The organism is Streptomyces sp. NPDC021356 (assembly GCF_040641015.1).
Taxonomy (GTDB): Bacteria; Actinomycetota; Actinomycetes; order Streptomycetales; family Streptomycetaceae; genus Streptomyces.
Genome location: NZ_JBFACU010000010.1, coordinates 1 through 115343, shown reverse-complemented (window position 1 = coordinate 115343; position 115343 = coordinate 1). Strand labels below are relative to the sequence as shown.

The 115343-nt window shown below is 71.7% G+C and carries 98 protein-coding genes, 2 tRNA genes and 2 pseudogenes (1 of these 102 running past the window's edge); 64 read left to right on the top strand and 38 right to left on the bottom strand.

From position 1 onward, the window contains the following. Positions 1-650: the 3' portion of a Ku protein gene (locus AB0G56_RS15680; RefSeq protein ID WP_360969367.1), read on the top strand. The gene continues 442 nt to the left of window position 1, outside the view; the window shows 650 of its 1092 coding nt (coding positions 443-1092); its start codon lies beyond the left edge, outside the window; the stop codon is at positions 648-650. A 26-nt stretch (positions 651-676) separates the two neighbouring features. On the opposite strand, the gene AB0G56_RS15675 is transcribed toward AB0G56_RS15680, so the two are convergent. After that, positions 677-2482 carry a beta-ketoacyl-[acyl-carrier-protein] synthase family protein gene (locus AB0G56_RS15675; protein ID WP_360969365.1) on the bottom strand — a complete coding sequence of 602 codons (1806 nt, stop codon included), beginning with the start codon at positions 2480-2482 and terminating at the stop codon, positions 677-679. Positions 2483-2827: 345 nt separating this feature from the next. Here AB0G56_RS15675 and AB0G56_RS15670 point away from each other — a divergent pair, with 345 nt between their 5' ends. Beyond that, complete coding sequence (locus tag AB0G56_RS15670; protein ID WP_360969364.1) at positions 2828-3559, top strand: hypothetical protein; 732 nt, start codon at positions 2828-2830, stop codon at positions 3557-3559. A gap of 433 nt (positions 3560-3992) precedes the next feature. Here the strand turns inward: AB0G56_RS15670 and AB0G56_RS15665 are convergent, their stop codons facing one another. Next, positions 3993-5165 (bottom strand): hypothetical protein, encoded by a 1173-nt coding sequence (locus AB0G56_RS15665; RefSeq protein ID WP_360969362.1) that lies wholly within the window; start codon positions 5163-5165, stop codon positions 3993-3995. Beyond that, positions 5162-6715, bottom strand: coding sequence for a phenylacetate--CoA ligase family protein (locus AB0G56_RS15660; RefSeq protein ID WP_360969360.1), 1554 nt, complete (start codon positions 6713-6715; stop codon positions 5162-5164). Before AB0G56_RS15660 ends, AB0G56_RS15665 begins: the two co-directional genes overlap by 4 nt. Positions 6716-7445: 730 nt before the next feature. Here AB0G56_RS15660 and AB0G56_RS15655 point away from each other — a divergent pair. The 4 genes from AB0G56_RS15655 (at position 7446) to AB0G56_RS15640 (ending at position 15303) form a co-directional block, all read left to right on the top strand. Further along, positions 7446-9665 carry a M4 family metallopeptidase gene (locus AB0G56_RS15655; RefSeq protein ID WP_360969358.1) on the top strand — a complete coding sequence of 740 codons (2220 nt, stop codon included), beginning with the start codon at positions 7446-7448 and terminating at the stop codon, positions 9663-9665. A 284-nt stretch (positions 9666-9949) separates the two neighbouring features. After that, complete coding sequence (locus AB0G56_RS15650) at positions 9950-12901, top strand: AAA family ATPase (RefSeq protein WP_360969357.1); 2952 nt, start codon at positions 9950-9952, stop codon at positions 12899-12901. Between the two features lie 49 nt (positions 12902-12950). Then, positions 12951-14633, top strand: a complete 1683-nt coding sequence (locus AB0G56_RS15645; RefSeq protein WP_360969355.1) for a hypothetical protein — start codon at positions 12951-12953, stop codon at positions 14631-14633. A gap of 163 nt (positions 14634-14796) precedes the next feature. After that, complete coding sequence (locus AB0G56_RS15640; protein WP_360969353.1) at positions 14797-15303, top strand: DUF3761 domain-containing protein; 507 nt, start codon at positions 14797-14799, stop codon at positions 15301-15303. 251 nt (positions 15304-15554) lie between these two features. Here the strand turns inward: AB0G56_RS15640 and AB0G56_RS15635 are convergent, their stop codons facing one another. Both AB0G56_RS15635 and AB0G56_RS15630 read right to left on the bottom strand, forming a co-directional pair. Then, a complete protein-coding gene (locus AB0G56_RS15635; protein WP_360969351.1) occupies positions 15555-16025 on the bottom strand; it encodes a GNAT family N-acetyltransferase in 471 nt (156 codons plus the stop codon). A gap of 299 nt (positions 16026-16324) precedes the next feature. Beyond that, a tRNA-OTHER gene (locus AB0G56_RS15630) sits at positions 16325-16404 on the bottom strand. A 463-nt stretch (positions 16405-16867) separates the two neighbouring features. On the opposite strand from AB0G56_RS15630, the gene AB0G56_RS15625 reads away from it, so the two are divergent. From AB0G56_RS15625 to AB0G56_RS15615, 3 genes are all read left to right on the top strand, one after another. Next, the gene (locus AB0G56_RS15625) at positions 16868-17500 is read left to right on the top strand and encodes a hypothetical protein (RefSeq protein ID WP_360969350.1); all 633 of its coding nucleotides are present in this window, start codon (positions 16868-16870) and stop codon (positions 17498-17500) included. A gap of 490 nt (positions 17501-17990) precedes the next feature. Continuing rightward, the gene (locus tag AB0G56_RS15620) at positions 17991-18587 is read left to right on the top strand and encodes a tyrosine-type recombinase/integrase (protein ID WP_360969614.1); all 597 of its coding nucleotides are present in this window, start codon (positions 17991-17993) and stop codon (positions 18585-18587) included. Between the two features lie 245 nt (positions 18588-18832). Continuing rightward, on the top strand, positions 18833-20065 hold the full coding sequence (locus AB0G56_RS15615; protein ID WP_193448636.1) for a DNA sulfur modification protein DndB: 1233 nt from the start codon (positions 18833-18835) through the stop codon (positions 20063-20065). Positions 20066-20367: 302 nt separating this feature from the next. Here the strand turns inward: AB0G56_RS15615 and AB0G56_RS15610 are convergent. Then, positions 20368-20439, bottom strand: a tRNA-Arg gene (locus AB0G56_RS15610). A gap of 62 nt (positions 20440-20501) precedes the next feature. Here AB0G56_RS15610 and AB0G56_RS15605 point away from each other — a divergent pair. From AB0G56_RS15605 to AB0G56_RS15485, 25 genes are all read left to right on the top strand, one after another. Further along, complete coding sequence (locus AB0G56_RS15605; RefSeq protein ID WP_360969349.1) at positions 20502-21092, top strand: response regulator; 591 nt, start codon at positions 20502-20504, stop codon at positions 21090-21092. A gap of 226 nt (positions 21093-21318) precedes the next feature. Then, on the top strand, positions 21319-22395 hold the full coding sequence (gene nrtL / locus AB0G56_RS15600; RefSeq protein ID WP_360969347.1) for an ArgS-related anticodon-binding protein NrtL: 1077 nt from the start codon (positions 21319-21321) through the stop codon (positions 22393-22395). A 22-nt stretch (positions 22396-22417) separates the two neighbouring features. Beyond that, positions 22418-23809 carry a diaminopimelate decarboxylase gene (gene lysA, locus AB0G56_RS15595; RefSeq protein WP_360969346.1) on the top strand — a complete coding sequence of 464 codons (1392 nt, stop codon included), beginning with the start codon at positions 22418-22420 and terminating at the stop codon, positions 23807-23809. Between the two features lie 158 nt (positions 23810-23967). After that, positions 23968-25296: a homoserine dehydrogenase gene (locus tag AB0G56_RS15590; RefSeq protein ID WP_360969344.1), complete on the top strand. Its 1329-nt coding sequence runs from the start codon at positions 23968-23970 to the stop codon at positions 25294-25296. A gap of 6 nt (positions 25297-25302) precedes the next feature. Next, complete coding sequence (gene thrC / locus AB0G56_RS15585) at positions 25303-26361, top strand: threonine synthase (protein ID WP_360969342.1); 1059 nt, start codon at positions 25303-25305, stop codon at positions 26359-26361. Positions 26362-27223: 862 nt separating this feature from the next. After that, complete coding sequence (gene thrB, locus AB0G56_RS15580; RefSeq protein WP_360969340.1) at positions 27224-28141, top strand: homoserine kinase; 918 nt, start codon at positions 27224-27226, stop codon at positions 28139-28141. Positions 28142-28547: 406 nt separating this feature from the next. Then, on the top strand, positions 28548-30566 hold the full coding sequence (gene rho, locus AB0G56_RS15575) for a transcription termination factor Rho (RefSeq protein WP_360969338.1): 2019 nt from the start codon (positions 28548-28550) through the stop codon (positions 30564-30566). Between the two features lie 302 nt (positions 30567-30868). Further along, positions 30869-32011, top strand: a complete 1143-nt coding sequence (locus AB0G56_RS15570; RefSeq protein ID WP_360969336.1) for an LCP family protein — start codon at positions 30869-30871, stop codon at positions 32009-32011. A gap of 158 nt (positions 32012-32169) precedes the next feature. Beyond that, the gene (rpmE, locus tag AB0G56_RS15565; RefSeq protein ID WP_019326867.1) at positions 32170-32394 is read left to right on the top strand and encodes a 50S ribosomal protein L31; all 225 of its coding nucleotides are present in this window, start codon (positions 32170-32172) and stop codon (positions 32392-32394) included. 109 nt (positions 32395-32503) lie between these two features. Continuing rightward, positions 32504-33571, top strand: a complete 1068-nt coding sequence (gene prfA, locus AB0G56_RS15560) for a peptide chain release factor 1 (protein ID WP_360969334.1) — start codon at positions 32504-32506, stop codon at positions 33569-33571. A 158-nt stretch (positions 33572-33729) separates the two neighbouring features. After that, the gene (prmC, locus tag AB0G56_RS15555; RefSeq protein WP_360969612.1) at positions 33730-34569 is read left to right on the top strand and encodes a peptide chain release factor N(5)-glutamine methyltransferase; all 840 of its coding nucleotides are present in this window, start codon (positions 33730-33732) and stop codon (positions 34567-34569) included. A 64-nt stretch (positions 34570-34633) separates the two neighbouring features. Continuing rightward, positions 34634-35281, top strand: coding sequence for an L-threonylcarbamoyladenylate synthase (locus AB0G56_RS15550; protein ID WP_360969333.1), 648 nt, complete (start codon positions 34634-34636; stop codon positions 35279-35281). A gap of 52 nt (positions 35282-35333) precedes the next feature. Then, positions 35334-36002 carry a protein-tyrosine-phosphatase gene (locus tag AB0G56_RS15545; protein WP_360969331.1) on the top strand — a complete coding sequence of 223 codons (669 nt, stop codon included), beginning with the start codon at positions 35334-35336 and terminating at the stop codon, positions 36000-36002. 287 nt (positions 36003-36289) lie between these two features. Beyond that, positions 36290-37528 carry a serine hydroxymethyltransferase gene (gene glyA / locus AB0G56_RS15540; RefSeq protein ID WP_360969329.1) on the top strand — a complete coding sequence of 413 codons (1239 nt, stop codon included), beginning with the start codon at positions 36290-36292 and terminating at the stop codon, positions 37526-37528. Between the two features lie 205 nt (positions 37529-37733). Next, entirely contained in the window at positions 37734-39137 is a 1404-nt protein-coding gene (locus AB0G56_RS15535) for an MraY family glycosyltransferase (RefSeq protein WP_360969327.1), read from the top strand. Between the two features lie 301 nt (positions 39138-39438). Continuing rightward, on the top strand, positions 39439-39876 hold the full coding sequence (locus tag AB0G56_RS15530) for a hypothetical protein (RefSeq protein WP_360969325.1): 438 nt from the start codon (positions 39439-39441) through the stop codon (positions 39874-39876). Positions 39877-40101: 225 nt separating this feature from the next. Further along, entirely contained in the window at positions 40102-40920 is an 819-nt protein-coding gene (gene atpB, locus AB0G56_RS15525) for a F0F1 ATP synthase subunit A (protein WP_360969323.1), read from the top strand. Positions 40921-40999: 79 nt separating this feature from the next. Then, positions 41000-41239, top strand: a complete 240-nt coding sequence (gene atpE / locus AB0G56_RS15520) for an ATP synthase F0 subunit C (RefSeq protein ID WP_018571456.1) — start codon at positions 41000-41002, stop codon at positions 41237-41239. A gap of 45 nt (positions 41240-41284) precedes the next feature. Continuing rightward, positions 41285-41851: a F0F1 ATP synthase subunit B gene (locus AB0G56_RS15515; RefSeq protein ID WP_360969321.1), complete on the top strand. Its 567-nt coding sequence runs from the start codon at positions 41285-41287 to the stop codon at positions 41849-41851. Further along, positions 41848-42669: a F0F1 ATP synthase subunit delta gene (locus tag AB0G56_RS15510; RefSeq protein ID WP_360969319.1), complete on the top strand. Its 822-nt coding sequence runs from the start codon at positions 41848-41850 to the stop codon at positions 42667-42669. Before AB0G56_RS15515 ends, AB0G56_RS15510 begins: the two co-directional genes overlap by 4 nt. Before the next feature lie 141 nt (positions 42670-42810). Next, positions 42811-44403 carry a F0F1 ATP synthase subunit alpha gene (atpA, locus tag AB0G56_RS15505; protein ID WP_360969317.1) on the top strand — a complete coding sequence of 531 codons (1593 nt, stop codon included), beginning with the start codon at positions 42811-42813 and terminating at the stop codon, positions 44401-44403. Positions 44404-44424: 21 nt separating this feature from the next. After that, entirely contained in the window at positions 44425-45342 is a 918-nt protein-coding gene (locus tag AB0G56_RS15500) for a F0F1 ATP synthase subunit gamma (RefSeq protein WP_360969315.1), read from the top strand. Further along, on the top strand, positions 45342-46790 hold the full coding sequence (atpD, locus tag AB0G56_RS15495; RefSeq protein ID WP_360969313.1) for a F0F1 ATP synthase subunit beta: 1449 nt from the start codon (positions 45342-45344) through the stop codon (positions 46788-46790). The genes AB0G56_RS15500 and atpD overlap by 1 nt, the downstream gene beginning before the upstream one ends. Before the next feature lie 131 nt (positions 46791-46921). Continuing rightward, positions 46922-47299 carry a F0F1 ATP synthase subunit epsilon gene (locus tag AB0G56_RS15490; RefSeq protein ID WP_360969311.1) on the top strand — a complete coding sequence of 126 codons (378 nt, stop codon included), beginning with the start codon at positions 46922-46924 and terminating at the stop codon, positions 47297-47299. Positions 47300-47429: 130 nt separating this feature from the next. Next, a complete protein-coding gene (locus AB0G56_RS15485; RefSeq protein WP_360969309.1) occupies positions 47430-47876 on the top strand; it encodes a DUF2550 domain-containing protein in 447 nt (148 codons plus the stop codon). Positions 47877-47968: 92 nt separating this feature from the next. Here AB0G56_RS15485 and AB0G56_RS15480 read toward each other — a convergent pair whose 3' ends face one another. Together AB0G56_RS15480 and AB0G56_RS15475 are read right to left on the bottom strand one after the other, a co-directional pair. Further along, complete coding sequence (locus AB0G56_RS15480; RefSeq protein WP_360969308.1) at positions 47969-49804, bottom strand: glycoside hydrolase family 18 chitinase; 1836 nt, start codon at positions 49802-49804, stop codon at positions 47969-47971. 125 nt (positions 49805-49929) lie between these two features. Then, a pseudogene (locus tag AB0G56_RS15475) lies at positions 49930-50028 on the bottom strand (LuxR C-terminal-related transcriptional regulator); the annotation flags it as partial. A gap of 148 nt (positions 50029-50176) precedes the next feature. Between AB0G56_RS15475 and AB0G56_RS15470 the strand changes: the two are divergent. The 5 genes and pseudogenes from AB0G56_RS15470 to AB0G56_RS15450 form a co-directional block, all read left to right on the top strand. Then, positions 50177-50520, top strand: a pseudogene (locus tag AB0G56_RS15470) (zinc ribbon domain-containing protein); the annotation flags it as partial. A 111-nt stretch (positions 50521-50631) separates the two neighbouring features. After that, positions 50632-51363: a response regulator transcription factor gene (locus tag AB0G56_RS15465; protein ID WP_360969306.1), complete on the top strand. Its 732-nt coding sequence runs from the start codon at positions 50632-50634 to the stop codon at positions 51361-51363. After that, entirely contained in the window at positions 51360-52841 is a 1482-nt protein-coding gene (locus AB0G56_RS15460) for a HAMP domain-containing sensor histidine kinase (protein ID WP_360969304.1), read from the top strand. The genes AB0G56_RS15465 and AB0G56_RS15460 overlap by 4 nt, the downstream gene beginning before the upstream one ends. Before the next feature lie 54 nt (positions 52842-52895). Beyond that, a complete protein-coding gene (locus AB0G56_RS15455; RefSeq protein WP_360969302.1) occupies positions 52896-53297 on the top strand; it encodes a hypothetical protein in 402 nt (133 codons plus the stop codon). Then, a complete protein-coding gene (locus AB0G56_RS15450) occupies positions 53297-53539 on the top strand; it encodes a hypothetical protein (RefSeq protein WP_360969300.1) in 243 nt (80 codons plus the stop codon). The genes AB0G56_RS15455 and AB0G56_RS15450 overlap by 1 nt, the downstream gene beginning before the upstream one ends. A 60-nt stretch (positions 53540-53599) precedes the next feature. Here AB0G56_RS15450 and AB0G56_RS15445 read toward each other — a convergent pair whose 3' ends face one another. From AB0G56_RS15445 to AB0G56_RS15435, 3 genes are read right to left on the bottom strand one after another with little or no spacing between them, the layout of a single operon-like run. Further along, positions 53600-54172 carry a cob(I)yrinic acid a,c-diamide adenosyltransferase gene (locus AB0G56_RS15445; RefSeq protein WP_360969298.1) on the bottom strand — a complete coding sequence of 191 codons (573 nt, stop codon included), beginning with the start codon at positions 54170-54172 and terminating at the stop codon, positions 53600-53602. Positions 54173-54185: 13 nt separating this feature from the next. After that, entirely contained in the window at positions 54186-54935 is a 750-nt protein-coding gene (locus AB0G56_RS15440) for an ABC transporter permease (RefSeq protein ID WP_360969295.1), read from the bottom strand. A 19-nt stretch (positions 54936-54954) separates the two neighbouring features. Then, complete coding sequence (locus AB0G56_RS15435) at positions 54955-55746, bottom strand: ATP-binding cassette domain-containing protein (RefSeq protein WP_360969292.1); 792 nt, start codon at positions 55744-55746, stop codon at positions 54955-54957. 92 nt (positions 55747-55838) lie between these two features. On the opposite strand from AB0G56_RS15435, the gene AB0G56_RS15430 reads away from it, so the two are divergent. The 4 genes from AB0G56_RS15430 to AB0G56_RS15415 all read left to right on the top strand — a co-directional run bounded on the left by AB0G56_RS15430 (position 55839) and on the right by AB0G56_RS15415 (position 60932). After that, on the top strand, positions 55839-56477 hold the full coding sequence (locus AB0G56_RS15430) for a TetR/AcrR family transcriptional regulator (RefSeq protein ID WP_360969290.1): 639 nt from the start codon (positions 55839-55841) through the stop codon (positions 56475-56477). A gap of 222 nt (positions 56478-56699) precedes the next feature. Continuing rightward, positions 56700-57548: a 3-hydroxyacyl-CoA dehydrogenase family protein gene (locus tag AB0G56_RS15425; protein WP_360969287.1), complete on the top strand. Its 849-nt coding sequence runs from the start codon at positions 56700-56702 to the stop codon at positions 57546-57548. 148 nt (positions 57549-57696) lie between these two features. Beyond that, positions 57697-58020 carry an STAS domain-containing protein gene (locus AB0G56_RS15420; RefSeq protein WP_360969284.1) on the top strand — a complete coding sequence of 108 codons (324 nt, stop codon included), beginning with the start codon at positions 57697-57699 and terminating at the stop codon, positions 58018-58020. A 275-nt stretch (positions 58021-58295) separates the two neighbouring features. After that, positions 58296-60932, top strand: a complete 2637-nt coding sequence (locus tag AB0G56_RS15415) for an ATP-binding protein (protein ID WP_360969281.1) — start codon at positions 58296-58298, stop codon at positions 60930-60932. A gap of 82 nt (positions 60933-61014) precedes the next feature. On the opposite strand, the gene nucS is transcribed toward AB0G56_RS15415, so the two are convergent. Continuing rightward, on the bottom strand, positions 61015-61686 hold the full coding sequence (nucS, locus tag AB0G56_RS15410) for an endonuclease NucS (RefSeq protein WP_360969278.1): 672 nt from the start codon (positions 61684-61686) through the stop codon (positions 61015-61017). A gap of 299 nt (positions 61687-61985) precedes the next feature. Here nucS and AB0G56_RS15405 point away from each other — a divergent pair, with 299 nt between their 5' ends. After that, positions 61986-62378 (top strand): SCO5389 family protein, encoded by a 393-nt coding sequence (locus AB0G56_RS15405; protein ID WP_360969275.1) that lies wholly within the window; start codon positions 61986-61988, stop codon positions 62376-62378. A 151-nt stretch (positions 62379-62529) separates the two neighbouring features. Here AB0G56_RS15405 and AB0G56_RS15400 read toward each other — a convergent pair whose 3' ends face one another. Beyond that, complete coding sequence (locus AB0G56_RS15400) at positions 62530-63558, bottom strand: LLM class flavin-dependent oxidoreductase (protein WP_360969272.1); 1029 nt, start codon at positions 63556-63558, stop codon at positions 62530-62532. A gap of 232 nt (positions 63559-63790) precedes the next feature. Here AB0G56_RS15400 and AB0G56_RS15395 point away from each other — a divergent pair, with 232 nt between their 5' ends. Next, a complete protein-coding gene (locus AB0G56_RS15395) occupies positions 63791-64123 on the top strand; it encodes an ATP/GTP-binding protein (protein ID WP_360969269.1) in 333 nt (110 codons plus the stop codon). A gap of 35 nt (positions 64124-64158) precedes the next feature. Here AB0G56_RS15395 and AB0G56_RS15390 read toward each other — a convergent pair whose 3' ends face one another. From AB0G56_RS15390 to mce, 7 genes are all read right to left on the bottom strand, one after another. Further along, positions 64159-65034 carry an ABC transporter permease gene (locus AB0G56_RS15390; protein WP_360969266.1) on the bottom strand — a complete coding sequence of 292 codons (876 nt, stop codon included), beginning with the start codon at positions 65032-65034 and terminating at the stop codon, positions 64159-64161. Beyond that, positions 65031-66146 carry an ABC transporter ATP-binding protein gene (locus AB0G56_RS15385; protein ID WP_360969264.1) on the bottom strand — a complete coding sequence of 372 codons (1116 nt, stop codon included), beginning with the start codon at positions 66144-66146 and terminating at the stop codon, positions 65031-65033. The genes AB0G56_RS15390 and AB0G56_RS15385 overlap by 4 nt, the downstream gene beginning before the upstream one ends. 156 nt (positions 66147-66302) lie before the next feature. After that, positions 66303-67073 carry an ABC transporter permease gene (locus AB0G56_RS15380; protein WP_360969261.1) on the bottom strand — a complete coding sequence of 257 codons (771 nt, stop codon included), beginning with the start codon at positions 67071-67073 and terminating at the stop codon, positions 66303-66305. A 3-nt stretch (positions 67074-67076) separates the two neighbouring features. Then, positions 67077-68081 carry an ABC transporter ATP-binding protein gene (locus AB0G56_RS15375; protein WP_360969259.1) on the bottom strand — a complete coding sequence of 335 codons (1005 nt, stop codon included), beginning with the start codon at positions 68079-68081 and terminating at the stop codon, positions 67077-67079. Positions 68082-68194: 113 nt separating this feature from the next. Further along, positions 68195-69130 (bottom strand): cellulose-binding protein, encoded by a 936-nt coding sequence (locus tag AB0G56_RS15370; RefSeq protein WP_360969256.1) that lies wholly within the window; start codon positions 69128-69130, stop codon positions 68195-68197. A gap of 206 nt (positions 69131-69336) precedes the next feature. Next, positions 69337-73317, bottom strand: coding sequence for a polarized growth protein Scy (scy, locus tag AB0G56_RS15365; RefSeq protein ID WP_360969253.1), 3981 nt, complete (start codon positions 73315-73317; stop codon positions 69337-69339). A gap of 235 nt (positions 73318-73552) precedes the next feature. Next, a complete protein-coding gene (gene mce / locus AB0G56_RS15360) occupies positions 73553-73993 on the bottom strand; it encodes a methylmalonyl-CoA epimerase (RefSeq protein WP_360969250.1) in 441 nt (146 codons plus the stop codon). Positions 73994-74143: 150 nt separating this feature from the next. Here mce and AB0G56_RS15355 point away from each other — a divergent pair, with 150 nt between their 5' ends. Both AB0G56_RS15355 and meaB read left to right on the top strand, forming a co-directional pair. After that, a complete protein-coding gene (locus tag AB0G56_RS15355; RefSeq protein WP_360969247.1) occupies positions 74144-75352 on the top strand; it encodes an acetyl-CoA C-acetyltransferase in 1209 nt (402 codons plus the stop codon). Between the two features lie 112 nt (positions 75353-75464). Continuing rightward, positions 75465-76421, top strand: coding sequence for a methylmalonyl Co-A mutase-associated GTPase MeaB (meaB, locus tag AB0G56_RS15350; protein WP_360969611.1), 957 nt, complete (start codon positions 75465-75467; stop codon positions 76419-76421). Between the two features lie 201 nt (positions 76422-76622). Here meaB and AB0G56_RS15345 read toward each other — a convergent pair whose 3' ends face one another. From AB0G56_RS15345 to AB0G56_RS15330, 4 genes are all read right to left on the bottom strand, one after another. Next, positions 76623-77099, bottom strand: a complete 477-nt coding sequence (locus AB0G56_RS15345; RefSeq protein ID WP_360969244.1) for a MarR family transcriptional regulator — start codon at positions 77097-77099, stop codon at positions 76623-76625. A gap of 95 nt (positions 77100-77194) precedes the next feature. Continuing rightward, positions 77195-77995: an AIM24 family protein gene (locus AB0G56_RS15340; RefSeq protein ID WP_360969241.1), complete on the bottom strand. Its 801-nt coding sequence runs from the start codon at positions 77993-77995 to the stop codon at positions 77195-77197. Next, positions 77992-78642: an AIM24 family protein gene (locus AB0G56_RS15335; RefSeq protein WP_360969238.1), complete on the bottom strand. Its 651-nt coding sequence runs from the start codon at positions 78640-78642 to the stop codon at positions 77992-77994. Before AB0G56_RS15335 ends, AB0G56_RS15340 begins: the two co-directional genes overlap by 4 nt. 1 nt (position 78643) lies before the next feature. Then, a complete protein-coding gene (locus AB0G56_RS15330; protein WP_360969609.1) occupies positions 78644-79276 on the bottom strand; it encodes an AIM24 family protein in 633 nt (210 codons plus the stop codon). Between the two features lie 181 nt (positions 79277-79457). On the opposite strand from AB0G56_RS15330, the gene AB0G56_RS15325 reads away from it, so the two are divergent. Together AB0G56_RS15325 and AB0G56_RS15320 are read left to right on the top strand one after the other, a co-directional pair. Further along, positions 79458-79802 (top strand): DUF3817 domain-containing protein, encoded by a 345-nt coding sequence (locus AB0G56_RS15325; RefSeq protein WP_360969235.1) that lies wholly within the window; start codon positions 79458-79460, stop codon positions 79800-79802. Continuing rightward, positions 79799-80095: an MTH1187 family thiamine-binding protein gene (locus AB0G56_RS15320; protein ID WP_360969232.1), complete on the top strand. Its 297-nt coding sequence runs from the start codon at positions 79799-79801 to the stop codon at positions 80093-80095. The genes AB0G56_RS15325 and AB0G56_RS15320 overlap by 4 nt, the downstream gene beginning before the upstream one ends. Before the next feature lie 586 nt (positions 80096-80681). On the opposite strand, the gene AB0G56_RS15315 is transcribed toward AB0G56_RS15320, so the two are convergent. After that, the gene (locus AB0G56_RS15315) at positions 80682-81665 is read right to left on the bottom strand and encodes a DUF5937 family protein (RefSeq protein ID WP_360969229.1); all 984 of its coding nucleotides are present in this window, start codon (positions 81663-81665) and stop codon (positions 80682-80684) included. Positions 81666-81744: 79 nt separating this feature from the next. Here AB0G56_RS15315 and AB0G56_RS15310 point away from each other — a divergent pair, with 79 nt between their 5' ends. The 4 genes from AB0G56_RS15310 (at position 81745) to AB0G56_RS15295 (ending at position 85698) form a co-directional block, all read left to right on the top strand. Beyond that, the gene (locus AB0G56_RS15310; protein WP_360969226.1) at positions 81745-82998 is read left to right on the top strand and encodes an MFS transporter; all 1254 of its coding nucleotides are present in this window, start codon (positions 81745-81747) and stop codon (positions 82996-82998) included. Between the two features lie 11 nt (positions 82999-83009). Then, complete coding sequence (locus AB0G56_RS15305; protein WP_360969223.1) at positions 83010-83519, top strand: MarR family transcriptional regulator; 510 nt, start codon at positions 83010-83012, stop codon at positions 83517-83519. Between the two features lie 66 nt (positions 83520-83585). Beyond that, the gene (locus AB0G56_RS15300; protein ID WP_360969221.1) at positions 83586-83924 is read left to right on the top strand and encodes a DUF3817 domain-containing protein; all 339 of its coding nucleotides are present in this window, start codon (positions 83586-83588) and stop codon (positions 83922-83924) included. A gap of 73 nt (positions 83925-83997) precedes the next feature. Next, positions 83998-85698 (top strand): methylmalonyl-CoA mutase family protein, encoded by a 1701-nt coding sequence (locus AB0G56_RS15295; protein ID WP_360969218.1) that lies wholly within the window; start codon positions 83998-84000, stop codon positions 85696-85698. A gap of 136 nt (positions 85699-85834) precedes the next feature. Here the strand turns inward: AB0G56_RS15295 and AB0G56_RS15290 are convergent, their stop codons facing one another. Then, positions 85835-86455 (bottom strand): TetR/AcrR family transcriptional regulator, encoded by a 621-nt coding sequence (locus tag AB0G56_RS15290; RefSeq protein ID WP_360969215.1) that lies wholly within the window; start codon positions 86453-86455, stop codon positions 85835-85837. Between the two features lie 326 nt (positions 86456-86781). On the opposite strand from AB0G56_RS15290, the gene AB0G56_RS15285 reads away from it, so the two are divergent. The 4 genes from AB0G56_RS15285 to AB0G56_RS15270 all read left to right on the top strand — a co-directional run bounded on the left by AB0G56_RS15285 (position 86782) and on the right by AB0G56_RS15270 (position 91148). After that, positions 86782-87756, top strand: coding sequence for a tetratricopeptide repeat protein (locus AB0G56_RS15285; protein ID WP_360969213.1), 975 nt, complete (start codon positions 86782-86784; stop codon positions 87754-87756). A 646-nt stretch (positions 87757-88402) separates the two neighbouring features. Continuing rightward, positions 88403-89080 (top strand): DUF6230 family protein, encoded by a 678-nt coding sequence (locus AB0G56_RS15280; protein ID WP_360969210.1) that lies wholly within the window; start codon positions 88403-88405, stop codon positions 89078-89080. A gap of 123 nt (positions 89081-89203) precedes the next feature. Next, on the top strand, positions 89204-89713 hold the full coding sequence (locus tag AB0G56_RS15275; protein ID WP_360969207.1) for a DUF6114 domain-containing protein: 510 nt from the start codon (positions 89204-89206) through the stop codon (positions 89711-89713). Continuing rightward, complete coding sequence (locus AB0G56_RS15270) at positions 89703-91148, top strand: hypothetical protein (RefSeq protein ID WP_360969204.1); 1446 nt, start codon at positions 89703-89705, stop codon at positions 91146-91148. The genes AB0G56_RS15275 and AB0G56_RS15270 overlap by 11 nt, the downstream gene beginning before the upstream one ends. Before the next feature lie 120 nt (positions 91149-91268). Here AB0G56_RS15270 and pyk read toward each other — a convergent pair whose 3' ends face one another. The 3 genes from pyk to pta form a co-directional block, all read right to left on the bottom strand. Beyond that, positions 91269-92699 carry a pyruvate kinase gene (gene pyk / locus AB0G56_RS15265; protein WP_360969201.1) on the bottom strand — a complete coding sequence of 477 codons (1431 nt, stop codon included), beginning with the start codon at positions 92697-92699 and terminating at the stop codon, positions 91269-91271. Positions 92700-92871: 172 nt separating this feature from the next. After that, complete coding sequence (locus AB0G56_RS15260) at positions 92872-94080, bottom strand: acetate kinase (protein ID WP_360969198.1); 1209 nt, start codon at positions 94078-94080, stop codon at positions 92872-92874. A 25-nt stretch (positions 94081-94105) separates the two neighbouring features. Beyond that, entirely contained in the window at positions 94106-96280 is a 2175-nt protein-coding gene (gene pta / locus AB0G56_RS15255; protein WP_360969195.1) for a phosphate acetyltransferase, read from the bottom strand. Between the two features lie 248 nt (positions 96281-96528). Here pta and AB0G56_RS15250 point away from each other — a divergent pair, with 248 nt between their 5' ends. Continuing rightward, positions 96529-97554 carry an ATP-dependent 6-phosphofructokinase gene (locus tag AB0G56_RS15250; RefSeq protein ID WP_360969192.1) on the top strand — a complete coding sequence of 342 codons (1026 nt, stop codon included), beginning with the start codon at positions 96529-96531 and terminating at the stop codon, positions 97552-97554. Positions 97555-97607: 53 nt separating this feature from the next. Here AB0G56_RS15250 and AB0G56_RS15245 read toward each other — a convergent pair whose 3' ends face one another. The 3 genes from AB0G56_RS15245 to AB0G56_RS15235 form a co-directional block, all read right to left on the bottom strand. Then, complete coding sequence (locus AB0G56_RS15245; protein WP_360969189.1) at positions 97608-98300, bottom strand: helix-turn-helix transcriptional regulator; 693 nt, start codon at positions 98298-98300, stop codon at positions 97608-97610. Positions 98301-98411: 111 nt separating this feature from the next. Then, positions 98412-99134: a response regulator gene (locus AB0G56_RS15240; protein ID WP_360969187.1), complete on the bottom strand. Its 723-nt coding sequence runs from the start codon at positions 99132-99134 to the stop codon at positions 98412-98414. Beyond that, the gene (locus AB0G56_RS15235; protein WP_360969184.1) at positions 99131-100990 is read right to left on the bottom strand and encodes an ATP-binding protein; all 1860 of its coding nucleotides are present in this window, start codon (positions 100988-100990) and stop codon (positions 99131-99133) included. The genes AB0G56_RS15240 and AB0G56_RS15235 overlap by 4 nt, the downstream gene beginning before the upstream one ends. Positions 100991-101141: 151 nt before the next feature. On the opposite strand from AB0G56_RS15235, the gene AB0G56_RS15230 reads away from it, so the two are divergent. Then, complete coding sequence (locus AB0G56_RS15230; RefSeq protein WP_360969181.1) at positions 101142-102554, top strand: cation:dicarboxylase symporter family transporter; 1413 nt, start codon at positions 101142-101144, stop codon at positions 102552-102554. A gap of 438 nt (positions 102555-102992) precedes the next feature. Here the strand turns inward: AB0G56_RS15230 and AB0G56_RS15225 are convergent, their stop codons facing one another. Next, on the bottom strand, positions 102993-103610 hold the full coding sequence (locus tag AB0G56_RS15225) for a TetR/AcrR family transcriptional regulator (protein ID WP_360969178.1): 618 nt from the start codon (positions 103608-103610) through the stop codon (positions 102993-102995). A gap of 161 nt (positions 103611-103771) precedes the next feature. Between AB0G56_RS15225 and AB0G56_RS15220 the strand changes: the two genes are divergently transcribed. After that, positions 103772-105457 (top strand): DHA2 family efflux MFS transporter permease subunit, encoded by a 1686-nt coding sequence (locus AB0G56_RS15220; RefSeq protein ID WP_360969176.1) that lies wholly within the window; start codon positions 103772-103774, stop codon positions 105455-105457. 108 nt (positions 105458-105565) lie between these two features. After that, on the top strand, positions 105566-106330 hold the full coding sequence (locus AB0G56_RS15215; protein WP_360969173.1) for a DUF2127 domain-containing protein: 765 nt from the start codon (positions 105566-105568) through the stop codon (positions 106328-106330). A gap of 66 nt (positions 106331-106396) precedes the next feature. Here AB0G56_RS15215 and AB0G56_RS15210 read toward each other — a convergent pair whose 3' ends face one another. Beyond that, positions 106397-106585, bottom strand: coding sequence for a DUF397 domain-containing protein (locus AB0G56_RS15210; protein ID WP_360969171.1), 189 nt, complete (start codon positions 106583-106585; stop codon positions 106397-106399). Then, entirely contained in the window at positions 106582-107421 is an 840-nt protein-coding gene (locus AB0G56_RS15205) for a helix-turn-helix transcriptional regulator (protein WP_360969169.1), read from the bottom strand. Before AB0G56_RS15205 ends, AB0G56_RS15210 begins: the two co-directional genes overlap by 4 nt. 165 nt (positions 107422-107586) lie before the next feature. Between AB0G56_RS15205 and AB0G56_RS15200 the strand changes: the two genes are divergently transcribed. The 3 genes from AB0G56_RS15200 (at position 107587) to AB0G56_RS15190 (ending at position 110741) form a co-directional block, all read left to right on the top strand. Continuing rightward, a complete protein-coding gene (locus tag AB0G56_RS15200) occupies positions 107587-108015 on the top strand; it encodes a MerR family transcriptional regulator (protein WP_360969167.1) in 429 nt (142 codons plus the stop codon). Then, positions 108012-108344, top strand: a complete 333-nt coding sequence (locus AB0G56_RS15195; protein ID WP_360969164.1) for a thioredoxin domain-containing protein — start codon at positions 108012-108014, stop codon at positions 108342-108344. The genes AB0G56_RS15200 and AB0G56_RS15195 overlap by 4 nt, the downstream gene beginning before the upstream one ends. Positions 108345-108467: 123 nt before the next feature. Further along, the gene (locus AB0G56_RS15190; RefSeq protein ID WP_360969161.1) at positions 108468-110741 is read left to right on the top strand and encodes an ATP-dependent DNA helicase; all 2274 of its coding nucleotides are present in this window, start codon (positions 108468-108470) and stop codon (positions 110739-110741) included. A 42-nt stretch (positions 110742-110783) separates the two neighbouring features. Here AB0G56_RS15190 and glgB read toward each other — a convergent pair whose 3' ends face one another. From glgB to AB0G56_RS15175, 3 genes are all read right to left on the bottom strand, one after another. Beyond that, positions 110784-113432 carry a 1,4-alpha-glucan branching enzyme gene (gene glgB / locus AB0G56_RS15185; protein ID WP_360969159.1) on the bottom strand — a complete coding sequence of 883 codons (2649 nt, stop codon included), beginning with the start codon at positions 113430-113432 and terminating at the stop codon, positions 110784-110786. Between the two features lie 63 nt (positions 113433-113495). Then, a complete protein-coding gene (locus AB0G56_RS15180; protein WP_360969607.1) occupies positions 113496-114905 on the bottom strand; it encodes a maltokinase in 1410 nt (469 codons plus the stop codon). A 93-nt stretch (positions 114906-114998) separates the two neighbouring features. Then, the coding region (locus AB0G56_RS15175; RefSeq protein WP_360969156.1) for an alpha-glucosidase C-terminal domain-containing protein at positions 114999-115343 on the bottom strand (345 nt) is incomplete at its 5' end.

Here is a 115343-nt window from a genome sequence, read left to right as displayed (position 1 = left end):
GCCTGGGCATGCTCCGCGTGGTGGACGACGTCATCGCCATGCACGGCCTGCTGTGGCCGGACGAGATCCGCGCCCCGCAGGGGGTGGCCCCGGAGACCGACGTCACCGTCCGCGACCAGGAGCTGGACCTCGCCGACGCCCTGATGGACACCCTCGGCGAGGTCGACCTGGCGGACCTGCACGACGAGTACCGCGAGGCGCTGGAGGAGGTCATCGCCGCGAAGGCCTCCGGCGAGGCACCCCCCGAGGCTCCCGGGCCGGCCCCCGGCGGCAAGGTCCTCGACCTGATGGCGGCCCTGGAGAACAGCGTGCGGGCGGCCCGGCGGTCCCGGGGCGAGGAGGAGGGGGAGGCGCAGGCCGCGGGCGGGGGCGCCCAGGAGGCCGGGACCTCGGCGGAGGCCGAGGTCAGACACCTCCCGCGCCGCAAGGCGGCCCGCTCCGCCCCAAAGAGGACGGCGTCCGGGAAGGGGGCCGCGAAGAAGACGGCCTCCTCCGCGAAGAAGACCGCCTCCGCGTCCGCCTCCGGTGCCGGGTCGGCCAGGAAATCGACGTCCAAGTCGGCGCAGTCGAAGAAGACCGCGTCGGCCGGCAAGGCGACCGCGAAGAAGACCCCGGCGAAGAAGGCGGCGGCCCGCAAGCGCACGGCTTAGCGCGGCAGGGCCGACGCCCGCAGGGCTCAGCGCACGGCCTCCTGGTGCGCCGCAGGAAGCCGCCGCAGAGCCAGTACGGCGTTGTGGCCGCCGAAGCCGAAGGAGTTGCTGAGGACCAGGTCACCGGCGCCCGGCAGCGCGCGCGGCCCGCCGGTGACGACGTCGAGCCCGATCTCCTCGTCGACCTCGGCGCAGCCGGCGGTCGGCGGTACGACACCGTGGTGCAGGGTGAGCACGGCGGCGACGGCCTCGACGCCGCCCGCCGCCCCCTGGAGGTGCCCGAGGTGCCCCTTGAGCGCGGTGACGGGCACCTCGCCGCCGCCCGCCCCGAGCACGGCCCGCAGCGCCCCGGCCTCGGCGAGGTCGCCCTCCGTGGTGGCGGTGGCGTGGGCGTTGACGTGGACGACGTCGACGATGTGCCCGCCCGCGTCCCGCACGGCCCGGCGCAGCGCGAGCGCCACACCGCCGCCCGACGGGTCGGGCGCCGCCATGTGGTGCGCGTCGGCGGACAGCCCCCACCCGGCGGCCTCGCAGTAGATCCGGGCGCCCCGGGCACGGGCGTGCTCCTCGGACTCCAGGACGAGGATGCCGGCGCCCTCCCCGTTGACGAACCCGGCGCGGTCCTTGGCGAAGGGCCGCGAGGGCGACGCGCCGTCCGCCGGGCTCAGGTCGGACAGGGCCCGCATGGCGGCGAACGACGCCATGATCGCCGGCGTGACGACGGCCTCGGCGCCCCCGGCCAGGGCGACGTCGACGCGGCCGTACCGCACGCGGTCGACGGCCTGTCCGATCGCCTCGGTGCCGGAGGCGCAGGCGCTGGTCACGGTCCGGGCCTCCCCGGTGATGTGCAGGTCGAGCGAGACCTGGGAGGCGGCCTGGGAGGGCACGGTCATGGGGGTGGTGAGCGGGGACACCCCGCGCGGCCCCTTCTCCCGCAGCTTCCGGTCCCCGCCGACGAGGACGGAGGCATCGCCGAGGATGGCCCCGAGGCTGACGCCGACCCGCTCCGGATCGAGCCCGCTCTCCCGGGTGCCGCCCTCGGCGAACCCGGCGTCGCCCCACGCCTCGCGGGCCGCGAGCACGGCGAACTGGGCGGCGCGGTTCATCCGCCGGGCGGCGGCCCGGGGCAGCAGGGCGGCGGGGTCCACGGGCACGACACCGGCGGTGCGTACCGGCAGGTCCGCGAACTCCTCGCCCTCCAGTTCCCGTATCCCGTGCCGCCCGTCGAGCAGCCCCTGCCACAGCTCGCCCGTCCCGCAACCGAGCGGCGTGATGGCTCCGAGCCCGGTCACGACGACCCGCCGCGGCCCGGCCGCCGAGGGCTCGCGTGCGGGGCGACCGTGGTGGCGTACGACGTATCCCGCGCGGTCGGCGTCGGCGGCCCAGCCGCGCACGACGTCGTCGGAGACGGTCTGCGCCGTCCTGGTGTCCAGATCGCGGTGCCAGCGGCCCCACCGCCGCCGGTACGTCACCTCGACGCCCTCCGGGTCGACGGCCCGCAGCCGGGTGACGACGTCCCCGTCCCGGAACTCGACGGCGTCCAGCCGCGGCGACGACACGGCGGGCACGGCCGCGACGTCCAGCCGGCGCCCGGCGACGACCACCTCCTGCCCGCGCGCCAGGACCACGTCACGGTCCGGGCCGCCGAGCGGGGGGCGCAGGGTGACGTGGATCGTCTCCGGCGACTCGGGCAGGGTGTGCATCACGACACACCACTCCTGCCGCTCGGCCTGCGCGAGTGAGAGGGCGGCCAGATCGCCGGGGACGACCTCGGCGGCGGTAACTGCGTGGGGGTGGAGGGGGACTTCTGGCGTATCGGATGAAGTGGACATATCCGTACTGCTTCCTGTGGCCCGAGATGTCGTGCGGCGGACTATCCAGAGTTAAGGGGGCAAATTGCCAGAAAGGCATGAAAATAGATACGGGTCCCAAACAGGACGTCTGTGCGAATATCAGCAAGTGCCGTGCATACTCCGCGGGTTGGCGCCGCGCCGTGGCGGGGGTGTGCGCCGGCTCACGCACGCGGAGCGGGTCCGGGGTGTTGGCGTGTGACCTACGGCACGTCAGACGCGGGGGCGGGGTGCGGGCGGGGGCCCAGTGGCGGTCGGGGCCGTGAAAAAAGAAGGTGAGGCCGGTGCCTCCGGCGGGCTAGGTTGGCGGTGCTCGAAGGGGGAACCGTGACCAAGCTCAACCAGATCATCGCTGTCGAGAAGGGCGTCAAGAGCAAAGCGCTCCAGGACGGCGCGGCGGCACACCAGAAGGTGCAGAAGCCCGCACTGCTCGCCGGCATCTCGCGGACGTACCAGCCCAAGGACGAGGAGGGCGAGCAGCTGCCGCCCGAGTCCACCCGGGTGCAGGTCAAGGCCGAGGAGATCCTGCGGGAGACGGCGGCCTCCCTGACCCGGCTGTTCGACGTGACCGCGACGAAGGACTGGGCGAACCGCACGGCCTGCGCGGACGTCACGGTGGACGGCCGGACCGTCATCGCCGAGGTCCCGGTCAGCTACCTGCTCTTCCTGGAGAAGCAGCTCACCGAGCTGCACGCCTTCGTCAGGAAGCTCCCGGTGCTGGACGCCGCCGAGTCGTGGACGCTCGACCCGTCGACGGACTGGTGGAAGACGGACCCGGTGCGCACGATCCGCACGAAGAAGGTGCCGCGCAACCACGTCAAGGCGGAGGCGACGGACAAGCACCCCGCCCAGGTCGAGGTCTACCACGAGGACGTCCCGATCGGTTACTGGACGACGGTGAAGTTCTCCGGAGCCCTCCCCGCGCGGCGGGTGAACGAGCTGCTGGACCGGGTGGAGAAGCTCCAGCAGGCGGTGAAGTTCGCGCGCGAGGAGGCCAACGGCACGGACGTCACCGACCAGCGGGTGGGGGACGCGGTGTTCGGCTACCTGTTCGCCTGATCCGCCCGGCGGACCACGGTGGCTCCATGATCGCCCCCGCGTGCGAGCGCGGGGGTGCGCAACGGACGCGGACCGGATTGAGCACCGGTACGCGTCGTGAGCGCAAGCTGAAACTGACGTTCAGCCTGAATCACGGGGCGGCGGGCCGAGACTCGTCGCCGCGCTCAGACTCAGACTCTCGCTCAAGCTTCAGCATTCGCCACCGATCGCCGGTGCGACCGGGTACGGACGACCGCCGCCGGATGCGAGTTCGACTCTCGCCTGCACCTCTTCGCGGTGCGGTAGTTCAAAGGAAGAACACGACGGCCTGAAAAGGATCCGTACTCTTAAACGCCATCGGCGTGCGCAATGGGGTGGCAGCCCCAGGAGCCCGGGAGCTGGATACGCCTCCCGGGCTCCGCCGCGTTCTGCCCCGCCGGGCCCGTGCGTTCATTCACAGGAGCCGGGCCACCAGCCCTCCGGCGCCCGTATCTCCCTCCTTCCCGTCCTCCCCGTTCCTCCCGTTCTTCCCGTCCTCCCCGCGCTCGCGGGCGTCGCGACGGGCCAGCCCGGGGGAGGCACCGGTCCCGACGACACGACCGTCGCGCAGGACGACCCAACTGCCCTCTGCCGGCGCTCCGGAGGCCACCGGACCGCCGGAAGCCCCCGGACCGCCGGAAGCCGCCGGAACGCCGGAAGCCGCCGGAACGCCGGAGGCAGCCTGCCGGCCGGACGCCGTCAGGCCGACGGCCGCGGTCAGTCGGGCATCCGGCCCGAGAGCGCCCGGCCGCGGCGCGGGCGCCACCGCACCCGCACGCCACTCGGCCGTGGTCCGCTCACCGCCCGCCCGCCGCGACCACACCAGGTGCTGTACGACGATCAGCGGCCCCAGCGCGGTCAGCAGCGGAAAGCCCTCCGTCAGCGTCCCCGCCGCGAACAGCACGCTGACCGCACTGGTGACGACGACCCCGACGGCCCCCGCCAGCAGCGCCGCGCCCCGGCCGTACGCCTTCGCCGCCACCAGCGGGAACAGCACGAGCAGCAGCAGGTCCCCGAGCCCGACGGCGACCGGATGCGCGCCGCCGGTGAGCGCGAGCAGCGGGGCGAAGGGCCGCCCGCGCACCTGCTCGAAGAAGTTCCCGGTGACGTCGGTCAGCGTGGTGGCGACCAGGTCGTAGCAGGTCAACGCGGCGGCCAGGGAGGCCACATGGGCCGAGCGCATCCCGCTCTGCGCCCAGAGGTTGGCCACGCCCACCACCGCGACGGCCAGCAGCACGTCGGTGCCCACGCGCACCCAGGCCGCCGTGGACCAGACGGCGGCCCCCGCGGTCGCGCCGGTCGCGGCGAGCGCCAGGCACCAGGCCCAGCGCCCTGAGCACAGCGGCGCCAGCGTGAACTGCACGGCCAGGCAGAACACCAGGCCGAACAGTGCCGACACCCAGGCGCCGGGCAACCCGGCGTAGAACAGCGGCGCCACGACCACCCCGACGCAGAGCACGGCGATGTCCGCCGGCGCGTAGACACCCACGGGGGGCCTGGGCATGACGACGCGGGCCAGGTAGGCACCGGCCACGGCCATGAGCGCGGCCACGCAGCAGCTCAGCGCCACCAGGGCGGCCCCGTTCACGCGGTGCCCCCTTCCTCGCAGGCCGCCGCGCCGCCGTGCGCGGCCACGGCGGGCGTACGCCCGGGCCCGGGCCGGTCGGGCAGGCCGGGCCGGGCCACCGCCTCGAAGCTGTGCTCGCGCAGATCGGCGCGGAGCGGGCTGGTGGGCGGCATCGCCGACCGGTCGTCGTACAGGACCAGCCCCGCCAGGGGCAGCCCCGCGGCCGCCGCCCGCTCCTCCAGGCGGGCGCGCAGCGCGGTGGCCGGCAGTGCCGGGACGAGCAGGTGCACCAGCGCGCCGCCACCGGGCTGTTCGGTCACCGCGTACCGGGCCGGCAGCGGCACCTCGGGCTCGGCCTCGATGAGGTCGAGCAGGTCGCGGGTGGTCAGGGCGGTGCTGAGCTGGCCGGTCCAGCGGCCGAGGACCTCGGAGGTGGCGGGCAGGTGGGCCAGTTCGCAGCCGGGCGCGGTGGCGGGCCTGCGGACCAGGTCACCGGTGGCGTAGCGCAGCAGCAGGGTGCACTCCCGGTAGGGGAAGTACGGCGTGTGCACGATCACCCCGGTGCCGCCGGGCGGCGTCGGCTCCCAGGTCCGCGGGTCCAGGACCTCGAGGTGGCCGAACTCGGTGGTGTGGTGCAGGTGTCCGGCGCCGCACGGCGTACCCCCGGAGGGCAGCGTCTCGGTCATCAGGTACGAGGACGTCACCCGCGCTCCGAACACCGCCTCGGCGCGTTCGCGCAGCGGGCCTGACAGCACCTCGCCGCCCACTCCGACGCTGCGCAGCCCGAAGTCCCCGGGCCGCCAGCCGTCCCGCTCGGCCCGGTGCACCAGCGCGGAGAGGTAGGAGGCCGAGGTGCTGAGGTGGGTGATCTGGGGCGCCTTGCCCGGCAGTCCGAGCGGCGCGGCGAGCCGGTCGAGCGCGAGGGCGGGTTCGAGCGTGCCGAACTGGAGGAAGGATGCGCCCACCCGGGTCGTCGACTCCTCGGCGTTGAGCAGCGGAAGGGTGGCCCGGGAGCAGCCGGCGTAGGCGAGGGTGTGGTGCGGGCGCAGGCCCATGCCGAGGACGGCCGAGATGGTGCTGAGCGCGATGGTGACGTCGAGTTCGGCGCGCGAGTACCAGACCGCGGTGGGGGTGCCGCTGGTCCCCGTGGTGAGGGCGGCCAGCGCGGGCCGCGCCGCGGCGGACACGAAGGCCCCGGGCATGCCGCGCAGCGCCTTCTTGGGCGTGACGGGCACACGCCCCCAGCTGTCGGGACCGGTGCCGTCGGCGTACGGGTCGAGGGCGTCGGCGTCCAGGCCGAGTTCGCCGAACAGGTGCCGGTAGTAGGCGGTGTGCCGGACCGCGGCGCGCGCCGTGGCCCGCAGACTCCGCCGGGTGACGGTCCGCCGCACCTCGGGATCGATCTGCCCGGCCTGCCCCGGCAGCAGCGCCGAGTCGGCCCCGGGCGCGCCGAACTCCTCCAGCGTGGCGACCAGGTCACGGGCGATCCGCTCCAGGTCCTGCGGCCGGATCCTGCTGTTGCGCAGCACGGCCATGCCGTAGCGGAGCTGACTCAGGGCGGTGCCGAACAAGGGGAGCCCTCCTGACGGGCCGACGTACCGATCGCGACGGGACTGAGGAACCGGGTGCCGGGGAAGCGGTGGGACGGACGGAGGAACCGGCTTGCGGTGAACGGCCCCGGTACGGACGGAGAACCAGGCACCGGCCGCGCACCGCGCGCCCGCAGCCCCTCGTCTCCGCCCGTACCGTGGCCCGGAAATCAGGCCATGTGCGCGAACATCGCGGCGGACAGGGTGCTCAGGGCGTACTTGAGGTAGTGCTTGACCATGGTCGGAACCTCCTCGCGAGGCGCCGCCGATCGGGCGGCGCGAGCCTGATGACGAACGACCGGCCGGATCCGGCCGGAGAAGCAGCGGCAGTCTAGGAACGGGCACGAGCAGCGCACCAGACATCTTGCGCGGATAAATCGCCTGAACCTTCGATTATTTACGGAATCCCTGAGTCCGCATGAGTCCGTACGGGTCCGCATGGGTCCGCATGCGTCCGTACGGGTCCGCATGGGTCCGCATGGGTCCGTGCGGGTCCGTACCGGGGGCAGGCCCTTCCCCGCGATAGGGAAACCCCTCACCCTCGCCCCACTGCCTGTCCGCCCCCGGCTCCGGTTCCCGACACTCGTGCGTCGGCTCCGCTCCGTTCGTGGGCGGGGCCGACGGCACCCGTGGGTGTGCGCTGCCTCCCTCACCGCTGTGCGACGCAGTGGCGGGCGTTCACCCGCACGAGGCGAAAGGAACTCCCCGTCCCATGGACATACCAAGAGCCGCACGTCTGCTGACGGTCACTCTGGCCTGCGTGTCCGCGTCCGCGATCGCCCTGCCCGCCGCCGTGGCGGCGCCGGCGTCGCAGCCGCGTCCCCACCCCTCCGCCCCCGCCGCCGGTCCGGCGGCCTTCGCGGCGGCACCGTACACCGCGAACCCGGCGCCCGCCGTGCGCGGCCGCGTCGTCGACGACGCGCGCAAGGCGCTGGCGGCCCACGCGGGCGCCGCCCACAAGGCCGCCGGGGACGCCTTCTTCGTCCGGAACCTGGTGGTCGACCGGGACGGCTCCGCCGCCGTCCGGTTCGACCGGAAGTACAAGGGGCTGCCGACCTACGGCGGCGACGTCATCGTGCACCTGAAGAAGGACGGCACGTACGCGTCGCTGGCCACCGGATCGCAGGCGTCCGGGGCGGTCTCCACCGAGCCCGCCCTGCCCGCCTCGCGCGCCGCGAAGGTGTCGAGGGCCAGGTTCGACGGCCGTGTCGAGTCCGTGTCCGCCTCGCACCTCGCCGTCCAGATGAGGGGGCCCCGCGCCGCCCTGGTCTGGGAGACCGTCGTCAGCGGTGTACGCCCGGACCGGACGCCGAGCCGCCTGCACGTCCTGGTGGACGCCCGTACCGGCAAGGTCGTACGCACCAGCGACGAGGTGGACACCTTCGCCGCCGAGGGCGCCGCGCGCACCGCACGCGCGGGAGGTGCCGCAGCCCGGGCCGCCGCCCCGAAGGCCGTCGCCGCGCAGGCCGCCGCCGCGCAGGCCGCTGCGGGCAGCGGCCAGTCGATCTACAGCGGCCGGGTCTCCCTCGACGTCACGCAGTCCGGCAGCGGCTACTCGATGCAGGACCCGGTGCACGGCAACGGCTACACGACCAACCTCAACCACGCCACCAGCGGCACCGGTTCGGTCTTCACCAGCTCCAGCGGCAACTTCGGCAACGGCTCCGACAGCGACCCCGCCTCCGCCGGCGTCGACGCGCACTACGGCGCGGCGAAGACGTTCGACTACTACAAGAACGTCCAGGGACGCAACGGCATCTTCGGCGACGGCCGGGGCGTACCGTCGCGCACGCACTACGGCAACGCGTACGTGAACGCCTTCTGGGACGGCTCCCAGATGACGTACGGCGACGGTCAGGGCAACGCCCGTCCGCTGGTCGAACTCGACGTCGCGGGACACGAGATGAGCCACGGCGTCAGCGGCGCCCTCACCGGCTGGGACGAGACCGGCGAGACCGGCGGCATGAACGAGGGCACCAGCGACATCTTCGGCACCATGGTCGAGTTCTACGCGAACAACCCGGTGGACACGCCCGACTACACCATGGGCGAGCTCATCGACATCAACGGCGACAACCGCCCCCTGCGTTACATGTACAACCCGTCCCTGGACGGCCAGTCGCCCAACTGCTGGAACAGCGGCAACGGCAGCCTCGACCCGCACTACTCGATGGGCCCGCTCAACCACTGGTTCTTCCTGCTGGCCGTCGGCAGCGGCGACCACGGCTACGGCAACAGCCCCACCTGCAACAGCTCCACGGTCAACGGCATCGGCAACGACAAGGCCGCCAAGATCTGGTACAAGGCGCTGGCCTCCTACGCCAACAGCAGCGAGGACTACCACCAGGCCCGCATCGACTCGCTGAAGGCGGCCGCCGACCTGTACGGCGCGCACTGCGCCGAGTACGACACCGTCGAGGCCGCCTGGGCGGCGGTCAGCGTCACCGGCGCCGACCCGGTACCCGGCCCGGGCAACTGCGGCGGGCAGCCGGGCGCGCCGTCGGTGACCAACCCGGGCAGCCAGAACGGCACGGTCGGCACCGCCGTCTCCTTGCAGATCCAGGCGAGCGACCCCGGCGGTGAGAAGCTCACCTACAGCGCGACCGGCCTTCCCGCCGGGCTGTCGATCGACTCCTCCACCGGCCGCATCACGGGCACGCCGACCACCGCCGGCACCTCCTCCGTGACCGTCACGGCGAAGAACACCGACAACGCCACCGGCTCGGCCTCCTTCACCTGGACCGTCACCGGCGGCGGCACCCCGCCCGGCGGCTGCGGCGACCTGCCGGCCTGGAGCGCGACCACCGGCTACACGCCGGGCGACCAGGTCTCGTACGACGGCCACAAGTGGTCCTCGCAGTGGTACTCGACCGGCGCCGAGCCGGGCGCGCCGGGTTCCTGGGCCGTCTGGAAGGACGAGGGCGCCTGCTGACCCAGCGCATGGCAGCTTACTGACAACTCCTTGACACGACCGGGCCGTCGGTCTCCCCGCCAGCGGCCCGGTCCGCACGTCCGCCCACCGTCCGCCCCCGGTGCCGGCGGCCTTCATTGGTCTTGACCTTTCACCGAGGGCGGTCCTACATTCGGCGCGGCGCGTGAATGGCAGGTTCATGATCGGTACCCGCGCAGGTGCTCGTACAGGTACTCGTACTCGTACCAGTACTCGTGTCCGGCGAACCCGAGGCATGAACGAGGCTGTGTCCGGAAGGGTCTCCGATGACCGAGCCGACCACCCCGCCGGCGGACCGCCCGGCAGCACGTCCCCGGCCGCCCGTCGTCGGACGCGATGCCCTCTGCGACACCGTACGGACCCACCTGGCCGGCGGCGGCGGAGTCCTGCTCACCGGCCCGGCCGGCATCGGCCGGACCACCGTCGTGTCCCAACTGGTCACGGACGCGACCGCCCGGGGCCGGCAGGTCCTGCGCTGCGCGCCCTCCCCGGCCGAACGCGACAGCCCCTTCCTCGGCCTCATCGACCTGCTGGCCCCGGTCGGCGACGACGCCCTCGCCGCCCTGGCCGCCCACGAACGCACCGTGCTCGAAGCGGCCCTGCTGCGCGGCGCACCGGCCGCCGGCACCGACCCGGCCACCGGACGCGACGCACTCGTCCTGCGGATCGCGGTGCACAGACTCCTCGCCCACCTGTCCGGCTCCCGCCCGCTCCTGCTCGTCGTCGACGACGCCCAGTGGCTCGACCGGCCCACCGCGGACGTCCTCGCCTTCCTCGCCCGCCGGACCCCCGCCCGCCGCGCGGGGCCCGGCCCGGACGGCGGCCCCTCGGTGCTCGTCGCCCTGCGCACGGAGCCCACCGCGGACGGCCCCGAGGCACAGGCGGCGCAGGAGCCGTGCCACGGACCCGAGGCACAGCTCCTGCGCCACGGACCCGAGGCACAGGAGCTGTGCCCGCCACCGGTCCGCCGGATCCAGGTCCCGCCCCTGACCGCCCACCAGACCGCCGAACTGCTCGACGCACACGACCACCCCGCCTGGCCCCGCCCGCTCGTCGCCCGGCTGCACCAGGCGAGCGCAGGCACCCCGCGCACCGCCCTCGAACTCAGCGCCGCCCTCGACGAACGCCTCCGCATCGAGGGCGCCGACCTGCCCGGCCCGACCGAACCGCTCCCCGTCCCCGACTCCCTGCGCCGCCCGATCCTCGACCGGATAGACGCCCTCCCCCCGAGCGCCCGGCACACCCTGATCACCGCGGGCACGGCCGTCCGTCCCACGGTGGAACTGCTGCGGCGCGCGGGCCGCCACCACGCCGCCGCCGACGTGGACACCTGCGTACGGCACGGCGTCCTGCACAGCCCACGGGCCTTCGACCACGGCATCATCAGGTTCCAGGACCCACTGACACCGATGGTCCTGCGGACCGTGACCCCGTACGAACGCCTGACGCGCGCCCACCGCGCCCTGGCCGAGGCCTCCGACGACCCGGTCGAGCGCGCCCACCACATCGCCCGGCTCGCCGCGGGCCCCGACCCGGCCGTCGCCGCCGGGCTCGCCGACGCCGCCCGCGCCGCCCGCCGCCGCGGCGCCCCCGGAACCGCGGCGAGACTGGGCCGCATGGCAGCCGAGTACACGCCCGCCGGTCAGACCCACGTCGACATCGACCGCCGCCTCACCGCCGCCGAGGACGGCATCGAGGCCGGAGACCTCGACTTCGCCAGGCAACTCGCCTACGAAGTCCTCGGCGAGGCCGACCGCCCCGCCGACCGGGTCCGCGCCTGGAACGTGGTCATCGACTCCTGTGGCCAGGCCATGGCCGAGATCACCGACGTCTTCCCCGAAGCGGTGCACGACGCCGGACGGGACCCCGGGCTCCTCGCCCAGCTCCACTACCGGATGAGCTGGCGCGCCTGGATGGTCGGCGGCTCGGCGGTGCGCGCCCACGACCACGCGGTACGAGCCGCACGCCTCGCGGCGCGCTCGGGCGACCGCCGCACCGAACTCATGGCACTGACCCAGCAGGCGGCCCTCGAACTCTTCCTGGGCCACCCGCGGGCCGAGACGACCCTGGCCGCCGCGCTCGCCGCCCCCCACGACGTGCACGCCATGACCCACCACAACGGCCCCACCTACCTCAAGCACCGCTTCCACCTGGTCCGCGACGAACTCGACGAGGCCCGCGCCGAACTGCGCACCCTCGTCTACACGCTGCGGCAGCGGGGCTCGGCTGACAGCCTCAGCCAGTGCCTCAACGGCCTCGCCCAGGTCGAGATCGCGCGCGGCCGCTGCCGCCCGGCCCTGACCATCGCCCGGCAGAGCCTGCGCATCACCGAACAGGCGGGGCTCAGCCAAGGCCCCGCCTGGTACACGGTCGCCCTCGCCGAGACGGCGGGCGGCAGCCTGAGCCAGGCGCTCACCGCGGCGGAGACCGCCCGCCGGCACAGCGAGGACGACGACGACCGCCTCTTCCTGCCCCGCGCGCTGCACGCCGAAGGACGGATCAGACTGTTCAGCGGGCAACCCGTACAGGCGGCCGAACTCCTGCGGCGAACAGCCGAGTTGGAGACCGGGCAGGGCCAGAAAGACCCCGCCACCCGCCGCTGGCACGCCGACCTGGCCGAGGCGCTGGCCCGCACCGGCGCGACCGACGAGGCGGAGGCCGTCATCGCCCGCGCCCGCCACCAGGCGGAGCGACTCGGCCGGCCCGGTGTCCTGGCCACCCTCGACCGCGCGGCGGCGGCCGTCGAAGCGGCCCGCGGCGAACTCCCCGCCGCGGCAACGGATTTCGCACGGGCCGCAGTACGCCTCCGGGCCACCGGTTACCCCTTGGAGGAGGCCCGCACCCGCGTGGCACTGGGCAGGGCGCACCGCCTCCTCGGCGACGAACCGGCCTCCCGCACCGCGTTCGCCGACGCCCTGCGGATCTTCACGAAGGCGGGGGCCCGCGCCTGGGTCTCCGTCACCCGCGCCGAACGCGACCGCGCCGACGACCTCCGCGCCCCCGTACCCGACGGCACCTCCTGGTCCGAACACCTCACATCGACCGAACGCAGCGTGGTCACCCGCGCCGCCCAGGGCGCCACCAACCGCGAGATAGCGGCAGGCCTCGTCCTCAGCGTCAAGACCGTCGAGGCGGCCCTCACCCGCGCCTACCGCAAACTCGGCGCCAGGTCCCGCGTCGAGATCACCCGCATCATCATGACGCGGCCCACGGCATAGGGGGAGACCAGAGGACGGAACCCCGGCCGACGGCCGTTAGGGTGACGTCGTGGTCGGTCTCACCGAGGCGAAACTGAGAGCGCTGGCCGGGACACGTTCCTTCGAACGCGGACTCGGATACGTGGACGCGGTGTCCGGAATCGAGGTCGGCACCGACTCGATCAGGGCATCGGTCCAGGGCACACACCGGTACGGGGCGGAGCTGACCCTAGGCGGTCCCCGGGGCCTGGCGGGAGAGTGCGACTGCCCGCACGGCCAAGAGGGCAACTTCTGCAAACACCTGGTCGCGCTCGGCCTGGTCGCGCTGGCCCAGAAGGCCGACCTCCCCCGCCAGAGGAAGACGGCCCGGAACCGGGCGCGGGGCCTGGACGCCTGGTTGTCGGCTCTCTCCCGCGAGGAACTGCTCGCCCTCGTACGGAACGAGATCACCGAGGACCGCAACGTACGCCGACGTCTGGAACTGCGAGCCGCGAGCGCCCGTGGAGACCTGGCCGCACTCCGCTCGCGGCTCCGCGAACTGCTGGACATCGGCCCGTTCGCGTCCTACGGCTACGTCGAGTACGCCGACGCCCGCGCCTACGCGGACCAGGCCGGGCAGGCGGTGTCCGCGATCAGGGCACTGACGGCCTCCGACCGCCCCGCGGACGCGGTGGTCCTGGCGCGGGAGGCGATCGCCCTGCTGGCAGCGGCGGCCGAGAACGTCGACGACTCCGACGGACGTCTCGGGCAGATCGGCGCCGACCTCGCGGACCTCCACCACACCGCCTGCCGCGCGGCCCGCCCCGACCCGGAGGAACTCGCGCACTGGCTGGTCGGCCACGCCGTCGACGAGGCGGCGGCCGACCTGACGTACCTCGACCCGCTGGACTACGAGGACGTACTGGGCGAGCGGGGCACGGCAGCCCTGCGCCGGCACGCCGTCCTCGCGTGGCAGGCCCACCGCACCGGCTGGGCGGAGAAGCACCTGATGCAACGGCTGGCCAAGGCGGGCCGGGACGTCGACACGGTGATCGCCGTACACGCGGCCGACCTGGCACCGAACGGCCACACCCACCTGCTCATCGCCCGCGAACTGGAAAGCGCGGGCCGCTTTGCCGAAGCGTTGGAGTGGGCTGAACGAGGCCTCCGTGACACCGGGAACCTCGCCACCGTCGACACCGCCCTGGTCGACCACCTCACCGACCGCTACACCCGAGCCGACCGCCTCACCGACGCCGTAACCTTGCGCAGCGACCACTTCAAGGCCCGCCGCACCCTCCTCACCTACCGGCAACTGCGCGTAGCGGCCCAGGCCGCCCGATGCTGGCCGACGGAGCGGAAGAAGGCCCTGGCCCTACTGAGCGCGGACGCCGGCGCCGGCGCCGACAGGAAGGGCGCACAAGGCACCTCCGTCCTGGTGGACGTCCTACTGGATGACCGGGACATCGACGCGGCCTGGCAGGCGGCGACGACGTCAGGCGCCCACGACACCCAGTGGCGCACGCTCGCCGACACCTCCCGAGCCACCCGCCCCGCCGAAGCCCTCGCCGCCTACCTCCGCCTGGCCAAGCCCCTCACCCACCAGACGGGCAGCCGCACCTACGAGGAACTGGTGGCCCTCCTCCTGAGCATGCGCGACTGCCACCGCGCCCTCGGCACGCAGGACGACTTCACCGCATACGTCACGACCCTGCGCACCACCCAGAAGCGCAAACGCAACCTGATGCGACTGATGGACGAACACGGACTGTGACCTGGTCCCGCAGCGGACGCCCGCTCATGGTGCGTGCGTCCTCCTCCTGGCGGTGGTTGAGAGTTGTAGTGTCACAACTAGGTCACTACCTTCACCGATCCCTCACATCGAACGTGTCGGCGCAGGTAGCTTCACCCCTCACGTACTGAAACAGGGGGGTCCTGTGAGCTACCACCAGCCTCAACCACCGTTCCAGCCGCCGCCCGGACCGCCGTCCACCCGTCCGGCACCGAAGTGGGCCCGCAAACGTTTCGTACTTCCCGCTCTGGGCCTCGCGTTCATCATCGGCGTGGGCAGCGCCGGCGCCGCCGGCCAGAACCCGGACGCGACGAAGCCGGTGGCCAACGACAAGGTGCAGCCGACGGTCACGGCCACCGCGACACCCACGGCGACGCAGACCGTGAAGCCGAAGCCGGCCCCGACGGTGACGGCGACGAAGACGGTCCAGGTGAAGGTGACTGTCACCGCACACGCCGCCGCGGACTCGGGAACGGAGGAGAGTTCGACGTCTGACGGATCGTCGTCCAGCGGCGGATCCAACTCGTCGGGCGGCTCCAGCTCCGACGGCGGCGGTGCGACGGCGCGGTGCAACGACGGCACGTACTCGTACGCCGTACACCACCAGGGCGCCTGCTCCCACCACGGCGGCGTGGCCGTCTTCTACCGGTAGCCGACGTGTCAGGGCGGCCCCTCCAACTGCCGCCCGATTACGGAACCTCCGCTCCACTGAACAGAGGAGGCCGGTCCCGCGTCTCCGGGTCCTCCGGTCCTGTGCGCTCATGGCACCCTGGTCCCTGTGCGGGCCGGGGGCGTCGTCGTGTGCCGGCCCTCCCAGGGCGCCGGCCGCTGGTCGACTTCCGGAGACCACCGAACTCTTGGTCAAGTGGCTACCGGAATCCGTCTGCGGCTTCCCGTGTGCGCTTACTGGGAGGGGAAGGCGATCCGGAGAACGATCTCGCCGTCGTCGATCTCCCCGGTGGGCTCGAACCCGAACTTTTGGTAGAAGGGCAACGGTTCGCCATCGCCGGGATCGTAGCTGGTCAGCAACTCTGTGGCGCCGTCCTCACGAACCAGGGCGGCGATCTGCGTGAGAATCTCTCGGCCGATCCCTCGCCCCTGATGGTGCTTGTCGACGAGGAGGCGCCAGATGAAGTGCCGCCCTGTGTAAGGACCAGCCGACGGCTTCCACGACAGCATCACGAAGCCGACCGGCTCGTCGCCGATGTACACCGCGCGGTACCAGGGATTGGCCTCCGGGTGCTGTGCCGCCTGCTTGAGCGACATGGACACGGAGGCGACGAACTGCTTCTGATCACGGCGGACGCGGAGGGCACGAACGGCATCCCGGTTGGCGTCAGTGATCTCGCGCAGGTGTACGTCTGGAGACCTCACGCCACACCCCTTCCTGCATGCGGCGGCTGTGCCGTCCGGAGCGACGTGACGAGCCGTTCTCGTGTGGCAGTCAGGCGCAGCGTATTCGGCGCCGCGGATCTGGTGCGGGACCGGCACGCCGGGCTGCGACCGCTCCAAAGCAGCTGCTGTGACCTGGGCAGACGCGCTCGGACCCTGTCCACGAATAGTCCACAGACCCCGTCGTACGGCCGCCTCGGGCCGCATACGGCTGCACATACGCGAAGACCCCGGCCTCAGCGTTTCCGCTGGTGACGGGGTCTTTGGGCACCTGATCCAAGGTGCCCCGGCAGGATTCGAACCTGCGCACACGGCTCCGGAGTGAATGTGTAGATCAGCACACGTGGCCTTCTGGCCTGCGGCGGAGTCCCTCAGAGGGGTTCAGCGGTTCCGAGTGTGTCGGAGGTGTGACGGACGCCCTCGCGATGCCCGCGCCGTGAAGCCAGTGAACTTGCGTCAGGTCCTATCGCCCCACCGCCCCTTCAAGGCAGCCTCGCCCTGTCTGCGCCCGCCTCACGCTCCTGTGCGCCGTTGTCACCGCGCCTGCGCATGGCTAGGCTGCACCTAGCCATGCGGACCCGGGCTGAAGTGCTGGGTCCGACAGCGACCCGCCGTTGACCATGCGAATGGGCAAGTAGCCCATATGACACGTCGATTGGCAGGCTTTCCCATTGCTTATGGTCGCATCGGCACGCGTTGGTGCTGGCGCGGCCTCTGAGACGTGATGTGAGACAAAAGTGATTTATTCGTTCATCGCGCACACGAGTCCGGGGCGGAGTAGAGTGTTCGCCCTTGTCAAAGCTCCTCGCGAAGAGTTGGAAGCAGTGACCACGCTCGGAGCTGGAGATCTCCATCTAACCGAGGAACTGGTCGACGCGCTCAACGGATTCCTGGCCGACCGGGACGACACGGCTCTCGAAGTAGTCCTGAACCGAGTCCCGATGCCTGTGCGCATGGCCACGCAGCAATACCTCAAAGAGAAGTGCCCGCCGATGCTCGGAGAGTTTACTGGGTTCGGTCCGATCGACGTGGTTCGCCCTGCTGTCTACTTCAGAGACATCGATGATGAGCTGGAGGAGTATCTTGAGGGTGCGTACATGATCGGGCTCGGTATTCGCATGTCGAACGAGCAGGACAGCGAAGGTGACGTCGAATGGGTCGTGCAGTTGCTCAGCGATGAAGTCTCCGTGCCAGCCAGCGCCGAGCCTCGCACATGGGAGCTTCCCGCAGAAGCGAAGCTCTTGCAGACCTGGACGAGTAAGCGACGCACTGGCCCTGTCGGCCCCGTTGGTGGCGCGCTCAATGTAGCGGAGGAAGCAAGCGCCCAAGGGCGTTGGGTAAGGATCCACACGTTGCTTCACAGCGACCGCGATGTCGACTTCGAGGGCAATGGAACTTCGGAATTCGTCGTCGATGTCTTCGATGCGCCTATCCCGCTGCAGCGCTTGGAGGGGTAGTGGGTGGTGCTGCCGCGTTCGGCAGCCGTGGCTGTTGAGCGCGGCAGCACGACTGCCGCAGTCGCTGGAAGCTTCGCGGCCCAGCGAACAGGTCTTGCGGGGCGCCATGCCAACCGCATTCGTTACCGCTCGGAGGCAGTTAGTTGTATTCACTGGGTGAGTCTTCGGCGAAGTTCGACCGACCGGCCGTTGGGTGATCTGGCTGACCCCGGGGTGTTCGAGGATGTGCTGTACCGCCTCAGCTACAAGCTGGACGGCACTCCGGCTGCGGGCGACACCTACAAGCGGCGGCGCCGCGCTCTGAACACCGCTCTCGAACATGCTGTGGTCGTAGGGGAGCTCCCAGAGAACCCCCTTCAGGGCGCTCGCCGGAAGCACGTCGGCTCCAATGAGGTGGTGGACCGCCGCGTCCTCGTGAACGCCGTACAGGCCCGGCAGTTGCTCAAGAGTCTCCTACGTCGGGTCCTGGGATCGCTGCCGCGGGCGGCGCCTGGCGGCTTTCTACGCGGTCCTGTACTACGCGGGCCTGCGGCCCGCTGAGGCAGTCGGACTGAGGCGGTCTGACTGTCACCTGCCGGAGACGGGTTGGGGCACGCTCACGCTGCGGGAGACGCGCCCCGTCTCCGGGAAGCAGTGGACCGACTCCGGAGAGCGGCACGACCGCCGCGGCCTGAAGGTACGGGAGGCGACCAGCGACCGTCCGGTGCCCATTCCGCCCGTCTTGGTCGCCATCCTCCGGGCTCACTTGGAGGAGTTCGGGACCGCCAAGGAGGGGCGCATGTTCGGCAACGAACGCGGGGGAGTGGTCGTCTCTTCCACCTACTGGCGGGTGTGGGAGGAGGCGCGGGAGTACGCGCTTTCGCCGGAACGTGTCGACTCGCCGTTGGCCGGGCGCCCGTACGACCTGCGACACGCGTGCATCACGCGGTGGCTGAACGCAGGGGTGCCCATCGCTGAGGTGGCCCGGCGGGTCGGCAACTCGCCAGAGGTGATCCATCGCCGATACCACGGTTGCATCGACGGTCACGAGGAAGCCGCCAACGCGAAGATCACCAAGGCGCTGGAGGACGAGGGGGACACCGCCTGACAGCGCCTGCAAACGGAACCTCTGGCTCAAGATGGTGAGTTCGGCCGGGGGAGGCGATGACGAGCACGTAGCCGACCCGTCACGAGGCCTCCTCGGGCCCCTCGATCTGTCACTTAGTCAGCTACATCGCCAACTTGTTCTAGGAAATAAGAATTTGATTGACGAGGTTAGGAGTAGAGCTGTATGGTCTGGGACTTGTATCGCCGATCTGACGGTACATCACCGCGATCAGGGAGTAAATCCTGGTGAGCATCAACATCGACACGAGCCGCCTCAAGGGCGTCGTCCCGTCGTCCACCTACCTCGCGCAGCGGTCCTTCCAGGGAGGCCGTGTCGTCTACACCGTCCGCGTTCCGCTCGCTGACCTGCCGACGATCCTCCCGGTGCCCAGTCCGGAACAGCCGGACGAGGACAACCGCAAGGTCGACGCCAAGCACGCCCGCGAGTTCGGCGAGTACCTCGACACCAAGCCGGACTGGGTCGCCCCCGCCCTCCTGGCTCGCGACAACGGCGGCTGCAAGTTCGAGCCGGCCAACAGCGAAGGAAATGTGGGATACCTCGAAGTCCCCTGGGCTGTCGGCACGATCACGCGCCTGTCCACGATCGACGGACAGCACCGCGTTCTCGGCGTCCACCTGGAGCAGAAGCGCATCACCGAGGCCATCGCTGACGTCGACCGCAGCCTTCTGCGCATGGTCAGCCCGGAGAAGATCGCCAAGGCGAATGAGGAGAAGCAGGCCCTCGTCGACCGTCTGGAGCGCCTGAAGAACGAGTACGTCGGGCTGGACATCTACGTCGAGCTGGACAACCTCAAGGCCCGGCAGATGTTCGTGGATGTCGCCGACAACGCCAAGGGCATCTCCGCGGCCGTCCGTGCCCGCTTCGACGCCTACAAGGTCGCCAACCGTACCCTCAGCGACGTGATGCGCCACCCGATGCTCAAGGGCCGCGTCGACCCCGAGCAGGATCGCATGACGCCGAAGAACACGAACTTCATCGGCGCCAAGCACGTCGCCGACATCACCCGCGCCGTCCTCGTCGGACCCGGCGGCCGGATCGGTAAGAAGGTCGAGACGGAAATCTCCGACAGCGAGGTCATCGAGGCCGTCAAGGACTACCTCGACATCATCTCCGTCGCCTTCACCGACCTCGCTGACATGACCGAGGACAGAACTCCCGCGGTCACCGTCCGCAACAAGTCGCTTCTCGGGTCTGTCGGTATGCTCCGTGTCCTCGCCGGCGTCTTCCGCGACCTGCGGGAGGCCAAGGTCTCCGACGATGAGATCACGATCTTCTTCAAGAAGCTCGACAAGCACATGACCGCGCCCGTCAGCGAGAGCAGCCTGTGGCGCAGCCTCCCCGAGACGAGCGAGCACTTCGAGATGGAGGCCAAGGCTCCGATCATGCGCCAGCAGAACTTGGTGGCCCTCAACAAGGTGATCACCAGTTGGTACAAGAAGGCCCCTGCCGTCCTGTAGGCGTCGCCCTCACCAGCAGCGAAGCCCCTCCTCATGCAGCGAGGAGGGGCTTCGCTATGCCCAGGATACGGACCGGACTGCCGACGGCAGTGACCGGCGTGACTAGGCGTCCCGCCCGTGTATTTCTTTGGAGCTCCAGCGACCTCTGTGGGTAGGTCGAGGCGCGCGGAGGGATGTGTCGGAGGTGTGTCGCGAATGCTGAGAGACAACGAGAGAGGGCGGGAGTCAGTGAGACTGACTCCCGCCCTCATCTGTCGGCATCCGCCCTGGTCAGCGCTTGATTGTTGCTGTTCCTAGGCGAGTGCCCCCGGCAGGATTCGAACCTGCGCACACGGCTCCGGAGGCCGTTGCTCTATCCCCTGAGCTACGGGGGCGGGGTTCGTCGCGCTCTGTGCGCGGCGACGGGTAGAACACTACCAGCTCCCGTGGGGTGGTCATGAACGTTTTCCGTGGGGGCGCAGCCCCTGCGCGTGCCCATGTGGAAGGGGTGCGTCCCCCGGACGGGGTGGAAGTGGGGAAAACCCGGACGCGATGGCCGGGGCCGACCTACTCTCGAGTTGTGCCAGGGGCTTCCGGCCGGGTGCTTGTTGTGGACGACAACAAGGTCATCCGGCAGCTGATCAGGGTCAATCTCGAGCTTGAGGGGCTCGAGGTCGTGACCGCGGTCGACGGTGCCGAGTGTCTGGATGTGGTGCATCAGGTGCGGCCCGATGTGATCACCCTCGACGTCGTCATGCCCCGGCTCGACGGGCTAGCCACCGCCGCGCAGCTGCGCGCCGACCCCCGTACCCGTGATCTTCCGCTCGCCATCGTCAGCGCCTGTTCGCAGGGGGACGTCGCGGCAGGGCTCGACGCCGGGGTCGACGCCTTCCTCGCCAAGCCCTTCGAGCCTTCCGAACTCGTGCGCGTCGTGCTGGAGTTGGTCGAGGGGCGGGGGAGAGGGCCGCAGCCCGATGCGGCCGGTGGGGAGGGTGCCGGTCCCGGTGAGGGCGGGGACGCCCAGCGGACCGGCCGTCGTACCAGATAGTCCACACCGCGTTCTTCAGCGCCCCCGCGGGTCGGCAGTCGTGCAGGGAAGCAGCCCGGTGGGTCGGCGGTCGCCGTACCGCCCCGTGGTCCAGGCGGCGGGTACCGCCCCGTGGTCCAGGCGGCGGCCGGGGCGCCAGGCCCCACCCCCGCCCCACCGTCCACATGCCGATACCCCGCCCAAACCCGTTCGCCTACCCACCCCCCTCCTCCCCTACGCTTGTCCCGTGACCCCCGTGGAGCTCTCCCGTACCGTGCTGTGCGCGGTGCGTCGTGCTGTCGACGCGGGGGAGCTGAGCGTGCCGGTTCCGGAGCGGGTCGTGGTCGCGCCGCCGGGGCCGGGCGGGTGCGGGGACTATGCCACCGGCATCGCGCTCCAGCTCGCCCGGCCCGCCGGGCAGAGCACGCTGCGGGTCGCCGACGTGCTGCGGGACCACCTCATGGCCATGGCAGCCGACGGCATCGGGAGTGTCGTCGTCACCGGGCCCGGGTTTCTCAACATCAGTCTTCGTGACGCCGATGCCGGCGCCGCCGCCCGTCGGCTCGCCGAGCAGATCCTGCGCGACGGCCCGCGGTACGGGTACGGGCAGGACGCCGCCGGGCAGGTACTCAGCCTGCACTGCGCCGCCGAACCCCGCGCCCTCGTCGTCGGTGACGTCCTCGCACGTCTGCTGCGCGCCCAGGGCGCCCTCGTGCGGACCAGCTGCGAGAGCCGGGGGCCGATCCCGCCGCGGTGGGAGGCGGTGCTCGGCGCCCGGGCCGATGCGGTCGGGGAGGGGATGCTGGACGTGAACGTGCGGCCGGTTCCTGTTCCCGCCGCCGACACCGCCGCCCTCCTCGCCCTCGGGCGGGACGCCGGACGCTGGGCGCTCCTCCATCCCGCCGGCCACGACCGGCCCCGGGTCGGCGGGGAACACCTCGTCCAGCGCGAGAGCAACCCCCTCTTCCGTATCCGTTACGCCCACGCCCGCACCCGGGCCCTGCACCGCAACGCCGCCGACCTCGGCTTCGCCGCCCTGCCGGGGGCCACCGGCACGGCCGCCACGCGACCCCTGCTCGCCGCCCTCGCCGACCACCCACGCCTCCTCGCCCGGGCGGCGCGCCACCGCGCGCCCGACCGGCTCGCCCGGCACCTCGTCACCGTCGCCGATGCCGTGCTGCCCCTGCTGCCGGACGTACTGCCGCGCGGCGAGGAGAAACCCTCGGCCGCCCACCGCGCCCGGCTGGCCCTCGCCGAAGCCGCCGGGACGGTGCTGGCCGGCGGCCTGTCCCTGCTCGGCATCGACGCACCCGACCACCTCTGAGAGCGCAGAGAGACACACCGACATGAGCCGTTCCGCACACCCCGCCGGGCCCCGTCACGCCGATGTCCTGCCCGAGGGCCACTACGCCGCCCCGCCGGCCGACCTCAACACCCTCGACCCCAAGGTCTGGGCGCAGACCGTCACGCGGGACGCCGACGGCGTGGTGAGCGTCGGCGGGGTCACCGTCACCCGGCTCGCCGAGGAGTTCGGCACGCCCGCATACGTCATGGACGAGGCCGACTTCCGGGCGCGCGCCCGCGCATGGCGCACAGCCTTCGGGCACGACGCCGACGTCTTCTACGCCGGCAAGGCCTTCCTGTCGCGCGCGGTCGTGCGATGGCTGAACGAGGAGGGGCTCAACCTCGACGTCTGCTCGGGGACCGAGCTGGCCACCGCCCTGTCCGCGGGGATGCCCGCGGACCGTATCGCCTTCCACGGCAACAACAAGTCCGCCGCGGAGATCGAGCGCGCGGTGGGCGCGGGGGTCGGGCGGATCGTGCTCGACTCGTTCCAGGAGATCGTCCGGGTCGCGCACATCGCCCAGTCCCTCGGCAAGCGGCAGCGCGTCCAGATCCGTATCACCGTGGGTGTCGAGGCGCACACGCACGAGTTCATCGCCACCGCCCACGAGGACCAGAAGTTCGGCATCCCGCTCGCCGGCGGGCAGGCCGCCGAGGCCGTGCGGCGGGCGCTCCAGCTGGACGGCCTGGAGCTGATCGGCATCCACAGCCACATCGGGTCGCAGATCTTCGACATGTCCGGGTTCGAGGTCGCCGCGCACCGGGTCGTGGGGCTGCTGAAGGACATCCGTGACGAGCACGGCGTCGAGCTGCCCGAGATCGATCTCGGCGGCGGCCTCGGCATCGCCTACACCAGCGCCGACGACCCGCGTGAGCCGCACGAGATCGCCAAGGCGCTCACCGAGATCGTGACGCGTGAGTGCGAGGCCGCCCGGTTGCGCACGCCGCGCATCTCGGTCGAGCCGGGGCGCGCCGTCGTCGGTCCCACCGCCTTCACCCTCTACGAGGTCGGCACCGTCAAGCCGCTCGAAGGGCTGCGGACGTACGTGTCCGTCGACGGCGGCATGTCCGACAACATCCGTACCGCGCTCTACGACGCCGAGTACAGCGTGGCTCTCGTCTCCCGCGCCTCCGACGCCGAGGCGATGCTCGTCCGCGTCGTCGGCAAGCACTGCGAGAGCGGCGACATCGTGGTCAAGGACGCGTTCCTGCCCGCCGACCTGGCGCCCGGCGATCTCATCGCCGTGCCCGCGACGGGCGCGTACTGCCGGTCCATGGCCAGCAACTACAACCACGCCCTGCGTCCGCCGGTCGTCGCCGTCGCCGACGGGGAGGCCCGGGTCATCGTCCGACGGGAGACGGAGGACGACCTCCTGCGTCTCGACGTCGGGTGAGGCAGGCATGACGCGGGGCACCGCCGCGCCGGAAGATCTCCTGTCTTCCGGCCCGGCGAAAATGAAATAAACGTCTCACGATCCGGACAAATGACAGAAACTCCGGTCCGGTGAGTGAGACTGGTCCAACCGTAGACGGTATGAGGAAACGAGGTCGGATGATGCGTACGCGTCCGCTGAAGGTGGCGCTGCTGGGCTGTGGGGTTGTCGGCTCAGAGGTGGCGCGCATCATGACGACGCACGCCGACGACCTCACGGCCAGGATCGGTGCCCCGGTGGAGCTGGCCGGGGTCGCCGTCCGGCGCCCCTCCAAGGTCCGCGAGGGCATCGACCCCGCGCTCATCACCACCGACGCCACCGCCCTCGTCAAACGCGGCGACATCGACGTCGTCATCGAGGTCATCGGTGGCATCGAACCCGCCCGGACCCTCATCACGACCGCGTTCGAGCACGGCGCCTCCGTGGTCTCCGCGAACAAGGCCCTCCTCGCCCAGGACGGGGCCGCCTTGCACGCCGCCGCCGAGGAGCACGGCCGCGACCTCTACTACGAGGCCGCCGTCGCCGGTGCCATCCCGCTGATCAGGCCGCTGCGCGAGTCCCTCGCCGGGGACAAGGTCGACCGAGTCCTCGGCATCGTGAACGGCACCACCAACTTCATCCTCGACAAGATGGACTCCACGGGCGCCGGGTACCAGGAGGCCCTCGACGAGGCCACCGCGCTCGGGTACGCCGAGGCCGACCCGACCGCCGACGTGGAGGGCTTCGACGCCGCCGCCAAGGCCGCCATCCTCGCCGGGATCGCCTTCCACACGCGCGTACGCCTCGACGACGTCCACCGCGAGGGCATGACCGAGGTCACCGCCGCCGACTTCGCCTCCGCGAAGGAGATGGGCTGCACCATCAAGCTGCTCGCCATCTGCGAGCGGGCGGCCGACGGCGGCTCCGTCACCGCGCGCGTGCACCCCGCGATGATCCCGCTCAGCCACCCCCTCGCCTCGGTGCGCGGCGCGTACAACGCCGTGTTCGTCGAGTCGGAGGCGGCGGGCCGGCTGATGTTCTACGGGCCCGGCGCCGGCGGTTCGCCCACCGCCTCCGCGGTCCTCGGCGACCTCGTCGCCGTCTGCCGCAACCGGCTGAACGGTGCCACCGGGCCCGGGGAGTCGGCGTACGCCGCGCTGACCGTCTCGCCCATGGGTGACGTCGTCACGCGCTACCACATCAGCCTGGACGTCGCCGACAAACCCGGCGTGCTCGCCCAGGTCGCCACCGTGTTCGCCGAGCACGGAGTGTCCATCGACACTGTTCGCCAGCAGGGCAAGGACGGGGGTGCCTCCCGCTCGAGCGAATTCGAGAGCGGGGGAGAGGCCTCCCTCGTCGTCGTCACCCACCGAGCGTCCGACGCCGCCCTCACCGGCACCGTCGAGGCGCTGCGCAGCCTCGACACCGTGCGGGGCGTCGCCAGCATCATGCGGGTTGAAGGAGAGTAACCAGCAATGACCCACCAGTGGCGCGGAATCATCGAGGAGTACCGGGACCGGCTGCCGGTGTCCGACAGTACGCCGGTCGTGACGCTCCGCGAGGGCGGTACGCCGCTCGTGCCCGCGCAGGTCCTCTCCGAGCGCACCGGCTGCGAGGTCCACCTCAAGGTCGAGGGCGCCAACCCGACCGGGTCCTTCAAGGACCGCGGTATGACCATGGCGATCAGCAAGGCCAAGGAGGAAGGCGCCAAGGCGGTCATCTGCGCCTCCACCGGCAACACCTCCGCCTCCGCCGCCGCGTACGCCGTACGGGCCGGCATGGTCTCCGCCGTGCTCGTGCCGCAGGGCAAGATCGCGCTCGGCAAGATGGGCCAGGCGCTCGTGCACGGCGCGCAGATCCTCCAGGTCGACGGCAACTTCGACGACTGCCTGACGCTGGCCCGCGCGCTGAGCGACAACTACCCCGTGGCGCTGGTCAATTCGGTCAACCCGGTACGTATCGAAGGGCAGAAGACCGCCGCCTTCGAGATCGTCGACATGCTCGGCGACGCCCCCGACCTCCACGTCCTCCCGGTCGGCAACGCGGGCAACATCACCGCCTACTGGAAGGGCTACAAGGAGTACGCCGCCGACAAGGTGTCCACGAAGACCCCGCGCATGTGGGGCTTCCAGGCCTCCGGCAGCGCGCCGATCGTGCGCGGCGAGGTCGTCAAGGACCCGTCGACGATCGCCACCGCCATCCGCATCGGCAACCCCGCCTCGTGGACGTACGCCCTGGCCGCGCGGGACGAGTCCGGCGGCGCCATCGACGAGGTGACGGACCGTGAGATCCTGCGCGCCTACCGGCTGTTGGCCGCGCAGGAGGGCGTCTTCGTCGAGCCGGCGTCGGCCGCCTCCGTCGCCGGTCTGCTGAAGGCCGCCGAGCAGGGCAAGGTGGATCCGGGCCAGCGGATCGTGTGCACGGTCACCGGGAACGGCCTCAAGGACCCCGACTGGGCCGTCGCCGGCGCCCCGCAGCCGGTCACCGTCCCGGTCGACGCGGCCACGGCGGCGGAACGGCTCGGACTGGCCTGACCGGCGGTGGGCTGGGAGCCCCGGTGGACCGGGTCAACCGGTGGGCTGGGGCCCTGGCGGGTCGGAACAGCGGGTGGGCTGGGGCCCCGGTGGGTCGGAACGGCCGGTGGGCAGGGAGCCACCGTGGGCCGGGAGTTCCGGTGGGCCGGCGAGTCCGGCGGCCGGGAGAGTCCAGTCCGGCGCGCAACGGTGCGGGGCAGGACGACCGCCGAGGTGGCCTGCCACTGCGTAGACCCGCCACTGCGTAGACCCGCCGCTGCGTAGACCTGCCACTGCGCGGGCCCGCCGTCGGGCGGACCCGCCGCGGGTGAGGCCGCCGGTGCGCGGTCGCCGTCGGCGGCGACGGCGGCGGCGGTGACGGTGGTGGCGACGGTATGGAGGCACTCCGTGCCACCCGGCCGCCGGAGCACCGCCCACCGGGCGCTCCCGACGGGCACCGCCTGCCGGTCCCGTCGACTGTCCGCCCAGGTGGGCGGGCACCCCGGGCGTGGCACCGCCCCGGCCACGGGACTCGACCGCGCACAACACGCATCCGCCCCCACCGCCGCACCTGCCGGCGCGCGCGGTGCCGATGTCCGCGCCCGCCGGTCCGCGCAACCACGCGACCTCCCGGGGCGTCCTCGTCCGGGGCCCCTGACATGGGGGCACGGACCGGCACGCGACACGCATCGTGCGCCTCCTGTGCGCCCTATGTCGCCACAGAACCTTCCTTCGATAGGCTGTAAGGAACCCGCCCACCGCATATGCCTTCGCATGTCGCGGTGCCGCGCCGTTCTCGCGGCCCCGAGGGTCCTCACGTATCCGTCGAATCCCGGTCGAGCGTCACTCGACCGTCACGCAGCTCAAGGAGAGTCAACGAGCGATGGCCGGTCCAGCGTTCCGCGCCGCCGCCGTCCGGGTGCGCGTCCCCGCCACCAGCGCCAACCTGGGCCCGGGCTTCGACGCCCTCGGCCTCGCGCTGGGGCTCTACGACGACGTCGTCGTCCGGGTGGCCGACTCCGGGCTGCACATCGACATCGCGGGCGAGGGCGGCGAGAGCCTGCCGCGGGACGAGAAGCACCTGCTCGTACGGTCGTTGCGCACCGCCTTCGACGTGCTCGGCGGGCAGCCGCGCGGCCTGGAGATCGTCTGCGCGAACCGCATCCCGCACGGCCGCGGACTCGGCTCGTCCTCCGCCGCCATCTGCGCCGGCATCGTCGCCGCCCGCGCCGTGACCATAGGCGGCGACACGAGACTCGACGACACGGCGCTCCTGGAGCTGGCCACCGAGATCGAGGGCCACCCGGACAACGTGGCGGCCTGTCTGCTCGGCGGGTTCACCCTGTCCTGGATGGAGGCCGGGGCCGCCCGGGCGATCAGGATGGAGCCCTCGGATTCCATCGTTCCGGTGGTTTTCGTGCCCGCGAAACCCGTCCTGACCGAGACCGCGCGCGGCCTGCTCCCGCGCACCGTGCCGCACGTCGACGCGGCCGTCAACGCGGGCCGAGCGGCCCTGCTCGTCGAGGCCCTCACCCGGCGCCCCGAGCTGCTGCTGCCCGCCACCGAGGACCGACTGCACCAGGAGTACCGCGCCCCGGCCATGCCGGAGAGCGCCGCGCTGGTGGAGCGGCTGCGCGGGGACGGCATCCCCGCGGTCATCTCCGGCGCCGGACCGACGGTGATGGCGCTGGCCGACGCGGGCACCGCCGACGAGGTGGAACGACTCGCGGGTACGGGCTGGGCCGCCAATCGGCTGAGTCTCGACGCGCAGGGCTCCTGCGTGCTGCCGCTGTCCGGCTGACACGCGATTGCCGGATGTGGAGAGGGGGAATGTTTGTTGGATCCGGTAGTGTTAATCTCAAGTCTGCACCCGACCCCACCATGGCGAGGTGCTTCGTGTCCCAGTCCGGGACCAACATTCTTCCGGGAGCTCCCCAAGCCGTTCTGTGTTCCGTACGCCGTATCCGGGCAGCACGTCGTACGCGGACGCTGAGCGGTCCACAGGGCACGCTCCGGAAACGGCGCTACCACGCCACGTGACACCGGGTGCCACGGCACGTCGCGGCAGCGCCACTCACCAGATATCTCTTCCGCCGCTTTGGCGGACCACCGCCCCGGCACGGTCCACACAGCAAGGACCGAAGCCGGACAGCACAACCGGTCGCCGAGCCAGACAGGCCGACGTCCGCTCCAGGGAAGGACCCTTCGTGAGCGACACCACCGATCTGATGGGCGCACGTGTCGAGGAGACCGCTGCCGCGCCCGCCACGGACGCCTCCGCGCCTGCTACCGGTGCCGGCTCCCGGCGGCGCCGCGGTACCGGCCTCGAGGGCATGGTGCTGGCCGAGCTGCAGCAGGTCGCCTCGGGCCTCGGCATCAGGGGCACCGCGCGGATGCGCAAGAGCCAGCTGATCGAGGTCATCAAGGAGGCGCAGGCCTCAGGGGGTGCCGCCCCCGCGAAGGCCGCGACCGCCGCGGGCGACGCCACCGAGACCAAGCCGAAGCGCCGCGCCACCTCCCGCACCCGCACGGGCGACGACAGCGCCGCGGGCAAGAAGGCGGCCGAGGCGCCGGCCGAGAAGGCCGCCGCCCAGCAGCAGATCGAGATCCCCGGCCAGCCGGCCAGCGACGCTCCCGTCGAGCGCCGCAGGCGCCGGGCCACCGCCGAGGCGGGCAGCCCCGAGACGGTCGCCGCCGAGGCGAAGAGCGAGCCGAAGGCCGAGGCCAAGGCCGAGTCCACCGCCCAGCAGCAGGTTCAGGGCCAGCAGCAGGGCGACGCCAAGGGTGACGCGGGCGACGGCGGCGAGGGCCGCCGGCGCGACCGCCGCGAGCGTGGCCGCGACCGCGACCGCGACCGGGACCGTGACCGGGATCGGGATCGTGACCGCCGTGGCGGCAAGGGCGACGACCAGCAGGGCCAGCGCCAGCAGAACCAGCAGCAGGGCGGCGGCCGTCAGGACCGCAACGCCGGTCCGCAGGACGACGACGACTTCGAGGGCGGCCGCCGCGGCCGTCGTGGCCGCTACCGCGACCGCCGTGGCCGTCGTGGCCGCGACGACGTGCAGGAGCCGCAGATCACCGAGGACGACGTCCTGATCCCGGTCGCGGGCATCCTGGACATCCTCGACAACTACGCCTTCATCCGGACCTCCGGCTACCTGCCCGGTCCGAACGACGTGTACGTCTCCCTCGCCCAGGTCCGCAAGAACGGCCTGCGCAAGGGCGACCACGTCACCGGCGCCGTGCGCCAGCCCAAGGAGGGCGAGCGCCGCGAGAAGTTCAACGCGCTCGTGCGCCTGGACTCCGTCAACGGCATGGCGCCCGAACACGGCCGCGGGCGGCCGGAGTTCAACAAGCTGACGCCGCTCTACCCGCAGGACCGGCTCCGCCTGGAGACCGAGGCGGGCGTGCTGACGACCCGGATCATCGACCTCGTGTCGCCGATCGGCAAGGGCCAGCGCGGTCTGATCGTGGCCCCGCCGAAGACCGGCAAGACCATGATCATGCAGGCGATCGCCAACGCCATCACGCACAACAACCCCGAGTGCCACCTGATGGTCGTCCTCGTCGACGAGCGTCCGGAAGAGGTCACCGACATGCAGCGGTCGGTCAAGGGCGAGGTCATCTCCTCGACCTTCGACCGCCCGGCCGAGGACCACACCACCGTCGCCGAGCTGGCCATCGAGCGCGCCAAGCGCCTGGTCGAGCTGGGTCACGACGTGGTCGTCCTGCTGGACTCGATCACCCGTCTGGGCCGCGCGTACAACCTCGCCGCCCCGGCCTCCGGCCGCATCCTGTCCGGTGGTGTCGACTCGACCGCCCTGTACCCGCCGAAGCGCTTCTTCGGTGCGGCCCGCAACATCGAGGACGGCGGTTCGCTGACCATCCTCGCCACCGCCCTGGTGGACACCGGGTCCCGCATGGACGAGGTGATCTTCGAGGAGTTCAAGGGCACCGGCAACATGGAGCTGAAGCTCGACCGGAAGCTCGCCGACAAGCGCATCTTCCCGGCGGTGGACGTGGACGCGTCCGGCACCCGCAAGGAGGAGATCCTGCTGAACTCCGAGGAGCTGGGCATCGTCTGGAAGCTGCGCCGGGTGCTGCACGCGCTCGACCAGCAGCAGGCGATCGAGCTGCTCCTCGACAAGATGAAGCAGACGAAGTCGAACGTCGAGTTCCTGATGCAGATCCAGAAGACGACGCCGGCCCCCGGCAACGGCGACTGATCCGCACCGACCGGCGTCGATCCGTACCGAAGGGCCGCCCCCACCCCGGGAGCGGCCCTTCGCCGTAGCCGCCCCTACCTCCACCGCCCCGCCCCCGCCCCTACCTCCACCGCGCCCGGGCGCCCGCCGTCGCCGCCGTGCGCCCCGCGAGAGCTTCGCCACAGCTTCCTGTGCAACCTTCGGCCCGGTTACCTCGTCTGACCCTGAAGAGCGACGATGGTGCGGTACGGGCTCGTTCGACCGGGCCGGGCCTGACCCTGGCAACAAGGGGTAACCGACCGGATACGAGAGCTGAGGAGCACATGTCCCCCCAGAGCACGCCGGACCCCGGCATACCGGGGAAGAACCCCGACCGCAGCACCCGCCGCAGAGGCGCCGGGGGCCGCCGCCGCAAGCCCGCCACGGGGCGGCGCAAGGCGCTGGTGGCCGCGGCCTGGACCGCGGCGGGCATCGTGGTGCTCGGCGGCACCGGCGCCGGCTTCCTGTACTTCAAGCTGAACGACAACCTGAAGACGGTCGACATCAACCAGGCCCTCGGCACCGACCGGCCCGGCAAGGCCGACAACGGTTCCGAGAACATCCTGGTCCTCGGCTCGGACACCCGCTCCGGCAGCAACAAGAAGCTGGGCGGCGGCACCGACGACGGCAGCGCCCGCTCCGACACGGCGATGATCGTGCACGTGTACGAGGGCCACAAGAAGGCCAGTGTCGTCTCCATACCCCGCGACACCCTCGTGGACCGCCCCGAGTGCACCGACGCCAAGGGCGGCACGCACCCGGCCGCGCAGAACGCGATGTTCAACGAGTCCTACGGCACGGGCGGCGCCGCCTGCGCCGTGAAGACCGTGGAGTCGCTCACCGGCCTGCGTATGGACCACTACCTGGAGGTCGACTTCAGCGGCTTCCAGAAGCTCATCGACGACCTCGGCGGCGTCCAGGTCACCACGACCAAGGCCATCCACGACCCGAACAGCCACCTGAACCTCGACGCGGGCACGCACACCCTGAACGGGCAGCAGTCCCTCGGCCTGGTCCGCACCCGGCACGGCGTCGGCGACGGCTCCGACCTGGGCCGCATCCAGCTCCAGCAGGCCTTCGTCAAGGCGCTGATCGACCAGGTCAAGCACGTGGGCCTCTTCACCGACCCCAAGAAGCTCTACGACCTCGCCGACACCGCGACCAAGGCCGTCACCACCGACTCCGACCTCGGCTCGGTGAACTCCCTGATCTCCTTCGCCGACGGCCTCAAGGGCATCAGCTCCTCCCACATGAGCATGGTCACCATGCCGGTCCGGTACGACCCGGCCGACCCCAACCGCGTGATCATCGAACAGACCAAGGCGCACCAGGTCTGGACGGCCCTGAGGAACGACCGGTCCATCCCGAGGACGGCCACGCAGGGCACGGCGACCGGTGAGGCCAAGGGCGTCGTGAGCGCCTCGTAGCCGATGTGCGGCTCCGCCGCGTCCCGCGGGGAATACCGGAGCCCGACCCCCGGTTTTGGGAGATGGCGCCAGTCCTGGCAGACTGGTCCGTCGGCCCCGGTTCACGCCCCCGCATCCCGCGGCGGCGACCCGGCGCCCTCCCGGACATAGGAGACACCTTGAAGCGCGACATCCACCCCGAGTACGTCGAGACGCAGGTCAGCTGCACCTGCGGCGCGTCGTTCACCACTCGCAGCACCATCGAGTCCGGCACCATCCGGGCCGAGGTCTGCTCCGAGTGCCACCCGTTCTACACGGGCAAGCAGAAGATCCTCGACACCGGTGGCCGTGTGGCCCGCTTCGAGGCCCGCTTCGGCAAGGCTGCCGCCGGCTCCAAGAAGTAGCGAGCCCCATTTCGCCGGTCCACGGCCGCGCCCTCCACCGGGGCGCGCCCGGGACCGGCGTTTTTGGTCGTCCGCCCTTCCCCTCCCCCAGCAGTAGCAGGAGCCCAAGATGTTCGAGGCCGTCGAGGAGCTCGTCGTCGAGCACGCCGACCTGGAGAAGAAGCTCGCCGACCCGTCGGTCCACGCCGACCAGGCGAACGCGCGCAAGCTCAACAAGCGGTACGCCGAGCTGACCCCGATCGTCGCCACGTACCGCTCCTGGAAGCAGACCGGCGACGACATCGACACCGCGCGCGAACTTGCCGCCGACGACCCCGACTTCGCCGCCGAGGTCAAGGAGCTGGACAAACAGCGCGAGGAGCTGACCGAGAAGCTGCGCCTGCTGCTCGTGCCGCGCGACCCCAGCGACGACAAGGACGTCATCCTGGAGATCAAGGCCGGCGCGGGCGGTGACGAGTCGGCGCTCTTCGCCGGTGACCTGCTGCGCATGTACCTGCGCTACGCCGAGCGCGTCGGCTGGAAGACCGAGATCATCGACGCCACCGAGTCCGAGCTGGGCGGCTACAAGGACGTCCAGGTCGCGGTGAAGGCCCGCGGGCAGATCGAGCCCGGCCAGGGCGTGTGGGCCCGGCTGAAGTACGAGGGCGGTGTGCACCGCGTGCAGCGCGTGCCGGCCACCGAGTCCCAGGGCCGTATCCACACCTCGGCGGCGGGTGTCCTCGTGACCCCGGAGGCCGAGGAGGTCGACGTCGAGATCAACCCGAACGACCTGCGCATCGACGTCTACCGGTCCTCCGGGCCGGGCGGCCAGTCCGTCAACACCACCGACTCCGCGGTGCGCATCACGCACCTGCCCACCGGAGTCGTCGCCTCCTGCCAGAACGAGAAGAGCCAGCTGCAGAACAAGGAGCAGGCGATGCGTATCCTGCGCTCCAGGCTGCTCGCCGCGGCGCAGGAGGAAGCGGAGAGGGAGGCCGCGGACGCCCGCCGCAGCCAGGTCCGCACCGTCGACCGCTCCGAGAAGATCCGCACCTACAACTTCCCGGAGAACCGCATCTCCGACCACCGGGTCGGCTTCAAGGCGTACAACCTGGACCAGGTCCTGGACGGCGAACTGGCCGCGGTGATCCAGGCCTGCGTCGACGCGGACTCGGCCGCCAAGCTCGCGGCCGCGTGAGGCCGCGGACCGCGTGAGGCACGTGGAGCAGACCGCGTAAGGCACGTAGACAGGACCCACGTCCGGCGCCGGCAGGCACGGCACCTACGCACCAGTACCGAGCACGGAGGACCAGCGTGCAGCAAGAATTCGGGGGGCGACCCCCAGGCCCCCGCAGCGTGCTGCTCGCCGAGGTGGCGCAGGCCACCCAGCGGCTGGCCGACGCCGGTGTCCCCTCGCCGCGCAACGACGCCGAGGAGCTGGCCGCTTTCGTGCACGGGGTCAAGCGCGGCCAGCTGCACTCCGTCAAGGACGCCGACTTCGACGCCCGCTACTGGGAGGTCGTCGCCCGGCGCGAGCAGCGCGAGCCGTTGCAGCACATCACCGGACGGGCCTACTTCCGCTACCTGGAGCTCCAGGTCGGCCCGGGCGTCTTCGTGCCGCGGCCCGAGACCGAGTCCGTGGTCGGCTGGGCCATAGACGCCGTGCGCGCCATGGACGTGGTCGAGCCCTGCATCGTGGACCTGTGCACCGGCTCGGGCGCCATCGCGCTCGCCCTCGCCCAGGAGGTGCCGCGCTCCCGCGTGCACGCCGTGGAGCTGAGCGAGGACGCGCTGACGTGGACCCGCAAGAACGTGGAGGGGTCCAGGGTCGACCTGCGCCAGGGCGACGCCCTGACCGCCTTCCCGGACCTCGACGGCCAGGTCGACCTCGTGATCTCCAACCCGCCGTACATCCCGCTGACCGAATGGGAGTACGTCGCCCCGGAGGCCCGCGACTACGACCCCGGGCTGGCGCTGTTCTCCGGCGAGGACGGTCTCGACCTGATCCGCGGCATCGAGCGCACCGCGCACCGGCTGCTGCGCCCGGGCGGCGTCGTCGTCATCGAGCACGCCGACACCCAGGGCGGCCAGGTGCCGTGGATCTTCACCGAGGAGCGGGGCTGGGCGGACGCGGCCGACCACCCCGACCTCAACAACCGGCCGCGGTTCGCCACCGCCCGCAAGGCGCTGCCATGAGCCCGGCACAGCCCACCACCAGGACTTCAGACCAGCAGTACGTGTACGAGGAGGCCCGCTGACAATGGCACGGCGATACGACACCAACGACGCGACCGACCGCGCGACGGGTCTGCGCGAGGCCGCGTCCGCCGTCCGCCGGGGCGAACTCGTGGTGCTGCCGACGGACACCGTGTACGGCATCGGGGCCGACGCGTTCTCCTCGGAGGCCGTGGGCGATCTGCTTCAGGCCAAGGGCCGCGGGCGTGCCATGCCCTCCCCGGTGCTGATCGGTTCGCCGAACACGCTGCACGGGCTGGTCACGGACTTCTCGGAGATGGCCTGGGAACTGGTCGACGCCTTCTGGCCCGGCGCCCTCACCCTCGTCGCCCGCCACCAGCCGTCCCTCCAGTGGGACCTGGGCGAGACCCGGGGCACGGTCGCCGTGCGCATGCCGCTGCACCCGGTCGCCATCGAGCTGCTCACCGAGTTCGGCCCGATGGCCGTGTCCTCGGCGAACCTCTCCGGCCACCCCGCGCCGGAGACCTGCGACGCCGCCCAGGAGATGCTCGGCGACTCCGTCTCCGTCTACCTGGACGGCGGCCCGACCCCCGGCATCGTGCCGTCCTCCATCGTCGACGTCACCCGTGAGGTGCCCGTGCTGCTGCGTGCGGGTGCGCTGTCGGCGGAGGAACTGCGCAAGGTCGTACCCGACCTCGAGGTGGCGAATTGACGGCGCCCGACACCCCCGGGTCCACGCACCGGCTCCCGCAGGGGGGACCCCCATGCGTGGCATAGGCGGGAAGGACGAGCCGGTGATCCCGACGATCCCGGCGCAGCCGGGGCTGCCCGGTGGGGCCTTCCGCATCCTCCACGTCAGCACCGGCAACGTATGCCGCTCGCCCATCACCGAACGGCTGACCCGGCACTTCCTGGCGGACCGGCTCGGCGACCCGGCCGGCGGCGGTCTGATCGTGGAGAGCGCGGGCACCTGGGGCCACGAGGGCGCACCCATGGAGACCAACGCCGAGACGGTCCTCGCCGACTTCGGCGCGGACGCCTCCGGCTTCACCGGCCGGGAACTGCTGGACGAGCACGTGATCCGCGCCGACCTGGTCCTCACCGCGACCCGCGACCACCGTGCCCAGGTCATCTCCATGGGGCACTCGGCGGGCCTGCGGACCTTCACGCTCAAGGAGTTCACCCGGCTGGTGAAGGCCATCGACCCGGCCACGCTGCCGCCCCTGGAGGAAGGCGTGGTCGAGCGCGCGCGGGCGCTGGTGCGCGCCGCCGCGGCCCTGCGCGGCTGGCTGCTGGCGCCGAACGCGGAGGCGGACGAGGTCTACGACCCCTACGGCGCCCCGCTGCCGTTCTTCCGCTCGATCGGCGACGAGATACACGAGGCGCTGGACCCGGTGGTGACGGCACTCACGGGGGTCGCGGCACGGGCCTGACGGAGCGCGGACGCGGCGGAGGGAGCGCGCCGCGGCGCCACGCCTGTGAGGGCCGCCAGGGCGGAGCGGTGCGAGGGGCGCGGCGGGGACCGGACCCCGGTGGTGACCGCGCTGACGGGCGTCGAGGCGTGCACCTGAGGGCGCGTGGGGGAGCGGCCGCCCGGTCCCCGGGGGCCACGGGCGCCCCGGGAATCCCGGACGTCCCCGTGAAGGCGTAACGACCGCGCGCCCCACCCGGCGCAGGCCTACATTGGACGTACGTCACCGTCGACCGCCCGGAGCCCGTCATGTCGGTCATCCCCGCCCTAGAGGCCGATCTGCTGCGGCGGCAGGACCCGGAAGTGGCCGACATCGTGCTGGGGGAGCTGGCGCGGCAGTCGACGACGCTGCAACTGACCGCCGCGGAGAACTTCACCTCGCCCGCGGTGCTGGCCGCGCTCGGCTCGCCGCTGGCCAACAAGTACGCCGAGGGCTACCCGGGCGCCCGCCACCACGGCGGCTGCGAACTCGTCGACGCCGCCGAACGGCTCGCCGTCGAGCGGGCCAGGACGCTCTTCGGCGCCGAGCACGCCAACGTCCAGTCGCACTCGGGTTCGTCCGCGGTGCTGGCCGCCTACGCGGCGCTGCTGCGCCCCGGGGACACCGTGCTCGCGCTCGGCCTGCCCTACGGCGGGCACCTCACGCACGGCTCGCCCGCGAACTTCTCCGGGCGCTGGTTCGACTTCGTCGGCTACGGCGTCGACGCCGAGAGCGGACTCATCGACCACCAGCAGGTGCGCGCGCTGGCCCGTACGCACCGGCCCAAGGCGATCGTGTGCGGCTCGATCGCCTACCCGCGCCACATCGACCACGCCTTCTTCCGCGCGGTCGCCGACGAGGTGGGCGCCTATCTGATCGCCGACGCCGCGCACCCGATGGGCCTGGTCGCCGGGGGAGCGGCGCCCAGCCCGGTGCCGTACGCCGACGTGGTGTGCGCCACCACCCACAAGGTGCTGCGCGGGCCGCGCGGCGGGATGATCCTGTGCGGGAGCGAGCTGGCCGAGCGCGTGGACCGGGCGGTGTTCCCGTTCACCCAGGGCGGCGCCCAGATGCACACCATCGCCGCGAAGGCGGTGGCGTTCGGCGAGGCGGCCACCCCGGCGTTCGGCGCCTACGCCCACCAGGTGGTCGCCAACGCGCGCGTCCTGGCGGCGTACCTGGCCGCCGAGGGGCTGGCGGTGACCACGGGGGGCACCGACACTCATCTGATCACCGCGGACCCGGCGCCGCTCGGCGTGGACGGGCGCACCGCGCGCGGGCGCCTGGCCGCCGCGGGGATCGTCCTGGACTGCTGCGCGCTGCCGCACTCCGGCGCCCGCGGGCTGCGCCTGGGTACGGCCGCGGTGACCACGCAGGGCATGGGACAGGAGGAGATGGCGCGGATCGCGGTGCTGCTGGGCAAGGTGCTGCGCGGTGAGCTGGACGGTGCGCGGGCGCGCGAGGACGTGCGCGAACTCACCGCCGCCTTCCCGCCGTATCCCGGCTGAGAGGGGCCGAAGGCCGGGCGGCGCAGGGCTTGCACGGGAGGTTCGTACGGGGGTGAGAAAGCCCCGTGGGGGTAGGCGCAGGACCGTGCGGAGCCCGCTCACAGCCGTATGTGCAACCATCGTCGCTACCCGGAAGTCCCCATACATATGCTCGCGTCGCTAGGGTGTGAGGCTGAGATGGCCAGCGAGACCTGTGGGGAAGCCTGTGCGTGAATACCTGCTGACGCTCTGCATCACGGCCGCGGTGACGTACCTGCTGACCGGGCCGGTGCGCAAGTTCGCGATCGTGGCGGGGGCGATGCCGGAGATCCGGGCGCGTGACGTGCACCGGGAACCCACTCCGCGGCTCGGCGGGATCGCGATGTTCTTCGGCATGTGCGCGGGTCTCCTGGTCGCCGACCACCTCACCAACCTCAACGAGGTCTTCGAGAAGTCCAACGAGCCGCGCGCGCTGCTCTCCGGGGCGGCGCTGATCTGGCTGATCGGTGTCCTGGACGACAAGTTCGAGATCGACGCCCTGATCAAGCTGGGCGGCCAGATGATCGCCGCCGGTGTGATGGTCATGCAGGGCCTGACGATCCTGTGGCTGCCGGTGCCGGGCGTGGGCACGGTCGCGCTGACCCAGTGGCAGGGCACCCTGCTGACGGTTGCGCTCGTCGTGATCACGATCAACGCGGTCAACTTCGTAGACGGCCTGGACGGCCTGGCCGCCGGCATGGTGTGCATCGCCGCCGCCGCGTTCTTCATGTACGCCTACCGGATCTGGTACTCGTACGGCATCGAGGCCGCCGCCCCGGCCACCCTGTTCGCGGCCGTCCTGATGGGCATGTGCCTGGGTTTCCTGCCGCACAACATGCACCCGGCGCGGATCTTCATGGGCGACTCGGGCTCCATGCTGATCGGTCTGGTCCTCGCGGCCGGCGCGATCTCGGTGACCGGACAGGTCGACCCGGACGTGATGAAGCTGTTCTCCGGCTCCGAGCGCAACGCCGTGCACCAGATGGTGCCCGTCTACATCCCGCTGCTGATGCCGCTGACGATCATCGCGATCCCGGCCTCCGACTTCGTCTTCGCGGTGGTGCGCCGCACCTGGCGCGGCCAGTCGCCGTTCGCCGCCGACCGCGGCCACCTGCACCACCGGCTGCTCCAGATCGGCCACTCGCACAGCCGGGCCGTGCTGATCATGTATTTCTGGGCGGCGCTGATCGGTTTCGGCGCGCTCGGCTACTCGGTCAACTCGGCCTCGATGTGGATCGTGCTCGGCATCGTGCTGCTCAGCTTCTTCGGTCTGGTCCTCCTGCTGCTGCCGCGGTTCACGCCGCGCGCCCCGCGCTGGGCGGAGCATTTCGTGCCCCCGCGCTACCGGCGCCGGCGTCGCCGGGCGGCCGTGGCACCGGCGGCCGGGGCGCGGACGGGGACGCCCGCACCGGCCGGCGCAGGGACCGCCGAGGCGTCGGAGGCCGATGGGACGCACGGGGCCGACGGTCCGCGGGAGGCTCCGGAGCGCGCCGCGACGGTGGCGGCCGGAGTGGCCGGAGTCAACGGCGCGACCGCCGTGGGACCCCGATCGCGTGTCCTCGACGGGCGCAAAGCCGGAACGTCACGCTGACGCCCAAGGTAAGAATCTGACTAAAGCGTTGCCTGTTCATGGGGGACGAAAGCGGGCTAATACCAGACAAGTTGCCCCCGTTTTTGCACAGACGGGCACTGTCACTCTCATGTGTGACAGCCAGCACACCCACTTGGTAAAGACCGCATCAAATAGTTTGTGATACCGTTCACGAGAACCCCGGACAGAGCCGAAGGACCCCGATGCAGGGGCCCCTTGGTGATGAGGTTCCTCTCTCGAACCGGGGACTACGCTCGTCCATGACGACACCCTGCCCCCCTGTGAAAGCGGAGTTGCCGCCATGCCCTCCAATGACGTCCGGAACCTACTGCACACCGCCGTGCCCACCGCCGCCGTCGGTGTGGTCGCCGTGGCGGTCAGCGGTGCGGTTGCCGGAGGCAAGGGCGCGACCGGGGCCGTCGTCGGGGTGGTGCTCGCCATCCTCTACATGGGGATCGGTCTCTACGTACTGCAGTGGACCGCGAAAACGCTTCCGCAGCTCTTCCAGGCCATGGGCCTCATGCTCTACGTCGCCCAACTGCTGCTGCTCTTGATCTTCTTGGCCCTCTTCAAGGGCACCACGCTGTTCAATGCGAAGGCGTTCGCGTTCTCGCTCGTCGTCGCGACCGTCGCATGGATGGCCGCACAGGCGCGCGCGCACATGAAGTCCAAGATCTTCTACGTGGAACCGGACTCCGAGAAGAGTGAGAAGTCCGAGAAGACAGGGTCTTCGTCGTGAGGGGTAGGCCCGGGATAAAGGCGTGTGAGATCTCCTGCTATCGTCCGGTGCCAACTGCGGCATCGCGGGCGCGGGCATCTGAGCTGACGCCTGCTCGATCGCGAGGCTCGATGCCTGCCGGCCGCCCCCACATCCGTCACACCAGTCCGGTGCCGACCCGCGGCTGCTCGCCGCGCCGACACAACGAGGTTGCCGTACCCATGCGCCACGCTGAAGGAGCCCGCGGTGAGTGCTGAACAGACCACGCTCGCCTTCGACTGGAGTTGCCGCGTCTTCGCCGACAACGGCTGCGGCTTTCCGTCGCCGGGCCTCCACTCCTTCCTCTTCAAGCCGATGTTCTCGGTCGGCGGCTACGACTTCGACAAGCCGATGCTGCTCGCCATCATCACCTCGCTCGTGGTGGTCGGCTTCTTCTGGGCCGCTTTCGGCAAGGCCAAGGTGGTCCCCGGCAAGCTGCAGATGGTCGGTGAGGCGGGCTACGACTTCGTGCGCCGCGGCATCGTCTACGAGACGCTCGGCAAGCGCGAGGGCGAGAAGTACGTCCCGCTCATGGTCTCGATCTTCTTCTTCGTCTGGATCATGAACCTCTGGTCGATCATCCCGGTCGCCCAGTTCCCGGTGACGTCGATCATCGCCTACCCGGCCGCCATGGCCGCGATCGTCTACGTGACCTGGATGGTCCTGACGTTCAAGAAGCACGGCTTCGCCGGCGGCTTCAAGAACCTCACCGGCTACGACAAGTCGCTCGGCGCGGTCCTGCCGCTCGTCGTGGTCATCGAGTTCTTCTCGAACGTCCTGGTCCGCCCGTTCACCCACGCGGTGCGACTGTTCGCCAACATGTTCGCCGGTCACCTGCTGCTCGTGATGTTCACCGTCGCCAGCTGGTACCTGATGAACAGCTGGCTGGTCGCGGCCGGCGCCGTCTCGTTCGTCATGGCGATGGTCATGATCCTGTTCGAGCTCTTCGTCCAGGCCGTCCAGGCGTACGTGTTCGTCCTCCTGGCCTGCTCCTACGTTCAGGGCGCTCTCGCCGAGCACCACTGAGCCACCGTCCCGCACCGCCCCGTCACAGACGTCCGGTGGCCAACCCCCACCGGTCCTTGAAAGAGAAGGAAGAATCAGCATGGCTGCCACTGAGACCCTTGCCGCCGTCACCGGCTCCATCGCCTCCGTCGGCTACGGCCTCGCCGCCATCGGTCCCGGCATCGGCATCGGCATCATCTTCGGCAACGGCACCCAGGCGCTCGCCCGCCAGCCCGAGGCCGCCGGTCTGATCCGCGCCAACCAGATCCTGGGCTTCGCCTTCTGTGAGGCGCTCGCCCTCATCGGCATCGTCATGCCGTTCGTTTACACCTACAAGTAAACCGCGGCGGACGATCCACCCCATTAAGGGAAAGGCACTGATGACATGCAGCTGACTCAGCAGCTGGTGCAGCTGGCGGCGGAGGAGGGTCCGCAGAACCCCCTCATCCCGCCGGGCCCCGAGCTGGTCATCGGCCTCGTCACCTTCGCCATCGTCTTCTTCTTCCTCGGGAAGAAGCTCCTGCCGAACATCAACAAGGTTCTGGAGGAGCGCCGCGGGGCGATCGAAGGCGGTATCGAAGAGGCCGAGGCCATGAAGGTCGAGGCCCAGAGCGTCCTCGAGCAGTACAAGGCCCAGCTCGCCGAGGCCCGGCACGAGGCCGCGCGCCTGCGCCAGGAGGCGCAGGAGCAGGGTGCCGCGCTCATCGCCGAGATGCGGGCCGAGGGCCAGCGCCAGCGCGAGGAGATCGTCGCCGCCGGCCACGCCCAGCTCGACGCCGACCGCAAGGCCGCCGCCTCCGTGCTCCGCCAGGACGTCGGCAAGCTCGCGACCGAGCTGGCCGGCAAGCTCGTCGGCGAGTCCCTGGAGGACCACGCCCGGCAGAGCCGCGTGATCGACCGCTTCCTCGACGGACTCGACGAGGCCGCTTCGACGGCTGAGGCGGCTCGATGACAGCGCACGGAGCGAGCCGCGAGGCTCTGAGCGCCGCGCGTGAGCGTCTCGACGCGCTGACGGACTCCACGTCGGCCGACTCCGCGCGGCTCGCCGACGAGCTGGCGGCCGTCACCGCGCTGCTCCACCGCGAGGTCGGCCTGCGCCGGGTCCTCACCGACCCGGCGCAGTCCGGCGACGCCAAGGCCACCCTGGTCCAGCGCCTGCTCGGCAGCCAGGTCGGCGGCGCCACCGCGGACCTGGTGTCCGGCACGGTGCGCTCGCGCTGGTCGCAGTCGCGGGACCTGGTCGACGCGCTGGAGGAGCTGGCGAACATCGCCGACCTCACCACCGCGGAGCGGGGCGGCACGCTGGACGACGTCGAGGACGAGCTGTTCCGCTTCGGCCGGATCGTCTCCTCCAGCACCGAGCTGCGCGCCGCGCTCACCGACCGGGCCGCGAGCACCGAGGCCAAGGTCGAGCTGCTGCACCGGCTGCTCGGCGGCCGGGCCAAGCCGGCCACGGAGCGTCTGGTGACGCGCCTGGTGAGTGCGCCGCGGGGACGTAGCCTGGAAGCGGGACTGGAGTCCCTCTCCAAACTCGCAGCCGACCGCCGCAACCGGATGGTCGCCGTCGTCACCTCGGCGGTGCCGCTGAGCGACGGCCAGAAGCAACGCCTCGGCGCCGCCCTCGGCCGGCTCTACGGCCGCCAGATGCACCTCAACCTCGACGTGGACCCCGAGCTGGTCGGCGGAATCCGGGTGCAGGTCGGCGACGAGATCATCAACGGCTCGCTCGCGGACCGGCTCGACGACGCCGCCCGCCGCATGGCGAGCTAGCAGCAACTCAACACGCAAGACGTACACGACGGCCCTGGTTGGGCCGTGCAGAGGATTCACCTCTTATTGGGGGGAGTCCCGAACTCGTGGAACACCCCCCAAGTGAAACTTCGGGCCCAACAAGGAGAGCAGGGAACCCAGATGGCGGAGCTCACGATCCGGCCGGAGGAGATCCGGGACGCGCTGGAGAACTTCGTCCAGTCGTACAAGCCGGACGCGGCCTCGCGCGAGGAGGTCGGTACGGTCACCCTTGCCGGCGACGGCATCGCGAAGGTCGAGGGCCTGCCCTCGGCCATGGCCAACGAGCTGCTGAAGTTCGAGGACGGCACCCTCGGCCTCGCCCTCAACCTCGAGGAGCGCGAGATCGGTGCCATCGTCCTCGGTGAGTTCAGCGGCATCGAGGAGGGCCAGCCGGTCACCCGCACCGGCGAGGTCCTGTCGGTCGCCGTGGGCGAGGGCTACCTCGGCCGCGTCGTCGACCCCCTCGGCAACCCGATCGACGGCCTCGGCGAGATCGAGACCGACGGCCGCCGCGCCCTCGAACTGCAGGCCCCCACGGTCATGCAGCGCAAGTCGGTGCACGAGCCGATGGAGACCGGCTACAAGGCCGTCGACGCCATGACCCCGATCGGCCGCGGCCAGCGCCAGCTGATCATCGGTGACCGCCAGACCGGCAAGACCGCCCTGGCCGTCGACACGATCATCAACCAGCGCGACAACTGGCGCACCGGCGACCCGAACAAGCAGGTCCGCTGCATCTACGTCGCCATCGGGCAGAAGGGGTCGACCATCGCGTCGGTCCGTCGCGCCCTTGAGGAGAACGGCGCGCTGGAGTACACGACCATCGTCGCCGCCCCGGCGTCCGACCCGGCCGGCTTCAAGTACCTGGCGCCCTACACCGGGTCCGCCATCGGCCAGCACTGGATGTACCAGGGCAAGCACGTCCTGATCATCTTCGACGACCTGTCGAAGCAGGCCGACGCCTACCGTGCCGTCTCCCTGCTGCTGCGCCGCCCGCCGGGCCGCGAGGCGTACCCGGGCGACGTCTTCTACCTGCACTCGCGTCTGCTGGAGCGCTGCGCCAAGCTCTCCGACGACATGGGCGCCGGTTCGATGACCGGTCTGCCGATCGTCGAGACCAAGGCCAACGACGTCTCGGCGTTCATCCCGACCAACGTCATCTCCATCACCGACGGCCAGTGCTTCCTGGAGTCGGACCTGTTCAACGCCGGTCAGCGCCCCGCGCTGAACGTCGGTATCTCCGTCTCCCGCGTCGGTGGCTCCGCCCAGCACAAGGCGATGCGCCAGGTCTCCGGCCGGCTGCGCGTGGACCTCGCCCAGTTCCGTGAGCTGGAGGCGTTCGCCGCCTTCGGTTCCGACCTGGACGCGGCCTCCAAGTCCCAGCTGGAGCGCGGTCAGCGCATGGTCGAGCTGCTGAAGCAGAACCAGTACCAGCCGATGGCCACCGAGGACCAGGTCGTCTCCGTCTGGGCCGGCACCAACGGCAAGATGGACGAGGTGCCCGTCGCCGACATCCGCCGCTTCGAGAAGGAGCTGCTGGAGTACCTGCACCGCAAGGAGCAGGGCCTCATGACCTCCATCAAGGAGGGCGCCAAGATGTCGAACGACACGATCCAGGCGATCGACGACGCCGTCGCCGAGTTCAAGAAGCAGTTCGAGACCTCGGACGGCAAGCTGCTCGGCGAGGACACTCCGGCCGCTGCCGCCAAGTGACGTAAGGAAGGGACCTGACTCATGGGAGCCCAGCTCCGGGTCTACAAGCGTCGCATCCGATCCGTCACCGCGACCAAGAAGATCACCAAGGCGATGGAGATGATCGCCGCCTCGCGCGTCGTCAAGGCGCAGCGCAAGGTGGCGGCCTCCACGCCGTACGCGCAGGAACTGACCCGCGCGGTCACGGCGGTCGGCACCGGTTCGAACACCAAGCACCCGCTGACCACGGAGGCGGACAACCCGACCCGTGCCGCGGTCCTGCTCCTGACGAGCGACCGCGGTCTGGCCGGCGCCTTCAACTCCAACGCCATCAAGGCGGCGGAGCAGCTGACCGAGCGCCTGGAGCGCGAGGGCAAGCAGGTCGACACGTACATCGTCGGCCGGCGCGGTGTGGCCCACTACAACTTCCGCGAGCGCACGATCGCCGAGTCGTTCACGGGCTTCACGGACGAGCCGACGTACGCGGACGCCAAGACGGTGGCAGCGCCCCTGATCGAGGCGATCGAGAAGGACACGGCCGAGGGTGGTGTGGACGAACTCCACATCGTCTACACCGAGTTCGTCTCGATGATGACGCAGACGGCGGTCGACCCCCGGCTGCTTCCGCTGCGCCTCGAAGAGGTCGCGGAACAGGCGGCGCCCAAGGGCGAGATCCTGCCGCTGTACGACTTCGAGCCCTCGGCGGAGGACGTCCTCGACGCCCTGCTGCCGCGGTACGTGGAGAGCCGGATCTACAACGCGCTGCTCCAGTCGGCCGCTTCGAAGCACGCCGCCACGCGGCGCGCGATGAAGTCGGCCACCGACAACGCGGGTGAGCTGATCAACACGCTCTCCCGTCTTGCCAACGCGGCCCGCCAGGCCGAAATCACCCAGGAAATCAGCGAGATCGTCGGTGGCGCGAGTGCCCTGGCCGACGCGACCGCGGGGAGTGACAACTAATGACCACCACTGTTGAGCCGACCGCTCCTGCTGGCGTGGCCACCGGCCGCGTCGCGCGGGTCATCGGCCCGGTCGTCGACGTGGAGTTCCCCGTCGACGCGATGCCGGACATCTACAACGCCCTGCACGTCGAGGTCTCCGACCCGGCGAACGAGGGTGCGAAGAAGACGCTGACCCTGGAGGTCGCCCAGCACCTGGGTGACGGCCTGGTCCGCACCATCTCCATGCAGCCCACCGACGGTCTGGTCCGCCAGGCCACGGTGACCGACACCGGCGACGGCATCACCGTCCCGGTCGGCGACTTCACCAAGGGCAAGGTGTTCAACACCCTCGGTGAGGTGCTGAACGTCGACGAGCAGTACTCGGGCGAGCGCTGGTCCATCCACCGCAAGGCCCCGCGCTTCGACGAGCTCGAGTCGAAGACCGAGATGTTCGAGACCGGCGTCAAGGTCATCGACCTGCTGACCCCGTACGTCAAGGGCGGCAAGATCGGTCTGTTCGGCGGTGCCGGCGTCGGCAAGACGGTGCTCATCCAGGAGATGATCTACCGCGTCGCCAACAACCACGACGGTGTGTCGGTGTTCGCCGGTGTCGGTGAGCGCACCCGTGAGGGCAACGACCTCATCGAGGAGATGTCCGACTCGGGCGTCATCGACAAGACCGCGCTCGTCTTCGGCCAGATGGACGAGCCCCCGGGCACCCGTCTGCGCGTCGCGCTCGCCGGCCTGACCATGGCCGAGTACTTCCGCGACGTCCAGAAGCAGGACGTGCTGTTCTTCATCGACAACATCTTCCGCTTCACGCAGGCCGGTTCCGAGGTCTCCACGCTGCTCGGCCGCATGCCGTCCGCGGTGGGTTACCAGCCGAACCTGGCCGACGAGATGGGTCTCCTCCAGGAGCGCATCACCTCGACCCGCGGTCACTCGATCACCTCGATGCAGGCGATCTACGTCCCCGCCGACGACCTGACCGACCCGGCCCCGGCGACCACCTTCGCCCACCTCGACGCGACGACGGTTCTCTCCCGTCCGATCTCGGAGAAGGGCATCTACCCGGCCGTGGACCCGCTGGACTCCACGTCCCGGATCCTGGACCCGCGCTACATCGCCGAGGACCACTACAACGCGGCCATGCGCGTGAAGAACATCCTGCAGAAGTACAAGGACCTGCAGGACATCATCGCGATCCTCGGTATCGACGAACTGGGCGAGGAGGACAAGCTCGTCGTCCACCGCGCCCGTCGCGTGGAGCGCTTCCTGTCCCAGAACACCCACGTCGCCAAGCAGTTCACCGGCGTCGACGGGTCGGACGTCCCGCTGGAGGAGTCGATCACGGCGTTCAACGCGATCTGCGACGGCGAGTACGACCACTTCCCGGAGCAGGCCTTCTTCATGTGCGGTGGTCTCGAGGACCTGAAGAAGAACGCCAAGGAGCTGGGCGTCTCCTGACCCCCGAGCTCGACGTGAGCCGCACGGCTCACACCTGAGGGGGCGGGCGCGTCCCGCCCCCTCAGTCACGCCTACTAGAATTGACCCCAACACCCGGCGTTCCTGCCGGGTGGTGACCCGAGGAGCCACTCTTGGCTGCTGAGCTGCACGTCGAGCTGGTCGCCGCCGACCGCCAGGTCTGGTCCGGCGAGGCCACCCTGGTCGTCGCGCGCACCACGTCCGGCGACATCGGCGTCATGCCCGGTCACCAGCCGCTGCTGGGTGTGCTGGAGTCGGGCCCGGTGACCATCCGTACGAGTGAAGGCGCGACGGTCGTGGCCGCGGTGCACGGCGGTTTCGTCTCGTTCGCCGACGACAAGCTGTCGCTGCTGGCCGAGATCGCGGAACTCTCCGACGAGATCGACGTCCAGCGCGTGGAGCGGGAACTCGAGCGCGCGAAGGCGGAGGGCGATGCCTCCGCCGAGCGGCGCGCGGACGTCCGCCTGCGAGCGGCGACGGCGGTGCGCTGAACCAGCGACGCCGTGTGATGACACCACTCAGCCGCGGCCGGTACCGGAGCAATCCGGTACCGGCCGCGGCTGAGGCGGATGTGGGTGTTTTTTCCGTTCCATTACCTAGGAGACGAGGAGGTCGGTGCCGATGGTCCTCGCTCTGACCGTGTGCTCGGTCGTGGTCGCGCTCGTGGTGGTGGGACTGTTCGTCTTCGGTCTGCGCCGCAGGCTGATCCAGCGCTCCGGCGGCACCTTCGACTGCAGCCTGCGCTGGGACGTGACCGAGGAGTCCGACACCAGCGGCAAGGGCTGGAGCTACGGCGTGGCCCGCTACAACGGCGACCGCGTCGAGTGGTTCCGGGTCTTCTCCTACGCCCCCCGGCCCCGCCGCACGCTGGAACGGTCGTCGATCGAGGTGGCCGGCCGCCGGCGGCCCGAGGGCGAGGAGGAACTCGCCCTGCTGTCCGATGCCGTGATCCTCACGTGCCTGCACCGGGGCACGCGAGTGGAACTGGCCATGAGCGAGGACGCGCTGACCGGTTTCCTGGCCTGGCTGGAGGCGGCTCCGCCCGGGCAGAGGGTGAACGTCGCGTAGAGCCGGCTCTTCAACTGAAGTCCTGGGCATGAAAGAAGCTCCCCCGGTCCGCCGACCGGGGGAGCTTCGGTGTTTCAGGGGGCGGTCGGTCCTTACGACAGGCCGCTGCTGAGGGCGCTCACCAGTTCACCGTTGCTGGTGTCACCGCTGAACTCCCAGAAGAACGCGCCGCCGAGGCCCTGGCTGTTGGCCCAGGACATCTTCGACTTGATGGTCGAGGGGGTGTCGTAGGACCACCAGTTGCTGCCGCAGTGCGCGTACGCCGTGCCGGCGATGGTGCCGGTGACGGGGCAGCTGGTCTTGAGGACCTTGTAGTCCTCGATGCCCGCCTCGTAGGTGCCGGGCGCCGCTCCGGTCGCCGTGCCGCCCGGGGCGTCCTGGGTGACGCCGGTCCAGCCGCGGCCGTAGAAGCCGATGCCGAGCAGCAGCTTCTTCGCGGGCACGCCCTGGGCCTTGAACTTGGCGATCGCGTCGGCGGTGTCGAAGCCGTCCTTCGGGATGCCCGAGTACGAGGTGAGCGGGGAGTGCGGGGCGGTCGGGCCCTTCGCGTCCCAGGCGCCGAAGAAGTCGTACGTCATCACGTTGTACCAGTCGAGGTACTGCGAGGCGCCGGCGTAGTCGGAGGCGTCGATCTTGCCGCCGTTCGAGCCGTCCGCGGTGACGGCGGCGGTGACCAGCTCCTTGCCGAACTTGGCGCGCAGCGCGGACACCAGGTTCTTCATGGCGCCCGGGCCGCTGGTGTCACAGGTCAGACCGCAGGCGTTCGGGTACTCCCAGTCGATGTCGATGCCGTCGAAGACATCGGCCCAGCGCGGGTCGTGCACCAGGTCGTAGCAGGACTGGGCGAAGGCCGCCGGGTTCTTGGCCGCCTCACCGAAGCCGCCGGACCAGGTCCAGCCGCCGAAGGACCAGATCACCTTGAGGTTCGGGTACTTGGCCTTCAGCTCGCGCAGCTGGTTGAAGTTGCCGCGCAGCGGCTGGTCCCAGGTGTCGGCGGTGCCGCTGACGGACTGGTCGGCGGTGAACGCCTTGTCGTAGTCGGCGTAGGAGTCGCCGATCGCGCACTTGCCGCCGGTGACGTTGCCGAAGGCGTAGTTGATGTGCGTGATCTTGGCGGCGGAGCCGGACGTCACCAGGTTCTTGACGTTGTAGTTGCGTCCGTAGATGCCCCACTCGGTGAAGTAGCCGAGCTTGACCTTGTCACCGGTGGGCGGGGTGGTGCCGCCGCCTCCGGTGGTGTGCACGGCGACCGAGCCGCTGACCGGACCGGTCTGGTCGGCGGTGTCGCGGGCCTGGACGGTGTAGGAGTAGTCGGTGCCCGCGGTCAGGCCGTTGTCCGTGTAGGACGTGGTCGTGACGGTGGCGACCTTCTTGCCGTCGCGCAGGACGTCGTAGTTCTTGACGCCCTTGTCGTCGGTGGCGGCGCCCCAGGAGAGCTTCACCGAGGTGTCGGTGACGCCGGAGGCGGTGGGGGTGCCCGGCGCGGAGGGCGGGTTGTCGCCCGGTACGGTCGGGCCGCCGTCGCAGCTGCCGCCGTTGAGGGTGCAGCCGGAGGGAGAGCCGGATCCGGAGCCGTTGTAGCCGAAGCTGACCGAGGCGCCGGGGGCGATGGTGCCGTTCCAGCCGACGTTCTTGGCGGTCCAGTGGTTGCCGGCGTTGGTGACGGTGGCGTCCCAGGCGGAGGTGACCTTGGTGTCGGAGGGGTAGTCCCACTCCACCGTCCAGGAGCTGATCGCCGAGGTGCCCGTGTTCTTGACGGTCCAGGATCCGCCGAAGCCGCTGCCCCAGTCACCGGTCTTGGTGAAGGTGGCGGTGGCGCTGGACGCCGCGTCGGCGGCGGCCTGGGCGTGGCCCGAGATTCCGACGATTCCGGCGAGGGGGAGCACGAGGGTCGCCAGTCCCGCGGCGGCTCTGTGTCTGAAGCGCATGCGCGCCTCCTTGTCGGGGGAGAATGTCAGGGGCATGACTGAGCCTTCACGCCCCGCGGTGCTGCGAGAGTAGAAAGGTCTGGACCATAGGTCAATAGGTCTGGACCAATGCACCACCGGTTCGGTCAGATCCCCAACTCCTTTGCCGTCACCGCCGCTTGTACGCGACTGCGCAGCTCCAGCTTGCCCAGCAGACGACTGACGTGCGTCTTCACCGATCTCTTGCGAGGACGCCCCGGCGTGCACGCCGGGGAGGAATCACGTCCCACGTCGGCGACGCGGAGCGTCGCCGCACCGGCTCCCCAGGGGCGCGGAGCGCCCCGACCGCCGGGCCGGCGGTCGGGCGAACGCCGAACGCGCGTACCCAGGTTCACCATGGCGCGCAAGGCGGCCGATGCCGCGATCGGCGCCGGCAAGCAGGCTCTTGTCGAGATGGGCCGCAAACACGGCCGGGACGTACGCCTGGTGCTCCCCCATAGCCCGAAAGGCATGGGAGGTGCCCCACCGCGCACACCACCATGGACTGCGCACCGTGCGGAGCGAGAACCCAGCACGCACTGCCGCTGTCCGAGCGTACCTACACGTGCACCCCGTGCGGAGCCGTCTGTCCGAGGGACAAGAACTCCGCGCGTGTGATGCTCGTCCGGGCAGCTCTGGACCCGGCTGGTGTCGAGGGCGCAAGACCTCCCGGAGCGCCGCTCCGGGAGGCAGCCTGAGCCAGGAATCCCCTCCCCTTCAGGGAGGGGGACAGTCAAGTAAGAAAACGCCTGGCACCAGACGCCCCCACCGAGGAGGGTCGTACGCTGGCCGGGCGGTGAGGAGGGCGAGTGACGGAGGCGGGACGCCCAGGAGGTGTGCTGGTCGTCGACGACGACGCGGCGATACGCCGTTCGCTGGAGCGCGGGCTCAGGCTGAGCGGGTTCGCGGTGCGCAGCGCGGGCGGCGGGGCCGAGGCGCTGGACGCCATCGGGCAGGCACCGCCGGACGTGCTGGTGCTGGACGTGTCGATGCCCGGCATGAGCGGCATCGAACTGTGCACCCGGCTGCGCGCCGACGGCCAGGACCTGCCGGTGCTGATGCTCTCCGCGCTCGACGAGACCGCCGACCGGATCGCCGGGCTCCAGGCGGGCGGTGACGACTACCTCGTCAAGCCGTTCGCCCTGCAGGAACTGGTGCTGCGACTGCGCGCACTGCTGCGGCGCAGGCCGCCGACCGGCCGCGAGGTGCTGCGGGTGGCCGGCCTGGTGATCGACCCCGCCGCCCGCACCGCCGAGCGCGACGGCCGGCCGCTGGAGCTGACCCGGCGCGAGTTCGAACTGCTCCAGGTCCTCGCCCGCAACGCCGGACTCGTCCTCACCCGCGACCAGCTCCTGGAACGGGTGTGGGGCTACGACTTCGACGTGCGCACCGACGCCGTCGACACGTTCGTCAGCTATCTGCGGCGCAAGCTGGAGGCGGACGGGCGGACCCGGCTCGTCCACACCGTGCGCGGCGTCGGCTTCGTGCTCCGCGACGCACGCGACCCGCGGGACTCGCGGGACGCGCGGGACACTCCGTGAGGCTGTCCACCCGCATCGGTCTCGCCGTCGGCTGCACCGTCCCGCTGCTGGTCGCCGCCTCCGGCTGGCTGCTGCTGCACCTGGTGGGCCGCGACCTGCACGGGGTGGAGGACGACCACCTTCGCCGGCGCGCCGCGGCCGTCGCCCCCGACGCCCGCGCCCTGCTGCGGGCCGCCGAGAACGGCCGCCCCAAGGCCGCCGACACCAGGGAACGGCACCTGTTCAGCGCCGCCCTCGACGTCGGCGTACGCGTCGTCGGGCCGGACGCCGTCTTCAGCGGTGGACCGCAGCCCGACGCGTCGGTGCCGCTGCCCCCGCGGGCCCGGGGGCCCGTCACCGTCCACGCGGGCGGACGCAGTTGGCGCGTGCTGTCCCGGCAGGTCGAAGGTCCCGTCGTCACCGGCACCCTGTGGGTGTTCTCGCCCGACACCGCCGACCGGGCCCAGGTGCAGTCCGTCCGTCGGCGCGTGGTCCTCACCGCGCTGCTCGCCGCGCCCCTGTCCGGCCTGCTCGCCTGGGGCCTGGCCGCGGGCGCGAGCGCGCCGCTGCGCCGCCTCACCCGCCGCACCGCCGGACTCGATCCGCGTACGTCCGCCGCCCGGCCCGAACACCGCCCCACCGGGGTGACCGAGATCGACGAACTCGCCGCCACGCTCGCCACCGTCCTCGCCCGCTACGACCAACAGGCCGCCCGGACCGCCGAGGCCCTGGACACCGCCCGCTCCTTCTCCTCCGCCGCCGCGCACGAACTGCGCACCCCGCTGATGAGCATGGGCACCAACCTCGACATCCTCGCCGGCCACCCCGGCCTGCCCGAGCCGGACCGCACCGAGGTCCTCACCGACCTGCGCCGCGAACACGCCCGGCTGCTCGGCCTGTTGGTGATGCTGCGCGAGCTCGGGCGCGGCGACCTGGTGGAGGCGGAGGCGCTGCGCACCGTCGACCTCTCGGAGGTCGCCGACGCGGCCGTGGCCGATGCCCGCCGCCGCGCTCCGGACGCCGAGATCACCCTGCACGCCCCTCCCGGACGCACCGTGCAGGGCTGGGAGCCGGGGCTGCGGCTGCTGCTGGACAATCTGATCGGCAACGCCCTGGTCCACGGCCGGGACGAGCGGGGCCGGGCACGGGTGGCCGTGTCCGTGCGCGGTGCGGGGGACGAGGTGGTGATCACGGTCGACGACCACGGGCCGGGCGTACCGCCCACGGCCCGGGAACGGATCTTCGAGCGGTTCCAGCGCGGCCCGGACAGCGCGGGCTCCGGCCTCGGTCTGACCCTCGTCGCCCAGCAGGCTGCCCTGCACCGGGGCGGCGTCACCGTGACGGACGCCCCCGGTGGCGCCGGGGCCCGCTTCGAAGTGCGGCTGCCCTCGGGCGGCGGGGACCTGCCTGGCCGGCGGGACTGGCTGATCGGCACGGCGCAGACGGGTCGGGCAGCCGGGGCGAGGCGGTCACAGAGTTTCCCCAAGGACCGTCCCTAGCCTCCGTCGCGACGGACGGACCACCAGCCGTCCCGGACACGAACGGAGAGGCAGATGTACGCACGACGACGCACGCGCATGCTGCTCACGGGGTTCGCCGTGACGGCGGTCCTCGCGGGCACCACCGGGGCGGCCGAGGCCGCGACCAGCCCCGCGCACGCCCCGAAGGGCGACGGGGCCCATGCCCTGTGCAAGCGGGTGCCCAAGCTCGACCGGCGGATCGAGAAGGCCCTGAAGCGGCTGGACGCCGGGGCCGGCACGCGCGGCTCGGTGGCCCGGCTCCAGAAGCGGGTCGACAACGCGAAGAAGGCGGGCCACACCGCGATCGCCACCTATCTCCAGGACCGCCTGAACCAGCGCACGTCGCTGCGGAACAGCCTGGAGCAGCGGCAGAAGGACCTGGCGTCGGTGCAGACCTGGTGCAAGGCCCACGACAACGGGAAGAAGGCGGGCTGATGCGCGCCCGGCGGACGGCACTCGTGGCGGCGGCCCTGCTGGTGGGACTCACCGCCGGGTGCGCCGGCCGCACGGCGGCGACCCCGAGGCCGGCGCCCTCCGCGACGCCCTCGGCGTCCGTCTCCGGATCCGCCGCTACCGCGGCGTCCTCGGGCTACGCGGACATGCGCAAGAAGGTGGACGCCGCCCAGTCCGCGCTGGCGGCGGCCGACCGGGACGCGACGAGCGGCGTCGACCGCTGACACCGGCCGCCGGGACACCGGCCGGGTGGGGGGTGCGCGATCAGCGCGGGGGACCCGTGCTCAGCGCTCCCCGCCCGGCACCCACAGCACGTCGCCGGTCTCCTTGTTCGCCGTCCGAGCCAGGATGAACAGGAGGTCCGAAAGCCGGTTCAGGTAGGTCGCGGTGAGCGGGTTCATGGCCTCGCCGTGCGCCTCCAGGGCGGCCCAGGTGGACCGCTCGGCCCGGCGGACGACCGTGCACGCCTGGTGCAGCAGGGCCGCGCCGGGCGTGCCGCCGGGAAGGATGAAGGAGCGCAGCTTGTCGAGTTCGGCGTTGAAGCGGTCGCAGTCCGCCTCCAGCCGGTCGACGTAGAACTGCTCGACCCGCAGCGGCGGGAACTGCGGGTTCTCGGCCACGGGCGTGGACAGGTCCGCACCCACGTCGAACAGGTCGTTCTGCACGCGGGTGAGGACCTTGACGACCTCCGCGTCCAGGCCGCCCAGCGCGATGGCGGTGCCGATCACGGCGTTCGCCTCGTTGGCGTCGGCGTACGCCGAGATCCGCAGGTCGGTCTTGGCGACCCGGCTCATGTCGCCGAGGGCGGTGGTGCCCTTGTCCCCGGTCCGGGTGTAGATGCGTGTCAGTTTGACCATGGCACCAGCGTAGTTACGCCCCGGTCGTACGGAAGACCCGTGTGCCCACGGTCACGGCCAGCGCGGCGAAGGCGACGGCGGCCACGCTGCCGTACAGCATGTGCGCGCTGGTGTACGAGCCGACGTAGGCGTCGCGCACCGCGTCCACCAGGTAGCGGAACGGGACGAAGTGCGAGAGCACGTCCAGCCAGGCCGGTGCCAGGGTCATCGGGAGCATCAGGCCGGACAGCAGCATCGACGGCATCGACACGGCGTTGATCATCGGGCCGAACTGCTGCGGAGTGGCGGCCTTCAGCGCGATCGCGTAGGACAGCGAGGCGAGCGAGAGGGTGAGCAGGGCGACGAACGCGAAGCCGATGAGGATGCCGGCCAGCGGCGCGCGCAGCCCCATCACCAGGGCGGCCAGCACCAGCAGCACCGCCTGGAAGACGAAGACGGTGGCGTCGCGCAGCACCCGGCCCAGCAGCAGCGCGAGCCGGCTGACGGGGGTCACCCGCATCCGCTCCACCACGCCCTGCCCCTTCTCGATGATGATCGTGAAACCCGCGAACAGGGCGCCGAACAAGCCGAGTTGGAGCAGCAGGCCGGGGACGAGCACCTGCCAGGAGCTGCCGCCGCCGCCCAGCGGCAGCCCGGTGAGCAGCGGCCCGAAGAAGAGCAGGTAGAGCAGGGGCGTCAGCACGCCGAAGAGCAGCGCGAAGCGCGAGCGCAGGGACTGACGCAGGTAGCGGCCGTAGATGAGGGCCGTGTCGTGGAGAAGCATCAGGTGTCCTCGATGGGGCCTAGACGGCGGCGGGGGCGGTGTCGGCGGCGGGGGAGGGGCCGCGGCCGGTGACGGCGAGGAAGGTGTCCTGGAGGGAGGCGTCGAGCGAGCCGCCGTACTCCAGCTTGAGCGCGCTCGGCGTGCCCTCCGCGACGACCACGCCCCGGTCGACGATGACCAGCCGGTCGGAGAGGGCGTCCGCCTCGTCGAGGTAGTGGGTGGTCAGGAAGACGGTCGTGCCCTGCTCGTCGCGCAGCCGGCGCACCAGGTCCCACAGGTCGGCGCGGCTGCCGGGGTCCAGGCCCGTGGTCGGTTCGTCGAGGAAGAGCACGCGCGGGCGGTGGGTGAGGGCCATCGCGATGTCCAGCCGGCGGCGCTGGCCGCCGGAGAGCGCGGACGTCCTGCGGTCGAGCAGGTCGGTCAGGCCGAGGTCGCGCGCCAGTTCCGCGGCGCGCTCGACGGCCCCGGACTTCGTCAGCCGGTACATCCGGCCCTGGGTGACCAGTTCCTCCCGCACCGTGATCTGGCCGTCGACCCCGCCGGACTGCGCCACGTAGCCGCAGGCGAGCCGTACCCCGACCGGGTCGGTGGCCAGGTCGCAGCCCGCCACGGTGGCGGTGCCACCGGTGGGGGACAGCAAGGTGGTGAGCATCCGCAGGGTGGTCGTCTTGCCCGCCCCGTTGGGGCCGAGGAAGCCCAGGATCTCGCCCTCGCGGACGGTCAGGTCGATGCCGCGCACGGCCTGGACCGGGCCGCGTTTCGTCTGGAAGGTGCGGGCCAGTCCGGCCGCGCCGATGACTGCTGGTGTCATGCCGACAGAAAAACAGAGACTCTTAAATTTTGCAATGTCTCCAAAAATCCAGGACCACCAGAAAGGGCTTCGGGGAGGCTAGGATTCCCCCCATGGCAGAGGGGCTCAGGGAGCGGAAGAAGCGGCAGACCAGGCAGTACATCTCGGACGTCGCCACCGGCCTGTTCGTCGAGCGCGGCTTCGACGCCGTCACGGTCGCGGAGATCGCCGACGCGGCGAACGTCTCCGTCAACACCGTCTACAACTACTTCCCCGCCAAGGAGGACCTCTTCCTCGACCGCTCCAGCGGCGTGGTCGACCGGCTCGCCCGCTGGGTGCGCGGCCGGGACCCGGGGGAGTCCGCCGCCCGCGCCGTGCTGCGCGAACTGCGCGCGGAGGTCGAGGCGGTCTCGCCGCGCATCGGGCTGTTCCCCGGCTACGTCCCCTTCATGCGGGTGATCGAGGCCGCGCCCGCGCTGCGCTCCCGGCTCTGGGCCGTCGCCCAGGAGGTGCAGGCCAACCTGGAGCAGGCCCTGCGGGAGGAGACCGGCGCGGCGGACGACGACCCGCTGCCGGGCCTGATGGCCGGTCAGATCAGCTGGCTCCACGGCACCGTCATGGCCGTCGTCGGCCGCGAGATGCTCAAGGAGAGGCCGCCCGGGGAGGTGTCCCGGGAGGTCCTCGATCTCCTCGACGACATGGCGGACCTGTTGAGCGAGAAGGTGCTCAACTACGCCGTCCGAGGCGCGTAGTGACCCCTGCCGGTGTGATGTCCGTCAATTGAGACGTGACGCGCGTTACTTACCGGTCACACAGCGCCGCGCTAGCGCTAGTGTCCGCCGAGAGGCATGCGCAAAGAGCGTGAAAGCGGCCCTTCCGCCGCGCGCGCGGACGCCGGCGCGGCCGTTCACCAGCAGGCGTCACGGCAGTGGTCCCAGCAGTCGTCACAGCAGTCGTACACAAGGGGAGTCTCAGTGGCACGCAAGCTCGCCGTCATCGGAGCCGGTCTCATGGGGTCCGGCATCGCCCAGGTCTCCGCGCAGGCGGGCTGGGACGTCGTCCTGCGGGACGTCACCGACGAGGCGCTCAAGCGCGGCACCGACGGCATCAAGGCCTCGTACGACAAGTTCGTGAGCAAGGGCAAGCTGGCGGCCCAGGACGCGGAGGCCGCCCTCGCGCGGATCACCCCGACCACCGACCTGGACGCGGCGGCCGACGCGGACGTCGTCGTCGAGGCCGTCTTCGAGAAGCTGGAGGTCAAGCACGAGATCTTCCGCACTCTCGACAAGCTCGTGCGCGAGGACACCGTGCTCGCCTCCAACACCTCCGCCATCCCGATCACCAAGATCGCGGCCGTGACCGGGCGCCCGGAGCGCGTCGTCGGCGTGCACTTCTTCTCGCCGGTGCCGATGATGCAGCTCGTAGAGCTGGTCCGCGGCTACAAGACGAGTGACGAAGCCCTCGCCACGGCACGGGAGTTCGCCGAGTCCGTCGGCAAGACCTGCATCGTCGTCAACCGCGACGTGGCCGGCTTCGTGACCACCCGGCTCATCACCGCCCTCGTCGTCGAGGCGACCAAGCTGTACGAGTCGGGCGTCGCCACCGCCGAGGACATCGACCTCGCCTGCAAGCTGGGCTTCGGCCACGCCATGGGCCCGCTCGCCACCGCCGACCTCACCGGCGTCGACATCCTGCTGCACGCCGCGGGCAACATCTACACCGAGACCCAGGACGAGAAGTTCGCTCCGCCGGAGCTGATGCGCCGGATGGTTGACGCCGGTGACATCGGACGCAAGAGCGGGCAGGGCTTCTACAAGCACTGACACCGCTGCGGGGGCACCGGCATCACCCTTCGGGGTGAATTCGGTATCGGTTCCCCCACAGACAGCAACCGCACCGCCACACAAGCAGTCAGACGTTGCACAGCCAACCGTCACACGGAGCACGCCACCGCATTCCCGGGGAGCGCATATGTACATCAGGGGCGACCACGCCGAGGTGGTCGTCGGGGGCCGCCTCGACGTCCGCACCGCGGCGGACGCCCGTACGGTCCTGCACTCGGCCGTGGACGACGGCGCGGGCGACCTGGTCCTCGACCTGTCCGGGCTCGACTCCTGGGACGCCACCGGCCTCGGCGTGATCATGGGCGCTCACCGGCGCGCCGGCCGCTGCGGCCGGCGGCTGGTGCTGCGCGGCGTGCCGACGCAGATGCAGCGCCTGCTGGTGGCCACCCGTCTGCACCGCATCCTCGCCATCGAGGGCGGCATCGGCGTGGAGTCCCTGCCCCGCGTGTGACCCGGGCGGAGGGCACGGAAGCGTACGTCCGACCCGGGCGCACGGCACGGAAGCGTACGTCACACGCAATCCTCACGAGACCGTGACGTCTCGGGCCGCGCGGCACCCCGGCCTGTCGTAGATACTGTGCGAGGGTTTAGGGTTCGGTCGCCCGCTGCCTCGCAACCCTCGAGCGGGCCCGGACCAGGAGCGACAGCGCGGAGTGCGGCACACGGCCGGGAGGGCTGGACCAGCAGCACACGACGCCTCTGGGGGGCTTGGAACCTGTGGAACCCATGGACCCGAACACCCGGGAGCCCGAGGACATGGGCCCGGCCGGCGACGGCCCCGCCCCGGACCGGCGCCCGCCCAGGGAACCCCTCGCCGCCGACTTCCCGCCGCACGCCACCGCCCCGGCCCGCACGGCACGCGTCGTCACCGGCGACTTCCTGCTCACCGTCAACCCCGTGGACGGCAGCGAGATAGAGGCCTGCCCGCCCGGGGAACTCCCCGGCCCCCCGCGCAGGCACACGCCGGCCGCCCGCGCCGATGCCGACCGCGCCGCCAAGCCGCCCGTCCCGCCCGGCCCGGCCCCGGCCCCCGCTGCGCTCCTGGAGCGCCAGGACGAACGCGAGCGGCTGGTACGGCTGTTGTCCCGCGGCCGTTCCGTACGCCTCACGGGACCCGGCGGCTCCGGCCGCACCAGTCTCCTCGACGTCGTCGCCCAGGACTGCGCGGACCTCGCGCCCGACGGCGTCGTCCGGCTCAACGGCCACCGCCGCACCGCAGGCGACCTGCTGCACGACCTCTTCCACGCCGTGTACGGCGCGCCCCTGCACCGCCCCGGACGCGACGAACTCCTGGAGCACGTCCGCGAGATCGGCGCCGTCGTCGTCATCGACGACAGCGAACTCGGCGGCACCGCCCTCGACGAACTGCTCGACGCCACCCCCGAGTGCGCCTTCCTGGTCGCCGCCACCCCCGACGTGCCTGCCCCCTCCGCTGATTCCGCCCTCGAAGAGGTCTTCCTCGCCGGCCTCGACCGGGCCGGCGGCGTCGAACTCATCGAGCGCTGCGTGGGCCGGGTCCTCACCGAGGAGGAGGCCAACTGGGCGGGTGACCTCTGGTTCGAGTCCGAGGGCCTGCCCCTGCGCTTCGTCCAGGCCGGCGCCCTGCTGCGCCAGCGCGACCGGCTGCGGGCCGGCGCCGGTGCCGTCGAGGAGTTCGGCGTCTTCGCCGACGCCCCGCCCGCGGACGCCCCGTTCACGAGCGGCGACGGCGACGACGTTCCCCTGCCCTCGCTCGGTGAGGCCGCCGCACCCGCCCCGCTGCTCGCCTCCCGGCTCAGCGCCTCCGCCCGCGCCACGCTGCGCTTCGCCGTCGCGCTCGGCGGCGAGGTGCCCCACCAGGCCCACCTGCCCGCGCTGATCGGCGACACCCACGCCGACGCCGCGCTCGGCGAACTGGCGGGCTGCGGCCTGGTCTCCCCGGTCGGCTCCCGCCACCGGCTCGCCGCCGGGGTCCTCACGCAGCTGGAGGCCGCCGGATACGCCGAAGACGCCGAGGAACAGGCGCGCGCCGCGGCCCGGCACTACGCCTGGTGGGCCGGCCACCCCTCCGTGACGCCCGAGCGGGTCACCGCCGAGGCCGACGCCGTCCTCGCCGCGCTTGCCGTGCTCGTGCCCCTGGCCACCCCGCCCGGCGAGGACGAGGAGAGCACCGCCGTACAGCTCGCCCGCGCCGCCGCGCCCGCCTTCGCCGCCGCACTGGCCTGGGGCGCGTGGGAGCGGGCGCTGCGCTTCGGCACCGAGGCCTCCCGGCTCGCCGGTGAGGTCGCCGAGCAGGCCTACTTCCACCACGAACTCGGCATCCTCGCGCTCTGCGGCGGACTGCTCGACCGGGCCCGCGCCGAGCTGGAGGCCTCCATCGGCCTGCGCGGCGCCCTCTCCGACCGGCGCGGCACCGTCGCGGGCCGCCGCGCGCTCGCCCTGGTCACCGACCGCTCCGGCACCGCACCGGGCCTCGGCGCCGTCGCGGCACCGGGCGCCCCGGCGGCGGAGGAGGCGCCGGACACCAGGGGCGAGGAGTCGGTCTCCGCGTTCGGGGCGGCCCCTGCCGCCTTCCCGCCGCTCCAGCCGCCGGCCGCGGAGGCGCCGGCCACCCAGGTCACCTACCGGCCCTCGGCCGCCGGTCTGCCCGTGACGTCCCCGAAGGCGGCCACGCCGGGCCCCGGCGCCCCGGGCGGGCACCGGGCCGGCTTGAAGAACTTCGCCCGGCGCAACCTCGTGGCGGCGGGCGCGGGCGTGCTGCTCGCGGCCGTCCTCGGCACGGTGGTGACGCTCGGCGCCACCTCCCACAGCGACGCCGACGACCCCTCCGGCCAGGTCGGCGGCAACCCGCCGGCGAGCCAGGGCACCGACGACGGCGGGCCGGGGGCCGACACCCCGCAGGACGGCAGCGGCGGCGCGGGCACCGTCGGCGACACCGGCAGCGGGACCGCCCGCCCCACGGACCCGGGCCCCGACGGGACCTACGGCACCTCGGACGACCCGACGCGGCCGGCCGGCCCGGACGCTCCCACCCCGGGCGCGAGTTCCACGAAGGGCACGGGCGGCGGCACGGACGGCGGTGACCCGCCGACGCCGTCCGAGTCGGGCGGCACCTCGGACACCCCTCCTCCCACACACCCGAGCCCGCCCCGCACGCCCACGGGCAAGCCCAGCGGTCCGACCGGCGAGCCGTCGACGCCGGGCACACCGACCGACCCGTCCACGCCGACCACGCCGGACCCGACCGGGTCGTCGACCCTCAGCCCGTCCACGACCAACTCGGCGAGCCGCCCCGCCCCCTCCGACGCCCCCGTCACCACCAGCGGCTCGGCCGCCGCCCCGGTAAGCGGCGGAGCGGGCACCCCGGACGGCACGGCGACCTGAGCGAGCGGGCCGCGCGGCACACGCACGGGGGCCCGGACCGGCCGAGCCGGTCCGGGCCCCCGTGCGCGAAGGGGCGCCGGCCTCAGAACAGCCGCAGCTTGTCGTCCTCGATGCCGCGCAGCGCGTCGTAGTCCAGCACCTGGCAGCCGATGCCGCGGTCGGTCGCGAGGACCCGGGCCTGCGGCTTGATCTCCTGCGCGGCGAAGACACCGCGCACCGGCGCGAGGTGCGGATCGCGGTTCAACAGCTCCAGGTAGCGGGTGAGTTGCTCCACCCCGTCGATCTCGCCGCGCCGCTTGATCTCGACGGCGACCGTCTGCCCGGCACCGTCCCGGCACAGGATGTCCACCGGGCCGATGGCCGTCATGTACTCGCGCCGGATGAGCGTGTAGCCCTCACCGAGGGTGTCGATGCGGTCGGCGAGGAGTTCCTGGAGGTGCGCTTCCACGCCGTCCTTGATCAGCCCCGGGTCCACGCCGAGTTCGTGCGAGGAGTCGTGGAGGATCTCCTCCATCGTGATGATGAGCTTCTCGCCCGCCTTGTTGACGACCGTCCAGACGCCTTCCTCGTCGCCCGCGCCCTCCTTCAGCGTGCACGGCGGCGACATCCAGTTCAGGGGCTTGTAGGCGCGGTCGTCCGCGTGGATCGAGACGCTGCCGTCGGCCTTGACCAGGATCAGACGGGGAGCCGACGGGAGGTGGGCGGTGAGCCGGCCCGCATAGTCGACGGAGCACCGGGCGATGACGAGACGCATGGTCCGCAACGCTACTCGACGCACCGTGCCGTACGCGATTCGCCCGTCCTGCTCCGCTCGCGCCCCAGGGAGGCTCCGCCGGGGGCCGTCCCATTTTTCCCTGGATCACCCGTGTTCACTTGTGGCCGATTGTGTGCCCAACTCGACCGGCCGGTCCTCGCATTCGCCTGGTAAGCCCTCGTTTCGTTGCCTACCGTAGGAACGGGAGGTTGCGAGGTGTGTACTCACCGTGTTCGGTATCGCGAACTCCCTCATCTGTCCGGCAACCCCTGCTGGTCGGGGGTGCGAGAGGAGAACCCATGTCGCTCGACGTCTCACCGGCCCTACTCGAACAGGCCGAGCGAGGCGAGGTCGACGAAGCAGCTTTCGTCGACTGCGTCCGGACCTCCCTGCCCTATGCGTGGGAGATGATCAGCTCCCTGGTGGCCCAGCTGAAGGTGGACGGCGGAGAATTCGCCGACAACCAGACGCCCCCGCCGGACGAGCAGGCGCGCGGTCAGCTGCTGCGTGCGCTCGCGAGTGATGCCATACGCGGCGCGCTGCAGCGGCACTTCGGTGTGCGGCTGGCTTTCCAGAACTGCCACCGGGTCGCGGTGTTCCCGCTGGACGCCTCGGCCGACGAGCGGCTGTCCCGCTTCACGTCGGTGCGCAGTCAGCTGCTCAACCAGTCGCCGGAGCTCCGGGACTGCTGAGGGGGGCAGGATCTTCCGTCTGGATCGGGCCGGATCGCCACCCCGCGAACCGGCGTGATCCAGACGGGAGGACCTGGTCGCCGGTCTGCCGCCCCGCCCGCGGGAGGTGCATGGAGGGCCGGGGCGGCAGGCCCGCCCGGGGCGGCACGGGTCAGCGGAGGTGGGGGAGTACCTCGGCGCCGAGCCGTCGTACGGTCTCCTCCGTCGCCGCCAGGTCGCCGGAGCCTTCGACGAGCAGGGCGAAGCGCGAGATGCCGGTGCGCTCGAAGGTCGCGGCGAGCCGGTCCGCGCACAGCCTCGGCGTGCCCACGGGGTGCAGTCCGCACAGCAGCTCCGTGTAGGCCAGCGGGTCGCGCATCCGGCGGCTGCGGCCGTCCACCGTGACATGGGCGTCCAGGCCCTGTTTCAGCCAGCCCGGCATCGCCTTCAGCAGGGTCTCCTCCGCGTCCGCGCGCCGGTCGGCGATCTGGCAGACCCCGGCCGAGACATGGGCCGCGTCCCGGATCGCCTCGGCCGGGTGCCCGGCGGCTCGTGCGCTGCGCCGCCACAGGGCGATCATCTCCGCCTTCTCCTCGTCGCCGACGTGCATCCCGAGCAGCATCGGCAACCCGCGCTCGGCGGCCAGCCGGACGCTCGCCGGTGAGGTGCAGGCGACGACGACCTCGGGGCCCGGGGCATCGGTCAGCGCCTCGGCGGGGCGGGGCACGACGGCGACCTCGCGGAAGCCGAACCGGTCGCCGCAGGCCGACACCGACGGCTCGCGCAGCCAGCGCACCAGCAGATCGAGTGATTCGGGGAACCCCGTCTCGTACGCCGCGAGGCCCGTCCCGAAGACCTCCAGGTCGACCCACGGACCGCCACGGCCCACGCCCAGCGAGAACCGGCCGCCGCTCGTCACGTGCAGCAGGGCGGCCTGTTCGCCCAGGGCGACCGGATGGGCGGTGGGCAGCACGCTCACCGCCGTCCCCACCCGCAGCCGGCGGGTGCGGCCGAGCAGCAGCGCGGCCAGGGTGATGGCCGACGGGCACGTCCCGTACGGTACGAAGTGGTGCTCGGCGAGCCAGACCGCGTCCAGGCCGGCCTCCTCGGTGACCTCGGCCGTCCGGACCGCGCGGTGCAGCGCCTCCCCTTGGCCCTGCCCGGGGAACTGGGCCGCCAACACGAAACTTCCTACGCGCATCGCTCTTCCTGCTTCCTCGGCTCCGACGCGGAGCTCCCCCACCGGGCATAACCGCACGACACGTGCCGAGGTCACGGCCTGGCGGAGGGATTTCCGGATTGTCTGCGGAATTGACCGTTCCGGAGAGCGACTTGTGCGGTTCGGCAGGCAATCCGGTTCCTTGCGCGTCCGCCCGGCGGCGCCGCGTACGCTGGACGGACCCCGTCCTTCCGCAGAACCGGTGAGGTGTCCCGTGTCCCCGCGTCGCAACCGCCCCAAGGGTCCTGGCTCGTCCGGCCGGAGCGCCGAGGACGACGCGGCGAGTCGCTACGGGGGCTGGCAGTCCACCGAGAGCTGGCAGGGCGAGGAGTGGAGCGTGCGCCATGTCGCGGGCGCCGGCGCGGCGGGCAAGACGTACCGCTGCCCCGGCTGCGACCAGATGATCGGTCCGGGCGTCCCGCACGTGGTGGCCTGGCCCGAGTACGCCGGGGTGGACGACCGCCGGCACTGGCACAAGTCCTGCTGGAACGCGAAGGACCGCCGCACCACGCGGGTGCAGCGGTCCCGTAACGCGCCGAAGTTCTGAAAGCCGGGCCTCCACGGCCCCCAGGGTCCGCGGACCTACACGTCCCGCTCCCGCAGCAGCGCCCACGCGCCGGCGCCGAAGGCGGCCGTCACACCCAGCATGATCCACAGCGGGTCCCAGCCCGACGGGCCGGAATCGCTCAGCGAGCTGGAGTAGAAGACGCCCAGCTGGTTCGGGATGGAGTACTCGAACAGGGCGGTGCGCACCGGCTCCAGCGACCGCGTGAACATGAACAGCGCGATGACCAGCGGAGCGAGCACGACGCCGATCATGATGGTGATGGCGCCCGCCGAGTGCCGCAGCACCGAACCGATGAGCAGCGAGATCAGCCCCAGCAGCGCCAGGTAGAGGCTGACGCCGACCGTCGCCTTGAACCACTCGCCGCCGGACGGCCGGCGCGCGCCGCTGCCCTCGAGCATCGCCGACTGCGCGAGCGCGACCACCGCCGTGCACGCCAGGGTGATGACGAAGGAGAGCAGGAAGAACACCAGCGCCTTGGCCGCCAGCACCCGTCCCCGCGTGGGGCACGCGGTCATCGTGGTGCGGATCATGCCGGTGCCGTACTCGGAGGCCGTGGTCAGCACGCCCAGCGTGATGATGCAGATGCTGCCCAGGAGCACGCCGAAGAAGCCCAGCGTCAGCGCGTTCTCGTTACCGGACAGGTCGCTGGAGGAGTGGGCGACCACCCCGCCGGTCAGCAGCCCGATCCCGATCACGAGGACGACGAACACCCCCAGGGTCCACAGTGTGGAGCGCACCGACTTGATCTTCGTCCACTCGGAGGCGAGGGCGTGCCCCAGGTGCGTGCGGACGACGGGGATCGGCGAGGTGTAACCGGGGTGCGGAGAAGCGGCCCCCGCCTCCCAGGCGGGCTGTGCGGCCGGCGGCATCGGAGTCTGCGGCGTGCTCATCGGGCGTCCTCGGACTTGGTGAGGTCACTTGCGGGGGAGGCCGGGGCGGCCTGCGCGTAGGGGTTGGGCGCGCCCGCGCCGGGCTGCGCCTGCGGCGGTGGCGGGGCGTACCAGCCGGGCTGGCCCTGGCCCGGCACCGGCACCGGCGGCTGGGTACCGGGCGGCAGCGGCTGCATCAGGCCGGCCTTCTCGTCGGTCGTCGAGCGGTAGTCGACCACCGCCTGCGTCATCCGCATGTACGCCTCCTCCAGCGAGGCCTGGTGCGGCGACAGCTCCCACAGCCGTACGCCCGCCTCGTGCGCGAGGTCGCTGATGCGGGGCAGCGGCAGGCCGGTCACGCGCAGCGCGCCGTCCTGCTCGGGCAGCACCTGCCCGCCCGCCTCGGTCAGCGCGGAGGACAGCTTCTCCCGCTGCTGAGAGTCGGTGTCGGGGGTGCGGACCCGGGCGAAGTCGGCGGAGTTGGCGGAGATGAAGTCCGTCACACTCATGTCGGCGAGCAGTCGGCCGCGCCCGATGACGATCAGATGGTCCGCGGTCAGCGCCATCTCGCTCATCAGGTGACTGGAGACGAACACGGTCCGTCCCTCGGCGGCCAGCGCCTTCATCAGGTTCCGCACCCAGAGGATGCCCTCGGGGTCGAGGCCGTTGACCGGCTCGTCGAACAGCAGCACCTGCGGGTCGCCCAGCAGCGCCGCCGCGATGCCGAGCCGCTGCCCCATGCCGAGCGAGAACCCCTTCGAACGCCGGCGGGCCACCTCCTGAAGGCCGACCACGCCCAGCACCTCGTCGACGCGGCGGGCCGGGATGCCCGACAGCTGGGCCAGGGACAGCAGGTGGTTGCGGGCGCTCCGGCCGCCGTGCACCGCCTTGGCGTCCAGCAGGGCGCCCACCTGGCGCGGGGCGTTGGGCAGTCTGCGGTACGGGTAGCCGCCGATCGTCACCGTGCCCGCGGTGGGGTTGTCCAGGCCGAGGATCATCCGCATGGTCGTCGACTTGCCCGAGCCGTTCGGCCCGAGGAAGCCGGTCACGGCACCGGGCCGCACCTGGAAGGAGAGGTTGTCCACGGCGGTCTTGGCGCCGTAGCGCTTGGTCAGGCCGACTGCCTCGATCATGCTCCGGTCCCATCGGAAGGTAGCCGTCCCGAGGTTCAGGACAGCGGGGCGCACGCCCCCGTAAGGCTTAGGAGGATATCCGGGCGCTGACGGTTCCGGCCAAAAGAAAGTAAAGGCGTGTGGGGCTGGTACGTCCTGATCTGCGGGGATACGCCCTCAGGCGTCCCGCTTGCGCAGCAGCGCGTAGCCGACCGCGAGCGCCGCGAGCACCCACAGCGCCATGATGCCGAGACCGCCCCAGGGACCGTAGGGGGTGTCGTCGCCGACGCGGGGGATCACCCGCAGGATGCGGCTGCCCGCCTGGTCGGGCAGGTACTGGCCGATCTTCTTCGTCGCCGAGACATTGCCGAGGATGTTGGAGATCAGGAAGAAGAACGGCATCAGGATGCCCAGGGACAGCATCGGCGAGCGCAGCATCACGGCGACGGCCATCGAGAACACCGCGATCAGGGTCATGTACAGCCCGCCGCCGATCACCGCGCGCAGCACACCCGGCGCGTCCAGCGAGGTCCGCAGCGAGCCGAGCATCGCCTGCCCGAGGAAGAACGCGGCGAAGCTGGTGGCCATGCCGACGAGCAGGGCCAGGAGGGCCGCGACGGCCACCTTGCTCGCCAGGAAGGCCCCGCGCCGGGGGACCGCGGCCAGCGACGTGCGGATCAGGCCGGTGCTGTACTCGTTGGACACCACCAGGACCCCGAAGACGATCATCGCCAGCTGACCGAGGGTCATGCCCGCGAAACTGACGAAGGTGGGGTCGAAGGAGAGCCGCTCGCGCGCGGGCATGTTCCCGAACTCGCTCCGGGTCAGGCCCGAGATCAGCATGCCGAGGGCGATGGTGACCACCGCCGCCAGGGACAGGGTCCACACGGTCGACGCCACCGACCGGATCTTGGTCCATTCGGACCGGATGACCTGGGTCGCCGCCATGCCTCAGCCCTCCACCGTCGTCCGTGCCGCGCTCTCCTCGAACCCCGCCGGATCCGCCGCCGTCCTGCTGTTCCAGTCCACGCCCCAGGGCCGCCCGGCCGGCTCCGCGTGCGCGTGGTACTCCACCGAGGAGGCGGTCAGCCGCATGAACGCCTCCTCCAGGGAGGACTGCCGGGTACTCAGCTCGTGCAGCACCACCTGGCTGCGCGCGGCCAGCTCCCCGATCTCCTCGGAGCTGCCGCCGTCCACCTCCAGCGCCCCGTCCCCGGCCTGGGCGACCTGGATCCCGGCCCCGTGCAGCGCCTCCAGCAGCCGCTCGCGGTCGGGGGTGCGCACCCGGACGCAGGAGCGCGCGTTGCGTGCGATGAAGTCGGCCATCGAGGTGTCCGCGAGCAGCCGCCCCTGCCCGATGACCACGAGATGGTCGGCGGTCAGCGCCATCTCGCTCATCAGATGGGAGGAGACGAAGACCGTACGGCCCTGGGCGGCCAGCGACTGCATCAGGCTGCGGATCCAGTGGATGCCCTCCGGGTCGAGCCCGTTGACCGGTTCGTCGAACATCAGGATCCGCGGATCGCCGAGGAGCGCCCCCGCGATGCCGAGGCGCTGGCTCATGCCGAGCGAGAACCCCTTCGCCTTCTTCCGCGCGACCGCCGTCAGACCCACCGTCTCCAGCACCTCGTGCACCCGGCGGGTGGGGATCCCGTTGCTCTGCGCCAGGCACAGCAGGTGGTTGTACGCGCTGCGCCCACCGTGCACGGCCTTGGCGTCCAGCAGCGCACCGATGTACGTCAGCGGGTCCCGCAGCTCGTGGTAGTGCCGGCCGTCGATGCGCACGTCCCCGCCGGTGGGATGGTCCAGGCCCAGGATCATCCGCATGGTCGTGGACTTCCCGGCACCGTTGGGCCCCAGGAACCCGGTGACGGTGCCCGGCCGCACCGTGAACGTGAGGTCGTCGACCGCGACCTTCTCGCCGTAGCGCTTGGTCAGGCCCGCCAGCTCGATCATGCGGCCACGCTAAGGGTGCGCCGAGCCCCCCGCCACCGGAAGGCGGCGGGGGGCTCGGCGATCATCGGTCCGTGACGCGTGTGCTCCGACCGGGCCCACTTCCCCGTGCTTGCTTACCGGGTCTGCTGCGCGGGGACCCCGCGGGAGACCGGCTCGTCCTCGGCCGGGGTGCCCGCGGCGGCCACCGCGGCACCGGTCAGGGTCGCCAGCATCTCGCGGACGTTCGTCAGCTGGGCGTTGATCGAGTCGCGGCGGTTGGTCAGCGCCGCCAGCTCGCGCTCGGACTCCGAACGGATGCGGTCCGCCTTGGCGTTGGCGTCGGCCACGATGTCCTCGGCCTGACGCTGCGCCGTCTCCACGGTCTGGCGGGCGCGGCGCTCGGCGTCCGTGCGCAGCTTCTCCGCCTCCAGGCGCAGCTGCTCGGCGCGGTGCTCGATCTCCGCGAGCCGCTTCTCCGCCTTCTGCTGGCGGAGCGTCAGGTCACGCTCGGACTGCTCGCGGCGCTTGGCCAGGTTCGTCTCGAAGTCGGCGGCGGCCTGCGCGGCCTTGGCGCGGGTCTCCTCGAAGAGGGCGTCCGCCTCCTCCCGCTTGGACTGCGCGTCCTTCTGCGCCTCGCTGCGCAGCTGGGAGGCGTCGCTCTTGGCCTTCTCGACGATCCGGATGCCCTCGTCCTCGGCCCTGGCCTTGCGCTCCGCGGCGAAGGACTCGGCGTCGTTGCGGACCTGCTGGGCCGACGCCTCGGCCAGCTCACGGTGCTGCTCAGCCGCGCGCGCGGCCTCCTCACGCAGATCCTTCGCCTCCTCCTCGGCGAGGCGGAGGATCTTCTCGACCCGGGCGCCGAGACCCGCGTACGACGGTTCGGCGTCGGTGATCTGGGCCTGGGCGCTCTGCGTCTCGAGGTGGAGCTCCTCGATGCGCTTCTCCAGCATCTTGGTCTGGGCGCGGGCGTCGGCGAGGTCTGAGTCGAGCCTGGCGATGTAATCGTCCACCTGAGCGCGGTCGTACCCACGCCGCACATGCTCGAAGCCGTAGGGGGAAGTGTCGCTCATGGGGTTCCTGTCGAATGAGACCGGTGAGGTGATAGGTCGAATCCTAGGGGCCGAAGCGGTGTGTCATCGAGCGGATACGTGTTTGATCTGGAGAATGACACCTCTTTTGAGTGGCGGACCGCCCGAGCGCTTGCCAAGTACCCCGGCGGAGCCTTCGGAAGCTCCCCCGTGAGGCCCCTAATCCACCCAGAAGGCTAACCTTCTGACTACCCCTCTGACGACTTCCCGCCCGAACGCGGCGCACCCACCGTCGCGCCCGTCCTGACTCCGGTGTCCTTCCCGGACGACGGTGCCTCGAAGGACTCCAGCGCCTCCAGCACGTCCTGGACCCGCGAGATCTCGGCGTTGATGTCCTCGCGCCGGCGCACCAGGATCTCCAGCTCGCGCTTGCCCTCCTCGACCGTGCGCCGCGCCTCCTGGACCGCCTCCGCCTTCAGCTCCTCGGCCTCCTTGACGAGCTTCGCCTTCTTCTGCTCGGCCTCCTTCAGCAGCCCCTCGGCCTTCTTGACCGCGGCGATGCGCACCTTGCCCGCCTCGGAGTTGGCGTCCGAGACGATCTCCTTGGCCTTCGCCTGCGCCTTGCCCAACTGCTCCTCGGCGGCCTTGATCAGCGCGTCGCAGCGGTCGCCGGTCGACTTCATCGTCTCGGCGGCCTCGCGGCGGGCCCGCTCGTGCAGTTCCTCGATCTCCGAGGTGAGGCGCTCGCGCAGCTCCTCGGCGCGCTCACGGATCTGCGTGGCGTCCCGGCGGGCCCCGACGAGCAGCTCGTCCGCGTCCGTACGGGCCTTCTCCACCGCCGTGTTGCCCTGGACCGTCGCCTCCGCCAGGATCCTCTCGGCCTCCTGGCGGGCCGCGCCCACCATCGTGTCGGCCTGGGACTCCGCGTCCGCCTTGGTCTTGACCGCGTTCCCCTGCGCCTCGGTGAGCAGCTTGTCGGCCTCGGCCGTGGTCTCGGTGATGAGCCTGTCGACCTGCTCGGCCGCCTCCGAACGCCGCTTGTTGGCGTCCTGGCGTGCCTCGTCCAGGGTCCGCTCGGCCTCCTCACGGGCCGCCGTCACCAGCCGCTCGGCCTCCGCCGCCGCCTCCGCCTTCACCCGGTCGGACTCGGTGCGGATCCGCTCCGCGCGGGACTGCGCCGAGCCGACCGTCTCGGCGGCCTCGGCCCGCAGCCGCTCCGCGTCCCCGGTGGCGTCCGAGATCAGCTTCTCCGCCGTGGCGACGGACTGCGCCCGCACCCGCTCGGCCTCGGCGAGCGCCTCGGTCCGCACCCGCTCGGCCTCGGCGGCCGTCTCCGTGCGCAGCAGGTCGGTCTCGGCGACCGTGTCGGCCCGCAGCCGGTCCGTCTCGGCGATCGTGTCCGCGCGCAGCCGGTCGGCCTCCGCGGCCGTCTCCGTCTGCAGCCGCTCCGCCTCCGAACGCGCCTCGGAGATCAGCGTGTCCGCCTGGGTCGCCGCGTCCGAACGGATCCGGTTCGCGTCGTCCCGGGCGTCCGCACGCGTGCGCGCGGCGGCCTGCTCGGCCTGCGCGATCGTGTCGGAGGCCTCGGTGCGCACCCGCTGCGCGTGCTCGGCGACGTCCGTACGGATCCGCTCGGCCTCCGCGATCGCCTCGGACACCGTGCGCTCGGCGAGCGCCTTGGCGGCCCCGGTCTCCTCGCCCGCCTCGCGCCGCAGCCGTGCCGCGTCCTCGCTCGCCCGCTCCCGCTCGGCGTAGGCGTCGGCGCGGACCCGGTCCGCCTCCTGTTCGGCCTCCCGCTTCGTACGGTCCGCGGAGTGCTCGGCGGCCGAACGCAGCCCGGCGATCTCCTCCTGCGCCTGCTCGTGCAGCCCGGCCACGGAGTCCCGTACCTGCTGCGCGTGCTGCTCGGCGGCCGACACCATCTCGGTGGCGCGCCGGTCGGCCTCCTCCACCAGCCGGACGGCCTCGGCCTGCGCCTCCTCCACCCGCCTGCGCGCCGAAGCCAGCAGCTCCTCGCTCTGCTCGCGCGCCCGCTCCCGCTCCTGGCCCGCCTCCTGGCGCGCGGAACCGAGCAGTTCCTCGGCCTCGCGGCGGCGCCGGGCGGCCTCCTCGCGGGCGGCGTCCAGCGTCTCGGACGCCTCCGCGCCCAGCCGCTCCGCGGCGGCCTGCGCCTCGGCGCGGACCCGGTCGGCGGTCTCCTGGGCCTCCGTCCTGAGCCGCTCCGCCTCGGCCGCGGCCTCCGACCGCAGCCGGACGGCGACCGCCTCGCCCTCCGCGCGGGACGCCGACGCGTCCGCGGCGGCCTCGTCGCGCAGCCGCTCGGCCTCCGCCTCCGCCTGCTGCTGCAGCGTGCGGATCCGCTCGGCCGCCTCGCTCCGCAGCCGCTCGGCCTCCTCGGTGGCCTCGCGGCGGATCCGTTCGCCCTGCTCACGGGCGTCGGTGAGGGCCTGCTCGGCGGCGGCGAGGCGCTCCTCGGCCTCCGTGTGCAGCCGGGTCAGCTCCTCGGTGGCCTCGCTCTGCCGGGCCGCCAGCGCCCGCTCGGTCTCCTCGCGCAGCTCCGTCGCGGCCCGCTCGGCGTCCGCCCGTACCGACTCGGCGTGCTCGTCGGCCTCCGCGCGGTGCCGCTCGGCCTCGCCGCGGGCGCGCTCCAGGGTCTCCTCGGCCTGCCGGCGCAGCGCGGTGGCGCGCTCGATGGCCTCCGTGCGTACCTTCTCGCTGTCGGCCGTCGCGCTCCCGCGCAGCTCGTCCGCGTCCGCCTTGGCCTTGGCCAGCAGCTCCTCGGCGGACTTCGCCGCCTCCTCGATCTGCGCCACGGCCTCGCGCCGGGCCTCCGCGCGGATCTTCTCGCCCTCGGCGACCGCGTCGGAGCGCAGCTGCTCGGCCTCGCCGCGCAGCCGGCGCGCCTCCTCCTGCAGCTCGACCGTCTTGGCGCGGTACTCCTTGGTGTCGTCCTTCGCGGCGCCCTTGAGCTGCTCGGCGATGTCGTGCGCCTCGGCACGCAGCCGGTCGGCCTCGGCCTCCGCCTCCGAACGGATCCGCTCGGCCTCCTCGGACGCGGCCTTCGTGGTCTTCTTGGCGTCCTCGGACGCCTTGTTCAGCACGTCCTCGGCGGTCTTCGCCGCCTTGGACAGCTGGGTGGCCGTCTCCTCCGCGGTGACGCTGCGGGCCTTCTCCGAGGCCTCGGCGACGATCTTCTCCGCCTCGGCGCGGGCGTCCGCGACCAGCTGCTCGGCCTCGGACTTCGTGCTCTCGGCCTCCTTGGTGGCCTCCTCGACCAGCCGGGCGACCTGCTCCTTGGCCGTGCGGGTGCGCTGCTCGTTGGCCGACTCGGCGCTCGCCAGCGCCTTCGCGGCGCTCTCCTTGGCCTCGGTGACCAGCTTCTCGGCCTCGCTCTGCGCCTTGCGCAGCGCCTCCTCGGCCTCGGTCATCCGCTGCTCGGCGGCCCGGCTCAGCTCGGCGCTCTGCCGACGGGCGGCGTCCGACTCGCTGGCCGTGGAGCTGCGCAGCCGCTCGGCGTGGTCGGTCGCCTCCTGGGCCTGGGTGGAGGCCGCGGTGAGCAGGCGTTCGGCGTCGGTGCGGGCGCGGCGCAGGATCTGCTCGGCCTCGGCGCGCGCCGACTCGGCCTCGCCGCGCAGCCGCTGCCGGGCCTCGGCGGTCAGCCGCTCGGCCTCGGCGCGCGCGGCGGCCATGGCCTGCTCGGCCTCGGTGCGGGACTCGTCCAGGAGGCGGCGGGCCTGCTGCTCGGTGCGGGCACGCAGCTGCTCGGCCCAGGCGACGTTCTCGTTGACGTGCGACTCGACGGTCTGCCGGCGCTCGGCCAGCTCCTGGTCGAGCTGCTGGCGCCGGGACACCGCCTCCTGGTGCAGCTCTGCCTGGAGCTGGGCGGCCTGTTCGGCGTGCTCCTGGAGGATGCGCTGGGTCTGCGCCCGGGCCTGGCTCAGCTCGCGCTCGGCGTCGGCGCGGATCTGGTCGGCCTGCACCTGCGCCTGGCGCAGCAACTGCTCGGCCTGGTAACCGATGTCCGCGCTGTCGTAGGCGGGCCGGGTCATGATGGTGCGGCGCGCCTCGTGCAGCTTGGCGCGCAGCACCTCGACCTGGTAGCCGAGGTCCTCGGCGTGCTGGATCGCCTTTTCCCGCTCGGTCTTCAGCCGCTCCATCTCGGCCTCGAACCGAGAGAGGTGGTCGACGTCAGCCGCCGGCTCTCGCTCCTGGCGTTCGTAGCCCCGCACTGCGCGGTCCCATCCGTCCCCTGGTCGCAAGCCTGTCCAAACGAGCTCCGTCCATCCGCCGAACGGGGCCCCCGGGGGAATGGTGTCAGATCAACGGCGGAGCATGGGCTGCTGCCCCGTCGCTCGTCCCCCGAAACCCGGACCCCGGCGGTCCTGCCATCCTCGACGGCACGACCGGACCGCCCCGTTGTCGGGGACGATCGCCCCCAACCCTACCGGCCCTTATGTACGTCGGTCAGTGCTCGGCCGACTCGGCGGGCGCCGAAGTGACCAGTTCTGTGAGGACGCCATGGCAGTCCTTGGGGTGCAGGAAGGTGATCCGTGACCCCATGGAGCCGCGTCGCGGCTCCTCGTACAGGACGCGTACGCCCTTGTCCCGGATGTCCGCTGCCTCCGCGTCGACGTCCGCGGTGCCGAAGGCGATGTGGTGGACGCCCTCCCCGTTCTTCGCGAGCCATTTCCCGACGGCGGAGTCCTCGCGGGTCGGTTCCAGGAGCTGGAGGTAGGAGGCGCCGCCGTCGGACGTCGCGTTGATCTTGAGCATGGCCTCGCGCACGCCCTGCTCCTCGTTGACCTCGGTGTGGAACACCTCGAAGCCGTAGGTGGCCCGGTAGAACTCGACGGTCGCGTCGAGGTCGTGGCAGGCGATCCCGATGTGGTCGATTCGCGTCAGCATGGTCTCAGTGCAGCGCGAGCGGGGTGGTTACGCAACGTGCGCGCGATCACACCGACGGCCCGATGACGGGGCCGACCGCCGCTCAGTACATTCGAAGTAAACCCTCGTTCACTCCTCGGCCGCGCAGGCCGGTAAGGGGAATCGCAGCTCATGTCTTCTGGAAATTCCGGTACGGCCGGCTCGGTGATCGTCGCCGGCGCGCGTACACCCATGGGCCGGCTGCTCGGCTCGCTCAAGTCGTTCTCCGGCGCGGATCTGGGCGGTTTCGCGATCAAGGCGGCCCTGGACCGTGCGGGCATCGGGGGCGACCAGGTGCAGTACGTGATCATGGGCCAGGTGCTGCAGGCCGGCGCGGGGCAGATCCCGGCCCGGCAGGCCGCCGTGAAGGCGGGCATCCCGATGAGCGTCCCGGCGCTCACGATCAACAAGGTGTGCCTCTCGGGCCTCGACGCGATCGCGCTGGCCGACCAGCTCATCCGCGCGGGTGAGTTCGACATCGTCGTGGCCGGTGGTCAGGAGTCCATGACCAACGCCCCCCACCTGCTGCCGAAGTCCCGCGAGGGGTTCAAGTACGGCGCGGTGGAGATGCTCGACGCGATGGCGTACGACGGTCTGACCGACGCCTTCGAGAACATCGCCATGGGCGAGTCGACGGAGAAGCACAACAGCCGCCTGGGCATCGGCCGCGCCGAGCAGGACGAGATCGCCGCCCTGTCCCACCAGCGCGCCGCCGCCGCCCAGAAGAACGGCGTCTTCGAGGCCGAGATCACCCCGGTGGAGATCCCGCAGCGCAAGGGCGACCCGGTGCTGTTCAGCAAGGACGAGGGCATCCGCGGCGACACCACGGCCGAGTCGCTGGCCAAGCTGCGGCCCGCCTTCACCAGGGACGGCACGATCACCGCCGGTTCCTCCTCGCAGATCTCCGACGGCGCCGCCGCGGTGGTCGTGATGAGCCGGGCCAAGGCCGAGGAGCTGGGCCTGGACTGGATCGCCGAGATCGGTGCCCACGGCAATGTGGCGGGCCCCGACAACTCCCTGCAGTCCCAGCCGTCCAACGCGATCCTGCACGCCCTGAAGAAGGAGGGCCTGGAGGTCTCCGACCTCGACCTCGTCGAGATCAACGAGGCCTTCGCCGCCGTCGCCGTGCAGTCAATGAAGGACCTCGGCGTATCCACGGAAAGGGTGAACGTGAACGGCGGCGCGATCGCCCTGGGTCACCCGATCGGGATGTCCGGCGCCCGTCTCGTGCTGCACCTGGCGCTGGAACTGAAGCGGCGGGGCGGCGGCGTCGGCGCGGCGGCGCTGTGCGGCGGCGGCGGCCAGGGCGACGCGCTGATCGTCCGGGTCCCCAGGGCCTGAGGCGCCCGGTCCTGGAGTCCGGCCGGACCGGCCGGTGAGCGGGGTATCCCCCGACCGACCTCTCCCCGTACGTTCGAAAGCGTCGTACGCGGAACACGTGAACGGAGCTGTTATGCAGGACGTCTCCTCTCTGGTGGCCCAGGCCAGGGACGGCCGGCCTCGGGCCGTTGCCCGGCTGATCTCCCTGGTGGAGGGGGCGTCCCCGCAGCTGCGGGAGGTCATGGCGGCCCTCGCCCCGCTGACCGGCAACGCCTACGTCGTCGGCCTCACCGGCTCGCCGGGGGTCGGCAAGTCGACCTCCACCTCCGCGCTGGTGACGGCGTACCGCAAGCAGGGCAGGCGGGTCGGCGTGCTCGCCGTCGACCCGTCCTCGCCCTTCTCCGGCGGCGCGCTGCTCGGCGACCGGGTCCGCATGTCGGAGCACGCCTCCGACCCCGGCGTCTACATCCGCTCCATGGCGACCCGCGGCCACCTCGGCGGCCTCGCGTGGGCCGCGCCGCAGGCGATCCGGGTGCTGGACGCGGCGGGCTGCGACGTGATCCTGGTGGAGACGGTCGGCGTCGGCCAGTCGGAGGTGGAGATCGCCTCCCAGGCGGACACCAGCGTCGTCCTCCTCGCCCCCGGCATGGGCGACGGCATCCAGGCGGCCAAGGCCGGAATCCTGGAGATCGGTGACGTCTACGTCGTCAACAAGGCCGACCGGGACGGCGCGGACGCCACCGCCCGCGAGCTGAACCACATGCTGGGCCTCGGCGAGGCCCGCGGCCCCGGCGACTGGCGCCCGCCCATCGTGAAGACGGTGGCGGCCCGCGCCGAGGGCATCGACGAGGTCGTCGAGGCCCTGGAGAAGCACCGCGCTTGGATGGAGGAGCGGGGCGTCCTCACCGAACGCCGCCGCGCCCGCGCGGCTCGCGAGGTGGAGACCATCGCCGTCACCGCCCTGCGCGAACGCATCGGCGACCTGCACGGCGACCGCCGCCTGAGCGCCCTGTCCGAACGCATCGTCACGGGCGAACTGGACCCGTACCGAGCGGCCGACGAACTGGTGGCGGGCCTGACCGAGCGCTGACCCGCCCCCGGCCGGGGGTGAGCGCGACGGGGGAGGGATCGCCCGGAGCGCTCGCGGCCGGGGCGTCGGTTCCCGCCGGAAGGCGTCGATGGCCGCCGGGACGGGCCGGGGCCTGCCGGGACGGGCCGGGGCCCGGGCGGGACCGCTGTCCTCGTCCGTCCCGGCAGGGGCGCCCGGCCCCGGGCGGGTGGCGGTGTGCCGCTACGGGCGGCCCCGTTGGCCTCGCAGGTGCTCCGCGATGGGCTTCAGGGACTTGTCCAGCTCCGTCAGTGCCTCCGGGTCCAGCAGGTCGATGAAGTGCCGCCGTACGGACGCCACGTGGTGCGGGGCGACCTTCCGCATCGTCTCCATGCCGTGCTCGGTGAGGACGGCGTACAGCCCGCGGCGGTCGGACTCGCAGTTCTCCCGGCGCACCAGGTCCGCGTTCTCCATACGGGTGATCTGGTGCGAGAGGCGGCTCTTGGACTGGAGGGTGGCGGACGCGAGGTCGCTCATCCGCATCCGTACGTCCTCCGACTCGGAGAGGTTCACCAGGATCTCGTAGTCGTTCATCGTCAGGCCGAACGGCTGCAGGTCCTTCTCGAGCTGGTACGTCAACAGCCTGTTGACCTCCAGGTGGGTGCGCCAGGCGCACTGCTCCGCATCGGTCAGCCAGCGCGTGGCCGTCTCGGTCTCCATGAATGAAGTCTACCTAAGAAGTTGAAAGGCGAACTAGTGAGGGGTGGCGTGACGGCGCGCACGCGTTCGAGCCGTCACACTCCGCAGACTACCGCTCACAGCCCGAAGCGACGCTGGAGGTCGCCCAGCTGTCCGGGAAGACGCGGTGCGCCGGCCTGCTGTCCGTGGCCCCCGGAACCCGACCCGCCGGGCACCCCGGGCTCGTCCGGAGGGGCTCCGACGGCCTGCTCGGCCATCAGGGCCTCCGTCGACTGGAGCAGCACCGTGCCGGCCCCCACGAACTCGAACTGGTGCTCCTCCCCGGCGGCCCCGCCGAGCCCCGTCATCGCACGTAGACCGCCCAGGACCCCGGTCAGGTACCCGTGGTCGTAGTGATGGCAGGGGGAGGGGCAGTCGGCCCAGCCGACGAGCGCCTGGGGGTCCACGCGGATCGGGGGTTCCATGAAGACCACCGGTCCGTTCGACGCGGCCACGAACTTCCCGGTTCCGATCAGCGTCAGGAAGCCCGGCACGATCGACTGCTTCAGCGCGAGACTTGGCTGAAAAGCAAGCAAGTTGCCCGAGCGAATGGTCAGATTGCCGTCGTCCAGGTCGTAGGAGTTCACATCGAAGGCCCGGTCGGCGAGGAGCATCTTGCCCGAGCCCTCCGCCACCACCCAGTCCGCGGCGTGCAGAGGCGAATGGAACGACGTCCGCACCAGACGGTCCAGCCGCCCGTGCCCGAAGCCGTTGAACTCGATCGCCCCGTAGTAGGCGATCATCTTCCCCTTCTGCAGGAACCACTGGCTGCCCTTCAGCTCCACGCAGAAGGTGTAGTGGTTGACGTTGTCGTCGGCCGGCAGCGTCATCGGGTCGTACACCACGGGCCCGGCGCCGGGCGTTCCGTACGCGCTCACAGCTTCTCCTCCGACGCCTGGACGTAGACCATGCCGCTGCCGCTCAGCTCCAGCTGGAACGCCTCCCCCGACCCCCGGCCCACCATGTCCCGCCAGCCCAGCGCGGTCGACAGCTTGTTGCGGACGTCACCGTGATGGGCGACGTAGGCCTGCGGGTCGACGTGGACCGGGCGCTGCGGGGTGATGGGGATCTCCAGGACCCCGCCGTGCGCCATGACCGCCACCGCGCCGTGCCCCTTCAGGGTGGTCGTGAACAGCCCCTGGCCCGTCACCTGACCGCGCACCATGCCCATGACCCCGCCCTGCGAGCCCATGAACATCGTGCCCTGCTGGAGCGTGCCCTCGAAGGCGAGCAGCCGGTCCGCCTCCACGTACAGCGTGTCGCCGGACAGGCCGATCACCTGGATGTGGTGCCCGCCGTGCCCGAAGAAGACCGTGCCGCTGCCCTCCACGGTCATCAGGGGCGTCGCCTCGCCCGCGACGCGGCGCCCGATCATGGACATCAGTCCCCCCTGACCGCCCTGGATGTTCGGGGTGAAGGAGACGTCCCCCCGGTACGCCAGCATCGCGCCCCGCTGGCTGAACAGCCGCTGCCCCGGCACCAGCGTGGCCTCGACCATCTTCGAGTTGATCTCACGGAAGGTCATCTCACACGTCCCCCGCGATCGTGTTCCGCTCGCTCGGCTGGACGTACACCAGACCGTCCCCCTCGAAGCGGATCTGGAAGGCCTCCCCGCCGCCCTCGCCGAGGAAGGTGCGGAAGGTCACGCCGGACTGGAACGTCTGCCGCAGGTTCCCCTGGTGCGCGATGTACGCGCCGGGGTCGACGGTCAGCGGGTACGGCGCGCTCACCCGCAGTACCACGGCGGGCCCGTCCGACATGATCGCCGCCTGCCCGCTGCCCTCGACGGTGGTCGTGAACAGCCCGTTGCCCTGGGAGGCGCCGCGCAGACCCGTGAAGGTCGTGCCCGTCCGCAGCCCCGCGTCCGTCGCGAGCAGATTGCTCGACTCCACGTACAGCTTGTCCCCCTGGAGCCGGACGAGATTGATCTCGGACGCCCGGTCCGCGAACCAGCAGGTCCCCTGCCCCCGCACCTCCATCACGGTCATCTGCTCACCGGTGAGCCGCCGCGTCACCATCCCGCGCAGGCCCTCACCGCCACCTGTCAGCTTCTTGAAGGCCATCTGCCCGTCGTACGCGACCATCGAGCCGTTCTTCGCCTTCACGGCGTCCCCGGTCATGTCGACGGCGAGCACCTTGCTGCCTTGCAGTCGGAACATCGCCACGCACTGAAGGTAGCGGCGAAGGGGGAGGAGAAGACAGGACCCACGGGTGGAGACCGCCCCTGAGCGCCCCCCTAGGGGCCGGGACCCGAGCCGGTTTGCCACAATGGACGAAACTTTGTGCCTGCGTTCACAAACCCGGCCGCAGCCCCCGTGTCTCTCCCACCGAAGGTGACCTGTGGACATCAAGACCGCCACCGCCCTCCGCCGCCTCCGCCTGGTCTCCGCCCCCGAGGCGGTCAGCTTCATCCTCCTGCTGGTCTGCTCGGTCCTGAAGCGGACCACCGACTTCAACGCGGTGCCCGCGATGGGCTCGATCCACGGCGTCCTCTTCGTCCTCTACGTGATCTTCTGGGCCGACGCCTGGAACCGCACCAAGTGGCCGCTGAAGACCGCCGCCCTCTACTTCGTCCTGTCGGTCCTGCCCACCGGCGGCTTCTTCGCCGAGCGCAAGCTGAAGCGCGAGGCCGAGGACGCGGTCATCGCCTCCCGCGCCCGCCGCGAAGGAGTGGTGAACGCGTGATCGTCGCCTTCTCGGTGACCCCGCTGGGCGTCGGGGAGGACGTGGGCGAGTACGTCGCCGACGCCGTCCGCGTGGTCCGCGAGTCCGGCCTGCCCAACCGCACCGACGCCATGTTCACCTCGATCGAGGGTGAGTGGGACGAGGTCATGGACGTGGTCGGGCGCGCCGTGGCCGCGGTGGAGGCCCGTGCCCCCCGCGTCTCCCTCGTACTCAAGGCGGACATCCGCCCGGGCGTGACGAACGGCCTCACGGCCAAGGTGGAGACGGTCGAACGGCACCTGGCGGGGGAGTAGCCCGCCGGCGCCGTGTCCTTCGCCGGCGCCGTGCACTCCGTCGTCGCCGCGCACTCGGCCGTCGCCGTGCACTCCGCCGGCCGTTCACCTCGCCGGGGGCGTCAGCAGCGGTGCGACCGCCCCGGACGGCCTTCCGGAGTGGCTGCTCGGACGCAGGCCACTCCGGACGGCCTTCCACTCCGCCGAGGGCGGCGGCACCGGTGCGCCCACCCCCGGCCGCACTCCTCGCCGACGGCCCGTACTCCCTCGCCTGCTGCCCCCGGCTGTGCTCCCGCCTGCCGTCCGTGCGTCCGCCTGCCGGGTGCGCGTCCCCGCCTCGCCGATGGCCTGCGCTCCCTCGCCCGCCGCCCGGGCCCGCGCCTCACCGGCCGCCCCTGCCCCTCGTCCGCTGCCCCCGGCGGCGCTCCCTCCGGCCGTCCGTGCGTTCGCCTGCGGGGTGCGTGGTCCGCGCCTCACCGGCCGCCCCTGCCTCCTCGCCCGCTGCCCCCGGCGGCATACCCCGTCGGCCGTCCGTGCCCCTCGCCCGCGGATAGGCTCCCCACGCGCCGCCGCCCGCCCACGCCCCTCGCCCACCGGACGCGCCCCCTCACCCGCCGGACGTGGCCAGTGCCATCCCCAGCGGTGTCCGTTCGTACAGCACCCGGTGCCCGTACCGCCGCGCCGTGAGCAGCCCCGCGTCCCGCAGCACCGTCAGATGCGCGGACACCGACGAGGGGGCCAGAGCGAGCCGGTGCGCCAGGTCCGACGTCGTCGCGGGGTCCGTCAGCGCGGCCAGCACCGCGGCCCGCCCGCGCCCGAGTAGCCGTACCAGCGCCCGCGTCCCCGCCGCGCCCGGCTCGCTCCACAGCCCTGCCAGGCCCCGCGCCGGATAGACCAGCGTCGGCTGCCACGGCGGTTCGAAGCCGCTGATCACCTCCGGCCACGAGAACACGCTCGGCATCAGCACCAGCCCCTGCCCGTCCAGATCGCGCCCGTGCTCGCCGTGCCAGTCCACGGTCAGCGTCCGCCCGTCCCAGGCCAGCCGCCGGTCCAGCTCGGGCAGCAGCGCCTCCAGCCCGACCTCGGCCAGCCGCCGCGAGTGGAAGGCGATGTCGGCCTCCAGCAGCGCCCGCAATCGCGGCCACTCCGGCTCCACCAGCACGCTCCACGCGGCCTCCAGCAGGGCGGCGAGTTCCCGCACCGCCCGCGCCGGATCGGCGAGCAGCGCCCGCCCCTGGGGCGAGCGCAGCGCGCCCGGCGTGTCCGCCAGCGCCCGCGCCAGGTCCTCCCGGGCCGCCACCGGATCGGCCGCCCGCACCGCCGCGATCTCCTCCTCGAACGTCGCCGCCGGACCGAGCGGCGGCGGCCCCAGGAAGTCCGGGCTGTGCCCGCGCCGCGGCATGAGCAGCCACAGCGGCGCCAGATCCAGCCCGCGGGCGGTCTCCCCGATGCGCCGCAGCCAGTGCGGGTGGTACCCGTGCCGGTCCGGCCGCCCCAGCGTCCGCACCGCCTCCTGGGTCTCCCACAACGGCGACAGGGCGAACCGGCACCGCAGCAGGTCGTCGTCGCCGAAACGCAGACGGAACGGCATGCGCACCCCACGGACGAGGAAGATTCGGCTGTCGCCGAAAGACTAGGGCCCGCGCCGGACCGCCCGCACGCTGCCGTGCATGCACCAGCGCTACGCCCGGGTCTTCGCCGTCCCCGAGTTCCGGGCGGTCTTCGCCGCCCACGCCCTTTCCCTGCTCGGCGTGATCGTCAGTGAGCTCGCCCTGTCCGTCCTCGTCTACGACCTCACCGGCTCGCCCCTGGTCAGCGCCCTCACCTTCGCGCTCGGCTTCCTGCCCTACGTCGTCGGCGGCACGCTCCTGGCCGGCCTCGCCGACCGCTTCCCGGCCCGCCGGGTCCTGGTGACGTGTGACCTGGTGTGCGCGGCGTGCGTGCTCCCCATGGTCGCGCCGGGGGCGCACATCGGTGTCCTGCTCGCGCTGCGATGCGCCCTCGCCCTCGTCTCACCGGTGTTCCAGGGCACCCGCATGGCCACCCTCGCCGACATCCTCGGCGACGGCGACCTGTTCGTCCTCGGCCGCTCCCTGCTGCGGATCGTCTCGCAGAGCGCGCTGCTCGCCGGCTACGGCCTCGGCGGGCTGCTGCTCACCGCGGTGAGCCCCCGGCACGCCCTGCTGATCACCGTGGCCACCTTCCTCGCCTCGGCCGCCCTGCTCCGCCTCGGCACCCGGCGCCGCCCCGCGCGCACCGGGAAGTCCGGCGCGCTGGTCGGCGACTCGCTGCGCGGCGCCCGGCAGGTGCTCGCCGACCGCAGGATCCGCGTCCTGCTCCTGCTGTTCTGGGTGCCGCCCATGTTCGCCGTGGTCCCCGAGGCCCTGGCGGCGCCGTACGCCGCCGCGCTCGGCGCCGGATCCACCGGGCTCGGGCTGCTGATGTGCGCGCTGCCCGTCGGCACCGTGGCGGGCGAGCTGTACGCGGGCTCCCGGCTGCTGCCCGCCGCCCGGGAACGCATCGCCCTGCCGCTGGTCAGCCTCGCCCTGCTCCCGTATCTCGGCTACGCCCTCGACCCCGGCCTGCCCGTCTCGCTCCTCCTGCTGCTCGTCTCCGGCGCCGGGTCGGCGTACACGCTGGGCCTGGACCAGTGGTTCGTCGCCGCCGTGGCCGAGGGACTGCGCGGGCGGGCGATGACCCTGCTCACGGCCGGGCTCATGACCGTGCAGGGTGTGGGCATGGCGCTTGCGGGCGTCGCGGCCGAGTTCGCCGGGGTGCGCGCGACGGTCGCGGGGGCCGGGGCGCTGGGCACGGTGTCCTGCGTCCTGCTGGCCGGCGCCGCCCGGCGCACCGCGCCCGCCCCGCCAGGCGCCCCGGAGACCGAAAGGCGAGACAGGGCTGAGCGCGATATGACCGGCGGGTAGGGTCTGATGCCGTGCCGAAGCCCCTCAGTCTCCCCTTCGACCCCATCGCACGCGCCGACGAGCTCTGGAAGCAGCGGTGGGGAAGCGTGCCGTCCATGGGGGCGATCACCTCCATCATGCGCGCGCACCAGATCCTGCTCGCCGAGGTCGACGCGGTGGTCAAGCCGTACGGGCTCACGTTCGCGCGCTACGAGGCCCTGGTGCTGCTCACCTTCTCCAAGGCCGGCGAGCTGCCGATGTCCAAGATCGGCGAGCGGCTCATGGTGCATCCGACGTCCGTGACGAACACCGTGGACCGCCTGGTGCGGTCGGGCCTGGTGGCCAAGCGCCCCAACCCCAACGACGGCCGCGGCACTCTCGCCGTCATCACCGACAAGGGCCGCGAGGTCGTCGAGTCGGCCACCCGCGACCTGATGGCGATGGACTTCGGCCTGGGCGCCTATGACGCCGAGGAGTGCGCGGAGATCTTCGCGATGCTGCGGCCCCTGCGGGTGGCGGCGCACGACTTCGACGAGGACTGACGCGCCGGCCGCGGACAGCGCGACCCGGGGCAAGATCTCCCGGAACGGGCGGTTACGCTCGACTCCATGAAGAAGAGCGTGCTGACCCGCTACCGCGTCATGGCCTACGTCACCGGCGTGCTGCTGGTCCTGCTGACCCTCGGCGTCATCGCCAAGTACGGTTTCCAGATCGACGGGGCGGCGAAGTTCACCACCGTGATCGGCATCGCACACGGCTGGCTCTACGTCATCTACCTCGTCGTCGCCTTCGACCTGGGCTCCAAGGCGAAGTGGCCGGTGGCCAAGCAGCTGTGGGTGCTGCTCGCCGGGACCGTGCCCACCGCCGCCTTCTTCGTCGAGCGCCGGATCAGCCGCGAGCTGGAGGCCAAGGTCACCGACCGCGCCCCGGCCGTCGCCGAAGCGTAACCGCACCGCCGTACCGCACGCGTACGGCGGTCAGCCGTCGACATTTACTAGGACGTCCTAGTAAATTTGGAGCATGGACGCTGACGCCATCGAAGAGGGCCGCCGCCGCTGGCAGGCCCGGTACGACGCCGCGCGCAAGCGCGATGCGGACTTCACCACGCTCTCCGGTGATCCCGTGGAGCCGGTCTACGGACCACGACCGGGGGACACGTACGAGGGTTTCGAGCGGATCGGCTGGCCCGGTGAGTACCCCTTCACCCGCGGGCTGTACCCGACCGGCTACCGCGGGCGGACCTGGACCATCCGCCAGTTCGCCGGGTTCGGCAACGCCGAGCAGACCAACGAGCGCTACAAGATGATCCTCGCCGCGGGCGGCGGCGGACTGTCGGTCGCCTTCGACATGCCCACGCTCATGGGCCGCGACTCCGACGACCCGCGCTCGCTCGGCGAGGTCGGCCACTGCGGGGTGGCCATCGACTCCGCCGCCGACATGGAGGTCCTCTTCCGGGACATCCCGCTCGGCGACGTCACCACCTCGATGACGATCAGCGGGCCCGCCGTGCCCGTCTTCTGCATGTACCTGGTCGCCGCCGAACGCCAGGGCGTGGACCCCGCCGTCCTCAACGGCACGCTCCAGACCGACATCTTCAAGGAGTACATCGCCCAGAAGGAGTGGCTCTTCCAGCCCGAGCCGCACCTGCGCCTCATCGGCGACCTGATGGAGCACTGCGCCTCGAACATCCCCGCCTACAAGCCGCTGTCCGTCTCGGGCTACCACATCCGCGAGGCCGGGGCCACGGCCGCGCAGGAGCTGGCGTACACCCTCGCGGACGGCTTCGGCTACGTCGAGCTGGGCCTCAGCCGCGGCCTGGACGTCGACGTCTTCGCGCCCGGCCTGTCCTTCTTCTTCGACGCGCACGTCGACTTCTTCGAGGAGATCGCCAAGTTCCGCGCGGCGCGCCGCATCTGGGCCCGCTGGATGCGCGACGTGTACGGCGCGCGGTCCGACAAGGCGCAGTGGCTGCGCTTCCACACCCAGACCGCCGGTGTCTCGCTCACCGCCCAGCAGCCGTACAACAACGTCGTCCGCACCGCCGTCGAGGCGCTCGCGGCCGTGCTCGGCGGTACCAACTCCCTGCACACCAACGCCCTCGACGAGACCCTCGCGCTGCCCAGCGAGCAGGCCGCCGAGATCGCGCTGCGCACCCAGCAGGTGCTGATGGAGGAGACCGGCGTCGCCAACGTCGCCGACCCGCTGGGCGGATCCTGGTACGTCGAGCAGCTGACGGACCGGATCGAGGCGGACGCCGAGAAGATCTTCGACCAGATCAAGGAGCGCGGCCTGCGCGCCCACCCCGACGGGCAGCACCCGATCGGGCCGGTCACCTCCGGCATCCTGCGGGGCATCGAGGACGGCTGGTTCACGGGCGAGATCGCCGAGTCCGCGTTCCGCTACCAGCAGGCGCTGGAGAAGGGCGACAAGCGGGTCGTCGGCGTCAACACGGCCACCGGTTCCGTCACCGGGGACCTGGAGATACTGCGGGTCAGCCACGAGGTGGAGCGGGAGCAGGTGCGGGCGCTCGGGGCGCGCCGCAGCGGCCGGGACGACGCGGCGGTGCGCGGCTCGCTGGACGCCATGCTGGCCGCCGCGCGCTCGGGGGCCAACATGATCGAGCCGATGCTCCGGGCCGTACGCGCCGAGGCGACGCTCGGCGAGATCTGCGGGGTGCTGCGGGACGAGTGGGGGGTGTACACGGAGCCGGCCGGGTTCTGAGACGGCGGGGCGGCCGTGGGCGGCGGGCAGCGGCGGCGCGGCGTCCGGAGCCGCGGTCACCGGGACGCGGTGGCAGGGCGCCCGGGGCCGCCGCGGTCACGAGGACGCGGCGGCGGGGCGGGCGCCCGCCCCGCCGTCACGAGGACGCGGCCCCCAGCCCCAGCAACAGCACCCGCGTGAAACTGCGCACCCACTCCTCGTCCGCCGGTTCCGCGCTGACCAGGGTGCGGTGGACGACCGCGCCCGCGACGACGTCGAAGATCAGGTCGGCCGTGCGTGCGGCTTCCCCGGGGTCCGTCTCCGGGGGCAGTTCGCCGCGGGCCTGGGCCCGCGCCCGGCCCTCCAGGACCAGACGTTTCTGCCGCTCCACGATGGAGCCGCGGATCCGTTCGCGCAGGGCGTCGTCGCGGGTCGACTCGGCGACCACGGCCATCAGACCGCTCCTGGCCTCGGGGCGGGCGAGGATCGCCGCGAACTGGAGGACCACGCCCTCGATGTCGGCCGCCAGGCTGCCGAGGTCGGGCAGCCGCAGTTCGTCGAAGAGTTCGGCCACGGCGTCGACGACCAGTTCGTTCTTGCCCGCCCAGCGGCGGTACAGCGTCGTCTTCGCAACCCCGGCGCGGGTTGCCACGTCTGACAGGGTGAGCTTCGACCAGCCCAGCTCGACCAGGGCCGCACGGGTGGCGGCCAGGATGGCCGTGTCCGCGGCGGCGCTGCGCGGGCGGCCGGCGCGGGCGGGCGGGGTGCGGCTCTGCATCCCCCGACCATAACCGGGCGGCCTCACGGCCTTGAACGGGCGGGAAACCGGCGGGTCCTGTGTGGCCGTGAGGGAGATCACCGGGAGACGGTTTCGCGGAGGCACGCCGTGCCATTACGCTACGGGTCGTAGCGAAAGCGGGGCCGCAGCCCCCGCGAGCGACGACCACAAGAGCATCACGCACGCAGCACACGCAGTCATCACGCACGGCCGGCACACAGCACGGACCATCAGAATCCGGCGCCCGGTGGGGACCAGGCGCCCGGCACGGTCCGGTTCATCCGGTCGTTTTCACTCAGACACGCGGAACGGGGGAGGATAGACGCATGCAGCCACGGAACATGTCCATGAGCGGAGTCGTCGACCTCGCCGCGGTGAAGGCGGCCCAGGAGGCCAAGGCGAAGGCGGAGCAGGCGCGCGCCCAAGCGGCCCGCGAAGGCGGGGCGGGGGCCGTGTCGCCCGCCGACCTCGTCATCGACGCCGACGAGGCCACCTTCGAACGCGATGTCCTGCAGCGCTCCGCCGAGGTGCCGGTCGTCATCGACTTCTGGGCCGAGTGGTGCCAGCCCTGCAAGCAGCTGAGCCCCGTCCTGGAGCGGCTGGCCGTCGAGTACAACGGGCGCTTCCTCCTCGCCAAGATCGACGTCGACGCCAACCAGATGCTGATGCAGCAGTTCGGTGTCCAGGGGATCCCCGCGGTCTTCGCGGTGGTCGCCGGGCAGGCGCTGCCCCTCTTCCAGGGGGCGGCGGGCGAGGCACAGATCCGGGAGACGCTCGACCAGTTGGTGCAGGTCGCCGAGGAGCGCTTCGGCCTGACCGGTCTCACCGTCGATCCGGACGCCGAGCCGGGCGGCCAGGCGCCGCAGCAGGCCCCGGCGGCCGGTCCGCACGAGTCGCTGCTCAACGCGGCGGCGCAGGCGCTGGACGCCGGTGACCTCGGCGGCGCGGCCCAGGCCTACAAGAACGTCCTCGCCGAGGACCCCGGCCACCCCGAGGCGAAACTCGGTCTCGCGCAGGCGGAGTTGCTCCAGCGGGTCCAGGGCCTGGACCCGCAGAAGGTCCGTCAGGAGGCGGCCGAGAAGCCCTCGGACGTGCAGGCCCAGATCGCCGCCGCCGACCTCGACCTGGTGGGCGGTCATGTGCAGGACGCGTTCGGCCGGCTCATCGAGACCGTACGGCGCACCGCGGGCGAGGACCGGGACGCGGTGCGGCTGAGGCTGCTTGAGCTGTTCGAGGTCGTCGGCGCGGAGGACCCGCGGGTGAGCGAGGCGCGCCGGGCGCTGGCACGGGCCCTGTTCTGAGCCCCGCGGGGGCCGCGGCGCCGACCAGTCGCTAAACGCCTGGGCCTGTGATGCCCGGGTGAAAGATCTGCCGACGAGTCACCACAGCGGCCGTGCTTTACCAAAACTTGGTAATCACGGCCGCTGTTACTGCGAGTAAGGGCAAGGTGTCGGTCTGACCGGTTCCGTCCGGGGATCAACATTTTTGTTCTGCCCATTGTTGCCACCCAGTGTCGCCGTTCGGGACCAGCGCGTCGAACGACGGTTATCCGGCCGTTACTAGCGAGTAACGAACCCCCTTGTGCGGGCGGCGAGAATGCACCACGATCGGCGACGCTCGGTCCATTCCCGTACCCCGGCAGCCGGCCGGGACGCGGGATGTCTGGGTCCCCACCGAGCAGGGCCGGCGACAGTGGCGTCGGTCCTTGGGACAGGGGGGTCTTCGCCTTCCGGCGAAGCCTGTCCAGCAGGGTTGTGCGTGATGCGTGTCAGGCGCGACCAGTGGTTGTCGCTCGGGGGTGATCGCCGGTGATTCGGGCGCGTTCCGCGCCACCGAGCGCGGGCGCTCTCCTTCCCGAGGACGTAGCACTTCTCCCATCCCTGCCCGGCCGAACCCCCGTCGGGGGCGGGCCGAGGCCAGGAGATGTACGTCCGAGAAGGAGGAAATATGGAGTCCCAGGTGCGTGGCGGGACCAGATGGAAGCGGTTCGCTGTGGTGATGGTGCCCAGCGTCGCCGCCACGGCGGCGATAGGCGTGGCCCTGGCCCAGGGCGCGCTGGCCGCTTCTTTCAGTGTGTCGGGGCAGGAGTTCAAGGTCACGGCCGACGAACTGAACGGCAAGAAGTTCACGCAGTACGGAGCGGTCGACCCCGGCTACACGCTTTCCGGCAAGCCGACCGCTCACGCCGTGGCGGTGTCGTCGTTCGAAAGCGCGACGATCAAGAACCTCTGCCAGTCGGTCGTCACTCCCGACATCCCGTTCGTCGGGACCATCACCCTGAAGCTGCAAGCTGGAGACAGCAACGACGAGAAGCAGCAGGTCTCGGCGGACAAGCTCTTCATCGACATCGAGGACCTGAAGACCACCGGCTACGCCCAGTTCGGCAACATCGACATCGGTGTGGCCGCCAAGGACACGGGTGACCCGAAGGCCGGCGGCAAGGGCATCGGCATGAAGGGCGGCAAGGAGCAGGCCAACGGCAACGGCTTCGCCCAGCAGGCCGACACGGCCAAGCTGGTCGGGGTGCAGCAGACGGCGTGGGCCACGACCGCGGGCACCTTCACGCTGCCCAAGCTGCACATGTCGCTGCACAGCGGCAGCGGCAGGGGCGTCGAGTGCTACTGAGCACCCGCTGACGGGCGGGGAGGAAGGTACTCCCCGCCCGTCCACTCCCGAGCCGCGCTTTCACCCCCCACATCTCCACCGCACCATCACCCACAGCAACGCTGCACCAGGGAGCTGTTTTCCATGAGCGCCGAGACTTCCGCCGTGCCCGGCCAGTTCACCCGCCGGAGGCTGCAGTTCCGCGCCTGGCGAGGCAGTCGGCCCTTCTGGGCCGGTCTGTTCGTCCTGCTCGGTGGCTTTCCGATCATGTACTTTCCGTACGCGCATCTCCAGGTCGGCCACCTGACCCTCGCCATGGCCACCACCGCCGGCGCGGGCTCCCTGATCATCGGCGTGCTGCTCGTCGTCCTGGGCATCAGCCTCTGGTTCCAGAAGCACATCCGGGTCTTCGCGGGCGTCGCGTCGATCCTGCTGGCGCTGGTGTCCCTCCCCGTGTCCAACTTCGGCGGCTTCCTCATGGGCTTCCTGCTCGCCCTCCTCGGCGGTGCGATGGCCGTCTCGTGGGCACCGGGCAGGCCGCCCGCGCCGGAGGCGGCCGAGGAGACCGGGACGGCGGACGCGATGGGTGAGTCGAACGACCTGTCAGGAATGAGCCCGGCCAACGGGGCGAACGGGAGGCACAGTGCCGGCTGACGAGGTGACCCACGGGGCTGATGTGGAAGAGCCCCGTGCGAGAACCGGGCCCCGCCACGCGGCTCCCAAGAAGCCGCTGTTCACCAGGTTCCACATGCCGGCGGGCAAGGCGATAGCCACCGTGGCGATGCCCACGGCGGTCCTCGTGGGGATGGGCTTCACGTCCTCGCTCGCCCTCGCCGACAACAACCACAACTCGACCACGTCGGCGTCGTCGTCCGAGACGATGTCGCCCGAGGACTACAAGAAGTGCGTCGAGGCGCTGGAGAAGTCCAAGGGCGACTCCTCGGCCTCGCCCACGCCTTCGGCCTCCGCGAGTGCCACCGACTCCGCCAAGGACAAGGACAAGGGCAAGGACGGGGACAAGGCCAAGGACAGGACGGACGCCAAGGACCAGACGGACGTCAAGGACGAGAAGGGCGGCACGCCCTCCCCGTCGGCCACCGACACCGGCAAGCCGGACACGAAGGACAACGCCGCCGCGGGCACCTCCTCTTCGCCGGATTCAGGTTCCGACGACAAGGCGCACCCCACGGCGTCCGCCACCGCGTCCCCGTCCCCCTCGGCGACGGCGACCAAGAACAGCGGCCTGCTCGGCGGCCTCGGCGATGCCCTCGGCGACCTCCTGACCGGAGGCAAGAAGGACTCCGGGGCCGGTGACCGGAGCGCCACTCCGTCTCCGTCCGCCACCCCCTCGGCGGATGCGAGCACGAAGGACCTGGGCAAGACGGCGTCCGACACCGTGAAGGACACCACCAAGAAGGTCACCGACACGGTCGACGGCACCGTGAAGGGCGCGACCGACGCGGCGTCCAAGGCGGCCGAGGACACCACCGGCGCCGTCAAGGACACCGTCAAGGGCACCGTCGACGACGCGAAGAAGAAGACCGAGGACGCCGTCGAGGACGCCACTTCCTCGCCCAGTCCGTCCACGAGCGCGAGCACGGACCCCGGGGACTGTCCGGCGGCCACCGACGCCCAGGGCGGCGTCGACAACACGATGCCCCTGGCGGACGACCCGTGGTACCTGGACGCCAGCTCGCTGACGCTCAAGGGCGCCAGCTACAAGGGCGTCGTCGAGGTCAGGACCGCCAACGGCACGGTCAAGAAGGTCCTGAAGTACGTCATATCCGCCGGTACCGACATCGGCGACCTGCACCAGACGGTGAAGGACAAGGACGCCGGCAAGACGTACCACGTGCAGGCGGCCAAGGGATCGACGTCCAAGATCACCGGCGGTGACACGGTGATGTACACCGAGAGCATCTCCGGCAACCTGCTCGGACTGCTGCCCATCACGTTCAGCCCGGACAGCCCGCCCCCGCTGGACATCCCGCTGATCTACTTCACCAAGGTCCACGTGGTCCAGGCGGCCCAGTTCGGCGGCAACCTGAACATCCCCGGGATGCACATGTACACCACCGACGGCGTCTGAACGCCGCACCGAGCCCGTTCCGGGAGCCGCAGAACCGAGGGCGCCCCCGCCGATCCCGGCGAGGGCGCCCTCGAACGCGTACGCGAGCCCGTACGGGCCCCGCCCGGCGACGGGCGTACGTCAGTCGCGCTCGCCGCCGCCCAGGTGGTGGACGCGGACCATGTTCGTGGTGCCGGGGACCCCGGGCGGGGAGCCGGCGGTGATGATCACGACGTCGCCCTCGTTGAACCGCTTGAGCTTGATCAGCTCCTGGTCGACCAGGTCGACCATCTCGTCGGTGCTGTTGACGAACGGCACGACGTGCGACTCCACGCCCCAGCTGAGCGCCAGCTGGTTGCGGGTGGACTCGTCCGTGGTGAAGGCGAGGATCGGCTGGGTCGCGCGGTAGCGGGACAGCCGTCGGGCCGTGTCGCCGGACTGGGTGAAGGCCACCAGGCCCTTGCCGCCGAGGAAGTCGGCGATCTCGGCGGCGGCACGGGCCACCGAACCACCCTGCGTGCGCGGCTTCTTGCCCGGGACCAGCGGCTGCAGGCCCTTGGAGAGCAGCTCCTCCTCGGCCGCGGCGACGATCTTCGACATCGTCTTGACGGTCTCGATCGGGTACGCGCCCACGCTCGACTCGGCGGACAGCATCACCGCGTCGGCGCCGTCCAGGATCGCGTTGGCGACGTCGGAGGCCTCGGCGCGGGTCGGGCGGGAGTTGGTGATCATCGACTCCATCATCTGGGTCGCCACGATCACCGGCTTGGCGTTGCGCCGGCACAGCTCGATCAGGCGCTTCTGCACCATCGGGACCTTTTCGAGCGGGTACTCGACGGCCAGGTCGCCGCGGGCCACCATCACGCCGTCGAACGCCATCACGACGTCCTGCATGTTCTCCACCGCCTGCGGCTTCTCCACCTTGGCGATGACCGGGACGCGGCGGCCCTCCTCGTCCATGACGCGGTGGACGTCGGCGACGTCCTTGGCGTCCCGGACGAAGGACAGCGCCACCATGTCGCAGCCCATGCGGAGCGCGAAACGCAGGTCCTCGATGTCCTTCTCGGACAGCGCGGGCACGTTCACGGCCGTGCCGGGCAGGTTGATGCCCTTGTGGTCGGAGATGACGCCGCCCTCGATGACGATCGTCTTCACCCGCGGGCCCTCGACGTCCAGGACCTTCAGCTCGACGTTGCCGTCGTTGATCAGGACCTGGTCACCGCGCGAGACGTCGCCCGGCAGCCCCTTGTACGTCGTGCCGCAGATCTGCTTGTCGCCCGGGACGTCCTCGGTGGTGATCGTGAACTCGTCACCCCGCTCCAGCTCGACGGGGCCCTCGGCGAAGGTCTCAAGGCGGATCTTCGGGCCCTGCAGGTCGGCGAGGACGGCGATGGCCCGGCCGGTCTCCTTGGACGCGGCACGGACACGGTCGTAGCGGCCCTGGTGCTCGGCGTGGGTGCCGTGGCTGAAGTTGAAGCGGGCCACGTTCATGCCGGCTTCGATCAGCGCGACGAGCTGCTCGTGGGAGTCGACCGCGGGGCCGAGAGTACAGACGATTTTCGAACGGCGCATGGGGCGATCCTATCGGTTTGTTTCGCTGCGGAATATTCCGTCTGGCGGAATATACAAGTGGGCGGGTCTGCGCTCAGTCGAGTGCCGCTGGAAGTGCCGGTGGGGATGCCGGTCGAATTCGGTTGTCCTCGCTTGTCCTTGATTGTCTTCTCTCGCTCGTCCTTACTCGGGCTTACTCGTCCTTTCCTACGAGGGCATAGGTCTGCGCGGCGATCTCCATTTCCTCGTCCGTCGGGACGACGGCCACGGCGACCCGCGCGCCCTCGGGCGAGATCAGCCGCGCCTCGTCACCGCGTACGGCGTTCCGCGCGCCGTCCACCGCCAGGCCCAGCCCTTCCAGGTCCGCGAGGGCCGCCGCGCGCACGAAGTCCGCGTTCTCCCCGACCCCGGCCGTGAAGGCGACCGCGTCCACGGTGCCGAGTACCGCGTAATAGGCGCCGATGTACTTCTTCAGCCGGTGGATGTAGATCTCGAAGGCGAGCCGCGCCTGCTCGTCGCCCTCCTCGATCCGGCGCCGTATCTCCCGCATGTCGTTGTCGCCGCAGAGGCCGAACAGACCGCTCCTCTTGTTGAGAAGAGTGTCGATCTCGTCCATGGACATTCCGCCAACGCGCTGCAAATGGAAGATGACCGCCGGGTCCAGGTCGCCCGAACGCGTGCCCATCACCAGCCCCTCCAGCGGGGTGAGCCCCATGGAGGTGTCCACGCACCGCCCGCCGCGCACCGCCGAGGCGGAGGCGCCGTTGCCCAGGTGCAGCACGATCACGTTGACGTCCTCGGGGGCCTTGCCCAGCAGCTCGGCCGTCTTGCGGGAGACGTAGGCGTGCGAGGTGCCGTGGAAGCCGTAGCGCCGCACCCGGAACCGGTCCGCGAGCTTCGGCTCGATCGCGTAGCGGGCGGCAGGCTCCGGCATGGTGGTGTGGAAGGCGGTGTCGAAGACGGCGACCTGCGGCAGGTCGGGGCGCAGCGCCGTGGCGGTGCGGATGCCGGTGAGGTTGGCCGGGTTGTGCAGCGGCGCCACCGGGATCAGCCGCTCGATCTCGGTGAGGACCGCGTCGTCGATGACGGTCGGCTCGGTGAAGAACATGCCGCCGTGCACCACGCGGTGCCCGATCGCGGCCAGTTCGGGGGAGTCCAGGCCGAGCCCGTCCCTGGCCAGTTCCTCGGCGACGGCCTTCAGCGCGCCGTCGTGGTCGGCGATCGGGCCGTTCTGCTCCCGGGTGGCGCCGCCGGCCAGGCAGGTGTGCTTGAGCCGGGAGGTCTGCTCACCGATGCGTTCGACCAGGCCGACGGCGAGCCGGCTCGCGTCGCGCATGTCGAGCAGCTGGTACTTCAGCGACGAGGAGCCGGAGTTGAGGACGAGGACGCGGGTCGCATTCACGGTGTTCGAGGTTCTCTCTGGGACGTCAGCGGGCGGGCGTGGCGGGTGCGGCCGTGGTGGGCGCGGCGGGTGTCCTGGCCTGGTCCTGGGCCTGGATCGCGGTGATGGCGACGGTGTTGACGATGTCCTGGACGAGGGCGCCGCGGGAGAGGTCGTTGACCGGTTTGCGCAGGCCCTGGAGGACCGGGCCGACCGCGATCGCGCCGGCCGAGCGCTGCACGGCCTTGTACGTGTTGTTGCCGGTGTTCAGATCGGGGAAGACCAGCACGCTGGCCTGGCCGGCGACCTCCGAGCCCGGCAGCTTGGTCGCGGCGACCGAGGGTTCCACGGCGGCGTCGTACTGGATCGGCCCCTCGATCATGAGGTCCGGGCGGCGCAGCCGCACCAGGTCGGTCGCCTCGCGCACCTTGTCCACGTCGGCGCCCGAGCCGGACGTGCCGGTGGAGTACGACAGCATCGCGATCCGCGGCTCCACCCCGAACTGGGCGGCGGTGGCCGCCGACTGGACGGCGATGTCGGCGAGCTGCTCGGCGTCCGGGTCGGGGTTGACCGCGCAGTCGCCGTAGACGAGCACCTTGTCGGCCAGGCACATGAAGAAGACGGAGGAGACGATCGACGCCTCCGGCTTTGCCCTCCCGTCGCCCGCCACCGCCCTACCCGACGCGCTGCGCGCGGCCCCCCTTGTCTTGATGATCTCGAAGGCGGGCCGGATGGTGGCGGCCGTGGAGTGCACGGAACCGGAGACCATGCCGTCGGCCAGGCCCTCCTGCACCATCAGCGTGCCGAAGTAGTTCACGTCGGAGACGACGTCGTACGCCAGCTCGACCGTGACGCCCTTGTGGGCGCGCAGCCGGGCGTACTGCTCGGCGAAGGAGTCGCGCAGCTCGGAGACGGCCGGGTCGATGAGCTGGGTGCCCGCGAGGTCGATGCCGAGGTCGGCGGCCTTCCTGCGGATCGTGTCCACCGGACCGAGCAGCGTCAGGTCGCACACCCCGCGGCGCAGCAGTACCTCCGCCGCGTGCAGCACGCGTTCCTCGGTGCCCTCGGGCAGGACGACCCGGCGCTTGTCGGCGCGGGCCTGTTCGAGCAGCTTGTGTTCGAACATCATCGGGGTGAGCCGGTCGCTGCTCGGCGCGGAGACCCGCTTGTTGAGGTCGGTGGTGTCGACGTACCGCTCGAACAGACCGAGGGCGGTCTCCGCCTTGCGCGGGGTGGCCGCGTTCAGCTTGCCCTCCAGGGAGAACAGCCGCTCGGCGGTGGGGAAGCTGTTGCCGGACACCGAGACGACGGGGGTGCCGGGGGCGAGCCGGGCGGCCAGCGTCAGGATCTCCTCGCCGGGCTCCTCGCCCAGGGTGAGCAGGACGCCGGCGATCGGCGGGGTGCCGGCGCTGTGCGCGGCGAGCGAGCCGACGACCAGGTCGGCGCGGTCGCCGGGGGTGACGACGAGGCAGCCGGGGGTCAGCGCCTTGAGCAGGTTGGGCAGCATGGCGCCGCCGAAGACGAAGTCGAGCGCGTCGCGGGCCAGCCCCGAGTCGTCGCCCAGCAGGATCCTGCCGTCCAGGGCGTGGGTGATCTGCGCGACCGTCGGCGCCGACAGGGCGGGTTCGTCGGGCACCACGAAGCAGGGCACGGGCAGGCGGCCGGTCAGCCGCCCGGCTATCTCGTCGCGGTCCTCGCGGGCCACCCGGTTGGTGACCATGGCCAGGACGTCGCAGCCCAGGCCGTCGTAGGCGCGGTAGGCGTTGCGGGTCTCGGCGAGCACCGACTCGGCGCTCTGCTTGCGGCCGCCGACGACGGGGATCACCGAGGCGCCGAACTCGTTGGCGAACCGGGCGTTGAGGGACAGCTCGTCGGGGAGCTGGGTGTCGGCGAAGTCGGTGCCGAGGACGAGGACGACGTCGTAGTCCCGGGCCACCCGGTGGAAGCGGTCGACGAGCGTGGAGACCAGCTCGTCGGTGCCCTGTTCGGCCTGGAGCGAGGACGCCTCGTGGTAGGCCATGCCGTAGACGGTTGTGGGGTCCTGGGTCAGCCGGTAGCGGGCGCGCAGCAGTTCGAAGAGGCGGTCGGGGCCGTCGTGGACCAGTGGGCGGAACACGCCCACCCGGTCGACCTGCCGGGTCAGCAGCTCCATGACACCCAGCTCGACGACCTGGCGGCCGTCACCGCGGTCGATGCCGGTCACGTACACGCTGCGGGTCACGCGGGCTCTCCGTTTCGTCGGGGCTGGGGTGCGCGGTGGAGGTGCGGGGACGTACGGGGGGACAAAAATCGCCCACCGAGGTGAGCGGAACCCTCTTGACAATACCCCCGCCGCTAGATAAGGCGCCCGTCAAGAGAGCGGGGCTCCCGGCAGGCGGCCAGGGCCCCCGTCAAGACGTAGTCGCCCCCGGGACGTGAAACAATCGGACAGGATCACCGGTGTCAACAGTGGGCAGGAGACACAGCACGATGCGTATCGGAGTTCTCACGGCAGGCGGCGACTGTCCGGGACTGAACGCGGTGATCCGGTCGGTGGTGCACCGGGCGGTCACGACGTACGGCGACGAGGTCATCGGTTTCGAGGACGGCTACGCCGGCCTGCTCGACGGACGCTACCGCGAGCTGGACCTCAACGCGGTCAGCGGCATCCTGGCCCGCGGCGGCACCATCCTCGGCTCGTCCCGGCTGGAGCGGAACCGGCTGCGCGAGGCGTGCGAGAACGCCTCCGACATGATCCACCGCTTCGGCATCGACGCGCTCATCCCGATCGGCGGCGAGGGCACCCTGACGGCCGCGCGGATGCTGTCGGACGCCGGGCTGCCGGTGGTGGGCGTGCCGAAGACGATCGACAACGACATCTCCTCCACCGACCGCACCTTCGGCTTCGACACCGCCGTCGGCGTGGCCACCGAGGCGATGGACCGGCTCAAGACCACCGCCGAGTCCCACCAGCGGGTGATGGTCGTCGAGGTCATGGGCCGGCACGCGGGCTGGATCGCCCTGGAGTCCGGCATGGCCGCCGGCGCGCACGGCATCTGCCTGCCCGAGCGGCCCTTCGACCCCGCCGACCTGGTCAAGATGGTCGAGGAGCGCTTCGCCCGCGGCAAGAAGTTCGCCGTGATCTGCGTCGCCGAGGGCGCCCACCCCGCCGAGGGCAGCATGGACTACGGCAAGGGCGCGATCGACAAGTACGGCCACGAGCGCTTCCAGGGCATCGGCACGGCGCTCGCGTACGAGCTGGAGAAGCGGCTCGGCAAGGAGGCCAAGCCGGTCATCCTCGGTCACGTCCAGCGCGGCGGCGTCCCCACGGCCTACGACCGGGTCCTCGCCACCCGCTTCGGCTGGCACGCGGTGGAGGCCGCGCACCGCGGCGAGTTCGGCCACATGACCTCGCTGCGCGGCACCGACATCGTGATGGTGCCGCTCGCGGAGGCCGTGACCGAGCTGAAGACGGTGCCGAAGGACCGCATGGACGAGGCGGAGTCGGTCTTCTAGATCTTCCTCAGGGCTTCCTCCCGGCTTCCCGCGGCGCCTTTCCCCGGATCTTCCTACGGGGCTGCCTCGACCCGGGTCCAGAAGTGCTCCACGATCCGGTCGAGGAAGTCCCGGCCGGCGTCGCCCGCCTCGCCGGCCGCGCTGGTGCCGCCCCAGCTCAGCGAGGCGACCATCTGCCCCTGGTAGTCCTGGTGCAGTTGCTGGAGGACCTTCTCCAGCAGCCGCCGCTCCAGGGGCACCGCCTTGCCCACCGGGCGGACGTAGCCCTGCCAGCGGGTGCCGACGGCGCTGCGCAGCAGCCCCGCGAGGTGCTCCTCGCGTCCGGTGACGGCGACGAAGTCGGGCAGCGACAGGGCGAGCACGTCGGCCAGCGCGGCCGACTGCCGCTCGGTGCCGCGCCAGTCCTCGCGCTCCTCCATCCGCAGGTACCGCGGCGGTTCGAGACCGACGGCACGGGCCACGTCCTCCGGCCGCAGGCCGCGGGCGATGCGGTGCTCGCGCAGGCTGCGCGGCCGCCCGATCAGTTCGCCCGGCGCGCACCACAGCACCCCGGCCAGCGCGGTCAGCTCCGGCCCCGAGGGCGAGGCGACCCCGCGCTCCCAGGCGACCACGAGGTCGGGAGTGACGTACCCCAGCCCGTAGGAGACCCGCATGCCGTGGGCGACGTGCTCGGGCCCCATCCCGAGCGCGGCGCGGATCCGGCGGGCGGCGAGGGCGTTGAACGGAAGAGCGGAGGGTGGCTGCACCCGCACAAGCTAGGAGCCCGCGGCCCCGGTGACTACGGGCCGTTCCCACAGGATGACGGGTTGTACGAACCTACGGACGCCGTGCCCGGCGCCTTGCCGCGCGCCGCCTCCTCACCGCCCCGGCCCCCACCGGTACACCAGCTCCGGCCTGCCCACCTGGCCGTACAGCGGGCGGCGGGCGGCGCGGCCGGTGTCCACCAGGTGTTCGAGGTAGCGGCGGGCCGTGATGCGGGAGATGCCGATGGTCTCGGCGAGCCCGGCGGCCGTGAGGCCCTCGGCGGCGTCGCGCAGGGCGTCCGTCACGCGTCGCAGGGTGGGGGCGCTGAGGCCCTTGGGGAGCGCGGCGGGGCCGGGCGCGCGCAGGGTGGCGAGGGCGCGGTCGACCTCGTCCTGGCCGCTGGCCTCGCCGACCGCCGCGTGGAACTCGGCGTAGCGGACCAGCCGGTCGCGCAGGGTGGCGAAGGTGAACGGCTTGAGGACGTACTGGACCACGCCGAGCGAGACGCCCTCCCGCACCACCGCGAGGTCCCGGGCCGACGTCACCGCGATGACGTCCGCGTGGTGGCCGGCGGCCCGCAGCGAGCGGGCGAGCTGGAGGCCGTGCACGTCCGGCAGGTGCAGGTCGAGCAGGAGCAGGTCCACCGGCGTGCGCTCCAGCGCCCGCCGGGCCTCGGCGCCGGTGTGCGCCTTGCCCACCGCCACGAACCCTGGCACCCGGCCCACGTACATCACGTGCGCGTCGGCCGCGACCGGGTCGTCCTCCACCACCAGGACCCGGATGGGCTGTCCCTCCGGCCGGCCCTCCCGCTGTCTGCCGCTGCCGCCGTCCGTCATGCGCTCCGTCCCGCCGTCCTCGTGCTGTCGGTGCTGTCTGTGCTCCCGGTGCTCCCGGTGCTGGTGTCGTCCGTGCTGCCGGTGCTGTCTGCGCGGTCCGCGCCTTCGTTGCCGTCGTCCGTGTCATCGCCGTCCGGGGCCTCGCTGTCCGGGGCCTCGCCGTCCGAGGGGTCGCCGTCCGAGGGGTCGCCGTCCGTCGGGTCGCCGTCCGTGGGAGCCTGCGCGGGGGGCCGGGAGGCGGCCGCCGGCTCGCCCAGGGGCAGCCGTGCCTCGAACGCGGCGCCGCCCTCCGCCGCGTCCGTCACCGTCAGTGTCCCCCGGTGCCGCTGCACCGCCTGCCGGGCCAGCGCGAGACCGAGCCCCCGGCCGCCGGGGCCGGTCGGCTTGGTCGTGAAGCCGCGCTGGAAGACCAGGTCCGCGTGGTCCGGGTCGACGCCGGGGCCGCTGTCCGCGACCCGCAGCAGCAGCTCGGTGCCCGCCGCGCACACCGTCACCGTCACCCGGGCCCGCGCGCCGCCCTGGACCGCGTCCACCGCGTTGTCGACGAGGTTGCCGAGGATCGTCACCAGGTCCCGGGACGGCAGGGAGCGGGGGAGCAGCCCGTCGTCCAGGCCGCTGTCCTCGGACACCACCAGCTCCACGCCCCGCTCGTTGGCCTGCGCGGTCTTGCCGAGCAGCAGCGCGGCCAGCACCGGCTCGCCGACCGCCGCCACCACCTGGTCGGTCAGGGCCTGCGCCAGCTCCAGTTCCGCCGTGGCGAACTCCACCGCCTCCTGAGCGCGGCCCAGCTCGATCAGGGACACCACCGTGTGCAGCCGGTTCGCCGCCTCGTGCGCCTGCGAACGCAGCGCCTGCGTGAAACCGCGCTCGGAGTCCAGCTCGCCCATGAGCGACTGGAGTTCGGTGACATCGCGCAGGGTGACCACCGTGCCCCGGCGCTGCCCGCCCGAGACCGGCGAGGTGTTCACGACCAGGACGCGGGCGTCCGTCAGGTGCACCTCGTCCACCCGGGGCTCGGACGCCAGCAGGGCGCCCGTCAGCGGGGCCGGCAGGCCCAGCTCGGTCACCGGCCTGCCCACCACCTCCGCCTCGCCGGCCTCGCCGCCCACCCCGAGCAGTTCCCGGCCGCCGTCGTTGATGAGGGCCACCCGGTAGTGCGAGTCCAGCATCAGCAGGCCCTCGCGCACCGCGTGCAGCGCGGCCTGGTGGTAGTCGTGCATCCGGCTCAGCTCGTCGGCGTTCATGCCGTGGGTGTGCCGGCGCAGCCGCGCGTTGATGACGTAGGTGGCGACCGCACCCAGCGCGAGGATGCCGCCCGCGACCCCGAACAGGGCCGTGACCTGCTCCTGGATCCGCCGGCTGATCGCCTCGACCTTGATGCCGGCGCTGACCAGGCCGATGACGCGGCCGTTGTCCTCGACGGGGGTGACGGCGCGGACGGAGGGGCCGAGGGTGCCGGTGTAGGTCTCGGTGAAGGACTCGCCGCGCAGGGCGCGGGAGATGTTGCCGAGGAACGGCCTGCCGATCTCGTCCGGGTCCGGGTGGGTCCAGCGGATGCCCTGCGGAGTCATGATCGTGACGAAGTCGACCCCGGTGTCCCGCTGCACCTTGAGCGCGTACGGCTGGAGCTGGGCGGTGGGGTCGGCGGAGCGGATCGCGGAGCGCACCGAGGGGGAGTCGGCGATCGAACGGGCCACGGCCGTGGTCTGGCGGCGGGCCGCGCTCTCCGCCTGGCCGCGGTCGCTGACGAAGGTGAACAGCGCGTATCCGGCCACCACGAGCGCGAGCAGCACGGCCTGCATCGCGAAGAGCTGGCCCGCCAGGCTGCGAGGTCTGGGGAAGGCGGGTATGCGCATGCCGTCAGTCTGCCTCTCCGTTCTGGCGTGAACTAAATGAACGGAAGGGTGACCGCCCTCACACGACGGGAGATAGTCACGGCATCCCCGAAATCCCCCGGACGTGAGCCGCACGCCGGTGATGCCGATGACGTCGTCAAGGAGGGCCGCCGTGACCAGCGCAGCCGATACGGCACCTGCCGCACCCGCACCCGGGCCCGGCCCCGCAGCCAAGCGGGACCGCACCCACTACCTCTACGTGGCGGTGATCGCCGCCGTGGTCCTCGGCGTGATCATCGGGTTCGCCGCACCGGGCTTCGCCAAGGAGCTGAAGCCGCTCGGTACGGGCTTCGTGAACCTGATCAAGATGATGATCTCGCCGATCATCTTCTGCACGATCGTGCTCGGCGTCGGTTCGGTGCGCAAGGCCGCGAAGGTCGGCAAGGTGGGCGGCCTCGCCCTCGGCTACTTCGTCGCCATGTCGTTCGTCGCGCTGGCCATCGGCCTGGTGATCGGCAACCTCGTGCACCCCGGCAGCGGCATGCACCTCACCGAGGCGGTCAAGGGCGTGGGCCACGCCCAGGCCGACGCCGCCAAGGAGGGCCCGGTCGACTTCGTGCTCGGGATCATCCCGACCACGCTCGTGTCCTCCTTCACCGAGGGCCAGGTGCTGCAGACCCTGCTGGTCGCCCTGCTCGTCGGATTCGCGCTCCAGGCCATGGGCCGCAAGGGCGAGCCGGTGCTGCGCGGGGTCGAGCACATCCAGCGGCTGGTCTTCCGCGTCCTCTCCATGATCATGTGGGCCGCGCCGATCGGTGCCTTCGGCGCCATGGCCGCCGTCGTCGGCGAGACGGGCATCGACGCCCTGAAGGCCCTCGCCACGATCATGTTCGGCTTCTACGCCACCTGTCTGCTCTTCGTGATCGTGGTGCTCGGGGCGATGACCCGGCTGGTGGCCAAGGTCAACATCCTCCACCTGCTGAAGTACCTGGGCCGTGAGTTCCTGCTGATCCTGTCGACGTCGTCGTCCGAATCCGCACTGCCCCGGCTGATCGCCAAGATGGAGCACCTGGGCGTGAGCCGCCCGGTCGTCGGCATCACCGTGCCGACCGGCTACTCCTTCAACCTCGACGGCACCATGATCTACCTGACGATGGCCTCGCTGTTCATCGCCGACGCCATGGACCAGCCGCTCTCCATCGGCCAGCAGATCACCCTGCTGCTCTTCATGATGGTCGCGTCCAAGGGCGCGGCGGGCGTCACCGGCGCGGGCCTCGCCACGCTCGCCGGCGCCCTCCAGTCCCACAAGCCCGCCCTGGTCGACGGCGTCGGCCTCATCGTCGGCATCGACCGCTTCATGAGCGAGGCCCGCGCCCTCACCAACTTCGCGGGCAACGCCGTCGCCACCCTGCTGATCGGCACCTGGACCGGAGAGGTCGACAAGGACCGCGTACGCCGGGTCCTCGCCGGTGACCTCCCCTTCGACGAGCGCACCCTCCTGGACGACTCCGAGCACGACGCGGTCCCCGCCGCCGGGCTCCCGGAGCAGCGGGAGGACGACGGGAAGGAACTGGCCAAGGCCTGACCGGGACCGGTACGCCGGCGCGCGAGCGGCCCCCGGGCCCGGCCCGCCGGCGTACTCACGGGGATCCCGGCGGTCCCCGCTCCGGACGCCCGGCCCCGCCTGAACCCGGGCCGGGCGTCCGGCGACGAAGAAGGCGTACACCGGCTGAGAGGACGTACACCGGCCGAGAATGCGTACACCGGCCGGAGAGGACGCACACCGGCCGAAACGGCGTCCGTCCGGTCGAGAAGCGTGCACTGGCCGGAGGAGGACGCACACCGGCCGAAACGGCGTCCGTCCGGTCGAGAAGGCGTACGCCGACCGAAGAAGCCGCCGAGCGGCCGAGGCTCTCCCCCGTGGGCCCCGGCCGCTCGGCTTTTTCGCGTGCCCCGGGCGTTCGGGCGGAGCGGGGGCCGATGGGCCACGGACGACCGCTCGGCCGCTCCACCGCTCCACCGCTCAGTCGCTCAGTCGCGACACCAGTGCCCCCGCCGGTGCGGCCGGTACCCCCGCCGACGTGAGGACCGTGACGGCGGCCGAGCGGCCCGCATCGCCCGCGGCCAGCAGGCCGTCGTTCACCGCTTCCATCAGGGCGAACAGGATCTGCTCATGGACGTGCGCGAGCGCGGGCGCGGGCAGCGGGGAGCTGAAGACGCCCCGCTCGACACCGTGCTGGAGCAGGTCCGCGCACCTGCTGCGCACCGGGGCCAGGCGCTCGCGGATGCCCTCCATGGTGACGGTGCGCTGGGCGAGCGCCACCAGCAGCCGGTAGCCGTCGGCGATCGGCCAGATCGCCAGCACCGAACGCGCCAGCGCCTCCGCCGGGTCCTCGACGCCCTCCCGGCCCCTCGCGTGCGCGTCGGCCAGCGCCTGCACGGCGTCGTCGACGAGCGTGCTGATCAGTGCCTCGCGGCTCGGGAAGTGCCCGTACACCGTGCGCCGTACGACACCCGCGGCGCGCGCGATCTGGTCCATGGACGCGTCGGGGTCGCGCAGCAGCTCGGCGAGGGCGACGTCGAGGATGCGTCGCCGGTTTGCGTCGGCGCGCGTGGTGTTACCCGTGGTCATGGCTGACATTGTGCCCTCCTCGCGACTTGCACATGGCTGTGCAGCGACGTACATTGCACATGGTTGAGCAAATGCACACCACTGTGCAAGTAGTCACCGTGCAAGTAGCCGTACGTGCCCGCGGTCACCGTGCACGTACCGTCGCGCATCCGAGGAAGGCGACCCCTGCCATGCGACTCGTCATGACCGAACCGGTCGACAGGACGGACCGCCCCTACGCCCGGCGCTGGTGGGCGCTCCTGGTGCTCTGCCTGAGCCTGCTGATCATCGTGATGGCCAACACCGCCCTCACCGTCGCCGCCCCCGACATGACCCGCGACCTGGGCCTGTCCGGCGCGGACCTGCAATGGGTGATCGACGGCTACACCGTCCCCTACGCGGCGCTGATGCTGCTGCTCGGCGCGATCGGCGACAAGTACAGCCGGCGCGGCGCCCTCGTCCTAGGACTCGTCGTCTTCGGCGGCGGAGCCGTCTTCGGCTCGCTCGCCGACAGTGCCGCCACCGTCATCGCCGCCCGCGCGGTCATGGGCGTCGGCGCCGCCCTGATCATGCCCGCCACACTGTCCCTGCTGGCCGCGACCTTCCCGCGCGCCGAACGCGCCAAGGCCATCACCCTGTGGACCGCCACCGCCGGACTCGCCATAGCCGCCGGGCCGGTCGTCGCCGGCGCGCTGCTCAAGAACCACGGCTGGGCCTCGACCTTCCTGATCAACGTGCCGATCGCCGCGGTCGCCCTCGTCGCCGCCTTCGTCCTCGTCCCGCCGTCCAGGGCGAGCCGGCCGGCCGACGGCGACCACCGCATCGACTACGTCGGCGGCCTGCTGTCCGTGCTCTGGGTCGGCTCCCTGGTCTACATGATCATCGAAGGACCGCACTTCGGCTGGGACACCAAGGCGGTCACCGCGGCCGTCGTCGCGGGCGCCGGCCTGCTGGCCTTCGTCCTGTGGGAACTGCGCCACCCGCGCCCCATCCTCGACGTGCGCCGCTTCACCGACCGCCGCTTCGCCGGCTCCAACCTCGCCGTCGCCCTGTTCTTCCTGGCCGTCTTCGGCGCCTTCTACTACCTCACCCAGCACCTCCAGTTCGTGCTCGGCTACGACGCCCTCGCCACCGGCGTCCGCATGCTGCCGCTGGCCGGCGCGGTCTTCGTCGGCTCGGCCCTGACCGGCTACCTCACCCCGCGCGTCGGCATGAAGTGGACCGTCACCGCGGGCATGGTCGGCGGCACCGTCGCCCTCGCCCTGCTCACCCAGGTCGACGGCTCCTCCTCGTACGGCGACTTCGTGGCGCCCCTGATCATCCTCGGCCTGGCCATCGGCCTCGCCCTCTCGCCCTGCACCGACGCGATCATGGGCGCGTTCCCGGAACCCGAGCTGGGTGTCGGCGGCGCCGTCAACGACACCTCGATCGAACTGGGCGGCTCGCTCGGCATCGCCATCCTCGGCTCGCTCCTGTCGACCTCGTACTCCTCCCACCTCGCCGACGCCACGGCCGGCAGCAAGCTCCCGGCGAGCACCCTGGCCACCGCCCAGGACTCCGTCGGCGCCGGATACGCCGTCGCCCAGGGCATCGGCGAGAAGGCCCGGCACCTCGCCGCGCAGGCCGCGCAGACGACCGACCCCCACCAGGCCGCCCAGCTGAAGGCCCAGGCCGGGCAGCTCGTCCAGGGCGCCCGGCAGATGAAGGACGCCGTCGGCTCCTCCTTCGCCGACGCCGTCTCCCACACCAGCCTGATCGGCGCCGTGATCCTCGGCGTCGGCACCCTCGCCGTGGCCCTGCTGCTGCCGCGCCGCACCGCCCGCGCGACGCAGCCGGCGGAGGAGACGAAGGAGCCCGTGGGCAGCGGAGTGAACTGAAACGCCCCTGGTCGGCGTCTCTTACCGCGATGCACTACCGTGCCGTGCCGGATCGACCGGCGCGGCACGGCCGCGTACACACGCAGACGCAGATGGAGGCAACGGGGGATGGCGATCGACTGGGACCGGCGCACGTGCGCGCGCAAGGGCCATGCGACCTACGCGCCGGACGACCCCCGGCTGCGCATCCGGCTGCACGCCGACACCCCCCTCGGCGAGGTCTGGCGCTGCCTGCGCTGCGGCGACTTCGTACTCGGCGAGCCGCACGGCTCGGGGCCGGCCGCCGACGCCCCGCTCGTACCGCGCGGCAAGGTGCTGCGGGACCTGTTCATCCTGCGCTTCCTCGCCCTGGAGCGGGTGGTGCGCGGGGTGTTCATCGTCCTGGTGGCGGTCGCCGTCTGGAAATTCAGCAACAGCCAGGACGCCGTACGCCGCCTCTTCAACGAGTACCTGGACGTCTTCCGCCCCGTCTTCAGGCACTTCCACTACGACCTCGACCATTCACCGGTGGTCGGCACCATCCAGAAGACCTTCGGCTACAAGCACTCCACGCTGCTGCTGGTGGCCGGCCTGCTGCTGGCCTACGCGCTGATCGAGATCGTCGAGGCGGTCGGCCTCTGGTACGCCAAGCGCTGGGCGGAATACCTGACGGTTGTCGCCACCGCCGCCTTCCTCCCGCTGGAGATCTACGAACTCACCGAGCACATCAGCGCGGTGAAGATCGCCACCCTGGCCCTCAACATCCTTGCCGTCCTCTACATCGCCGTCACCAAACGCCTCTTCGGCCTGCGGGGAGGCCGCAAGGCCTTCGATGAGGAACGCCGCAGCGCGTCGCTGCTGGAGGTGGAGGTGTCGGCGGGGGTGATGGTCTGAGCGGGCCCCGCTCCGGACACGGCGGCGCCCCGCGACCGAGCCGGCGGTCACGGGGCGCCGCCGTGTTCACCGCCTCGCGGCGAATCCGACGAACTCGGTCCAGGCCCGCGGCGTCAGCCTCACGGCGGGGCCGGACTTGCGCTTGGAGTCGCGTACGTGTGTGGCGCCCTGCCAGGCGGCGACCTCGACGCACTCGCCGCCCGAACCTGTGCTGTAGCTGCTCTTGAACCAGGCCGACTCGGGTACTGCGTTCATTTCTCTCCCAGCAACTTCTCGACGAGGGTCAGCGATTCACGGGGGGTGAGCGCCTGCGCCCGGAGGATGCCGTACTGCTCCTCCATGTGCCGGACCGCCCGGCGCTCCGTGTAGAGGCGGCTGTCCGTCTGCGCCTCCACGTACGCGATCCTCCGCCCTTCTTTCGTCTCGATCAGGATGAATGGCCCGGCAAGCGCCGCATGCTCTTCCCGCTCCAACGGCATGACCTGCAACTCCGCGTTCCGCCTCTGTCCCTGGAGCAGGGTCTGCTCCAACGGGCCCTGCATGACCGCAGGACCCCCCAAGGGTCGGCGCAGCACTGACTCCTCGATGACGAAGCTGAGAGTGGGCGGGGGCACCCGGGAGAAGGTGTCCTGACGGGCGAGCCGCGCCACCACCCTTTGCTCGACCGTGTCCTCGTCCAGCAGCGGCCGCCAGTTGGCGAACACTGCTCGCGCGTACTCCTCCGTCTGTAAAAGGCCGGGCACCGCCTGGTTGGCGTACACATGAAGCTCGACCGCTTCGGCTTCCAGCCTGGCCGCATCCCGGAAGAACGCCGGATACTGCGCCCGCGCGACCCCCTCCTTGCCCGCCTTCAGCACACCACCCGCGTCGAGGAGTTCGTCGGCCCGGTCGATGAACTTGGACGGCGGTACCCGTCGGCCCTGCTCGAAGCCGGCGATCGTGGAAGCGGAGTAGCCCGCCCGGCCGCCGAACTCCGCCCGGTCGAGTCCCGCCCGCTCCCGGCCCCGCTTCAGCTGATGGCCGAAGACGCGGAGGATGCCCGACGCGGGCTCATGGCCGTATCCGCGGTCCTCGTCCTGCTCGCTCTCCACCCGCGTCTCTTCCGCGCCCGGCACCTCCTGTACGACCTGTCTTCACCTACCGCTCAACGCACCCCTCCAGCTCAAGGCCGCGCAAAGAGATCAGGCGTTCACTCTCCGAATGCGGCAACTGCTCGTGTTGCCTTGACGCCGACGTCAACCCGTACGGTCAAGGACATGCGAATCGGCGAGCTGGCCGAACGGGCCGGGACCACGACGCGGACGCTGCGGTACTACGAGTCGCGCGGACTGCTGCCCGCGCGGCGGGACGCGCACGGGTACCGGACGTACGACGAGCGTGACCTCAGGCTGCTGCGGCAGATCAGGACGTTGCAGGACTTCGGGTTCGACCTGGAGGAGACGCGGCCCTTCGTGGAGTGCCTGCGGGCCGGGCATCCGGAGGGGGACTCCTGTCCGGCCTCGCTCGTGGTCTACCGGCGCAAGCTGGACGAGCTGGACGCGCTGATCGGCGAGCTGGCGGCGGTGCGCGCGCAGGTCGCCGCCCAGCTGGCGCGGGCCGAGCTGGCGCGGGACGGGCTGGCCGCCGAGTCGCTGGTTCCGGGAGGTCCGGAACCGGTGTGCGAGCTGGGAGGGCAGAAACGATGAGCCAGGCCAAGGGTGTGGCCGAGGCGACCGACGCGGACTTCGCGGGGGAGGTGCTGGGCGCCGACCTGCCGGTGCTGGTGGAGTTCACCGCTGACTGGTGCCCGCCGTGCCGGCAGATGGGTCCGGTGCTCAGCGCGCTCGCCGCGGAGGAGGCCGACCGCCTCAAGGTGGTCCAGCTGAACGTGGACCGCAACCCGGACATCACGAACGCCTACAAGGTGCTCTCGATGCCGACGTTCATGGTCTTCCGCGGCGGCGAACCCGTACGGTCCCTGGTGGGGGCGCGGCCCAAGCGGCGGCTCCTTGAGGAGCTGTCCGACGTGCTGTGACCCGGCCGCCGTCACACAAGAAATCCCCCGGGCAATTGCGCCCGGGGGATTTCTTTGCGTATATTCGGTGGTTCGCGACTTCACGAAGAATGTGGTCGCGGAGAAGTCCAGTGAGCACAGTATATGCGGGCGGGAGTGGAATTGTCAAACACCGGATTCTCCGACGATGAATTGCGGCAGGAACAGGAATTCATCGACGGGCTGTACGCGCGCGTCGACGCGCTGCGCGGTGACACCGAGGCCGCCGTCACGGACGCCCTCGCCCAGGGCGACACGCCCATGCAGGCCCGGCTGGAACGGGACATCCTTGTCGCCGAGCGCTCCGGACTGCTCGCCGCGCTGAACTCCGTGGACGGCTCGCTCTGCTTCGGGCGGATCGACCTGTCCGACGGCGTCACCCATCACATCGGCCGTGTCGGGCTGCGCGCCGACGACGCCGAGCGCACCCCGGTCCTGATCGACTGGCGGGCCGCCGTCGCCCGCCCGTTCTACCTGGCCACGGGGCACACCCCGATGGGTCTGCGCCGCCGACGGCACATCTCCAGCGAGGGCCGCCGGGTCACCGCCCTGCACGACGAGATCCTCGACCTGGGCGACGCCACCCGCACCGGCCACGAGGACCCGACCGGCGACGCGGTGCTGCTGGCCGCGCTGAACTCCGCGCGCACCGGCCGGATGGGCGACATCGTGCGCACCATCCAGGCCGACCAGGACCGCATCATCCGCGCCCCGCACCGCGGCGTGCTCGTGGTCGAGGGCGGCCCCGGCACCGGCAAGACCGCCGTCGCGCTGCACCGGGCCGCCTACCTGCTCTACGAGCACCGGGAACTGCTCGCCCGCCGGGCCGTGCTGATCGTCGGCCCCAACCCGGCGTTCCTCGGCTACATCGGCGAGGTGCTGCCCTCGCTCGGTGAGACGGGCGTGCTGCTGGCGACCGTGGGCGAGCTGTTCCCCGGCGTGAAGGCGACCGCCGCCGACACCGCCGAGGCCGCGGCGGTCAAGGGCCGCGCGGACATGGCCGACGTGCTCGCCGCCGTCGTACGCGACCGGCAGGCCCTGCCCGACCCGGTCGTCGCCATCGAGCACGACCGGGAGGTCCTGATGCTCGACGAGGGCCTGGTGAGCGTGGCCCGCGAGCGCACCCGCGCCGCGAAGCTGCCGCACAACGCGGCCCGTGAGCACTTCGAGGGCCACATCCTCAACACCCTCACCGACATGGTCGCCGAGCGCATCGGCACCGACCCGTACGACGGCTCCAACCTCCTCGACCCGTCCGACATCACCCAGATCCGCGACGAACTCGCCGACAACCCCGAGGTCTGGTCCGCGATCGACCAGCTGTGGCCGCGGCTGACCCCGCAGCGTCTGGTCGCGGACTTCCTGGCCGGCCCGGAGGGATACGTCGGCGACGAGGACGCCGCCGCGATCCGCCGCCCGGTGACGCGCGCGTGGACCGTCGCCGACGTCCCCCTGCTCGACGAGGCCGCCGAACTGCTCGGCGAGGACGACCGCGTGGCCCGCGCCCGCGCCGATCGTGAGCGCGAGACGCAGGTGGCGTACGCGCAGGGTGTGCTGGACGTGTCGTACGCCTCGCGGACCTACGAGTTCGATGACAAGGACGAGGAGGACTCCGAGGTCCTGTCCGCGCACGACATCATCGACGCCGAACGGTTCGCCGAGCGCCAGGAGGAGGACGATCACCGCAGCGCCGCCGAGCGTGCGGCGGCCGACCGCACCTGGGCGTTCGGGCACATCATCGTCGACGAGGCGCAGGAGCTGTCGCCGATGGCGTGGCGGCTGCTGATGCGACGCAGCCCGACCCGTTCCATGACCCTGGTGGGCGACCCCGCGCAGACCGCCGAGGCGGCCGGTGTCGGCTCCTGGGAGGGCATCCTCCAGCCGTACGTCGAGGACCGCTGGGAGCACACCCGGCTCGGCGTCAACTACCGCACGCCCGCCGAGATCATGGACGTCGCGGCGGCCGTGGTCCGCGCCGAGCACCCCGGCTTCGAGCCGCCCAGCTCGGTGCGCTCGACGGGCGAGAGGCCCTGGGTCCGCGCCACCGACGACCTGCCTGGCGCGGTCGAGAAGGCCGTCGCCGAACTCACCCCCGAGGAGGGCCGCCTCGCCGTCATCGCCCCGCGCGACCTGCACCGCCGCCTGGCCGCCCGGCTGGAGGGGGTCACCGCCGGTGCCGAGCCCGACCTGACGCACACGGTCGTCCTCCTCGATGCGCGCCAGGCCAAGGGCCTGGAGTTCGACTCCGTGCTGGTCGTCGAGCCGGGCCGCTACGGCACGAGCGATCTGTACGTGGCCCTGACCCGGGCCACGCAGCGACTGGGCGTGCTGCACACGGGGGCGCTGCCGCAGGTTCTGGCGGAGGCGTTCGCGAAGTAACGCGGGGGCGGGTGCCGCCGCCCCGGGCCCCCGCCGGCCCGCTCACGCCGGGCGCAGCCACACCGTCGCCAGTGGAGGCAGCGTCAGGCGGATGCTCGCCGGGCGGCCGTGCCATCCCTGGGGCTCCGGCTTGACGGGGTCCGGGTGGACGACGTCGCCGCCGCCGTAGCAGGCCGCGTCGGTGTTGAGCACCTCCCGCCAGGCGGGCACGTCGCCGGGGACGCCGAGGCGGTAGTCCTGGCGGACGACAGGCGAGAAGTGGGAGACCGCCAGCAGCGGGCCGCCGTCGGCGTCGCGGCGCAGGAAGGCGACCACGTTGTCGTCGGCCGCGTCGCCTGCGATCCACTCGAAGCCGTCGGGGTGGACGTCCCGCGCCCACAGGGCCGGGGTGGCGCGGTAGACGGAGTTGAGGTCGCGGACCAGGTCCAGCACCCCCCGGTGGTCGGCGGCGGCTCCGTAGGACGGGTCGAGCAGCCACCAGTCCGGGCCGCGCGTCTCCGACCACTCCGCTCCCTGCGCGAACTCCTGTCCCATGAAAAGGAGTTGCTTGCCGGGGTGGGACCACATGAAGGCCAGGTAGGCGCGCAGGTTGGCGCGCTGCTGCCACCAGTCGCCGGGCATCTTCGAAACCAGCGAGCCCTTGCCGTGCACCACCTCGTCGTGCGAGATCGGCAGCACGTAGTTCTCGCTGTACGCGTACACCATCGAGAACGTCATCTCACCGTGGTGGTAGGCGCGGTGGACCGGTTCGTGGCTCATGTACTGGAGCGAGTCGTGCATCCAGCCCATGTTCCACTTCAGCCCGAAGCCGAGGCCGCCGAAGCCGCTCGGCCCGCGGTGGTGGGTGGCGCGGGTGACCCCGTCCCAGGCCGTCGACTCCTCGGCGACCGTGACCACGCCCGGCACCCGCCGGTAGACGGTCGCGTTCATCTCCTGGAGGAACGCCACCGCGTCCAGGTTCTCCCGCCCGCCGTGCTCGTTCGGTGTCCACTGGCCCGGCTCGCGCGAGTAGTCCAGGTAGAGCATGGAGGCCACCGCGTCCACGCGCAGCCCGTCGATGTGGAACTCCTCGCACCAGTACAGGGCGTTGGCGACGAGGAAGTTGCGCACCTCGCGGCGGCCGAAGTCGAACTCCAGGGTGCCCCAGTCGGGGTGCGCGGCGCGCAGCGGGTCGGAGTGCTCGTACAGCGGGCGTCCGTCGAACTCGGCCAGCGCCCACTCGTCGCGCGGGAAGTGCGCAGGAACCCAGTCCATGATCACGCCGATGCCCGCCCGGTGCAGCGCGTCCACCAGGTACTTGAAGTCGTCCGGCGTGCCCAGGCGTGCGGTGGGCGCGTAGAAGCCGGTGACCTGGTACCCCCAGGAGCCGCCGAAGGGGTGCTCGGCGACCGGCATCAGTTCCACGTGCGTGAAGCCCAGGTCCTTGACGTACGCGGGGAGCTGGTCCGCCAGTTGACGGTAAGTCAGCCCGGGTCGCCATGACGGCAGGTGCACCTCGTACACCGAGAACGGCGCCTCGTGCGCGGGCCGCTGAGCACGGCGGCCCAGCCACTCCTCGTCGCCCCACTCGTAGTGCGAGGCGTGCACGATGGACGACGTGGCCGGCGGGACCTCGGTACGGCGGGCCAGCGGGTCGGCGCGCAGGGTCTTCGAGCCGTCCGGCCGGGTGATCTCGAACTTGTACAGCTCGCCCTCGCCGACGCCCGGCACGAACAGCTCCCACACGCCCGTGCCGCCCAGCGAGCGCATGGGGTACGCGGTGCCGTCCCAGAAGTTGAAACCGCCGGCCACCCGTACGCCCCGCGCGTCCGGCGCCCACACCGAGAAGCGGGTCCCGGCGGCCCCCTGGTGCGTCGTCGGGTGCGCGCCGAGCGCCCGCCACAGCTCCTCGTGCCGCCCCTCACCGATCAGGTGCAGGTCCAGCTCGCCGAGGGCGGGCAGGAAGCGGTAGGCGTCCTCGGTGACCTGCACCGTCCCCTCGTACGCCACCTCCAGCCGGTACTCCGGCACCTCGCCGAGCGGCAGCAGCCCCGAGAAGAAGCCCTCCCCGTCGTGCTCCAGCTCCACCTGGAGGTCCCCGGCGTGAACGGCGACGCCCAGGGCGTACGGCCGGAACGCCCGTACGGCGATTCCGCCGGGCACCGGGTGCGCGCCGAGCACGGAGTGCGGGTCGTGGTGCGTACCGGCGAGCAACCGCTCACGGTCCGCGACGGCGACGGCGACGGCGGGGGCGGGGGAGGGAAAGGTCTGCGTCGGGGCCGTCTTCTTCACGGCTGCTTTCTTCATGGCTGCCTTCTTCGGCGCTGCCTTCTTCGGGGCCGCCTTTTCGGCAGCGGCCTTCGCGGCGGGACTCTTGATCGCCGGGGGCTTCTTCGTCGCCGCTTTCTCGGCCGTCGTCCTCGTTGCCGCCGTCTTCTTGACCGTAGCTTTCCTGGCTGTGGCCTTCTTGGCCGCTGCCTTCTTGACGGCGGGCTCGTCCGCCGTCGCTCTCCCGGCCGCCGTCTTCTTCACCGCCGGCTGCTTGTCCGCCGCCGTTTTCCCGGTCACCGTCCTCTTGGTCACCGTCTTCTTCGTCGTCTTCTTGGCTGTGGTCTTCCCGGCTGCCGTCTTCCTGGCCGGGGCGGCCTTCTTCGCGGCGGCCTCGGCCGGCTGCTTCGGGTCCGGACCGCTGGCGGGGGGTCGGGCAGTCACGGGCGGGGCCTCCTCGGCGAAGGATCGGGGCAGGACGGGGGTGGTACCCGGTGGGCGGCCGGGTCAGACGGGCTCGGCGCCCGCGGCGAGGCGGCGTACCGCCGAGAGCGGCACGGGGAGCCAGTCGGGGCGGTGCCGGGCCTCGTAGAGGACCTCGTAGACCGCCTTGTCGGTCTCGTAGGCCCGCAGCAGCACCGGGTCGGTGCGCGGGTCGCGCCCGCCGGCCTCGGCGTATCCGGTGCAGTACGCCGCCCGGCAGGCCGCCGCCCACTGGGTGGCGGGCGTGCCGCCCGCCGAGTGCGCCGCGTAGTCGAAGGAACGCAGCATCCCGGCGACGTCCCGCACCACGGGCTGGGCCATCCGCCGCTCGGCCAGCGGCTTGGCCGGTTCGCCCTCGAAGTCGATCAGCGACCACTGGCCGGAGGGGGAGCGCAGGCACTGCCCGAGGTGGAGGTCGCCGTGGATGCGCTGGGCGGTCCAGGTGTGGCCCTCGGCGGCGAGATCGGCCAGCGCCGCGAAGGCGGAGTGCAGCCCGGGGGCGTACGGCCTGAGCGCGGGCACCGCCTGGGCCGCCGCCTGGAGGCGCTCGTTCATGCCGTCGACCAGCGTTTGGACCTGGAGGTGCGCCAGGCTGACCGTGGGCAGCGCGCGGGCCAGGGCCGTGTGGACCTCGGCGGTGGCGCGGCCCAGCGCCCGGGCCTCGGTGGTGAAGTCCTCCCCCTTGGCCAGCTCGCGCAGCGCCAGTTCCCAGCCGTCACAGGCGCCCTGCACGAACGGCTGGAGCACGGCGAGGACGTACGGTTCCTCGCTCGCGTCCCCGGCTTCGGCGGTCATCCACGCGGTCGGCGCCGGGACCCGGGGGCAGCCCTCGCGGGCCAGCGCCAACGGCAGCTCCAGGTCGGGGTTGACGCCGGGCAGGACCCGGCGGAGCAGTTTCAGGATGAACGTATCGCCATAGACCACCGACGAGTTCGACTGCTCGGCGGTCACCACCCGGGGCACCAGGTCGGGGCGTATCTCCCCGCGCCGTTCGCACCGCAGCCCGCCGATGCGGGCCCGAGTGCGCAGCGCCTCCAGGATCACCTCGGCGGGCCGGGGGTCGTACAGCGCCTCGTACACGGTGCGCCCGGCGAGCGGGCCCTCGTGGACGTGGCCGATCAGCGCGGGCGCCAGTCTCGGGGGCAGCGCCTCGCGCACGCCTATGAGCAGCTGGTAGCAGTCGCCGGGGTGCGGGACGCCGGCGCCCTGCGCGGCGGGAAGCGGCTGGTGGGCGCGGACGAGCAGGTGGTACAGCCCCAGCTTGCCGTCGGGCGGGAGCAGCTCGGTGGCCGCGACCAGGGAGAATCCGGTGACGGGGCGGCCCTTGCCCGCGAACCAGCGCTGCCGGGGCAGCCACTCGCGCAGCAGCGGGTCCAGGGACGCGAGGAGGCCGGCGCTGCCGGCGGTGACAGAGCGTGTGACGGCTTGCGACATGGCTTCCGACATGGCGTCGCGTCCAATCGCTGGTCGGGTGTGACTCACGCGTGCCCGCCGGCGGGGCGGCGGAAACCGCCCCGGGCGGCAGGCCTAGGCGGCGGCGTCCCTGCGCAGCCGGAACCAGTAGAAGCCGTGGCCCGCCAGCGTCAGCAGGTACGGCAGCTCCCCGATGGCCGGGAAGCGCACTCCGCCGAACAGCTCGACCGGGTGCCGTCCGATGAAGGCACTGAGGTCCAGCTCGGTGGGCTGGGCGAAGCGGGAGAAGTTGTGCACGCAGAGCACCAGGTCGTCCTCGTACTCGCGCAGGAAGGCGAGGACGGCGGCGTTCGAGGACTGCAGTTCGGTGTAGGTGCCGAGGCCGAAGGCATGGTTCTGCTTGCGGATCTCGATCATGCGGCGGGTCCAGTGCAGCAGCGACGAGGGGGAGGACATGGA

Coding starts and splice junctions, on each gene's coding strand:
- AB0G56_RS15290 (WP_360969215.1), bottom strand. CDS start 86,455: ATGCAGAGCCGCACCCCGCCCGCCCGCGCCGGCCGCCCGCGCAGCGCC.
- AB0G56_RS15275 (WP_360969207.1), top strand. CDS start 89,204: ATGAGCGCCGAGACTTCCGCCGTGCCCGGCCAGTTCACCCGCCGGAGG.
- AB0G56_RS15310 (WP_360969226.1), top strand. CDS start 81,745: ATGCACCAGCGCTACGCCCGGGTCTTCGCCGTCCCCGAGTTCCGGGCG.
- atpD (WP_360969313.1), top strand. CDS start 45,342: ATGACCACCACTGTTGAGCCGACCGCTCCTGCTGGCGTGGCCACCGGC.
- atpA (WP_360969317.1), top strand. CDS start 42,811: ATGGCGGAGCTCACGATCCGGCCGGAGGAGATCCGGGACGCGCTGGAG.
- AB0G56_RS15355 (WP_360969247.1), top strand. CDS start 74,144: ATGTCTTCTGGAAATTCCGGTACGGCCGGCTCGGTGATCGTCGCCGGC.
- AB0G56_RS15200 (WP_360969167.1), top strand. CDS start 107,587: ATGCGAATCGGCGAGCTGGCCGAACGGGCCGGGACCACGACGCGGACG.
- prfA (WP_360969334.1), top strand. CDS start 32,504: ATGTTCGAGGCCGTCGAGGAGCTCGTCGTCGAGCACGCCGACCTGGAG.
- AB0G56_RS15280 (WP_360969210.1), top strand. CDS start 88,403: ATGGAGTCCCAGGTGCGTGGCGGGACCAGATGGAAGCGGTTCGCTGTG.
- AB0G56_RS15215 (WP_360969173.1), top strand. CDS start 105,566: ATGGCGATCGACTGGGACCGGCGCACGTGCGCGCGCAAGGGCCATGCG.
- AB0G56_RS15335 (WP_360969238.1), bottom strand. CDS start 78,642: ATGACCTTCCGTGAGATCAACTCGAAGATGGTCGAGGCCACGCTGGTG.
- AB0G56_RS15220 (WP_360969176.1), top strand. CDS start 103,772: ATGCGACTCGTCATGACCGAACCGGTCGACAGGACGGACCGCCCCTAC.
- AB0G56_RS15515 (WP_360969321.1), top strand. CDS start 41,285: ATGCAGCTGACTCAGCAGCTGGTGCAGCTGGCGGCGGAGGAGGGTCCG.
- AB0G56_RS15380 (WP_360969261.1), bottom strand. CDS start 67,073: ATGGCGGCGACCCAGGTCATCCGGTCCGAATGGACCAAGATCCGGTCG.
- AB0G56_RS15430 (WP_360969290.1), top strand. CDS start 55,839: ATGGCAGAGGGGCTCAGGGAGCGGAAGAAGCGGCAGACCAGGCAGTAC.
- AB0G56_RS15405 (WP_360969275.1), top strand. CDS start 61,986: ATGTCGCTCGACGTCTCACCGGCCCTACTCGAACAGGCCGAGCGAGGC.
- meaB (WP_360969611.1), top strand. CDS start 75,465: ATGCAGGACGTCTCCTCTCTGGTGGCCCAGGCCAGGGACGGCCGGCCT.
- AB0G56_RS15300 (WP_360969221.1), top strand. CDS start 83,586: ATGAAGAAGAGCGTGCTGACCCGCTACCGCGTCATGGCCTACGTCACC.
- AB0G56_RS15545 (WP_360969331.1), top strand. CDS start 35,334: ATGCGTGGCATAGGCGGGAAGGACGAGCCGGTGATCCCGACGATCCCG.
- AB0G56_RS15510 (WP_360969319.1), top strand. CDS start 41,848: ATGACAGCGCACGGAGCGAGCCGCGAGGCTCTGAGCGCCGCGCGTGAG.
- AB0G56_RS15285 (WP_360969213.1), top strand. CDS start 86,782: ATGCAGCCACGGAACATGTCCATGAGCGGAGTCGTCGACCTCGCCGCG.
- AB0G56_RS15530 (WP_360969325.1), top strand. CDS start 39,439: ATGCCCTCCAATGACGTCCGGAACCTACTGCACACCGCCGTGCCCACC.
- AB0G56_RS15550 (WP_360969333.1), top strand. CDS start 34,634: ATGGCACGGCGATACGACACCAACGACGCGACCGACCGCGCGACGGGT.
- AB0G56_RS15450 (WP_360969300.1), top strand. CDS start 53,297: ATGCGCGCCCGGCGGACGGCACTCGTGGCGGCGGCCCTGCTGGTGGGA.
- lysA (WP_360969346.1), top strand. CDS start 22,418: ATGAGCCGTTCCGCACACCCCGCCGGGCCCCGTCACGCCGATGTCCTG.
- AB0G56_RS15390 (WP_360969266.1), bottom strand. CDS start 65,034: ATGAGCACGCCGCAGACTCCGATGCCGCCGGCCGCACAGCCCGCCTGG.
- AB0G56_RS15240 (WP_360969187.1), bottom strand. CDS start 99,134: ATGACGGACGGCGGCAGCGGCAGACAGCGGGAGGGCCGGCCGGAGGGA.
- AB0G56_RS15570 (WP_360969336.1), top strand. CDS start 30,869: ATGTCCCCCCAGAGCACGCCGGACCCCGGCATACCGGGGAAGAACCCC.
- pyk (WP_360969201.1), bottom strand. CDS start 92,699: ATGCGCCGTTCGAAAATCGTCTGTACTCTCGGCCCCGCGGTCGACTCC.
- nucS (WP_360969278.1), bottom strand. CDS start 61,686: ATGCGTCTCGTCATCGCCCGGTGCTCCGTCGACTATGCGGGCCGGCTC.
- glyA (WP_360969329.1), top strand. CDS start 36,290: ATGTCGGTCATCCCCGCCCTAGAGGCCGATCTGCTGCGGCGGCAGGAC.
- AB0G56_RS15435 (WP_360969292.1), bottom strand. CDS start 55,746: ATGACACCAGCAGTCATCGGCGCGGCCGGACTGGCCCGCACCTTCCAG.
- AB0G56_RS15415 (WP_360969281.1), top strand. CDS start 58,296: ATGGACCCGAACACCCGGGAGCCCGAGGACATGGGCCCGGCCGGCGAC.
- AB0G56_RS15180 (WP_360969607.1), bottom strand. CDS start 114,905: ATGTCGCAAGCCGTCACACGCTCTGTCACCGCCGGCAGCGCCGGCCTC.
- AB0G56_RS15485 (WP_360969309.1), top strand. CDS start 47,430: ATGGTCCTCGCTCTGACCGTGTGCTCGGTCGTGGTCGCGCTCGTGGTG.
- AB0G56_RS15590 (WP_360969344.1), top strand. CDS start 23,968: ATGATGCGTACGCGTCCGCTGAAGGTGGCGCTGCTGGGCTGTGGGGTT.
- AB0G56_RS15315 (WP_360969229.1), bottom strand. CDS start 81,665: ATGCCGTTCCGTCTGCGTTTCGGCGACGACGACCTGCTGCGGTGCCGG.
- AB0G56_RS15370 (WP_360969256.1), bottom strand. CDS start 69,130: ATGAGCGACACTTCCCCCTACGGCTTCGAGCATGTGCGGCGTGGGTAC.
- AB0G56_RS15455 (WP_360969302.1), top strand. CDS start 52,896: ATGTACGCACGACGACGCACGCGCATGCTGCTCACGGGGTTCGCCGTG.
- AB0G56_RS15445 (WP_360969298.1), bottom strand. CDS start 54,172: ATGGTCAAACTGACACGCATCTACACCCGGACCGGGGACAAGGGCACC.
- AB0G56_RS15420 (WP_360969284.1), top strand. CDS start 57,697: ATGTACATCAGGGGCGACCACGCCGAGGTGGTCGTCGGGGGCCGCCTC.
- AB0G56_RS15375 (WP_360969259.1), bottom strand. CDS start 68,081: ATGATCGAGCTGGCGGGCCTGACCAAGCGCTACGGCGAGAAGGTCGCG.
- AB0G56_RS15675 (WP_360969365.1), bottom strand. CDS start 2,482: ATGTCCACTTCATCCGATACGCCAGAAGTCCCCCTCCACCCCCACGCA.
- atpE (WP_018571456.1), top strand. CDS start 41,000: ATGGCTGCCACTGAGACCCTTGCCGCCGTCACCGGCTCCATCGCCTCC.
- mce (WP_360969250.1), bottom strand. CDS start 73,993: ATGCTGACGCGAATCGACCACATCGGGATCGCCTGCCACGACCTCGAC.
- AB0G56_RS15440 (WP_360969295.1), bottom strand. CDS start 54,935: ATGCTTCTCCACGACACGGCCCTCATCTACGGCCGCTACCTGCGTCAG.
- AB0G56_RS15225 (WP_360969178.1), bottom strand. CDS start 103,610: ATGTCAGCCATGACCACGGGTAACACCACGCGCGCCGACGCAAACCGG.
- AB0G56_RS15295 (WP_360969218.1), top strand. CDS start 83,998: ATGGACGCTGACGCCATCGAAGAGGGCCGCCGCCGCTGGCAGGCCCGG.
- thrB (WP_360969340.1), top strand. CDS start 27,224: ATGGCCGGTCCAGCGTTCCGCGCCGCCGCCGTCCGGGTGCGCGTCCCC.
- AB0G56_RS15650 (WP_360969357.1), top strand. CDS start 9,950: ATGACCGAGCCGACCACCCCGCCGGCGGACCGCCCGGCAGCACGTCCC.
- AB0G56_RS15330 (WP_360969609.1), bottom strand. CDS start 79,276: ATGTTCCGACTGCAAGGCAGCAAGGTGCTCGCCGTCGACATGACCGGG.
- thrC (WP_360969342.1), top strand. CDS start 25,303: ATGACCCACCAGTGGCGCGGAATCATCGAGGAGTACCGGGACCGGCTG.
- AB0G56_RS15345 (WP_360969244.1), bottom strand. CDS start 77,099: ATGGAGACCGAGACGGCCACGCGCTGGCTGACCGATGCGGAGCAGTGC.
- AB0G56_RS15400 (WP_360969272.1), bottom strand. CDS start 63,558: ATGCGCGTAGGAAGTTTCGTGTTGGCGGCCCAGTTCCCCGGGCAGGGC.
- AB0G56_RS15480 (WP_360969308.1), bottom strand. CDS start 49,804: ATGCGCTTCAGACACAGAGCCGCCGCGGGACTGGCGACCCTCGTGCTC.
- AB0G56_RS15235 (WP_360969184.1), bottom strand. CDS start 100,990: ATGCGCATACCCGCCTTCCCCAGACCTCGCAGCCTGGCGGGCCAGCTC.
- AB0G56_RS15190 (WP_360969161.1), top strand. CDS start 108,468: ATGCGGGCGGGAGTGGAATTGTCAAACACCGGATTCTCCGACGATGAA.
- AB0G56_RS15655 (WP_360969358.1), top strand. CDS start 7,446: ATGGACATACCAAGAGCCGCACGTCTGCTGACGGTCACTCTGGCCTGC.
- AB0G56_RS15500 (WP_360969315.1), top strand. CDS start 44,425: ATGGGAGCCCAGCTCCGGGTCTACAAGCGTCGCATCCGATCCGTCACC.
- AB0G56_RS15385 (WP_360969264.1), bottom strand. CDS start 66,146: ATGATCGAGGCAGTCGGCCTGACCAAGCGCTACGGCGCCAAGACCGCC.
- AB0G56_RS15605 (WP_360969349.1), top strand. CDS start 20,502: ATGAACGTTTTCCGTGGGGGCGCAGCCCCTGCGCGTGCCCATGTGGAA.
- AB0G56_RS15250 (WP_360969192.1), top strand. CDS start 96,529: ATGCGTATCGGAGTTCTCACGGCAGGCGGCGACTGTCCGGGACTGAAC.
- AB0G56_RS15210 (WP_360969171.1), bottom strand. CDS start 106,585: ATGAACGCAGTACCCGAGTCGGCCTGGTTCAAGAGCAGCTACAGCACA.
- AB0G56_RS15195 (WP_360969164.1), top strand. CDS start 108,012: ATGAGCCAGGCCAAGGGTGTGGCCGAGGCGACCGACGCGGACTTCGCG.